Source organism: Roseivirga pacifica, from assembly GCF_900111145.1.
Lineage (GTDB): Bacteria > Bacteroidota > Bacteroidia > Cytophagales > Cyclobacteriaceae > Roseivirga > Roseivirga pacifica.
On the sequence record NZ_FOIR01000002.1, the window covers coordinates 115,344 to 230,686 of the forward strand.

Here is a 115,343-nt window from a genome sequence, read left to right on the forward strand (position 1 = left end):
TTAAGATTAGTAAGCAGATTACCAACAGGGAATCTCAGTCCTTAGATAAATACTTACAAGAAATTGGTAAAGTGGATCTTCTTACGCCAGACGAAGAAGTTGATTTGGCGAAAAGAATTAGAGAAGGAGATCAATTAGCTTTAGAAAAACTTACAAAAGCAAACTTGCGATTTGTAGTTTCTGTGGCTAAGCAATACCAAAACCAAGGCCTTTCACTTGGCGATTTGATCAATGAAGGTAACCTTGGCTTGATTAAAGCTGCGCAGCGTTTCGATGAAACCCGTGGTTTTAAATTTATCTCTTACGCTGTTTGGTGGATTCGTCAGTCTATTCTGCAAGCCTTGGCAGAGCAGTCTAGAATTGTAAGACTTCCATTGAACCGTGTGGGTTCTTTGAACAAAATCTCTAAAACATTCTCAGAGCTTGAACAGAAGTTTGAGCGTGAGCCTTCTCCAGACGAATTGGCTGAAGTATTGGAAGTAACGACCAACGAGGTGGTAGATACCATGAAAATTTCAGGTCGTCACGTTTCAATGGATGCCCCATTTGTACAAGGTGAAGAGAACAGCTTGTTGGATGTATTGGAGAACGATGCAGAAGAAAAGCCAGACGATGGTTTGATGAATGACTCTTTGAGAAGAGAAGTTCAGCGTGCACTTTCAACCCTTACGCAGCGCGAAGCTGATGTAATTACACTTTACTTTGGGTTGAACGGTGAGCACTCTATGACGCTTGAGGAAATTGGAGAGAAATTCAATTTAACAAGAGAGCGTGTAAGACAGATCAAGGAAAAGGCGATTAGAAGATTGAGACATACTTCTAGAAGTAAAGCTTTAAAACCTTATTTGGGTTAATTTATACAGTATTTATTTGAGAAAAGGTCTTCGTAAAGAAGGCCTTTTTTTATGCCTTTTTCAGGGAACAATCTCTTGGCATAAAACTGTTAAACACTTAGTTTTGAGATTTAAGGATTAGACAAGATGACAACAGAAAAGATAAAAGTATTAATCATTGGTTCAGGGCCTGCAGGTTATACTGCAGCGGTATATGCCTCTAGAGCGGGATTAAATCCGGTAATGATTACAGGTGGCCAGCCTGGAGGTCAGTTAACTACCACAAACGATGTGGAAAATTACCCAGGTTACCCTGAAGGAATCAATGGTCCTCAAATGATGATGGACTTTCAGAAGCAAGCAGAGCGTTTTGGTACAGATATTCGCTATGGCTTGGTTACAAAAGTTGACTTTTCTGGTTATCCGCACAAAGTAATTGTGGACGATAAGCATGAGATTGAGGCTGAGTCGGTAATTATTTCTACTGGAGCTAGCGCCAAATACTTGGGCTTACCGTCAGAAGAAACATATGCCAATAAAGGCGTTTCAGCTTGTGCAGTTTGCGATGGGTTCTTTTACAAAGGCCAAAATGTAGCCGTTGTTGGTGGCGGAGATACTGCTGCAGAAGAGGCAACCTACTTGGCTAACCTGTGCCCAAAAGTATACTTGTTGGTAAGAAGAGACGAGCTTCGTGCCTCTCAAATTATGCAAGAGCGCGTGTTGAACACTCCAAATATTGAAGTGCTTTGGAACACCGAGGCTGAAGAGGTTTTGGGTGACGATACTGGTGTAACTGGTGTGCGCGTGATTAACAATCAAACTAAAGAAACTCAAGACTTAGACGTAAAAGGATTCTTTGTGGCAATTGGTCACCAGCCTAATACCGAGATATTTAAAGACTATTTGGATATGGACGAAGCTGGTTATTTGGTAGTAAAACCAGGCTCTTCTAAAACGAATGTAGAAGGTGTTTTTGCTACTGGAGATGCCGCAGATAAGATCTACCGTCAGGCAGTTACCGCAGCCGGAACAGGTTGTATGGGCGCACTTGATGCGGAACGTTTCTTAGCTGAAAAAGAATTCGAAGCATCAAAGGCTTCTGAAGAAGTAGCCTAATCCTTAAAACAAAATCAGTCTCATGAAGCTTGATATTCTTGCAATGGCGGCACATCCTGACGATGTGGAGCTGGCCTGTGCGGCAACCCTTCATAAATATGTAATGGCTGGTAAAAAAGCCGGTATTGTCGATTTTACCAGAGGTGAATTGGGCACACGCGGAACGCCAGAAATTAGGGAGCAAGAAGCTCAAGCTTCAGCAGAGATACTTGGCCTTTCGGCCAGAGAGAACCTTGGTTTTAGAGATGGTTTCTTTAAAAATGATGAAGCACATCAGCTAAAGGTTATAAGGGCGATTAGAAAATACAGACCAGAAATTCTTTTGGCAAATGCCACTGCCGACCGCCACCCTGACCATGGTAGGGCTTCTGTTTTAACCAAAGAATCGGTGTTCTTGGCTGGTTTAAAGAATATCGAAACAGAAGAGCAGGGGGTAAAGCAAGCACCTTGGAGACCCAAGGCTGTCTACTATTACATTCAAAGTATACCGCAAACCCCAAACTTTATTGTAGCTGTACCAGAAGAAGCTTGGCAAGTTAAAATGAAGGCTGTGAGAGCTTTTAAAAGCCAGTTCTTCGATCCAAACAGTGATGAACCGGATACCTATATCTCGTCACCAAAGTTTATGGAAATGATTGAGTCGCGCGGTATTCATTATGGCCACGAAATCGGTGCGCAGTATGGAGAAGGCTTTACTGTAGAGCGTACCATAGGGGTGAAGGATTTGTTCGAGTTGAGCTAAAAAGGTAATTAGAAAACAACCTGAAGACAGGTTTAAGGTGCCATTCTGGAAATGTTCCAATTACCTGATTTGTCTTTTTCGTAGATTAGTCTATCGTGTAAGCGGCTTTGGCGGCCCTGCCAGAACTCAATACTTTCAGGGATTATGCGGTAGCCACCCCAAAAGTCGGGTAGGGGGACTTTACCTTCCTTGAACTTTCGTTTCATTTCGGCAAGCTTTACCTCAAGTACACTGCGCGAAGAAATCACCTTGCTTTGTTGCGAAACCCATGCCCCTAATTGGCTGCCATATGGTCTGCTAGAGAAGTATTGTAGGGATTCTTTCGTACTCACTTTTTCGGCAGTACCAACTACAGCGACTTGTCTTTCCAGTCCATACCAAGGAAAGAGCAACGATATTTTAGGGTTTTCTCCGAGCTGTTTTGCTTTTCTGCTGGCGTAGTTAGTGTAAAAAACGATGCCTTTCTCGTCCATGGCTTTCATTAAAACAGTACGCTGAAAGGGTTGCCCTTCTGCGTCTACAGTGCTCACTACCATGGCGTTTGGTTCGAGTAATTCACTTTTCTGCGCTTCTTCAAACCACTTTCTAAACTGTGCCATTGGATCCTTGTCCACCGAGTCAATATCGAGCGATGCCAATGAATATTCTCTTCTTAAATCAGCTAGGTTGTTCTCCATTTGAGTTGTTTTCTTTTCAAATATAACATTCAACTTGCCGAAAGTTTTCGATTTTCGTTAGGCATTATAAAGGAGGCTTTATAATTTCCTTTCAAAAGCCATTTATGTTCGAATACGATAAGAATATTCCCGACCCAGAAAGAGGAGATCTGTTGATTTCAGAGCCGTTTTTAAACGATCCTAATTTTGAGCGTACGGTAATATTGATCTGCGAACACAATGACCAAGGTACCTTTGGTTTGGTAATGAATAAACTAACCGATTTGCTGCTAAGCGATGTAATGAAGGAGGAGATTGATTTTACGGGTTTACTTAATTTAGGAGGTCCTGTAGAACAGAACACCCTTCATTTTATTCACAGAAAGGTGCAAGGAATTGAAGGATCTATAGCCTTGGGCGAAGACTTGTTTTGGAGTGGAGACTTTGAGCAAGTAAAGTTTATGCTGAACGAAGGCCTGTTGAAAGAAGAGAATATTCAGTTTTACCTGGGCTATTCTGGTTGGGGAGAAGGGCAGTTGCGCGATGAGCTAGACAGGCAGTCATGGTTTATAAAAAAACAGGCTACGGCACACGAGATTTTCGATATGGAGCCGGATGAGCTTTGGAAATCAGTTTTGAAAGGAATGGGAGGTAAATACAAGGTATTTTCAAATTACCCTGTAGACCCTCGCTTGAATTAATACTTTTGTTAAATTTGAGATGTAACGGTGCGGTGAGAACCGATTGATAATTACGCTATGAAGGAAGAGATGACTAACGACACAGGTGATCAGAAGGAAAAGGAAACCCTATCTGATAACGTTCAACAAGAAGAAACTCAGCAAGAGCAGCCAGAAGCTGTAGCTGAGGAAACAAAAGAAGCCGAAGTACCAACTGCTGAGGAAGAAGTTACAGCTGAAGAAGAGACTGTGAAAACAGAAACTGCTGAAGAAGCACCAGCAGCTGAGCAGGCAGAAGAAACCACCGAAGCTGAAGCAACTGCTGAAACCAATGAGGCAGCAGATGAGCACGAAGGTGATGACGATGAGGATGAAGAGGAAGAAGATGATGATGCTGAACTTCCGGATTACTCTGAGTACACACGAGAGCAACTTGTTGAAGTAATAGAGGAAATCTCTAAGCTAAATACTTTTAAGCGTACAGAGCTTATTCTGAACGAAATTGAGCCATTGTTCAAAGAGTTTGAGGATAATGCCCGCCAAGCGGCTTTAGATAAGTTTAAAGCAGATGGTGGCGAAGAAGATGATTTTGAGTTCAGACATGATGAACTGTATAATCGCTACGATGCCAGCTTAACCCTGATAAGAGACAGAAAGTCGGCTTTCTACAAAGAACGTGAGGCTAATAAGCAGCGCAACCTTGAAAAGAAGGAAGAGATTCTTGATAAACTTCGCGAATTGATCGATGATGAAGCGACAACTAGCATTAACCCGATCAAGAAGCTGCAAGAGGAGTGGAAAGCTGTTGGCCCAGTGCCAAATCAGCACAACCGCACATTGTGGGCTAACTATAATGCGCTACTCGACCGTTTTTATAACAACCGACACATTCTTTTTGAGCTAAAGGAGCTCGATAGAAAGAAAAACCATAAAGCGAAGCTCGAGCTATGTGAAAAGGCTGAAGCGCTGAATGCATTAGATAATATTAAGGATGCAGTAATTCAATTGAATGAACTGCACGAAGAATACAAGCACATTGGCCCTGTGCCAAGAGAGGTACAAGAAGAACTTTGGCAGCGATTTAAAGCAGCTTCTGACGAAATCTATAAAAAGCGTAAATCTTACCTAGAAGGCTTGAAGGGAGAGCTTCAAGAAAATGCGGTTAAGAAAAAGGCTTTGGCAGAGCAGTTGAGCACTTTTACCAACTTTGATTCGGACAGAATTAATGATTGGAACGCTAAGACCAAAGAGATTTTGGCTATTCAAAAGAAGTGGGATGCCATTGGCGGTGTACCACGCGATCAGGCCAAAGAAATTAACAAGGCTTTCTGGTCAACATTCAAGAAGTTCTTCTCTAACAAAAACGACTTCTTTAAAAAGCTAGAGTCTTTGCGGAAGGATAATTTGGCAAAGAAGGAAGAATTGGTGAAGCAAGCCATTGCCCTTAAGGATAGCGAAAATTGGGACACCACTGCCGAAAAACTGAAGCAATTGCAGCGCCAATGGAGAGAAATTGGACCAGTGCCAGAAAAGTACAGAAACTCTGTTTATGCCAAGTTTAAAGAGGCTTGCGATGCCTTCTTTGAGCATAAGCGCGCTGAGCAAAATCAGGCAGAGGCTAGCTACGAAGCCAACCTTTCTAAGAAGGAAGATATTATACACCAAATTTCTGATGCGGCAACAAAAGGAGAGGGCTCTGCGGACGAATTGCAAGGGCTTTTGGAACAGTACAATGAAATTGGATTTGTACCGCGCAATGCCATTAAACCAACTGAGGCAAAGCTTAAAGATGCCGTAGCGGCATATGTTAAGGCGCTGGGCTTAGATGAGTCGGAAGCCGAAGCATTAATGCTGAAAGCGGAGTTTGGTGGTGACAGAAGCCCAGGGGCTGATAAAAAGCTCTATAAGAAGGAATCTGCTATTAGACGCAAGATTGGCGAGTTAGAGGATAACATCTCATTGTGGAACAACAACCTGGCATTCTTTGTAAACTCTAAAACAGCCGATAAGCTTAAGGAAGAGTTTGATGTGAAGATTGAAAAGGCTAGGGAAGAGATATCTGACCTTAAGAAACAATTACGCGTTTTAAGAAATCTTTGATTCTCAACGGCTTCAGAATTAATTGGGAAATTTGTTCTGGAGTCGGTTTGAATATTAAAAATCGACTTCTATATTTGCACTCGCTTTAAGCAAAAGCCTCCTTACCTGCCTGCGGCAGGCAGGGCTCAGCAGTTTAGCTGTTGATACCCTGAGAGGTAATAAAGAAGCCTCCTTAGCTCAGCTGGTAGAGCAACTGACTTGTAATCAGTAGGTCATTGGTTCGATCCCGATAGGAGGCTCTTTGAGAGCCGAATTATTAAGGTTATCAATTTTTAAAGCGATGCCTCCTTAGCTCAGATGGTAGAGCAACTGACTTGTAATCAGTAGGTCATTGGTTCGATCCCGATAGGAGGCTCTGAAAAGAGAGTTACGAAAGTAGCTCTCTTTTTTTATGCCTTTCATCCTTCTTTCTTTTCAAGAATAAATCAGAGTGCGAAGTAATGCTATTAGATGTGTCAGGGATTTTTATTTTGTTTTACTTGATTCAATTAAATGAATGAGCCTTTTTTTATTGTTTCTTTTTATGACATTTAGTGCGTTCAAACCATAAGGTGTTTGAAATTTATGACTAGATAAGAACTCAAGGTTTAGTTCATACCACTCTTTGTCACCAAATGCTTTATCCATGGCAACCTCCCACTCTTTGCGCAGTAAAGTTTGCCAGTAAAAATAATCTGTACAACCAAGATGAAATAGGTCTGCATCACACAAAATACCTTGTTCTAGATTGTTGGGGCTTTGAGGAAGTCTCGTTGCCATTATACATGATATGACGATTGATAGTCTTTGGGTTTTATAGCCTTCTTTTTTTAGAAAGTTTCTAGCTATCTCACAACTTCTTGTTTCATGACCTTTATAAGAGTCTATAAAACCCGTGTCATGAAACCATGCAGCTAACAAAATAGGCTCCATTTCATCTTTGCTCATTGAAACTGACCTACAAATTGTAGCAACATTCGAAATCACCGACTCAGTATGCTGTATATTGTGAAAAGGCAGTTTACTAATGGAAATTCCTTTTAAAAGAGTTGAACAGTATTGTTCGACTTTTTCTAACATCTGCATTTCTTTGGAATTCAAAACTTATAGCTATAGCCAATTCTCAAAACCTGTGTTTCGTAATAATCGACACTGGTGTAGGTGAAGTTGTTTCCCGTAATTTCCTTCTTGATGACCATGGTGTTGAGCAGGTCAGTAGCATTGAAGAAAACTTCGCCTTTTCCGTTTTGAATGGCTCTTTTCACTCCAATATCTAGAGAGAACCTGCCTTCAATAGTTCCTTGCGGAATAATGTCTGGAGCAAGATATATGGCTGTGAACTGAGCATCGGTGTTTTTGGCAAAAGTTACATTTGTATTCAGTTTGATGTTGCCTGAAAATACTTCCTGCTTTTCTGCGGTGAAGGTATTTTCAGTTGGGTATTTGTTGGTAACCGTGAAGGCATCAATCTGATTTCTGTAGCCATTCATGTTCAAGTTGAATGAAACCCGATCTGAAAGCTCCTGACTAATGACAACTTCCAAACCTGTATTATAGCTTTTGCCTGCGTTTTGAGAAGTGTTGTAAATGAGCGTTGAATTGCCAACTGTAGTTCCAACTCTTGTAATTGTTCCGTCTGAGATCTTGTGGTAAGCAGCGCCATAGAAATAGCCAGCATCCCAATTGTTGCGATATCCAACTTCAAAAGTATTAGTGAACTGAGGCTGAATGGCCGGGTTACCGACTTTGATGATTTCCGCATCATCATATTTCGGGAAGATACGTATGTCTCCTTCATCAGGTCTGTCAACTCTTCTGTTGTAGAAAACGGACAGGTCATTCTTGTTGTCTAACTTGAAGGTCAATCGAGCGTTAGGGAAGGGCTGAAAGTAATCATAACCATCACTAGAATAAGTGTTGTGGTTGGGATCAACCACATATTGCACATCCACATATTCAAATCTTAAGCCTATTTCAACCTCCATTTTCTTCACCTCGTAAGTATAGTTTCCATAAATAGCAGGAATAGTTTCTCTGTATTCTGCCATGCCATCAGCCCCGGTATCCAATACAGAATTGGTGGCAGATGGATTGAATTGCATGTTCGTAGGAATGGTTCTTCTACGGAATTTTAGCCCCGTTTCCAGTAAACCGTGCTTTATAGGTTTTGTGTAGTCTAGATTAAAGTCTGCCACTTTTTGATCTGCTATCAGCGCGAAGTCTTCACTGGTCGTGTAGCTTGGCATGGTATTGTCAAAGAAGTACTTTTCATCTTCGCGGTCGAAAGTGTAGTTGAAGCCAATGTTCAGTTTATGGCCAGGCTGCGCAAATTTATGTTCGTAGCTGATGGTCGACATGGCCGCTGTAAGCACCTCATCTTCCAGAAACTGCCAAAGTCTCAGTCTGTCGCCACTCACTCCATCGTAGAATGGCTGATCGCCTCTATCCATAATTACTTCCTGAGAGAAGAATCCTGAAACCGTTAGTGTATTGTGGTCATTCATATACCAGTCGAAGCCCAATTTCGAAGTGAAGAAGTTGGTGTTTCTATTCCGCTTCATTTGCTGATTGATCACCGTCCCATTGTCATAGCTTCTGGTAATAAATTCATTTTTATTGAGTGTTTGGGTGTAAAGATTATCGGCTTGAAGGAATAGGTTGACCTTGTTCTTTCTGTGATTCAGTAGGATAGAGGGATTAATTTTTGGAGTTGCCGTGTATTGTGGGCGAATGTTGGGAAGGTTCTCCTTACGTACCCAAAGTGCGCCTAAGCCCGTAGAAAGCCCAACCTTTCCGTTGAAGCCTTGCTGGTCTTCTTTCTTGAGAATGATATTGATGATACCCGCATTGCCATTGGCATCGTACTTCGCTGATGGATTGTTGATGATCTCAATTCGGTCTACCGCAGAGGCCGGAATATTATCCAATCCGTTTTGATTGCCAAAGCCAGTAATGGCGGTTTGTTTGCCATCAATCAGAATCATCACCTGGCTATTGCCTCTTAGCTGCACTTGACCGTCTTGTGTGGTTACTCCAGGAAGGTTGTTCATAGACTGAAGCACACTTCCACCCGACTGACTCACATTCTGATCGACCGAGTAAGTCTTTTTGTCCATGGCTTCATTCACTGCCTCGCGTTGTCCGGTTACGGTTACTTCACCGAGAGATTCAGCACTTTCTTCCATAAAGATGGTTCCCAAATTCAGATACTGAGAGTTAGAACCAACAAAGAGTGTTGTAGTATGGTCTTTATAGCCAACAAAAGAGACCTGCAGTATATAATCTCCTGGTTCAATCTCTTTCAGACTAAAAAGGCCATTTTCAATGCTAACTGTTCCAGTAATAAAAACAGAGTCTTTGGGGCTTTTAAGTACTACATTCACAAAAGGCATGGCTTCTTGCGAAGCCTTGTCTTTTATGTTGCCCGAAACATTCACCGATGCATTTTGGGCAAAGGCAAAACCGGGAATTAAAATGAAAATCAGGTAGAAATAATTACTCAGTTTAGTTGTTGTCATCATCGTTTTCCTCGTCTCCTTCTTCATCGTCAGATTCTTTCTTCTTGGTTAGTTTTCCGTTAGCATCAATCACCACCTCAAACTCTTCCTCGCCTACTTCAATCTCAAATTCGTAAGATTTTCCGGAGGCGGTTTCTGCTATTTCAGCTCCTTCAATGTCGTAATCGGTAAAATTCTGATCGAGAATGGCCTTAATATTAGCAGGGATTTCTGATTTTTTGATTTCATACTCTGTTTCTTTCCATTCACCATTGACAGAGAAATTGGCAGAATATTCCTTGCCGTTCATTTTGAATTCGGCTTCCCATTCAGTTTCGTCTTCCATGTCCCACGAAACCTTTTTGGCGCTAGGAAACTTTTGAGCAAAGGCGCTTTTGACCTTCTCGGGCACATTCTTTTGCTGTGCACATGATACAGTTGAAATGGCCAGCATGAGGACCATTGTAAGGATTAAGTTTTTCATAATTATATGTTTTGAACTAATGTTGATTCAAGGTCTAAATGAATTTGGAAGACATTTAGAATTAGAAGATCAGCCAAGAGTTTTTTTGTTTTTTTCTTGTCTATGAGCTACCAAAACGAGAATAGTTAGAACAATCATAGCTACCAAAGAAGCTGGTACTGTTCCGAGATCAAGCCCTCCTTTTGCTGCAGGTTTGGTGAGGAAGTCTCCAAAGGTGGCACCGAATGGTCGGGTGAAGACAAAAGCGAGCCAGAACAGAAGTACCTCGTTCAGTTTGGTGTTATAATGAAGCAGTATAACTACTGCAATTACTCCGGCAGTAACCAATGCACCTTCGAGATATGACAATCCAGCCACATCGCTCAGATAGTCCCCAAATGCAGTGCCCAAACTGTTGGAGAAGAGAATGGCAATCCAATAGAACATCTCTCTCTTATTATTGACTATAGGATAGACCTCAAGGTTTTTGAATTTCCTGTGCCAAATGAATAGTGTGAGGATCAAACAGGAGAGGAGTAAGATGCTTCCTGCGGTATAACCTAAGTGTAAGCTTCTGTCTATGAAGTCTGAGATTTCAGTTCCAAGTGTGGTGGTGGCTATTATTACCAGCCAGAAAATTACAGGTATGTAGGTTTTGGATCTTAACTGAATTACCAATACCAATAGAAAAGCCAGCACAGTTATGCCTAAACTGACTGAATATCCAAGATTGACGGTCATGGAGAGAAAATCCCCGAAAGTTTCACCCAGAGTTGTAGCTATGATTTTCATAAGCCAGAATAGCAGGGTGATTTGCGCTACTTTATTCTTTTCATACATCTTTCAATTTTTCTTCCAACTAAGGAATCAATTTGGAAGAAAGTCTGAATTCCAGAAGTTGACGGAAAAAATATGATGACCTTTTTCGAAAGCATAGTAGACCTGCCAACCATACTGTTTAGCAACCTCGCTAACAATTGCCAAGCCTAAGCCACTGCTTACTTTGTTGGAGGTTGATGAGGAGAAACGCTTGAAGAGAGAATCTTCATTCAAGACGAATTCTCCACTATTGTAAACGTATAAGGTGCCATTTTCTAGTTTCAATATGATACTTCCGTTTTCTACATTGTGCCTGATAGCATTGGAAAATAGATTGTTGAGAAGGGTTTCTAATAAAAATGGATTGGCTTGGATAGTGTAGCTTTCCTGAATGTCGTTGTGAATGCTGATTTCCTCATTTTCTGCATAGTCCTCAAAAAGCGAAATGCAGAATTTCATGGCTGATTTAATATCTATATCTTCTTGCTGTTCGAATTGCTGGTTTTCCACTTTTGCAAGAAGGAGCAAGTTCTTATTTATGCGAGACAGACGGGAGAGTGGTGCTTCTATACCATTGATGATCTCAGAGATTTCCGAACTAATATCTTTTTCCTGAAGTAATAGGTCAAGCTTAGACTTGAGCAGTGCAATAGGAGTCTGCAGCTCATGGCTAGCGTTCTCGGTGAATGCCTTTTGCTGTTGATAGACAACAAGATTTCGTTCGACCAGTTTTTGTAACGATTCATTCAATTCCTGAAACTCAAGAATATTTGTGTCCTCCAATTCCAGACCCTTTGATCTGGATAAGTCGAAGGCTCTCAGATTAAGTAGGGTTTGGTAGAACGGCTGCCAACTGCTTTTGGATATTCTCCTGTTCAGCACCATGAAGCCCAAGACCAGAATTAGGAGAAATCCTGCGGTTACCAGCGTTATAGCCATAAATGTCTCATCCGATTCTTCTAGGTTGGTTTCTATGGTGATGAAGTAGGGCTTTCCGTTCAACTCAATATACGATTTGAGGCCTCTGAATCGGTCCTCTCCATCATCCAGATCATATTCATTCGGTCTGATTACCTCATAGATACTATCCTGAAATACTTGCTTTTGTGGTGCTGGAGAGATGGCAATGCCCGGCTGAACTTGTCCCCATAGTCGATTGACCAGTTTTAATTCCTCTGCTTCAAAGTGCTGCTTCACCAGTTTTTCTTTGGTATGCTCAAGGGTAAGCCAGTTGTTTTCGTCTAGCTCATTGACCCAAATGTAGTCTACTACCCAGGCATAAACTGGTATGCTCACTGCCAGAATGACTAGCGCGTAAATGGCAAATGCCTTTAAGGGTCTGTGGAGTAGTTTTGTCATTGTTCCCATTTATAACCTGTTCCGTAAATGGTTTTTATATAATCTCCGTAGCCAGCTTCCTTCAGTTTCCGCTTCAGGTTTTTTACATGTGCATAAACGAAGTCATGATTGTCGAACATATCGGCAAAATCGCCCGATAAATGCTCGGCCAATGCACTTTTGGAAAGTACCCTATTCTTATTCCCAACAAAGAACAGCAGTAATTGAAACTCTTTTTTTGTTATGTTGACGAACTGATTCTGCACCTTGACGGTTTTGGCCTGCAAGTCAATTTCTATTTCATTGTGATGTATAATATTGCTGCTATTGAAATGCTTTCTACGAATGAGGGATTCTATTCTGGCAGCTAGCTCAGCTTGATGGAAGGGTTTTGCTAAATAATCATCTGCACCCAGCTTAAGCCCTTTAACCTTGTCTTCAATAGAGTTTTTTGCGGATATAATGATGACACCATCTTGCTTGTTTAGCTCTTTCAGTTCATTCAAGATGGACAAACCATCACCTCCAGGCAACATCAGGTCCAGTAAAATGCAGTCATACTCGTAAGCCGATATTTTATCCATGGCCTCTTCAAAATCAAAAGCCCACTCACAGAGATATTGCTCGCTTGCCAAAAACTTCATCATGTCTTTGGCTAATTCTTGCTCGTCTTCTATAATCAGGATTTTCATTGCCGCTAATTACCCTGCAATTTGGAAGAAAATTGGAATTATAGTAAACAGGAGTAATCATGAAAAAGGTCTAGAGTGTATTTAAACTCCCCACTCTGTCTGATCCGATTTATAATTTTAGTTATTGTAACAATATTGAGATTCGAAATAAGCGCTATACTATTAAAACTTAATTATGAATTTTATTCCTTGGGTGAGCAATCACTAATAATGCGAATATGAAAGTAAAAAGATACAGGCACTCGTTAACAAGGAAAAAGGAATATGTTCAGGTTTTGCTGCTAAACATACTGTTTGATTTTCGTAAGTTTTGATTTGAAATAGGTAATAATTCTTGCCTTAAAGGCGCTTGTTTTGTTTTGATAGAATTATACCAAAAACCACTTTGTTCAAACCATCGAGTTACCAATTAGCCGGATTTATTGACTAAAGCAGAAAACACATGGCAAAGACTTGGTCTGATATGTTTGAATATTATAAATTTCTATTCATGAGAGGTGCAGAGTCATTAGAGGAGTTTTATAAAAGGAAGTTTCAATGGGTTCCTGAGGAGATCAGAAAAGACATCGGTCACTTTAACCTATTTAAGCTAAAACCAGACTTTTGCGGCCCTGATAGTATTCCATACCGTAGAAGAGACTTTTATAAAGTGATGCTAATGAAGGGCCACAGCCGCGTGCACTATGCCGATAAGGTAGTGGAAGTAAAAAGCTATGCGCTTTCTTTCTCTAACCCCAAAATCCCTTACAAATGGGAGCACATAGCACCTATGGAAGAATGCACTTACTGCATCTTTAGTGCCGATTTTTTCCATCAGTTTGGGCACTTTCACGATTACGAAGTTTATCAACCTAATGGTACGCACATATTTGAGTTAACAGAAGATCAGGCAGCAGAAGTGCGCGTGGTCTTCGATAAGATGGAGGCTGAATTTAAGTCGGAGTACAAATACAAATACGATGCGGTTAGAAATCAGATCTTTGAGTTGTTGCACTATGCACTCAAGCTGCAACCGTCAGAAGAGCTGAATGTGCAGCCTATGAATGCATCTAGGCGAATTGCGATGCTGTTTATGGAGCTGTTAGAACGGCAGTTTCCGATTGATGAACCAAATCAGTACGTAGCCATGCGATCGGCTTCAGAGTTTGCAGAGCATTTAAATGTGCACGTAAATCATTTGAACAGATCGGTAAAGGAAGCCACGGAAAAAACCACTACGCAGCTAATAGCCGAGCGAATTTTGCAAGAAGCCAAAGTGCTGCTGAAACAAACCGCTTGGTCTGTTTCCGAGATTGCTTACGCATTAGGTTTTAACGAGGTAACGCACTTTAATAACTTCTTTAAAAAGCATCAGGAACTGAGCCCTTTGAAGTTTAGAAATGCTTAGTGAAATTAAGTAGATGAGGCTCTAAACTCCAAAGGGGTAATGCCCACTTGCTGTTTGAACAATCGGCTAAAGTGTTGTGGGTACTTAAAGCCCAATTCAAAAGCTATTTCTTTTACCGATTTTTCGGAGTCAAATATTTTGTCTTTGGCTACTCGTATTAGAACATTTTGAATTTGTTCTTGAGCAGACTTGCCCGTTTCTTTCTTTACTAAATCACCAAAGTAGTTGGCAGAAAGGTTCAATTCATCAGCAAAATATGCTACCGAGGGTAGGCCTAAGGTATAGGGTTTCTCCGACTTGAAATAAGCGTTTAAAGAATTCTCGAAGCGTGAAAGAATGCCTGCATTAACATGTTCTCTGGTGATAAATTGCCTGTCGTAGAATCGTTCACAATACTCCAATATTAAAGCAATATTTGATGAAATCAGCTTTTTGCTGTGCTTGTCTACCGGCTGTTTTAGCTCGGCATCAATTTTGTAGAAAATGTCTTTTAGAGTTTGCTCTTCCAGTTTTGAAAGGTGCAGTGCTTCATCCAAGTTGTAAGAAAAGAATCCATAATCATCTATAAGTTGTGGTAACCTTGTCCCAACAATTAAGTCTGGGTGAAATGAAAGCGCCAGTCCATGTGGTTGATACACTTCTGTATTGAAAGAAGCATCAAGAACTTGTCCTGGGCCTACAAAAACAACGGTGCTTTCCTGGTAGTCATAAGTGTTTTTACCATACATCAAATTGCCACAATCAACTTGCTTAAGAATGATGGCATAAATTCCGAATTCCATCCTGTGCCCCGAACGAGGATTGGCTTTTGAAAAATCAGTGACACAAACCAATGGATGGAAAGTGGGGTGATTGTTGAATTCATTTGAGGCTTTAATAGAATCAATAATGACAGATTTGCTCATGGATTTTCGATTTACACCTAAACTAATTATAAAAGACTCAATTCTCTGCCCTAATCAGTAAAACTGGTTAGTCAAACCGTAATCTGTATAAGCATAGTCTTAAGGAATGAAGGCATCTTGCATAAAAGAAAAGATTAAAATTATGAGAAAAGTATCAATAGCTGCCTTTGTTTTCTTGATGGCTGCATCGTTCGCTTTTTCGCAATCTAATTCAAGCGTGCTTTCAAAAGAACAGAGCGAAATCATAGAGTTGTCCAAGAAGAAATGGCAATGGATGGCCGACAAAAATGTTGAGAAGTTGCGGGGGCTATTCCACGATGAGTCAAAATTCGTTCATATGAGTGGCGCTTGGAAAAAGGAAAGAGAGCTAGAAATTATTGAAACCGGAAGTATTTGGTACAAAGAAGCGATAATTCATGATGTGGATGCCGAAGTGGTTGGTAATACGGCCATTTTGTGGAGCAGAATTACATTAAATTCTAATGTAAGAGGGAATGACGTTTCAGTCGAGTTCACAGTAACCGAGGTTTTCGAAAAATCGGGCACTGATTGGAAGCTTTTAGCGCTAACCTTCAGCAGCGTTCGTGATACTCATGTGATTGAACATTAAGCAAAACTAAAATGATCAAAGAAAATCAATTGAATAAAGTACTGAGAATAGGGGTGCTGTTGCTTTTTGCAGCCATAGTAAGTGTTCAGGAATCATTTGCTCAAAACATTCCGGTTCAGAACGAAATTATTGAGCTCTCTAAAAATAAATGGCAATTAATGGCCGACAAAGATGTAGAGGCTTTGGATAAGCTGTTTGACGAGCAGTCAGTCTTTGTCCATATGGGCGGTTCATGGGGTAAGGAACAAGAGTTAGGTATAATTGAAAGTGGCGGAATTCACTATAAGAAGGCCGATGTTCATGAAGTGTCTGTGGAAGTAATAAATGATACTGCCATTCTGTTGAACAGAATTACGTTGTTGGCTGTGGTGGGCGGCAATGAGGTTACTAACCCATTTATGGTCACAGAAGTGTACATTAAAAAAGGCGGTGATTGGAAGCTTGGGTCTTTGAGTTTTACCAGATTAATGACCCCTTAAACTGAAAAAAACAAGGCATAAGTGAAGCCGAGGGAGGTATTGCCTTCGAGCGCTGTGCCTTTTATGTCGAATAAGCCTATTCATTCATCCGACTAATCCTGCACTTCATCGGGAGTGTTTGAATTTCGTAAGTCGATGTTTGAAATGCTTAATTATTCGTAAATTATAAGTGTTAAACTGCATGTCAAATCCATCATAATCAAATATTTATGGCAAGTTTTCAATTGAATATAAATGGTGAGCAACAAAGTGTTGATGTTGACCCTAGCACGCCCTTGCTATGGGTACTTCGCGATCACCTGAGTTTAAAAGGAACCAAATACGGTTGCGGAATTGCCCAGTGTGGCGCCTGTACAGTACATATGAACGGTACAGCCATTCGTTCATGTTCATTCCCTGTTTCGGCTGTAGGCAACCAGCCAATTACAACCATAGAGGGGCTTTCAGAAAATGGCGATCACCCAGTACAAAAGGCTTGGTTAGAATTGGATGTGGCGCAGTGCGGATATTGCCAGCCTGGGCAAATAATGAGTGCGGCCGCATTATTAAAGGCCAATCCAAACCCTTCCGATCAAGAAATTGAGTCTTCAATGAATGGCAACCTTTGTCGTTGCGGTACCTATGTGCGCATTAAAGCCGCAGTTAAAAAAGCAGCAACTTATTAATCTTTCGAGCCATGACAGTTATAAAATCTAAAGTAAATAGAAGATCATTCCTTAAGTCATCGGCATTGGCCGGTGGTGGGCTAATGATCAGTTTTAGTTGGTTGGCGGCTTGTGCTCCAAAAGAAGCAGCAGGTTTAGAAATGCCAGATGAATGGTTCGACCTGAATGGATTCTTAAAGGTTGGTAATAATGGTGTAGTAACCATTATGGCACCAAATCCAGAGTTTGGACAAAACGTAACCACTTCATTGCCAATGATTATTGCCGATGAGTTGGATGTGGATTGGAAGAACGTGTTGGTGGAGCAAGCTAAATTCAATACCGATATTTTTACCCGCCAATTTGCAGGTGGTAGCCAATCGGTAAGGCAAGGTTGGCAAAACGGATTGAGAGAGGCTGGTGCTGCGGCCAGATACATGTTGGTGGCAGCAGCTGCCAAAGAATGGGGCGTTTCGGCAGGAGAAATAAAGACCGAAAATGGTTTGCTTTCTCATTATAATGGCAAATCAGCAGGGTATGGCGAAATGGCTTCGCTGGCTGTGGGTATTGAAATACCAGAAGACTTGGCATTGAAAACGCCTGCCGATTACAAGATTATAGGCACCCCACGCAAAAATGTAAAGGGGAAAGATATTGTTACCGGTAAGCCAATGTTCGGTATAGATTATGAGGAAGAAGGCATGCTTACCGCCATGATCATTCATCCGCCAGCATTTGGCATGCGCCTAAAGTCATTCGATGGAACGGCTGCGAAGGGAATGAACGGAATTAAGGATGTATTCACCATTCAATCTTTTCCCAACGATCAGCCTAGAGGGTACTTCAGTACCGATGCATTTACCGATTTGGTAGTGGTTACTGGTAATTCTACCTGGGAAGTAATGCAGGCCAAAAAGGCTGTACAAGTGCAGTGGGAGAAAAGCCCGGCAACAAAAATTACAACTGGCGGATTTGGAAGAACACAAGAAGTAACAGTTCCTGCAGGCTTAGAGAGCAGTACCGATCATTACGAGCAAATGCAAAGTGTGGCTTCAAAACCTGGTCGAATCGAGCGAAGAGATGGAGACCCAGAGGCAGCCTTTAAGCGTGCGGCTAAAGTGATTGAGCGCAGTTATACGGCTCCATTCTTGGCGCACAATGCTATGGAGCCAATGAACTTCTTTGCTAGTGTAAACGGAAACGATTTTAAACTTGCAGGACCATTGCAAGCACCTGAAATGGCCGAGCAAGCTGTTGCTACGCGTTTTGGTGTGCCTTTGGAAAATATTGACATAAAAATGACCCGTATGGGCGGTGGCTTTGGTAGAAGAGCCTATGACCATTATGTGGTTGAGGCTGCACTGATTTCTCAAAAGGCCAAGGCGCCTATTAAGTTGGTGTATACCAGAGAAGACGATATGACCAATGGAATTTATCGCCCGTCTTACCATGCTACTTACAGAGCTGCTCTCGATGAAGACAATAACTTGATCGCGTTCCATGCCAAAGCAGGTGGTGTTCCGGAGAGTCCGCTACATGCTAACCGTTTCCCTGCTGGTGCAGTGGATAATTACTTGGCAGAGTCGTGGCAAATTGACTCGAACATTACAATTGGCGCCTTTAGAGCACCACGCTCTAACTTTATTGCCGGTGCCGAGCAGTCTTTCCTTGATGAGGTTGCAGAAGCAGCAGGAAAGGACCCAATCGAATTCCGTTTAGATCTACTAAAGCGTGCTAAAGAAAATCCTGTGGGCGAGAGAAACGACTACGAGGCGGATAGGTATGCTGGTATTTTGGAACTGGTAAGAGACAAATCGAACTGGGGGCAAGCAGAGGCGGGTATTTCTAGAGGTGTATCGGCTTACTTCTGTCACAATAGCTATGTAGCACATGTGTTAGATGTGGAAATGGTAAATGGAGAGCCTAAGGTTAAAAGAGTGACTTGTGCCGTAGATTGTGGTATTGTTATCAACCCATTGGCCGCTACTAATATGGTAGAAGGTGCTGTGGTTGACGGTATCGGTAACTCTATGTACAGCCACCTTACGTTTAGGCAAGGAGCCACCGAGCAAACCAATTTCGATAAGTACCGAATTATTAGGCATAGAGAAGCACCAGAATCGATTGACGTGCACTTTATACAGAACGAAATAGCTCCAACTGGCTTAGGAGAACCGCCATTCCCTCCAGTGTTTGCCGCTGTGGCCAATGCTTTATATAAGGCAACGGGCAAGCGCCAATACAACCAGCCATACATGGTGCAGCAACAGATTTCATTGGGTTAATTATTAATGTGTCAATAGGTTTTAGCTTTTAAAAATCTACGGTTTGCATTGACGCTTAGGAGCCACAATTGTGGCTCTTTTTAATTATACTTTAGGGTAAGATTAACAAACCCTATTTGGGTGAGTAGCCCATAACTAAATGAATGAATATGAGCGAGCGCGATATTTTTGATGATATGCTGAGTGGTGGAATTATGAGAAAAGATGATCCACGAATGGCAGAGGCTTGGGAAGTAGTGTCTAAGGCTCAAAGGCTTTCTCCTGCACTCAATAGTGCGACTACTATTGATGAAATGCGTCAACGTTTGAGTGAAATAATCGGTAGTCAGATTGATGAGAGCTCAACAGTATTTGTGCCGTTTTTTACCAACTTCGGTAAGCATATAACCATCGGTAAAAACGTGTTTATTAATCATGCATGTACTTTTCTAGACATGGGAGGAATTACCATTGAAGACAATGTTCAAATAGGGCCAAAGGTTAATTTAATTACCGAAAACCACCCGGTAAACCCCGCAGAACGCAAGCATTTAGACTTAGGCGCGGTCGTTATAGCGCAGAATGCTTGGATAGGTGCCGGTGCCACTATTCTACCAGGAGTAACTGTTGGCAAAAACTCAATAGTTGCCGCTGGGGCTGTTGTAAATAGAAATGTGCCTGCCAATACCATTGTTGGTGGTGTACCAGCTAAACTCATTAAGAAAATAGAAGAAGGGTAGTGGCCTGATTATACATGTTTGATTTTCGTAGTTTTTCGTTTGTTGGCCATTATTTCTAGCGTTGTCAGTGTCGCAACTTTGTTCAAGCATTTTAAGCTTGATAAAAGTATTGAAACGATTTAGATACATCTTATTCATCATTTTGCTGGCCAGTAACCTGAGTACTTCTGGTCAAAGCCAAAGCACCAATTCTGAAAAAGTGCTGATTGTTTACCTAAGCCGAACGAATAATACAAAGGCTGTGGCGAGTATGATTCAAGAGGCCGTTGGAGGTCGGTTGGTTGAGCTTGAGTTAGAAAAACCTTATCCAACAGATTATCAGGACATAGTTAAGCAGGTTCAAAGGGAGAATGAGGAGGGTTTCCTTCCACTATTGAAAACGAATATTTCTGCCTTAGAAGGTTATGATTATGTGTTTTTAGGTTTCCCCACTTGGGGAATGCGTATGCCTCCGCCAATGAAGTCCTTTTTAACAAGATATAACCTTTCCGGTAAAACAGTGATTCCTTTCAATACTAATGCGGGGTATGGCGTAGGCAGTGGCTTCGATACGGTAAGTGAGTTATGCCCGGACTCTGAGATTTTGTCGGGATTTTCTGTGAAAGGTGGAGTTGAGAGAGATGGGGTTCTATTCGTAATGGAAGGTCAAAAAGCTAAAAATGTGCAAGCTCAGTTGGTCGATTGGCTCAAAGAAATGAATCTATTGAAAGAGAAATAACGGACATATGAAAAAGAGAATACTAGGTAATCAACTAGAAGTTTCAGCCCTTGGCCTAGGTTGTATGGGTATGAGCTTTGGCTATGGTCCTGCAAAGGATAAAGCAGAAATGATTCAGCTTATTCGTGCTGCGGTGGAACAAGGCGTGACTTTCTTCGATACGGCAGAGGTTTATGGTCCCTTTACCAATGAGGAGTTAGTGGGAGAGGCCCTTGAGCCCTTTAAAGGTGAGGTTGTGATTGCTACCAAATTCGGCTTTAATATCGATAGAAAAGAAATGAAGATGGCCGGAGTTGATAGCAGGCCGGAGAATATCAGAAGGGTGGCCGAAGAATCCCTGAAAAGATTGAGGGTAGATGTGCTCGATCTTTTCTACCAGCACAGAGTTGATCCCAATGTGGCTATTGAAGATGTGGCAGGTACTGTCCAGGACTTGATCAATGAGGGGAAGGTGAAACACTTTGGGATGTCTGAAGCTGGGGCCGATACTATTAGAAGGGCACACGCAGTTCAACCTGTAACAGCACTTCAAAGCGAATATTCCATGTGGACACGCCAACATGAGCGAGAAATCATTCCTACCATAGAAGAACTCGGAATAGGCTTGGTGGCTTACAGTCCGCTTGGCAAAGGGTTCTTGGCAGGAAAAATAGACTCCTCAACAAAGTTCGCAGATGGAGACATCAGGAATGTACTTCCGAGATACACTGAAGAGGCAAGGCAGGCCAATCAGGCTTTATTGGATTTGATTGAGCAGTTTGCAGCTGAAAAAGAAGTGACCAATGCACAAATTGCTTTGGCTTGGGTATTGGCTCAAAAGCCATGGATCGTACCAATCCCTGGGACAACCAAACAGCATAGATTAGCGGAAAACCTTGATGCTGTAAATGTGGAATTAACAGGCGATGAGTTAATGCAAATAGAAGCAGCTACTGCTAAAATAGAAGTAATTGGTAACCGCTACACAGAACAAATGGAAAAAGCCACTGGGCTTTGATCTACAAGTTTTATTAGTTGCCTGATGATAACAAATGATCAGACAATATTTTGAACTTACTCTAAGTTCCTATTTCTAATGTGGCTCTGTGCAAGTAACCCATTCAATTTCGAAAATAGAGTTTAGTTACAGTTGTCTACTAATAGTTTTGCGAGTTATTAGCTCAATAGCTTCTTCCGAATAAGATTGTCATTAACAGCCAAAAAATCCTCACCCATTCGGGTGAGGATCTAATGCTCAAAACACTAATAACCTTCGTTTTGTGGGTATCCTGGCCCTAAAAGGTTTAGTTCTGTTTCAGGTATTGGTAAATTCTTCATATAGTCCATTATACGTTCTCGGGCTTGCTTATGCCAGTTGTCGTTTCCAGCATATTGCGCAATTTGTGGAACCAAACGATTTGTTCTTTTAAGTGTGAAGAATCTTTGACCTTCAAAAAACAACTCGCGGGCTCTTTCATCAAGCACAGTCTGGAGGTCTATGTTTAATTTAGGAGCGGCTTTGGCTCTTGCTCTAACCGTATTTAGTTGGTCCAATGCCATTGCCGTATTGCCTAGGTACATGTTGGCTTCAGCGGCTATTAGATATGTCTCTGCTAATCGATAAACCATTATGTTGGTTATTGAAGATACTTCGGATGCAATGCCATCTTCTTGAAAGTACTTGAGCACTCCTGGGTTTTGTCTTTGGTACCAAAGGCGATGATTGTCTGCATTTGGGCTGTCTTGTTGGTACACAGCAATAGTATCACCGATTTGACGGCCCTCTGGTAAGTTCTCTGCATCGTTGTAGAGGTAATAACTGATCATGTAGGTGTTATCATCTCTATCGTCATTTGGATCTTCCCTTAGCAGGTCAACTAAGTACATGTTTGGCAGCAGTAGGGCTCCGCCTCTTCCACCATTTTCATTAGAGTATTTAGCCCCGTCAATTAGGTTGTAATTAGCCATTAAATTGAAGTGAATTTGATTACGATTCGACCCGCCAATTACACCATCTTCATATTGAACAACAAAGAGCGATTCGCTGTGATTCATGTCGCCTTCAAATACAGCTTTTGTAGAAGGCACTAAGCTATAGTGCCCGCTGTTAATAACAGCTTCGGCTTGTAGCTTTGCTTCTTGATAGTCTTGCTGCCACATAGCTGCTTTAGCTTTTATATGCCTTGCGGTGGCTTGAGTAAACCTTCCGAACTCTTCAGTTGTCCATGCTAAGTTTTCAATGGCATAGTCCAAGTCGCTATTTATCAAGCCAAATATTTCTGCTTCTGTTGAAGGGCTTGAGGGTACGTCAAAGGCATTGTCTGGCGTAGTTGGTGCTGTTGTTACAAATATGTTGTTGAATAGCCTATAGAGCGTAAAATAGGTGTGTGCTCTATGTACTTTGGCTTCTGCAATTATTTGTATGCGCCTCGACTCTTCAATGTTATTTAACGCTTCAGCACCTTCAATAATAGCATTGGATCTATCGGCTAGCCTATAATAGTGTCTCCACAAGTCGGAGTAGAGTAGGCGAGTACCAGTATCGTTAATGGAGGCGCCCCAGCCTAATCGAGCAAAAAATGCTGCTTCACCAGCTCTGCCAAAGGATAAATCCGATTTGGCCGGAAGCAGCAATGCCATGGCGTTATTCCACTGTCCATTATCGTAATAGTTTCTGTTTAAATTGTAAAGGGCGTTTACTCCACCTTCAAGTCCTTCGGCTGTGTTGAATACATAGTCGGCCGAAATATCTGATAGAAGTTCGTCTTTCAAGTAATCTTCACATGAAAACGCGAACAAGAATATATATATGATTAGAATGATCTTTTTCATCTTAATAGTATTTATAGGCCTAGTTTAATTCCAATTGTATAAGAGCGAGCATCTGGGAAGTCTCCAGGGTTAATCTCAGGACTCCAGGAGAGATAATCTGTCCATGTAACTAGGTTAGTACCACTAAAGTAGATTTGTGCATTGTTAAAGCCGATATTATTCAATACTTGTGGAGGTAAGTCGTAGCTCAAGACCACAGAACGTAGCCTTACGTATGATGCATCTTGAACGGCTAAAGCAAATAGATTTGATGGCGTACCGGGCCTTGGTCTTGGGTAGTTATTTGATGGTGACTCTGGCAGGTAATAGTCAACAGCAATTCCATTTTTATTCCCTTGTAAACCTCCAGCGGTATTTCCATTTAAGAAGTTGTTAGATCTTGTAGCCCCTTCAACAATGTAGATGTCCGCAAATAGGGTGAAACCCTTCCAGCTTACGGTAGTATTTAGTGAACCAGTCCATTTGGGCTCAATAGCAACGGGTAGATTGTCATCTCCGTCAATGTCTCCGTCACCGTCAATATCTACAACTCTAATATCACCTGGCATTGCATCGGGTTGAGCCGACTCTGCTATATTATCGCCCTCTTGCCAAATGCCATCGAATATTTTTTGGTTGATTACATCAATTGGCTGGCCTACAAACAATCCCTCGGATCTAAAGTCAATGGGTTCTCCGTTTTCATCCTTACCAATTAAGTCAACAATTTTGTTTTTGTTTCGCGAGAAAACAGCTCCCACAGACCAGTTAAAGTCTGGAGTAGTTAGCACATTGGCATTTAACTGCCCTTCAAAGCCTTGGTTGTTTACTTCACCGATATTGTATCGAGTGAATTCAAACCCAGTAGTTCCGGGTACTGTTCTATTTAAAAGAAGGTCTTTAGTAGTTGAGTTATAGTACTCAATGCTACCTGAAACTTTGCCATTCCATAGTTCCCAATCTAGACCATAATTTTGCGTGTAAGTAGTTTCCCATTTTAGGTCGGGGTTTGGTAACTGCCCGTTTGTTAATGACCCTGAGCTGGTAGTTCCTCCAAAAGTATATGGATAGTAGGTGGTAGTTCCGAGCGTTCCGCCAGGAGCTATACCTTCGTTACCTGTAGCACCATAACTTACCCTTAGCTTGGCTTGGGAGATTAAATCGCTTTGTGCCAAAAATGGTTCTTCGTGCATTTTCCATGCTACGGCAACGGCAGGGAAGAAGGCCCACTTGTTGTTTTCCGCAAACACACTTGAACCATCTCTACGGGCAGTAACTGTAAGTAAGTACTTATCCATTAGGTTGTAGCGTACGCGGCCCATGAAGGATACAAGCTTTCTAGACCAAACATCTCGTTGCTCGTTCAGCAGAGTAGCTGCGCTGCCGTTGTATTTAAGTTCATCGTTTTGAAAGTCACGTTTTTCAAAACTGCTCATAGCATAGTCTCTCTCATTTATAGATTGTAAAAGTGTTACATCCAAGGTCTGATTATGGCTGAGCGTTGTTTTATAATCTATAATGTTTTCTACTAAAAAGTCTGTGAATTGACTGTTTCGTAAAAATCCACGTCCATTGTCAGCATCGGCATTTGGGTGCTCGCTAGTTTGATAAATACCTGTAAACGAATTTCTGTTTCGTCTGTAAGTATTTAGAGTATAGCTAAGCTTATCGTTGATTTGCCAATTGCCCACTAAGTTAATGTCGATAACATCGGTGTTAACATCGTGCGTAGATTCTTGAATCATCCATAATGGACTTACAAGAATAGAGGATGGACCCAGTGGGTTTTTAACAACGTTGCCGTTTTCATCATAGGGTTTGGCAAGTGGAGAAAGTGTAATAAAATTGAGCCCCTGTGATTCTACATCCTGACGACCACTTTGGTAGTTTACGTTGGCCGAAAGTGAAACCCTTTCACTAATCTTTTGGTCAACGTTTAGCCTTAAAGAGGCTCTTTCAAATCCTGATGTAGGAATTACCCCATCTTGAGAGAAGTAGTTAAAACCAGTATACACTTTAGTGTTTTCTCCACCTCCGGAAAGACTAAGTGTGTGGCTTGTCATAAATGGCTCTTCCATTACCAAGTCTTCCCAGTCTACAAAGTTTCGGTTTTGAATAGCCTCAAGTTCGAACTCTTCAAAAATAGTTTCGTCTGCTAAGTATTCATCGTTATTGCCTGTGCGCTGTGCTTCTCTTCTAAGTTGAATAAACTCATCTGCAGTAAAAAGGTCGAAATTATGAGCGAACTTTTGCTTACTAATGTAGCCGTGGTAGTTAACTTTTAGTGCGCCTTCATCGCCACGTTTAGTGGTAATGAGTATTACTCCATTAGCCGCTCTTGCTCCGTAAATTGCCTGTGAAGAGGCGTCTTTTAGGACTTCAATTGACTTAATGTCGTCAGGAGATACATTGTTAATATTATCATATGGTACGCCATCTACAATTATTAGTGGGTCGTTACCTACCAGCGATACTTTACCTCTTATAAGAATGTTAGACGTACCGCCTGGGCGAGCATCGTTAAGGCTAACGCGAACCCCTGGAGCACGACCGCGAATCATTTCTGATACATTGGTAGTTGGAGTTGCTGTAGCTTTGTTAATGTCTACACTTGCTACTGAGCCGACAATGTCACTTTTTTCTATAGAACCATAACCAACCACAATGGCATCTTCTAGCTGTTGTGCATCTAGCTCTAGTACTATTTCAAGGTTTTCAGGGGCCTCTACTATCACTTCTTTGGTTTTATAACCTATGTAGGATACAACCAGCGTAACAGGGAAGTCGCTACTTGGAGTTTTAATGTTAAAAGCACCATCATTGTCGACTATTAGTCCTTTTGTACTTCCTTTAATTCTAATTGTTGCACCAATTAGTGGAAAGCCATCCTCACCATGTACAGTACCCGAAATAGGGTCGTTGCCAAATAGGCTTTCTAGTTTTATTTGTACAGGGTAATTTGTATGCTTAAGGTAGCTGCCTATTTGTTCGGGTTCAGGTATTGCTACTTCAAAGAGTTCTTTGTCTCTTACACCTTTAAATATCAGTATATTATTTCCTCTTACTTTAAACTCAAGTCCTGTTTCACCTGAAACCACCTTTAGTAGGTCTAGTAATTTTATGTTAGCATAATTGCCAGTAATGGTTATTCCCTCAACTGTTTTGTTAGTATAGCTTGTGTAAAATGTCGTTTGCTCTTCTACCGTGTTCAATAGCTCTACAATAGGCTTATTAATCATTTTTATTGATATAGTTGCCTCTTGAATGTTGGCTTGAGGGCGATTAGCCCTGAGTGATAAAGAGCTTACTAGCAGTAGTGCAAATACCCACCACCTTAAGTGTTGTTTTCGTAATAAATTTGCTTTAGGTCTCATGAATTGTAATTGATTAGGCTTTGTAATTGATTGGTTACAGAACCACATATTGTCGGTTCTCTTTTGCTACTATTTTATAAGGTGTTATGATGTTAATCCCTTCTATTGCTTCCTCAATTGTCATGGAATTGGTTTGGATGCTATAGTTGAGTTTAATGTCTTTTTCGGTGTATTGAGATAAGTCAATTTTAATGTTGTACCATTTCTCTAAAGATTTAAAAACCTCTTGCATGGGTGTATTTCGGAATTGCAGTAGGCCTTGCGAAATTCTATTTTTCGACTCTTGCTTTTTCTGAGTTTCGGTTTGCGCACTAAATCGTTTTGTTGAAATGCCACCTTTTATTCTTTCGCCTGGCTTTAATACCACTCTCTGGCTTTGTCCAATAGGAGTATCAGGCATAGTAACCTCTATCTTTCCTTCATATAGCGATATTTCGAAACTGTCTTTCTCTGCTAACTCTTCAATGAAAAATTCGGTACCAGTAACCTTTGTGTTTCCGTAGGAGGTGTTGATAACAAAGGGGTTGGAAGGGTCTGAGTCAATTTTAAAGTGCGCGGAACCATTGAGGCTAATTTGCCTAGATGTTCCACTAAAGTTTTTTGGAATAGTAATTTCTGCGTCAGGGGTAAGCCAAACGGTACTACCATCTGCTAGGTTAACTAGCATCGGTTTTCCTGACTGGTTGTAAATGGTGGATGGTTGAGAATTGAGTAATGAATATATAATACTAGAACAGAGTATTAAGGCAATAGCTGCTGCTATGGCTTTATAGGGAAGTATGCTTCGCTGCTTGCTAAGTGGAGGGGTTTTCTCCGAATGCTGCAAGTGACTCAGCTTTGACCAAATTTCATCTTTTGCATTGAGTTCTGCAGTACTAAGATCGTTTTCTTCTGTTGCTTCCCAGTCTTGCCTTAGCGATTCTTCAATGTCCTTTTTACCATTTGATTGGATGTGTAAAAGAAGTTTTATTCTATCCCAAGGAGATGGGTTAGGCCCAATTGCTTTCTTTAATTCGTCTTTTGACAGTTTCATGCTGTTCTTCATGTGTTTCTGCCTTTAAGACTGAAAAGCATGAAGAACTACTCATCTCAAAACGTTATATTTTTAAGTTATGCACTACTTTTTTCACGAAGTAGATTTATGGTTCTGTAGAGCTGATTTTCTACAGTACGAGCTGATATGCCAAGCTCCTCTGAAACTTCTTTTGTTGTAAGATTCTGAAGTTTTCTCAGCCTAAATATGGTTTGCCTTTTTTCTGGTAATGCATTAAAAATTGCTTCTACTTTTTCAATGAGTTTTTGGTCAACTTCTTCAGGCTTCTGTAGTGTGTTGGCTTCGGCTCTTATTACTTCTGAAATTTCATCGTAAAGTCTGGCTTCTTTAGCGCTCTTTTGTAGATGATCTATCAGAAGGTTGGACGATACTTTGAACAAATAGGCAGAAGTGTTTTTGGCATTTGATACTTTCTCCCAGTTGTTATAAACCTTAATGAATACTTCTTGAGATAGATCTTTTGAAGCCTGATCATCACCAGTTTTCTTCATGAAAAACCTATAAACCTTGGCAAAATACTGGTTGTAGAGTTCTTCAAACGAAACGGATGCCCTCATTATCTTCACGTTGCAATCTTATCTAAATTAAAAATGATTTGAGCGGGATATGAATTAAGCTTTTATTAATAGATAGGCTATATTTCGGCCCGCTGAAACTGTTATTTCACTTAACCTTAACATTGATTATCACTTATATAGAGATCCATTTCAAGTATTTCCTCAGATACGGGTTTATTAGTCCTTTAGGTTTTTAGGTTGAACAGAAAAGCTATGGGTTTGAACGGACGTTTTACCAAAATCATCAATGGTCTTTATGGTGATGGTGTGTTCACCAATGGATAAATTCTCAGGAAGGCGAGCAGCCCAGATATGGTCAGTTACCTCTGGGTTAGAAGGTCGCTTACCAAACGGGTGAATTGTGGCTTCATCCCAACTATAAACGTCTAAGTAGTAGTTTATATCTGTTTCTTCTACTTGGTTCATTTTATGCCAGTTTTTATCATCAATCTTATAGGTTACTTGGCTATGTTTGCCACCCATAAATAGGTTTACCACGCAGCGTGCTTTAGAGTGAAACTTTGAGATTACTTTAGGCATAAATACTGAGAATTGATACTCGGGTGTTTTGTTATAAACTTGGTAATCAGCACTGTATTGATTGCCATCAATTTCCATGAATACATAACCTCTTGGGGTTCCATCCCTCATGGTTGCATATGGCCACCCATTTTCATCATATGTGCCTGAAAACCAATCGCCACAAGTAGTACCTACATTAAATTCATGTAATTCTTTAGTGCCGTTCCAGTTATCAGCTTTTCCATAGTAAAACTGCTGTTGTTTATGCGTATGTGCAGATAGTATAAGTCGGTTGTCAAACGGTTTTAATAGCTTGAAAAGCTCATCCTTTCGTTTTTGATCAAACTTTGGAGAGTTCTTATGGAAAAGCGGAATATGGAAAGCGATAATAACCAAATGGTCTTTAGGAACTCTTTCAAGGTCATTTTTCAGGAATTCCATTTGTTCATTTCTAAAACCACCCCAGTAACCTTTTCCATCTCGTGGATCCGGGTAAAGTATGTCGTCAAGAATAATTATATGTGCTTTACCATAGTTGAATGAGTAGTTGGTTGGTCCAAAAATAGCTTCGAAAGTCTCATCAGAGTGTTCGTCCTCCTTGGCATCTAAGTTCATGTCGTGGTTACCCATAACGTTGTACCAAGGCAAACCAACCTTGCTGGTAATGTCAGCATATGGTCTAAGCATTTCAAGTTTGTCACCAACCAAATCGCCAAGGCTCAAACCAAAAAGTACGCTATCGCGCATTTGTAAATTTTCCACAATGCTCTCTTTGTACCAGTTTAGCTGCTTGTCGTTGTATGGTTGCGGGTCTCCAAATACTAGGAATTTAAAGCGCCCATTGCTAGGTGAAAAGTACAATGGGAAATTCACTTTTGCGGGTTTTGCCGGAGTGGGGGGAGTGGTTTCGTACTTTAAGCTTGGTACACTTCCGGCTGGTTTATGTGCATAGTAAAAAAGAGGCGTGTTGTTTGTCCTTTGAGCAAAGGTGTAGTCACTAGGCTTTATTACAAATACTATGTCACCATCATTAACCTTTATGCTATAGGTACCATCTTTATCTGTAGCAACAATGTCTTTCCCATTTGATACCAATATGTTGGATAATCCAATATCTTCATTTTCATCAAACCTCTGATTATGGTTTTTGTCTTCGTAAACAGTTCCACTGATTACTTGGGAGTATGCCAAATTGCTAGTAAGCAGGTTTAGATTGAAGAATATTGCGATAATAGCAAGTTGCAGTGATCTTGTATTTAAGTTGAGCTTGAGTCTAGTCATAACAACAGTGGTAGCTTTCTTTGCGCCATTAGTGGTTTGATTATTATGACTGTAATCAATCACGAATTACTCACCGTAAATTTATTTTTATTTCACTCGGGTGATTGAGGCATTTTTGAATACCCCTGAGATACCAAATAAGGGAAACAATCTTGCGTATTGTTCTTTAAACATAGAAGGTATTAGCGTAAAAATTACGTTTCTAAATATTTTTAATATCTTCATGGTCACACATTCACTGGTTAATGTCGGTTGCACGAAAAACATCTCCAATTTTTCTATTCCTATTATGGGCTGTATCGGCTATTTCCCAAACTAAGCAAACCTATAAATTCGAACTTATTGACGTTAATCAAGGCCTTTCTCATGGTCAGGTAAATAGCATTATTAAGGATAGCGAGGGCTATATGTGGTTTGCAACATCTGCAGGGCTCAACCTTTACAATGGTTATGGCATTAAAACCTTTACCTACGATCCGCGCGATAGTAGCTCCATAAATGCCACCGAGGTGCTGAATATTTTTGAGGGACCTGATAAAAAACTTTGGGTTACTACTGTGGCTGGGCTCAATATTTATGACCACGCTACGCAATCGTTTACACAAAACCTAAAACAGTATTATAGGCGCTATCATTTACCTGATACTACTGTAGAAAAAATCTTATACACCGATGGAGAGGTGCACTGGTTTGTAATTGCAGGAGCGGGGCTAACCCGTTACAATGCGGCCAATGGCATGTCAGAACACTTTGGCACCGAAGGACAGCATAAGTTAAGCTCTGATGATATTGCGGATATAGATGCCGATAGACTCGGAAACCTCTGGGTGATTCATAAAAATGGTCTGATTGAGCGAATCGATGCCGATTTGAACGTAACCACGCGTTTTGATCAATTAACTGAGAAATTCAGTGGACTTAGCCAAAACTATGATATAACGGCAGATGGCGATGGCGACCTTTGGGTGTATTTGCCTCATGCTTCCGATGGTGTCTATTACTTTGATACCTCTAGTGGACTTTTTGAAAATTATACTACGCAAGGGGGCAGATATCAATTGAATAATAACTTGGTACGAGGTGTGGTAGAAGCTGCCGAAGGCCAAATTTGGATTGGCACCGACCATGGTGGAATTAACCTAATAAACAAACGCCAGCAATCGGTTGAGTACATTGTTAATGAGCTAGAGGTTGAAAACAGTCTGGTGCATAACAGTGTGTACCACCTCTATAAGGATGATGAAGACATTATTTGGATCGGAACCTACAAGAATGGCATCAACTATTACCATGAAAGTCTAAAGCGGTTTGAGCATTACCGACAGGTTTCTGCCGACAATCGCAGTCTACCGTTTGACGATGTAAACCGATTTGTGGAAGATAAAAAAGGCAACCTCTGGATTGGTACCAATGGTGGTGGCCTGCTTTATTTTGACCGAACAAAGAACAGTTACAAACAGTATTTGGCCGACCCCAACAATCCAAGAAGCTTAAGCAGCAATGTAATCGTTAGCCTTTTTCTTACGGAAGATGAGGAACTTTGGGTTGGTACATATTTAGGCGGACTCGACCGGTTTAATGGTCGGGATTTTGAGCATTATCGCAACGATCCTTCAAACGAAAACACTGTTTCCGGAGATAATATCTGGGAGTTTTTTAGTGACAGCCAAGACAATTTATGGATCAGTACACTCAATGGTGGTTTAGATGTTTGGAAGCCTGAAAGCCAAACTTTTGAGCATTTTAGATTGAACAATGAACCAAGCGATAGTACACTCACCATTAACTATATATATGAGATTGAAGAGGATGCTGCAGGTAATATTTGGGTAGCTGGAGGTGGTGGTATCGATATTGTGAATTTGAATTCCGGCAAAGTGTTGGCAAACAAGCCGGAAGCCCTCGATGTACTGATAGAAAATACAATCACCAGCCTATATAATGACTGCAAAAACCGGATGTGGATTGGCACACAAGAAGGGCTCTATGTTTATGAGGAGGGTGTAGGAATTCAACTGTTCACAACCAATGATGGTCTTCCGCACAATGCCATTCTCACTTTGGTGGAGGATAATAACCATGGGGTATGGCTTGGTACGGCCAATGGGTTGAGCAATATGGTGCTTGGTGATAGTACCGATGTTGGCTCGGCTAGCTTTATAAATTACGATGAAACGGACGGTTTGCAAGGCAAAGTGTTTAATGAAAATGCGGCATTAAAGCTTAAAAGTGGAGAGTTGGTTTTCGGTGGTGCCAATGGCTTCAATATTTTTAGGCCAGAAAACCTAGAGCCAAATCTTACTGTTCCAAAAATTGTTTTTACTGATTTTCAGCTGTTCAATAATAGCCTAAAAGTAGGCGAGAAGCGCAATGGTAGAGTCATTCTGCCGAGTAACGTAAATGGTATTGAAGAAGTGAGCCTAAAGCACAATGAGAATGTCTTCTCAATTGAATTTGCTGCCTTAAACTTTATTCATCCGCTTAAGAACGAATACCAGTACATGCTGGAAGGTTTCGATCCTGACTGGATTTTGGCTGACCAAACACGCAGGGTTACTTACACCAACCTTGATGCGGGTGATTACACTTTCAAAGTGCGCGCCTCTAATAATGATGGTGTTTGGAACGAGCAAGGTGCCGCACTGAATATTGCCGTAAAACCGCCATTCTATGCCACCAAATGGGCTTATGCAGCCTACACTTTACTTGTTGTTTTGGCACTTTATATTACGCGCAGCATAATGCTAGCCCGTGAAAGAATGAAGTACCAGATTGAGCAGGAGCGGAGAGAGGCCAGACAAATGCATGAGCTTGATATGCTCAAAATCAGATTTTTGACCAATATAAGCCACGAGTTTAGAACTCCACTTTCTCTCATTTTGGCTCCGCTTGATAAACTGATAAAACACACCGAGAGCAACGATCAGCACAAGCAGTTTGTAATGATTAAGCGAAATGCGCGCAGGCTCCTCAACCTAGTAAATCAGTTGCTCGACTTCCGTAAGCTTGAGGTAGACTCGCTAGAGTTGAATAAGTCTGAAGGCAACATCATTAAGTTTATTGATGAGTCGGTGCATTCCTTTGCCGACTTATCGGAAAATAAAAAGGTAGCCCTAACTTTTAGTGCCGATAGACAGGAGCTTTATACCAGCTTCGATATGGATAAGCTCGAGAAGGTACTTTTCAATCTGCTGTCCAATGCTTTCAAATTTACTCCAGAGGGTGGGAAGGTAGCCGTTTATGTGAATTGTATCGAGTTGGAGGAAACCACGGAACATGAGAAGATTGTAGAGATTAAGGTTCAAGACACAGGTATCGGGATTCCAAAGGACAAGCAGGTACGTATTTTTGAGCGTTTTTTCCGAAACGAGGTTCCAGGTAATGTGGTTAATCAAGGCAGTGGAATCGGCCTTTCCATCACCAGAGAGTTTGTAAACATCCATGGCGGGAGCATAGAGGTAGTCAGTGAAATTAATGAAGGAAGCTGCTTTACAGTAAAAATTCCTGTGAAAGAAGTAGTGCTAAGCGAGGCTACGGAACTCGACAAGCAGGTACAGTACGAACGAGAGTTTGAATTACAGTCAGTAACGCCAGACGATGTGGTTTACGGAAACGACCTTCCTGTAATATTGCTGGTTGAGGACAATGAAGATTTCCGCTATTATTTAATGGATAACCTAAAAGCCTATTTTAAGGTGGTAGGAGCAAGTAATGGACTTGAAGGCTGGCAAAAGTGTCTTTCTGTTTTGCCCGATTTGGTAGTGAGCGACCTAATGATGCCAGAGTTAAACGGAATGGAATTCTGCAAAAAAGTGAAGGAAGACCAACGGACATCGCATATTCCGTTCATTTTACTAACTGCCGATACCACCGATGATAGCAAACTTACGGGAATTAAAACGGGGGCCGATGATTACGTAACCAAGCCTTTCAACTTTGAAATTCTGCATACGCGCATTACCAATATCATCAATCAGCACAAGTCCCTTCAGGAAGCCTATTCCAGAAAAATAAGTGTAGAAACCAGTGAAGTAGAGATTACTTCATTGAATGACAAACTTATTCAAGACGCCATAAAAGTAGTGGAAGAGCACATGGCCAATACAGAGCTTTCCGTAGAAATGCTCAGCAAAGAGCTTGGCCTTAGTAGAGCACACCTCTACAAAAAACTAGTCGCACTTACCGGAATGACACCCGTTGAGTTCATCAGAAAGATCAGAATTCAGCGTGCCGCACAACTTTTAAAGAAGAGCCAACTCACCGTTTCGGAGGTTGCCTACAAGGTTGGTTTTAACAACAGAAAGTACTTTACCAAATATTTCAAACAAGAGTACAATATGTTGCCCTCTGTTTTTGCCAATATTGAGAATAACTAGCGAAAACACCCCTAAAATCCGCGATTAAACGGAATACACCCACATCGGAAACATTCGATACCCCTCGGAAACATATGTTTCTTCTACCTTTCTCATGCAAACGTTTGAAAGTTTTGCCATTTGAACATCGAATGGTTCGTGGTCATCTCTTAAAACCAGGTGGTCGCTAATCAACCTTTTAGAATTTAATTAAAAACATATGAAGAAAGTCTTACTGTTATTAGTGATGTCATTCGGCTTTTGCGGAATGGCATATGCACAATTCACGGTCAAGGGTAATGTTACCAGCAGTACCGATGGCATTGGATTGTTTGGAGTGACTGTTTTTCTCAAAGGGACCACCAATGGGGTAACAACAGATGTGGACGGAAACTACACACTGAATATTCCGAGTGGAAACGAGACGCTTGTTTTTTCTTACGTAGGATTCACCTCTCAAGAAATTGAAGTTCAAGGCCGATCTACAATTGACATCATTTTGCAAGAAGAGCTTACCTCTTTAGGCGAAGTGGTTGTGATTGGTTATGGAACTCAGAAGAAAAAATTAGTTACAGGCGCCACCGTTAATGTTGACGGAGAAAAACTCGAAGCACTTAGCAACACCAACGCGCTACAGTCTTTACAAGGACAAACCGCAGGTGTTAACATTACATCAACCTCTGGCCAGCCAGGCGCAGGTTTCGATGTGGTAATTCGTGGGGTAGGTACCAACGGAAATTCAAGTCCACTGTATGTGGTTGATGGTTTGCCAGTTGGCGATATCACTTACCTCAACAATGCAGATATCGAGTCGATAGATGTATTGAAGGATGCTGCATCTGCTGCCATTTATGGTTCTCGTGCAGCCAATGGTATTGTGCTTATTACCACCAAAAAAGGCTCTGCTGGTAAGCCTCAGCTTAGTTTCGATAGCTATTATGGTGTACAGCAAATTGCCAATCAGGTAGATATGCTGAATGCCAGAGAATACGCCACCATTATGAATGAGCAGGCGATTAACTCGGGTAAACTACCTTATTACTCTAATGCAGAAATAGCTGCTTTGGGCGAAGGAACCGATTGGTTCGGTAATATCTTGGTAGATGATGCCGTAACTCAGAACTATTCGGTTGGTTTACAAGGCGGAAACAACGGCTCTATCTATTCAACCTCATTCTCTTATACCGGTCAAGAAGGTATTGTTGGGGGAAGAGATTATTCTAACTATGAAAGATATGTGGCCAGGGTAAACTCTGAGCACAAGCTATTAGACGATATCATCACAATTGGCGAAAACCTTACTTATAGCTATGTAAAGCAAGTGGGTATTGCCGATGGTGGCCAGTATTCAAACCAACTAAGAGGGGCTTTCAATACGCACCCACTTATGCCTGTTTACGATGATCAAGGTGATTTTTATAACAATGCCCAAGGCGAGTTTATCGACCAAGGCACGCAATCGAATCCATTTGGTAATCTTGCCTACAACAACAATAGCGAAGGCGGAAACCAGCGCTTAGTGGGTAATGTGTATTTAGCTGTTGAGCCTATTGAAGGGCTAAAATTCAGAACAAGTTTTGGGGTAGAAAGCTCAACAGGCCAAGGCCGTAGCTATCGCCCAGTTTATGAACTGTCTATTTACGATTTCAACGATACCTCTAGCGTAAGCCAAAACGCCAATGAAAACTTAAACTGGAACTGGGAAAACACAGTGAGCTACCAAAAAGACTTTGCAGGTGGACACCATGCTGAGGTTTTAGTAGGTAGTTCTGCACAAAAGTGGAGAGGCTCATGGCTTTCAGCATCGAATGCCAACCTAGCTTTTGACGATCTTAAATACGCCTATTTAGGCAATACCACTTACGCTAATGGCCCAAGAATGGGCGTAGATGGCGAAGGCTACGAAAGCAGCTTGGCTTCTTACTTTGCGCGTTTACTCTACGATTTTGACGAAAAGTACATGTTCACGGCTACCATGCGTGCAGACGGAACTTCCAACTTTGCCGAGGGAAATCGCTGGGGTTACTTCCCGTCAGTTTCTGCCGGTTGGGTAATGTCTAGCGAAGAATTCTTCCAAAGTCGCGTAGTGAGCTTTATGAAACTGCGCGCCAGCTGGGGACAAAACGGTAACAACTTTGTGCCAGCATTCCGATTCTTGGCGCCTATAGCTGTTACCAATGCCAATTATAGCTTTGGTCAGGGCGAAGGGCAACTTGTACCGGGTGCTGTGCCAAACAGAATTTCTAACCCAGACCTTCAGTGGGAAACTTCAGAACAGCTTGATATTGGATTAGATATTGAACTATTGGAAGGTAAGATCTTTGCCAATATCGATTGGTATAAAAAGACCACTAAAGATTGGCTGATTCAAGCGCCAATTTTGGCAACAGCCGGTGCCGAAGCGCCATACATTAACGGAGGTAACGTTACCAACACAGGTATTGAGCTTGTTTTGGGCTGGAAAGAGAGCATTGGCGACCTAGATTACTCTTTGAGTTTCAACGGTGCTTATAATAAAAACGAAGTGAATGATATTCCTGCCGAAGGCGGAATTATCCACGGTTCGAGCAACGAACTTTGGAACAACGCTCCGGAGTTTTATCGTGCACAAGAGGGCTTCCCAGTAGGTTACTTCTGGGGTTACGAAACCTTAGGCATATTCCAAAACGAGGATGAAGTTTCTGCATACAGAATGGGTTCAGAGCCAATTCAGCCAAATGCTTTGCCGGGCGATTTGATCATTAAAGATGTAAATGGCGATGGGCGAATTACTGATGATGATAAAACCATGATTGGCGACCCGAACCCAGATTTCGTATTCGGTTTCAACATCACTGCTAACTATAAAGGCTTCGACCTTTTGGTAAATGCCAACGGTGTAATTGGTAACCAATTGGTACAGTCGTACCGCAGTGTTACCGATCAGTATTCAAACTACACCAGAGAGATACTGAATAGATGGCATGGTGAGGGCACTTCTAACGAAATGCCAAGAGTTTACGAAAACGGTAGAAACTACGCCAACTTCTCAGACATCTACGTGAAAGATGGCGATTTCCTTAGAATCAACAACATCACAGTTGGTTACGATCTGTCTAATGTAATTAAGAAAGATGCCTTCAAAAAGGTAAGAGTATTCCTTACAGGGCAGAACCTGTTCACATTCACCAAGTACTCAGGTATGGATCCTGAAATTGGCTACGGACAAACTTTTGCACGCGGTGTAGATGTGGGTTACTACCCAAGACCACGCGTATTCATGGCAGGTGTTAACCTTAAATTTTGATTGAAATGAAAAGAGTGAATAACATAAAAGTTCTATTGCTTTCTGGAGCGCTTATGCTGTCAACCGTGGGTTGTAGCGATAGCTTTCTTGATCAGGAACCATTGAACGAAAAAACTGAGTCTAACTTCTATAAAACGAAGGAAGACGCTGCACTTGCCATCAATGGGGTTTACGATGGTTTGCAAAGAATATGGGAAGACTATCCAGCTTTTCCATTTATTTCATCAGTACTATCCGACAATGCTTTTGGCGGTACTGGTGCATCTGATGGTTTTGCAGCCCAAATGATGGACGAGTTTGATAAAAACCGTTCTACAGCAGATTTAAATCTATACGAAAACCTTTGGGCAGATTACTACGCGGCTATTTACAGGGCGAATAAGTATTTGCAAGAAGAAGGTAACATTGATTGGGAAGGTGATGATGCTCTAAGAGCACAGTATCAGTCTGAAGCGCGTTTTGTACGTGCGTTCTGCTACTTCGATTTGGCTAGAATGTTCGGCAATATTCCTTTGCTAGAAGAGCCAACAACGGACAATGTGCCGCAGGCCGACCCTGCTGAAGTTTATAGCTTAATTGGCTCTGACTTACAGTTTGCTGCAGAAAACCTTTCAGCTACGGCTTATTCTGCGGGGTGGGCAGCACAAAACGATGGTCGTGTAACTAAGTGGGCTGCCGAATCTTTGCTGGGCAGAGTTTTCCTTTACTATACGGGCTACTACAACCAAGCTAGCTTACCAACCAAAGATGGTAGCATTTCCGATGCACAAGCTTTACAGTATTTGGAAGATGTAATTACCAATAGCGGTCACGATTTGGTGGCAGATTACACCACCCTTTGGCCTGCTGCCAACCCTGATAACTATGCAGGAGAAGGTAATATCGAAACTGTTTTTGCCTTGAAATACACTTACACCAGTGATTACAATGGCAACATGGACGGTAACCATTGGATGGTAATGAATGGCATGCGTAATACCAATTCTTATCCTTACGGTCAAGGTTGGGGTGGTGCCACGGTAACGGAAGACTTCTACAATACCTTTAGCGCTGACGATGCTAGAAAGTTTGCTTCCATTATAGCAATTGAAGATGAAGCGATTGATATCGACATCTCCACGCAACGCGAATACACAGGCTTCTACATTAAAAAGTACACGCCAATGGTCGATGAAGACGGTAACAGTACTGCTGTAAATCAGGGCGGTGTAAACTTCCAGATTGGTCAGTACCAAGACTTCGTTTCTATTCGATTTGCGGATGTGCTGCTTATGGCTGCCGAGCTGGGTAGCGCTAATGCGCAAACCTATTTCAACAGAGTAAGAGAAAGAGCACTTGGAGCAGCTTATACGGAACTCCCTTTAACCGAAGAAAGGCTTCGCGAAGAGAGAAGACTAGAGTTGGCCTTTGAGGGAATCAGGTATTGGGACCTTTTGCGCTACGGACTAGATGTTGCGGCCAATGCCATTAACGTAACCGATGTTGAGGTTTTCAATGCGGGTCAGGTCGTAAGCAAATCCATCACTTTCGATGCGTCAATGGAAGGGCTACAGCAAATTCCTTATAACCAAATCAACCTGTCGAATGGTACACTTCAACAAAACACAGGATGGTAATGAAAAAGACGAATGCAATGAAAAAGACACTAAATAGTTTCCTAATCATCCTTGCCATAGTGTTTGGAATTATCGGCTGTAAGGATGAAGTGCCAGAACTACCGGATCTGATTCCGGTAGCCGACCTGCAATTTGAAATTACGCAGAACCCGAATGATCCTAACATGGTGATTTTGGAGAGTATGACACCAAACGTAATTCCGCTTTGGACAACCCCAATGGGAAGGTCCACACGCGTGAAGGACACCGTGAAGCTAGCCTTTGAAGGTAGCTACAAGTTTGTGTACAGTGTAGCCGGTGGTGGCGGAATTGTAAACTCTGACACCGTTACATTAGATATCTCAACCACCAACCTAAGTTATGTTGATGACCCACTTTGGAACAACCTGACCGGTGGTGTTGGGGAGTCCAAAGATTGGGTACTCGATATTGATGCAGAGGGTAACTCCAAATACTGGGGTGGACCTATGTACTTCTCTGGTGATGTTTGGAGATGGGGCGGAAGCTGCTCTGAAGAAGGCGATAAATGCTGGATTTGGGAAGCAGGTTGGGTTGGCAACGAATGGATTGCTGCCGCTAACGACTATGGTGTAATGAACTTCAGTTTAGAAGGCAACGCTGTAGTTACGGTAAACCACATGAACTCTCCTGGAAGAGGTGATGAAGTAGGTACTTATTTTCTAGATGTTGATAATAAAACATTGAGCATGAGTGATGCGGCCCCGTTAATGAACGACTGGGTTGATGGTGCTAATATTGATGATTGGAGACTTGGGTATGTAATTTCGCTTACTGAAGATGCCATGCAGTTGGCTTATAAAGACAAAGGCAAGGAGGAGTTTATCATCTTCAATTACATTACAAAAGAGTACAGCGACAATTGGGTGCCAGAAGATCAACCTGACCCGAACCCACCAATTGATTTGGGTGGCGGAACAGCACAAGGTCTAATTTCAGTGACCACTTCAAAAACTTGGACTTTAAGCCCAGAAACACCATTTAACTGGACGGATCTTGAAGGTAACTTCTTAAACGATTGGCAGTCTATTGGCGATTATCCTGATTGGGCTGGCTACCGTGCCGAGCACCAAGCAGATGTGGCAGCCAGCGAAATAGTGTTCCATGCTGATGGTAAAGTAGAAACCAAGTCTGGTGGAGTAGAAGCGGAGGGAACATACGCTGTGGAAGAAGGTACCAACCTTATCTCATTCACCGATGTAATGCCGAGCTTCCAAATGGGGGATTGGGCAGTGGCAAACACTACCGATGCCAACCAGTGGAAGATTGTTAAAACCGCGACAACGGGTTCTACAGTAACCGATATTTGGTTTGGTAAGCGCGATCCGGATAAACCAGAATATATGGTGTTCCACTTTGTGTTAGGTTCATCAGGGTTTGATCCGATTGAGGCGAACAAGCAATTGATTATTAATTCTTTAACGGGTGGTAGCTCAAGAACTTTCAAGGTTTCAGATTCTTGGCATGTGGACTGGCTGGCAGCTGACCTTACCGGTGGCTGGACAGGCCCAACAACCTTTGCTGATGACTTTACTTCAAACTCTTGGGTTTGGACACAAGCGGTGAAAGACGGCCTGCAAGATCCAACGCTAACATTCACATTGAATGCCGGTGTGGTAACGGTAACTAAGGTGCAAGATGGCGTTACCACAAATGGTACGGTAACCATTGATGCCGAAAATAATACACTTTCCATCGATATAGATTTGATAGCATTTAAAGATGCCGCGGCTTGGTTACCTGTTTCGGGCGACCCTTGGTACATCTGTAAAGTGCCTTTGGCCAATATTGAAACAGACGGTATGTGGCTAGGCGATATGAATGACGATGGTACCGAAGTAACAGCAATTCATTACGTAATCTCAAACTAGATATATAGGTAGTTTAGTTTATCCGATTCATACAATCTGCAGGTGAGGCAGCCTTTTTAGGCTGCTGCCTGTAGCTTGTCTTTAATTATCCAAAATGATCAAGAGCCTCTATTATTTATTCATACTCAGTTTCTCCTTTAGCATGTTAAGCTGTAAGGAAGATGAGCCAACTCCTCCGGAGCAACCCGAAGATGATGTGGTTTTGCAGGTAGATAATACCAGTTACAGCTTTACTGCCGAAGGTGGTAGCGAAGCCCTGCAAATTACCAGTAACGCACTGTGGCGTTTTGAATTTGCCAGCGATTCGTGGGGAAAACCATCCATTCAAACATCTCGAGGTGACGCTACCATTCAAATTTTGGCCGGTGAAAATGAAAGCACTGAAGCCAGAACTGCTACTATTACGCTAACCAGCGAGGGTGCCGATGATATTACCATATCGTTGAGCCAAACAGGAAGGGAACCAGACCCGACCGAGCCCGAAAAACCGGACTACATAGATCCGGATCAAACAGATATGAGAAATCTAACCTCCGTTCAACTTACCGAACTAATGGGCTTGGGTTGGAACTTAGGAAATTCAATGGAAGCCATTACCGTAAATGGTGATGTACTTTCTGGGAATGAAAACTCATGGGGTAACCCAACAGTTACAAAAACATTGATTGATGCGGTTAAAGCTGCGGGCTTTAATACTATCAGAATACCGGTTTCTTGGTCGCATATGATCGAAGACGAAGAAACTTTCTACATAAAATACGAATGGAAACAGCGTGTAGAAGAGGTGGTGAATTATGCCTTGGAAAACGACATGTATGCCATTATTAACGTGCACTGGGATGGCGGATGGATGGATCATCCGGACTACGAAAACCAAGAAGCGATTAATACCAAACTGGCTGCTTTTTGGAAACAAATAGCCAAGTACTTTAGGGATTATGATGATAAGTTACTCTTTGCCGGAACCAACGAGGTACATGTAGATGGCAATTACAACCCGCCAACTGCAGAAAATGCTGAGGTGCAGAACTCATTCAATCAAACCTTTATCAATACAGTTAGGGCCACTGGTGGCCGAAATACCTACCGCCACTTGGTGGTGCAAACCTTCAATACAAACATTGAACACGGAGTAAATCACCTGATTATTCCTGAAGATGAAACGGACGACCGCATGTTGGTTGAAGTACATTTTTACGATCCATATCAATTTGCGCTGCAAGAAGATGGTGGTAAGTCGCTTTGGGGCCAAGCACATGCTGGCGATGCACAGCACTCAGGTTGGGGCGATGAAGATTGGATCGACCAAACCTTTGCTTCTGTAAAAACCAACTTTGTAGATGCTGGCTATGGGGTAATTCTAGGAGAATATGGTGCGATTTTACGTACCGAATTGGCAAGTGCAGGCTACGATGTACATGTAGCAGCACGCAATAATTACTTAAACTATGTAACCAGTAAAGCGCTGGAAAACGGCATGGTGCCTGTTTATTGGGACAATGGCCATACAGGAAATAATGGTTTTGGTTTGTTCGATAGGGCAACCGGAGAGCAGGCATTTGCAGATGCGATTGAGGCCATTACATCAGCGTCAAACTAGTATGATACAACCGAATATGTTGAAGAAACTTCCTCAGTTGCTGGTATTGCTAATGGCCATTTTAAGCTATTCGTGCAGTTCCAAAAAAACTGAATCAAGAATAACATCCGACTTTAATAAAGACTGGTACTTCACTTTGGCCGATAGTACGTTGGATGCTAGCAATCCTACTTTTGATGATAGCCACTGGAGGCAATTGCGTCTACCGCACGATTGGAGCATAGAAGGAGAATTTAGCCAAGATAACCCTGCGGGAGTAGGCGGTGGTGCTTTGCCAGGTGGTATAGGCTGGTACCGCAAGTCCTTCGTAGTGCCAAAAGCCGACTCAGCCAAAAACATCTTTATCGATTTTGATGGAGTTTATATGAACTCAGAGGTTTGGATAAATGGTGAATTATTGGGCAAAAGACCGAATGGGTACATCTCATTCCGATACGAGCTTACACCACACCTGAAATTTGGTGAGGAGAACGTAGTTGCTGTAAAGGTGAATAATAGTGCTCAGCCAAATTCACGATGGTATTCTGGCTCAGGTATTTACCGAAATGTACGTTTGGTTAAAACCAGTGACGTTTTTGTAGACCATTGGGGAGCCAAGGTAACTACTCCCGAGGTGAGTAAATCTCAAGCCAAAGTGCGTATTGCATTACAAATCAATAACAGGGGCGATGCTGGTGAAGTAAACGTAATCAACACTGTTGTTGATCAAAATGGCAAAACCATAGCCGAGCTTTCCGAGGTGCAAAACCTTCAGACCGGAACAAACCAATTGACATACGATATGGCTGTTCAGGCACCACACTTGTGGTCGGTTGCCGATCCTTTTATGCATAAAGTGATCACCAAAATTGAGAATGAAAGCGGTGAATTGGATACATATGAAACACCGTTGGGTTTTCGGTTTTATGAATTCGACAGCGAAAAAGGCTTTGTACTGAATGGCGAGCAGCTAAAGATTTTGGGCGTTTGCAATCACCACGACTTGGGTGCCTTAGGTGCCGCTGTAAACACCCGTGCTTTGCAGCGTCAATTGGAGATAATGAAGGAGATGGGCGTAAACGGCATTCGCACAGCGCATAATCCTCCCGCGCCAGAGTTGCTTGCACTTTGCGATAGCATGGGCTTTATCGTAATGGATGAGGTATTCGATATGTGGGCGAAGAAAAAGAGCGAATACGATTATAGCCTCTATTGGGACGAATGGCACGAAAAGGACTTGGTAGATTTCATTAAAAGAGACCAAAACCATCCGAGCATTTTTGTGTGGAGTATTGGCAATGAAATTCTCGAACAGTGGGATTCTACCGGAATCACCATAGCCAAAGAACTGGCCGATAGAGTGCGTGAATTAGATGATAGACCGATTACTTCGGCACTTAACGATCCACAGCCGCATAACAACATTTACAAGTCTGGAGCATTGGACATTGTGGGTTTCAACTATAGCCACAAGCTCTACGAAGATTTTCAGAAGAACTTTCCAGGTGAAGTGTTTATCGCTACAGAAACTACCTCTGCTTTGGCTACCCGTGGCCATTACGATATGCCTTCAGATACCATAAAGAGATGGCCTATTCGCTGGGATTTGGAGTTTACTGAAGGAAATGCAGACAATACCGTTTCTGCCTATGACCATGTCAGCACGCCATGGGGTTCTACCCATGAAGAGACATGGAAGATCATGAAAGAGCATGATTTCCTAACGGGAATGTACATCTGGACCGGCTTCGATTATCTGGGCGAGCCAACGCCATACGGTTGGCCTTCGCGCAGCTCTTACTTCGGTATAGTCGACTTGGCCGGTTTCCCTAAAGATGCCTATTACATGTATCAGAGCGAATGGACAGATAAGGATGTGCTTCATGTATTTCCGCATTGGAATTGGGCCGAAGGCGAAGCAGTGGACATTTGGGCATACTACAATAATGCCGATGAAGTGGAGCTTTTCCTCAATGGAGAAAGCCAAGGCATTCGCAAAAAGGAGAGGGACGATTTACACGTGGTGTGGCGAATTCCATTTGAAGCGGGTACGCTCAAGGCCATTTCTAGAAAAGATGGAAAGGAAGTGCTTACCAAGGAGATTAAGACGGCCGGTGCCGCAGCGCAAATCGAATTGCTTGCCGATAGAAACAGTATTCAGGCAGATGGTAAGGACTTGTCTTTTGTTACTGTGAAAGTTTTGGATAAGGACGGCAATCTGGTTCCCAATGCTGCTAACCTGATTGAGTTTGAGCTGAAAGGCAATGGGAAGATCATAGCTGTAGACAATGGCGATCCTACTAGCATGGAGGCTTTTCAAGCGAAACAACGAAAGGCATTTAAAGGCTTAGCGCTGGTAGTTATTCAGTCGGACGAGGTGAAAGGTGAGATTAAATTAATAGCCAAATCAGAAGGATTAACACAGAAATCACTCACAATCGGCACACACTGATTTTGTAGAACTAAATGATTTAAAGAAAGATAGACAGGGTTTTAATAGCATATTGAAATGAAGAAGTTGACATTATTGATATTATCCATATTCCTAAGTGCTCCGCTTTTTGCGCAGCTGCAAAACTCGGGTGTGCTCAATGAGCCGTTGGATATAAGCAAGGATTTTACCGACATGAGAAATACCTTTTTTGTGGCGGAAGATTTAGCCTCGTTCGACCCAGTTACGGGCAAAGGAACCGTGCGATTTGAACGTAACAATTTAACCACACAGCAGGCTTTCAACAACATGTTGATGCGCCTAATGCCAGCTCCGGCCAATGAATTTCCGGGTACCGAATATGCGGTTTCTCCAGAACATCCTTTCTCTTTAGAATTTGTATCGGGCCGAACTGTACGTATCAGAATGACTTCCGGTCCACAATTGGCAGCTCAGGAAGAGTCGCTAATGTTGGTAAATGGAAAGGCTCCGGTAAACAAAAGCGCTTGGCAGCATTCAAAAACAGCCGAAGGACACGAGTATAAAAGTGAGTTTGGCCGAATTGTGATCTCAGAAAGCCCTTGGCACATTCGTATTTTCGATGCGGAAGGGAAGCTGCTCACGCAAACCATTCATACCTCCGATGTGAGCAACTCTTACACTCCAGTGGTGCCATTCTCTTATATCCGTAGAGCTTCTGATTATTCGCGTAGTATGAATGCTGTATTGGAGCTTGCACCAGGTGAAAAGATCTATGGCTTGGGTGAATCTTGGCAATCGTTCAACAAAAGAGGAGAGAAGGTGGTGCTTTGGACTGACGATGCTAATGGTGTGCAAAATGAAACCATGTACAAGCCTATTCCTTTCTACATGAGTAGTAGAGGTTACGGTGTTTTTATGCATCATTCAAGCCCAATATCAATCGACTTTGGCAAGTACTATAGCGGTGCGAATAGCATGATGATCGGTGATGATGAACTAGATTTGTTCGTCTTTTTAGGTGAACCGAAAGACATATTGGACGAGTACACTGACCTTACAGGAAAAGCACCAATGCCACCACTTTGGTCATTCGGTTTCTGGATGAGCCGTATCACCTATTTTTCCGAAAAAGACGGAATGGAGGTCGCAGCGAAGCTTCGTGAACATCAAATTCCATCTGATGTGATTCATTTTGACACAGGTTGGTTCGGGGTAGATTGGAGAAATGACTACACTTTTCCAAGCGATCGTTTCCCAGACCCTAAGAAAATGCTCTCAGAATTTAAAGACCAAGGTTTCGAAATTAGCTTATGGCAGTTGCCATACTTTACACCAGAAAACATCCTCTTTGATGAGCTAGTTGAGAAGGACTTGGTAGTGCGAGATCGCAAAGGAAATATTCCTTACGAAGATGCAGTTTTAGACTTTACTAACCCTGCTACTATCGAGTGGTATCAAGATAAGATCAAAGGCTTGCTAGACCTTGGTGTAGCCGTAATCAAAGTGGATTTTGGTGAGGCTGCGCCTGAACAGGGCATTTACCACAATGGTAAAACAGGCTTCTACGAACACAACATTTATCCGCTAAGGTATAACAAGGCCGTGGCCGAAATAACCAAAGAAGTGAATGGAGATGCCTTTATATGGGCAAGAAGCGCTTGGGCGGGTAGCCAGCGTTACCCTGTACACTGGGGTGGCGATGCTGAAACAAGTAATTCCGCAATGGCTGCTACACTAAGAGGCGGTCTGTCTTTCGGCCTGTCTGGATTCTCTTTCTGGTCGCATGATATTGGTGGTTTTACCACCGCAGCACCAGAGGATCTATATGCCCGTTGGACACCGTTTGGCATGTTGTCTTCGCATGTGCGTAGCCATGGTAACCCACCAACAGAGCCTTGGGAATACGGCACCGATTTTATGGCTGGCTTTAGAGAAGCCGATAACCTGCGTTACGAATTAATGCCTTACATCTATGCGCAGGCCAAGCATTCTAGCGAAACAGGTTTGCCAATGGTACGTGCGCTATTCGTAGAGTTCCCAGAAGATCCGGGATCTTGGTTGATAGATGACGAATACCTTTTTGGCGAAGATATTTTGGTGGCTCCAATGTTTGAAAACGGTGAATCAAGAGATGTTTACTTGCCTCCTGGTCAGTGGGTTGACTATCAAACAGGTCAATCGTACAGCGGTGGATGGCATAACATTACCACAGGCGATATTCCAGTAGTAATGATGGTTAGGGATGGGGCGGCTATTCCGCACATTGCTTTGGCGCAAACTACCAAAGAAATGGATTGGAAGAACATAGAGTTGAAGGTTTACAGCAGCTCTAATGGCCCGGTAGATGCAAAAGTTTTCCTTCCTGCTAAGGAACAGCTAGAGACGGTTGAACTCGCATTTAAAAATGGCGCATATGGTGTGGCTAAAGACCCATACAAGCGCGATGTGAAATGGAAAATCAACGCTTCAAAACTTCAGTTGACTGCCGTAGGGTCAAAAGAGTAATTCCATATTAAATGAAAGCAGTTTATTCTCGCTTAAGAAAGTGCTTTTGGTTGGGATTAATCCTCACCAAAAGCACTTTGCTTTTTGCACAAACCGACCTTTTTCAGGCACCCGAAAGAGGATTTACGAGTTGGTTACCAGCGCCAAATTGGGACCATGGCTTGTTATCGGGCAATGGTACAATGGGAGCACTGGTCTTCGGCCACCCACATGACGAAACCATTATAATGAGCCAGAGCCAGCTCTACTTACCTCAGGATAAATCTGATGAGTTAATAGATCAGGCTTCGCGCTTAGAAGAAATCAGGAGTCTGATTCGTGCTGGAAAGTATGTAGAAGCGACCAAAATTCCTGTGGAGTTGAGAGAGGCCGCAGGATACAGCGATCAGCGCGATCCGTTTATTCCTGCCTTTGATATTCGCGTAAAACAGGAATATGGTAACATTTCCAAATATGTTCGCGCAACGGACTTTGAGACTGGTGAAGCCAAAACCACTTGGACGGACGATAATGGCACTTTTCAGCGCACCATTTTCGTGTCGCGTGCAGATAGTATTGCTGTGCTCCGCATTACAGGAAATGCCCCAATAAATGCAAGCATCCGTTTTGAAAGAAGGCCTGTCAACTGGGATCAATGGGCCTTTGTTGGTGAACATGTAGACGAAATGAAGGCCACGGTTGAAGATGGTTGGTTGACCTACAAAACCAGCTTTAAAAAGCATTATGAGGGTAGTTTGGAAGGTTATGAAGGAGCTGGAAGACTGGTGCTTAATGGTGGTCGCTCTAAGGTTGTTGGAAATCATATTGAAATTCAGAACGCCAAAGAGGTTCTGCTACTCATTGATATTCAACCAAATTACAACTACAGTAAGTCGCTTATTCCCGAGGTAAAAGAGAAATTATCTGCCATTCAGCCAGTATATGAAGCCTTGCTTAAAAGGCATAAGGCGGTGCATGGTGAAATCTTTAACCGTGTTAAACTCGATTTGGGAGGAGAAGCCGGGGATAAACGCCTTCATTCGGAAGAGATTTTGCTGAAAGCCCAAGAGGGTGATGTGCCCTTGGCGTTAATAGAAAAAACCTTTGATGCTGGCAGGTACAATATCTTGAGTAGTACGGGTACGAACCCTCCAAACTTGCAGGGTATTTGGTCTGGCACATGGACAGCGGCATGGGCTAGCGGCTTTACCCACGATGGCAATTTGCCTTCAGCAATGTCGGTGGTCATGTCGGGAAATATGCCTGAATTAATGAGTGCCTACGTTGGGCATTTGGAACGCTACCGCAGTGACTTTGAAGACAACGCAAAGCGGCTCTTTGGAGCAAGAGGAGTGAACCTACCAGGGCATACTACTACCTCCGGTCGCCCGACCGATTTCAATGAGACCTGGTGTCTTACGTTCTGGACGGGCGGAGCAGGCTGGGCTGCGGATATCGTGTATGACTATTATCGCTACACCGAAGATTTTGATTACCTGAAAACGCATGCCTATCCTTGGATGAAATCCTCGGCCTTGTTCTACGAAGACTTCCTTCAGGAAGCAGATGGGAAGATCATTTTTAATCCTTCTTATTCGCCTGAAAACAACCCGGCTAACAGCAACTCGCAAGCGGTATTAAATGCCACAATGGATGTGATGATTGCCCGCCAATTATTGACTAATACCATCGCTGCCGGTAAGCTTCTTGGCGAGCCCAAAGCACAGTTAAAAGTTTGGCAGAGAATTCATGATAAATTACCTGAATATCAGGTAAATGAAGAGGGTGTGTTAAAGGAATGGATAGGTGGTAAATATGAAGATAATTATCGCCATCGCCATGTGTCCCAACTTTATACGCTTTACAATGACAAAGATGCGGATATCCTCGATCATCCAGAGTTGAAAATGGGCGCAATCAACCTGTTGGAGAAGAAGCTGGAATTCCGAAGAGAAGAAGGTGGTGGAGAAATGGCTTTCGGGCATGTGCAGCTCGGTTTAACGGCCGCACATTTAGGAGAGGCCAGCAAGGCTTTAGAAGCAGTGAACTGGCTTTCGAGTCGCTATTGGTCAACCGGCTTTGGCTCTTTTCACAACGTGGGTAATTTGCTCAACACCGACATTAGCGGTGGCTTGCCTGCGGTGATGATCCAAATGCTGGCGTATTCCGAAAAAGGCGAAATTCATTTGCTTCCGGCCTTACCCAAAGAATGGAGTAAAGGGAGTTTGGATGGAACGTTGTTGAGAGGTCAAATTGAGTTGTCATCATTAAGCTGGAATGGCAATCAGGTTGAAGCTCAGTTAGTTTCGCAGGTATCTCAAAAAGTAACTATTGAATTACCCAGCCAAATTGAAGTAGCTACAGTAGATGGCGTGAATGTGGAGCAGTCAGAAAATTGGTTAACGGTTGACCTACCTGCCAAAAAAGCCATTAACTTAAGCTTCATTCTGAACAATGAATAAGCTACTCCAAATTCATCCTAATGATAATTGCTTGGTTGCATTAACCGATTTGCAACCGGGAAAATATGCCTATGGCGAAGGCCTAGATTTAGAGGTTAAAGAGACTATTCCAGCCAAACATCGCATTGCTTTAACAGACTTACCCAAGGGAACTATCCTTACCCATTATGGTGTGAGTGTGGGCAGAACAATGAGCGATGTACCTTCTGGTACTCGGTTAACCACGGAAAACCTGAAGCATGTAGCCGATCCTTCTGAGATTAGACAGATTGATTACCAATGGCAACAGCCCAAAGTGACGCCCTTCAGGGACCGTACATTTATGGGCTATCACCGAGCCGATGGCAAGGTGGGTACTGCTAATTATTGGCTTTTTGTGCCATTGGTTTTCTGCGAGAATAGAAACCTAAGGGTGATTGAAGAAACGCTTAATACTACCCTTGGCTATAAAAAGGAAAACGATTATATCCGTTTTGCCAAAGAGCTGCTGGGAGAGGCGCAAGAGGAAAATCGGACAACATCGAGCCGAGTTTTTGAAAATATCGATGGCATCCGGTTTCTCTATCATGATGGTGGTTGTGGTGGAACCCGCCAAGATTCGGAGACTTTATTGAGGTTGCTAGCGGGCTATGTGCATCACCCAAATGTGGCGGGTGCTACTGTGCTTAGCCTTGGTTGCCAACATGCCCAAATCGACTGGTTCAAGCAGGTTCAAAAGGAGCTTTATCCAAACTCGGAAAAACCGGTGATCTATTTGGAACAACAACAGGTTAAGTCCGAGGAACAGTTGATTAAAAAGGCGATTTCCAGTACGCTTGAGCAATTGAAAGAAGCCAATAAGGTCTCTCGCAAGCCTGCACCATTGAGTAAATTGGTAGTGGGTTTAGAGTGCGGTGGCTCCGATGGATTCTCTGGAATTTCGGCTAATCCGGCCGTTGGTCATGCTTCGGATATGATTACTACTTTGGGCGGAAGCACTATTCTTTCGGAGTTTCCTGAGTTGAATGGGGTAGAGCAGAACTTGATTGATAGATGCGTGGATTTGAAGGTGGCGGAAAAGTTTGTGGCATTGCAAAATGCATATGCCAATAGGGCTGTGGCAGCAGGTTCTGGCTTTGACATGAACCCTTCACCAGGCAACATAAAGGACGGGTTGATTACTGATGCCATCAAATCTGCCGGAGCAGCAAAAAAAGGAGGTTATGCCCCTGTGGCCGATGTGTTGGACTACACAGAACCAGTTACTAGGGCTGGACTCAATTTACTTTGCACACCTGGAAATGATGTAGAGTCGACCACCGGAATGGCCGGCAGTGGCGCGAATATTATGCTCTTTACAACGGGTTTAGGTACGCCAACGGGCAATCCTGTTACACCGGTAATTAAGATTGCTACGAATACCAAGTTGGCCGAATCAATGCCTGATATTATTGATGTAAATGCAGGCGGGGTTATTTCTGGCGAAAAGACCATTGAGCAGCTAGGAGAGGAGATATTGGAAGAGGTAATTCAAGTAGCATGTGGCAAACAAACCAAGGCCATGCAACTTGATCAGAACGATTTTATACTTTGGAAGAGAGGGGTTTCGCTTTAAGCGGAGTTTAGATTTTTTACGTCATCCCTTAGTAGGTGAGAATCCTAATGATAAAAGACTAAATAGATTCCCATTTTCATGGAAATGACGCTTAGAAGTATTGAAATAGAAAGATTGAAAACTTTAAAACGAAGTGCGATCAATACTGTCAGAAGTACCCCGACCCTAAAGGGGGGACGAGATACTGAAACTTCTCCCTTTAGGGAATAAAAGGGGAGTGACTGACTAATTTTTAAAGTTTTATAAATGAATTAGTAAATGAAACAACCATTTGATTTAACAGCTAAAACTGCGGTGGTGACTGGTGGCGGTAGTGGTATCGGCAAAGCCATATCTAAGCGACTGGCAGCGCATGGTGCCACTGTTTATATCATAGAATTTAATGAGGCCACGGGACTTGAAACGGTAGATGAAATTTCGGAAGAGGGCGGAAAGGCCGAGTACATTCCATGCAATGTAGCCAAGATCGACTCAGTAAAAGAGGCCTTTAGTCAGGTAGGCGATAAGCTCGATATTTTGATCAATAATGCTGGAATTGCCCATGTAGGGAATTTGGAGAACACCTCAGAGGAAGACCTTGACCGGGTTTATGATGTGAATGTAAAAGGTGTCTACAATTGCCTCAAAGCCGGAATTCCATTAATGAAAGAGAAGGGAGGAGCCATTATCAATGTGGCCTCAATTGCATCGGTGGTGGGGATAGCGGATCGTTTTGCCTACTCTATGAGCAAAGGTGCTGTGTACACCATGACGCTCTCGATAGCCAAGGATTACTTGCCTTTCAATATCCGTTGTAACTGCATAGCTCCTGCTAGGGTGCACACGCCTTTTGTGGATGGGTTTATTGCGAAGAATTATCCAGGTCAGGAGGAAGAGATGTTCGAAAAACTTTCAAAAACACAGCCAATTGGTCGCATGGGGAAACCCGAAGAAGTAGCCAATTTGGTGCTTTACTTGGCTTCGGACGAAGCCTCATTTATCACAGGCTCCTGCTATCCAATAGATGGCGGGTACATTACATTAAATAGCTAAAAACTAACAATGAAACTTTTTAGATATAAAACAGAAGAAGGAAATAAAACTGGCGTAAGCATTAACGATGCACATTACGATGTGAGCAGTCACATTTCAGAATACGACCGAGATTTTTTTGATGCAGATGGTATTGCAAAGCTAAAGGAAATAGTAGCCAATGGCGGACTTAGCAAGCTAGATGAACCGTTGGATTTTGATGCACCATTGTATCGCCCGGAAAAGATTATTTGCATTGGCTTGAACTATAGCAAGCACGCGGCAGAAAGTGGTATGGAGCCACCAAAGGAACCAGTGGTTTTCTTCAAGTCGCCCTCTAGCTTAACAGGCCCGTTCGACAACATCATTATTCCAAAAAACAGCACTAAAACTGACTGGGAGGTAGAATTGGCGGTAATTATTGGGAAAAAAGCCAATTACGTTTCTGAAGAAGAAGCCATGGATTATGTGGCAGGGTATGCAGTACATAACGATGTGAGCGAGCGCGAATTCCAGTTGGAAAGAGGAGGTCAATGGGTAAAGGGAAAGAGCTGCGATTCATTCGCTCCGCTCGGGCCTTATTTGGTTACCAAAGATGAGGTTGCAGACCCACATAACTTAAACCTTTGGCTAAAGCTCAATGGTAAAAAAGTACAGGATGGCAATACATCCGATTTCATTTTTAACATTCCGCAAGTAATCAGTCACTTGTCGCAGTTTATGAGCCTGATGCCGGGTGATGTTATCTCAACCGGAACACCAGAGGGTGTTGGCCTTGGCTTTAAACCACCGGTTTATTTAAAGCCAGGCGATGAAGTGGAGTTGGGAATTGAAGGGCTTGGTACGGCAAAACAAAAAGTAGTAGCCCATTCATGAAAATAGACGCGCATCAACATTTTTGGCATTACAGTCCGACCACACATGGCTGGATTACGGAGGACATGAAGGCGATAAGAAAGAGCTTTTTGCCCGATGACCTCGTCCCAGTGCTAAATGCCAATGGTGTTGATGGCTGCGTAGCAGTTCAGGCCGATCAAACAGAAGCTGAGTCTCAGTTCTTACTGGATTTGGCGGCAAAAAACCCTTTTATAAAAGCTGTAGTAGGCTGGACGGACCTAAAGTCCGATTCGCTTGAGGCGCGTTTGGAAGCCTATCAATCGCATGAATTGCTGAAAGGTTTTCGGCATATTGCCCAAGGCCAGCCCGCAGGTTTTTTGATCGATCCGGCATTTTCAAATGGCATTGCCGAGCTGAATAACTTCGGCTTTAGCTATGATATGCTGGTTTTCAATAACCAATTGCCAGAGGTGGTTGAGCTAGTAAAAAAGCTGCCAAGAATGCGTTTGGTATTAGACCATATTGGCAAGCCGAATATTCAAGCTGGGGAATTTGCAGAATGGAAGCGGGAGATCGAAAGGCTTTCTGCATTCGAGCATTTGTATGTTAAGCTTTCGGGCTTAGTAACTGAGGCCAATTGGCAGCAATGGCAGCTTTCGGATTTTGAACCGTATATAGAGTCGATTCTGGATGCTTTTGGTCCTGATCGAATTATGTTCGGTTCCGATTGGCCAGTATGTTTGGTAGCTGCAGATTATGGGCAGGTTTTGACCATCGTAAATCAATATATTGAGAAGCTGAGCACCGCAGAACAAGCCGCAATAATGGGAGAGAATGCAAAACGGTTTTATAGGATTAGACTGTGAATAAAGGAATGTTGAGCTCAAGTAGAAGTGTGTTAGTTTAAGAGATGGATTTAGGAATAAAAGATAAGGTATTCATTGTATCGGGAGGTGGAAAGGGCATTGGCGCTGCTATTTGTAGGTCTTTGGCTGCTGAGGGTGCCGTTCCGGTAATTGTTGGCCGTTCGGAGCAGGCGGGTTTAAACCTGTCAAAGGAATTGGCTGAGAAAGGGCAAAAGTCGCATGTAATAAGTTGCGAACTTTCTGAGGCTGCTAACTGCCAAATGGTGGTGGAAGAAACGATTAAGACTTTGGGCAGAATTGATGGCGTGGTGAACAATGCAGGAGTGAACGATGGTGCCGGATTGGAGTCGGGTGTAGAAGCTTTTGCGGCTTCCATCAAACTCAACCTTTTTCACTATTTCAATTTGGTACACTACGCTTTGCCAGAATTGAAGAAAAGTAAAGGCGCAATCCTAAATATCAGCTCAAAAACTGCGCTAACGGGGCAGGGAGGTACTTCTGGTTATGCTGCCAGCAAAGGCGCACAACTGGCATTAACCCGTGAATGGGCTGTAGAATTGTTGCCTTTTGGCATTCGTGTAAATGCCATAATTCCTTCCGAAGTAGATACACCACAGTATGCCAACTGGCTACAGACTTTTGACGATCCGGTAGCCCGCTTAAAGAAGATTACCGATAAAATACCTTTTGAAAAGCGGATGACCTCGGCCGAGGAAATTGCTGACTTATCAGTCTTTCTGCTTTCCGCAAAAAGCAGTCATACCACTGGGCAGTGGATGGTAGCTGATGGCGGTTATCTGCACCTGGACAGGGCATTGACCTAAAGGCTCCGCAGAAATTAACCTATGGAAATTTTTTAAGATGAAACGAAATCCTGTTGTACCGAAAAACCTGATTCTCCCTTTTATTCTCATAACCTCACTTTTTATGCTTTGGGGTTTTGCCAATGCTGTTACCGACCCAATGGTGCAGGCCTTTAAAAAGGTGCTGGAGTTGACTAACTCGCAAGCAGCATGGGTGCAAATGGCTTTTTACGGGGGCTATTTTTGCATGGCGTTGCCAGCTGCCTTGTTTGTTCGCAAGTACTCTTACAAAGTAGGCGTGCTTATCGGATTGGCACTTTACGCCTTTGGTGCTCTACTTTTTTATCCGGCTGCTATTACCGAGCAGTTTTGGTTTTTCTGCCTTGGCTTGTATATCCTTACTTTCGGTTTGGCTTTTTTGGAAACCACCGCCAATCCATACATTCTTGCAATGGGGTCCAGAGAGACAGCCACGCAGCGCCTTAATCTGGCACAGGCTTTCAACCCAGTAGGCTTGTTATTGGGGCTTTTGGTCGCCCAACAGTTTGTGTTAAAGCGTTTGCAGTCTGATGATATTGCAGATTTCTCTACGCTAGATCTTGCCAAGAAAACGCTGATTCGGACTTCCGACCTAATGGTTATCCGAAATCCGTATGTCATTTTAGGGCTGGTATTGATTGGTATTTTCATTCTTATTCTAGTAAGCAAAATGCCACAAGCCAAAGGCGATGGCAACATTCCAAACCTTAAAGAGACGTTCAATTCCCTTTTTAAAAACAAGAAATATGTGCTTGGCGTAATTGCGCAGGTGTTTTATGTAGGAGCGCAAATTATGTGCTGGACCTATATTTATCAGTATGCTGAAGCCATAGGTATTGCGAGCGAGACAGCGGCCAACTACCAGTTCGCAGCATTTGTATGCTTTTTAGTGGGTAGAAGTATTGGAACCTACATGCTAAGGTTTATTAACTCCGCTAAATTACTGACCATTTTTGCCCTTTTGGCCGGTATTTGCACGGTCTTAACGATTGTACTTCAGGGTATTCCGGGCTTGTACGCGCTGGTGGCTATTACATTATTTATGTCCATTATGTTTCCGACAATCTACGGCATATCACTCGATGGTTTGGACGAAGAAGTATCAAAAATCGGGGCTGCTGGACTTGTAATGGCTATTGTTGGCGGTGCCTTAATGCCCAAATGGCAAGGTATGATTATAGACATGGGCGGAAGTGGAGTAGCTGACACCAGCATTGCCGGAGTCTCAGAAGTAAACTTCTCCTTTGTGCTACCACTCATTTGCTTTGTGTACATTGGTTGGTACGGAAGGAAGGTTAGGCGATTGGCCAGTTGACATTAGTGAAGTAGGAGTATGGTCGTTTGGCATCGCTTCAGGGACCGAGGGGTAATTAGGGAACTAGGTGATTGGTAAATATTCAGCTCGTTTTACCCGTCATTGCGAGGCGTAAACTTCGCGAAAGCAGAAGGTTGCAACGTGGCAATCTGCCTGTTTTTTTAGCACTTAGCATCGTTGTCGCCTTCAAGAGGGGGCTTCGGGCGGGTGAGGAAAAGGTATCCTGAAAAGTAACAGAAAATGAGATTCCGGATATTTTTCTTCCCTTTTGAAATTTAGGAAGAAAAATTCTGGAATGACGATTAACGAAAATGAAACGATTCGCCCTAACCCTAGACCTCAAAAACGATCCTCAACTGATTGAACAGTACAAGGAGCATCACCGTGAGGTGTGGCCGGAGATCATAGAGAGTATCAAGGCATCTGGTATTATAAATATGGAGATATACCATATTGATACGCGACTCTTTATGATCATAGAAGCCTCAGATTGTTTTAGTTTTGAAAAGAAAGCTAAAATGGATGCGGATAACCCCAAAGTGCAGGAGTGGGAAGAACTAATGGATACCTATCAGCAGCGTTTGTCCTTTGCTAAAGCCGATGAAAAGTGGGTGTTGATGGAGAAGATATTTGGGTTGTAAAACCATTGCTTTGCCCTAGCAAGTTTACAAAAAGCAAGGTGTAACTTTGCTTAGAATTAGCAGGTCACACCTTTAAGTATTCAACCACGAAATGAAAGCCTATAACGGCTTTTAAAACATTAATCAATCACTGTAAATAGCTCTTCTTTTGGTTTTCTAACCTTTTTCATGCCTTCTAACCAATCATTCTCGGCATCTCTGTAGCCTACGCTAAGAATAAGTGTGCTTTTCAGCCCCTTTTCTTTCAAGCCTAAAATCTCATCCACTTTTGCGGGGTCAAAACCTTCCATAGGAGTAGTGTCAACTTCTTCCAATGCAGCGGCTACTAGGCCAAAGCCGAGTGCTATTCCTGCTTGTTTAGCTGCATGGTGGAAATTTTCCTCATTGGTTTTTGAAGTGAAAGTTTTTATCAGGCTTTTTCTGTAATCGTCTGTTTGAGAAGCAGGAATATCCCTTACCTCATTATTAAATTCAAAGAATGCGTTGATGCGTTCCTCAGTGTAGGTATCCCAAGCGGCAAACACCAGCACATGGCTCGATTCAACAATTTGAGGCTGTTTGGCGGCTTCATCCTTCAACTGTGCTTTAAGCGCTGGATTTGATATTACGATAACCTCGAAAGGTTGTAGACCGGATGAGGTTGGCGCCATTTGAATGGCTTCTAAAATTTTATCGATTTTTTCCTGTGGTACTGTCTGGCCATTCATTCTTTTGGTTGCATAGCGCCACTGTAAAGCTTCAGAAAATGTCATTTTATATGTTTTTATACACTCGAAGTGCGGTGATACAAATATTCAATGTACCAACATTTAATTAGGGTAAATAGTTGCAAGAAATTTGAGAAAAGGGATAGATAGACCGCTAGGCTATTCCATGCGGTCGAGTCGAAAAGCCACTGGCTAGTGTAGTGTTGGCCGTTACTGTGAACCGTGAACTAAAAAGCTGCTAACTAATTTCCAATGCCTTTTGGCTCATTGAGCAATCACCTATTCAGGCAATGCAAACGCCAAGAATGTATCGCCTGATTTGGTGCCTAGCTTACCTCCTCCAGCGGCTATAACCACATATTGTTTACCATTTATGGCATAAGTAGCTGGGGTCGCATAGCCAGCTGCTGGTAGCTTATATTCCCATAGCAATTCGCCATTCGTTTTATCGAAAACTCTAAACTTCTCATCGGGTGTGGCGGCAATAAAGATGAGGTTGCCAGCCGTTACCACTGGGCCACCATAACTTTCTGTTCCTGTGGTTGGTATTCCTTGCGCTTTTAGCGCTTCAACCTCGCCAAATGGAACGCGCCATTTTATCTCACCACTATTCAAATCAATGGCGTTTAGTGTTCCCCAAGGAGGCTGCATTGCCGGGTAGCCGTTGGCATCGTAAAGCTTTCTATAGCCCGTAAAGTTGTACGGAATAGCAAGGTCTTCCGCTTCCTCATGTGATTTGCCTGTCCATGACATAACACTTACTTCTTCTGTTTCGAACAGAAAATCCATTAATACTTTAAGGTCGTCTTCCTTTATATGACTGAACCCTGGCATTCTGCCTTTGCCTTTCTGTGTCAATTCGAGTACTTCAGCTCTTCCTAATCTCGATTTGAGATCGACAAGCGATGGAAATACGTGTTGTTGGCCGCTTCTATCGGCACCATGACAAGTAGAACAGTTGGCCATATACACTTTTCTGCCTGGCGTTATTACTTCGCCTGTAGGGTTAACAGGCACCATTTGGTGCAGCCAAGCCATTTCCGAGGCATTAATGTAGAGCATGCCGCTATCTGGCTCTACAGCCGCTCCGCCCCAGTCCGCCCCTCCATCAAAACCGGGGTAAATTACGGTGCCTTCAATAGAAGGTGGTGCGAACTTGTGCCCATAGTTAGCACCTTTAATTGCTTCTAAAACACTTGATTTAGAGTTAGGAAGAACTTGGCTGATGATGGACTCCGTAAACACCTGACCTGAAAATGGTGGTGGTTTAACAGGGTACGGTTGGGTAGGGGAAGCCTGCTCGTTTTTTAGGTTTGAAGCAGGTACAGGGCGCTCTTCAATCTCAAACAAGGGTTCCCCGGTAGTTCTATCAAAAAGAAAGGTCATGCCGTGCTTAGTGATTTGCGCCACTGCGTCAATCTTTTTGCCATTATGGGTAACCGTAAGTAAGTTAGGTTGTGCCGGAAGGTCACGGTCCCACATGTCGTGGTGAATAGTTTGAAAGTGCCATAGACGTTCGCCTGTTTTGGCATTTAATGCCAATAACGTGTTTCCGAAAAGATTATCGCCATGTCGGTTGCCACCATGAAAATCGAAGGCAGGCGATCCCGTAGGAATGTACACAATGCCTCTCTCTTGGTCTAAACTTAAACCTGCCCAAGCATTAGCACCACCTACTTCTTTGTATGCTTCAGGTGGCCAAGTTTCATAACCGAATTCACCAGGGTGTGGAATGGTGTGAAAGATCCATTCGATGTTGCCAGATGTTATATTGAAGGCACGAACATGGCCTGGAGCCGCAACTTGACCTTCGTTTACACGAGAACCCAGAATAAGTAAATCGTCATAAACAATTCCGGGGGATGTGGCTACTACTTCCAGGCTGGTTTCTTCACGCTCTAAACCTAGCCGCATGTCAACCTTACCCTTGTTGCCGAAGCGCTCTATTACCTTTCCCGTTTCGGCATTTAAAGCGATTAGGTAGTTGCCTGCGGTGAAAAGAATACGCTTGTCTTTGCCTTTATTCCAATAGACAACACCTCGGTTTACACCAGAAGCTAATCCACCATCAAACGGGTCGAATGTCCAAATTTCATCGCCTGTGGCTGCATTGAGTGCGATTACTTTGGTTTGCGGAGAGGTAACATACATTACACCATCTACTATAATTGGATTACACTGAATTTGCGAGCGTTCATCGGCATCACCAGTATTAAAAGTCCAAGCAAGTTCGAGTTGACGTACATTCGATTTATTAATCTGGTCTAACTGGGAATAGTGACTGGCTGTAGCGTCACCATGGTAAATACTCCAGTTTACAAAGTCATTATAGTCGGTAGATGTGTTGTTACAGCCAAGGCAAATAAGGGCCGTGGCCGCTAGGGCTAGTTTAAGGTTTTTCATGCAATCGTAGTGTTAGTGTCAATATAACACAATGATTGATTAGGAGATGTCTGAGTTCCCTAATGTTTAATCAATTATTATACTCGGAATACACTATAATACATGATGTGATTTACAGATGTTCCTAATGACTTATCTATACTCATGATATCGGGAGAGGTTTATCTCATTATCTTTAGACATTATTCTTAGTAAATTGATTTTGGACTTATGCTTAAAAGTGTTCGGCAACTATTTCTCATCATCCTAATTACAATATTGACCTTGGAATTAGTCATAAGGGGAATGATTTTATTGAAAACACCAGATAGTATACTTTTTGACGATGAAATTATTTTCAAGATTAAACCTTATGGAGAATACCTCGGGGTTGTTATGAATGATATCGGGTGTATCGGACCAGATTGGAAGGGCGAGAAACGCGATAATGAGAAGAGAGTATTGATACTAGGTGGATCTACTTCCTATTCGGTTGATTTGCCAAGAATTACGGCCGAAAATGTGAACAATAAAGGAAGTTACTCAATTGTGTCTTGTGGTAAGCCTAGATATACATCTTACATAAATCGAGTTAATCTCGAGCACAATCTTATGGCCTATAAGCCTGATATAGTTGTTCTATACATGGGCATTAATGATGCTATTTACAACAACTTTACTTGGGTAGATGATAAACCAGAAGTGGGATTTTTTAATTGGAAAAGCTATACCTCTTGGCTAAGCTACGATGTTCTTAAGTATTATTTGATAGATAAAGGGATTAGAGGCAATCCTGAATTTGCCACTGGAGCGTTAAGAAGTGAGGAGATTTTCGATCAAAATGTCAGGGCTATTATTAAAACGGCCGATCAGTTTGGGGTTGAAGTGATACTCTCAGACTTTGCGATTGCCTACCCAACTACTGATAAGAGGCTAGAGAATAAAATGTTGAGAATGGAGCCTCAAATGAAGCATTTTTGGGGTAATATTTCTTCTACGCGATACGCAGTAGAACGACATAATGCCATAATAAAAAAGTTAGCTGAAGAGTATGGTTTGTCGTTGGTTAGTGTCTTTGACAAAGTACCCAAAAACAGCGAGTATTTCGTAGATATCTGTCATATGACTACTAAAGGGAAGTATGTTTTGGCTAATGAAATAGCCAAGGCTATAATAATAGGTGCACCAGTTTCCAAACCACTAAACCCTCCTCTTACGAAGTACCCTTAGCTATTTCTTAGGTTTAGGCAAGGATATGAATAAATTTACTATGGCTATAAAATTCACTCTATGTTTATATTCATTGTCCAGTTCAACAACCAATTTCCCTTTGCTGATCCTTTACTGCATTTAGGGCGACAGAGACTAAGTATCTATTAGACTATTAATCTATACACCAACTTCTCAATTACCCGGTATCCTAGTTACCCAAACAACCCTCATTCCCTAAAGGGAGGCCAAGGGATACAGTTCTTGTTCGAAAATTATATCCACTCATCCTTTAGGGCTGGGGTACAAACCAAGTCCTGTTTTCCAACTTCCTAATCAACTAATTCACTTGGCCGGCTTCTCCGCTACGGTCGAGGTGAAAAGAGTGGAGAAATGATGACAGACCAATTCACAAATTCCCCTAACGACCATTGTCCAATTATCAATTAACTAGTCACTTTACGTCAATTGCCGTATTGAGTAGCATCTCTGTCATAGATAGGTTTGTAAAGGATAAACCAAACCGCTATGCGTATCGAAAATCGAACTCTCTTACTGCTATTCGCCCTATTGTTGGCTTTTGCCTGCGACCCCAAGGAAGACACTGACCCTGCCGTTGAGGCTGCAGAGAACATGAAATTCACGCAGTTGATGCCCACAACAGCCTATGCTACTGCATCGTCAATTATGGTCAGCCCGAATGAGCGATATATGATCTTTTTTGGTGCACATAAGCCGTTCTACTCGAAAGATGGCGGCCAAACAGTTGAAGAGCTTTTCGTTTACGGTAATGCAACTGGACACCCAATCAACATCAGCAATGATGGCCTTTTTGTTTATGGCGGTGGCGTTTACGATCTCGATAATATCCGTTCGGGTTCAGCAGCTATTCATCATGCCACTGGGGTAACTGATTCAGGCAAACTGGTCTACATTCAGAACGATGGAGCAAACGGCAAAACTTTCTTTATCGATGATAATGGAACTTACGTAAGCACTGGGGTTCGTTTAGAGATGGGTGAAGAATTCTACCTAGGTACTTTTGGGGAGAAAATGGGCTTCTTCGATTGGCGAAATAAGATCATTGCTGAGTTCGATGTAAGCACACAAACCTATACACAAACCACCTTGACTAATATGGATTACAAGAGGCTGTATGGTCTCGGTAACGACCGAAACAAGGTGAAAACAGCTTACAGCTATGGCTATTTCGCTTATGCTAAAGAAGGTGGTGTAATCATAATCACTCCTGAAGGGGAAATTCGCTATTACGAATACCCGGAAGACTATCGTATTTACCGAAATACTGAGGGGGGAATGAAGCTTTATAAAGATAAGGCCTATGTAAATATCTACGATCGCTGGGGAGTGAATCAGATGCATTTGGTTTCGGGCAATTCAATTGAACCCGTAGATAATGTTTCAGCCATTGCATTCGGAGAAGAGAGTGTTTTTACCCAAGGCTTTTTAGAAGGCGGAGACCGTTTTAGAGGGGGTATTATTAAAACCGTCAATGGTCAGCAGGAATACTTGCCATTAGATATGGGTTACCAATATCCTGGGGGGTACATGTTTGGGAAAACTTATGTGATTGGTGATTATGCTTATGCTGAAGACAAGGTGTTCAGTAGAAATAGTGAGACATATGCAACTTCGTCTATGGGCAATATCACAAGCATATTGCATGATGATGGCCGAACCATAGCTTACGCGGAAAAAGGAACTTTCACGACTTCCAATGGTAAGGACTGGAACTTAGAGTCTACCGATCCGCTAACACCTGAGCTAGTAGCAAAAGGTGCTGATGGAATTTACCATGCACTAACAGTTGAAATTAAAGTTTACGTATCTCCAAGCACCCAAGCCAGAAGCTATTCAGCAGATTTAAAAGCATATACCTCCAACAACGGTATCGATTGGACGGAAGTATCTGGTTCGGCTACCAGTCACCCAGGCTACGGACCTCGGCTGATTAGTTCGGATGGCACCGTGTATACGCAAGATACGAATGCAGGAAGTATTGGCTCAGCTAAACTGAGTGACGACTTTGGGGTGACTTGGCAAGGCTTGCTAAATGGCATGAACTTGACTAAGAACGAACCATTACCTGAAGGTTTCAAGACCAGTCATTTTGAATTGGGTACCGGAAAGTTTGTGTCCATTGTGTTTGAATTTGGTGGAGAAATGGGGGTTTCCGTTTGCGACAGCTCAACTGGCGGATGCACAGAACAAGTACTCGAAGTAAGCTTTGATGCTGCCGATATGTACACTCATGATGAGGAAATTACCCACACGGCTAACGATGAATTCGTGTTCAATACCCTAGAAGGAATCTACATTTCTAACCCCCTAAAATAAAACCATGCAACAATTACCATTAGAAGCGGCCGACATTAAAAAACTAAGGCTTAGGCTACTACCATTTTTTGCCTTTGCGGGCTTCTCAGGATTGATTTTTGCCTTTATTGGCTTCGCAGTTTTAGGTAAATCCAAGGACCCAATGGCCTTTGATGATATTGCTGTTTATGTCTTTATTGGCTTTGGCGTATTTTTCTTCAGCGTGATCGGTTATATGATTTGGGCCGTTTTTGCAGACCTGAAAAGAGGGGTGAAAAACCGCATCAGTGGCATGGTAACTAACAAAAGACTGAATGTACATCACAGCCAGACGCATCATCATAATACAAGCAGAAACCATAGCAGTAAAACTACCAGACACTACTATTTATATATAGATGATGAAGAGCATTCGGTAGATTTTAAGCACTATAATAAGGCTAAAGTGGGCATGCATATAGTGCTGGACAAGGCTCCAAAATCTAAGATGACTTTAGCTATGGAGCTTACCGGTCAGGAGGTGGTAGACCAAAAGGCGCACAAGCTTGAAGGCGAAACCAATGACAAGTTTCTCCAAACTATTTTTCCTGATGTAAAACTGACGCCTAAAGATGAAGAGGTGCTCAAGAACATTTTCAAAAGTCAGCAGAAGGCGCGCTATGTATGGTTGGTACCTACTTTGATCATGTTAGTAACCTTCTTAGCCAATGGCTTGGAAGGCCTTTTGATTCTCTTTTTTCCGGTGGTGATTATTCCGGCTTATCAGTTGTTCAAGATCATTCGGTCGTACAGAACCTACAAAATGAGTAAGCGCTATGGCTTTAAGCGTGGCATACCTGCGATTATTGAAGACAAGACAACTTTCACCTCTAATCGATCTAAAAGTGCTCAAAGACTGAAAACAACCATTGGCGTTATCACGGTGGAGTCCGTTACTTTCGATCAGTTACAAGTAGGAGACAGGCTAGTGGTTTTTAAACCGCAATACGGCAAACAACCACTCAGTATTATGACCATGGATCAGCAGGAGTATTATTTGTACTAGTGTGGTTGGTGAATTGGGTAACTAAGGAATTAGGAAACTGGTGAATTAGAGTATTAGTCATTTGTCAATGGTCATTAGTTAGCGGTATGTAGAGTTATGAGCTGTTGGAGTGGACTGAAAGCGTCATTTCAGACCGTCATTGCGAGGCGCTAAATGAACGAAGTGGAATTTTGCAACGTGGCGTTCTTTGCACCTACGTTTAAACGGATAGATTGCCGTGTCACAAGTTTGACTTAGGTCAAACTTCTTCCTCGCAATGACGGCAAGAACAGATTTCACCTGTTTCCTGATCAATAACTTTCCAAATTCCCTAATGACTCTTGACTAATGACCAATTCATCAGTTCCCCAATCCACTAATTCCCTGCTTCTCCGAAGCAATTACGTCAATTGCCTTATTGAGCTGCACTATATCAGAAGCTAGGTTTGTAATAACAACTAGAGAAAATTCAAATTATGAGAAAGCTTCAATTATTACTCGTTTTAATAAGTTTCTTTGGCTTTTCGGCCTTTGGCCAAAGCATCAAATGCGTAAAAGGTAACTGTGAGAACGGTTACGGCTTCGCTACCATGCACGATGCCAGCGGACAGGAATATGGCTACCAAGTGGGCTTCTATAAAGAAGGAAAACTAAACGGTGTGGCCAACCAAACCGGAACTTTCGGTAAGTTCTGGGGAACATTTAAAGACGGAAAAAGACACGGATTCTTCAGTTATGAAAGCGATGGCATCCTCTATGCCTTCGGTCAGTTTGTTGATGGAAAGAAAGAAGGACTGCATGTTATCCGTACACAGCAAGGCTACGATTACAAAGACTATAAAAACGATGCTCACGTGAGTAACAGTCCACTGGCAAGCACAGCAACAGCACCATGTGTATTGGGTAACTGTAATGACGGAAGAGGAGTAAAAATCAACGGTAACGATGCGGTTTACAGCTCTTGGAAGGGCGGTATGATGAACGGCATGACCATGCAGTTTCTACCTTCTCAGAGTAAGATCATCTTTTCAGAATACAAAGAAGGCATGCTCAACGGGCTACATATGATCTGGCATTTCGACAAGTCAGCTGAGATTATGCAGATGAAGGATGGTCAAAAAGATGGCAAGTATTTGAAGAGGAAAACCGACAGCACACACGAAGCAGCGATCTATAAAGCGGGTGTTCTAACCACTTCATTTTAAAACATGAATATGATGCGTCTATCCCTAATTATCGCCTTGACTTTCGTTTGTTTTCTGAGTGAGGCTCAGCTAAATATTCCACCTGCCAAAATGGAAGCTCACCCTGATTATGCAGCTTATCAGCGAGCAAAACAGGGTAAAGATCATAATGCCGCATTGCGTGCCGCAGCCAACTTGATTGAAACCTATCCGGGTAATTCGGTCGCTTTACAATTGGCGGCTGCATCGTTTTATGACATCAATAAACCGCAAGATGCCGCAGATTTTGTGCAATGGTCGGTAGCATACAATAGCTACGATAACGTTTCGAGCTTCTATGGTTTCATCTTCTCAGTGTTCGCAAATAGTCCTCAGGAGGTTCAGCAATATGTGCGCACCATGCAGAATGTGGGCAAATCAGCAGCAGATATGCAACGCGATTACCAGAGCATGAGTGGATACCTTAACTCATTAGCCAACTATCCCGATTTATCTGCCACGGTTCAAAAGGCGAAAGAGTATTTAGCGAATTACAATGAAGAAGGAGTGAAGCGAGCGAAAGCAGCTTATGAGAACTTGGCTTCTACGCTTGGCGCTTCTTATGATGGGATTGCCAATAACGAAACGGCTGCTCAAACCTTAGCCGATTGGGTCAAGGCCGAAGAGGCGGTGAAACAAGGCCTCATTTCTCGAATGATGTATGTTGAGGCGCTGGTAAACATTGCCAAGATATCTGAGACGGTCAATTTTGAGTTCGGTCAGAAGTTGGAGCCGCATTTGGAGAAAATCGTTTTCGATCAAACCAATTACAATCTAGCTTCCAGATACAGGGCTTATGAGCGATTGGCTAGAGTGCAATCGGCTATGAAAAGATGGGATAAAGTTGAAGCTTCTTCGAACCTTATTCTTTCGGATTTGAGTGGAAAGTTACCATCGACTGCCACGTTGGCTAAGGCTTACTTCTATCTGGTAATGGCTAAAACTGAAAGCAGAAACTACAAAGATGCTGCTGCTTTAGCCGATTCATATGCGGCTCAATTACCTAAGTTGAAATCGCCTGAATATTTGGCTGAGGCCTATTATGTAATTCTTCGTGCTTATGCCTTCAATAAGGAAATAGACAAGGCTCAGGCCATTGCTCATCAGGCTGAAAACTTCCTTAAGACTCCGGGAATCGATCAGATGAACTATGTCTCTTATGTGAAGAATGGACTTTCCAGTGTAGCCAATTTACTGGATAATGAAACGGTAGCTTCAACTGGAAATTCCTACAACGATGGTGTCCGATTAATGGAGCAAAAGAAGTATGCTGAATCGGCTGTTCAGTTTGAAAAGGCTAGGGCAGAAGAGGTTGCGATATTAGATAAAATGGATCCGTTAGAGCAGCGTGGTTACTTGGATAAATTCCAACGCATCAACGGATTTCTGGCGGGAGCTTACTACGAAACCAAGCAGTTCGACAAGATCTATGATGTTATCGAATCGAACCGAGCCTACGCTTTACTGAATGATAAAAGAAGCGATAAGAAACAGCTATCGCTGAAAGAATTACAGGCTGTTTTAGGCGAAGGTGAAGCTTATTTGTCGTTTATCGATGTTTCTAAGGGCACCACTTATGAAGGAACTTACCTCATGTGCCTGGTCACCAAAAATAATGTGGTGGTGAAGTATAATCGTTCGGCAGGAGCCTTCACTGATTTGCTCACCAGTCAAAAAGCTCAGTTGATCGAACTCGAAAAAGAACAGGCCAAAATGGAGTTCAGGAAGGAGAACCTCGACTACCTCAATGGAGCCAAAACACGAGTCGACAATACCTTCGCCAAGGGAGAATTCAAACTGATAACTCAGTATTTACGCAAGCACATGGAAGCCAAAGTGGTTGAAGGTAAGTATGTTTTCTACCAGAAAGAGAACTTGCCCGACTTGCTTAACCGATTCTATCACACCTTTATCAGTGGCTTGGATGTAGAGCTATTCACGGTAGAAAAGCTGACAATAAGTCCGGAGGGGTTGATTGGCACCATTCCATTCGATGCCCTGACAGATGACAATGGCCAATATTTGGCTGAACGTTTCGAGATTGGCTACATTCCGAATGCGGCCATGTTGCACATGCTACGTACCCAACCGAAAAGGACTTATGCCATGAATGTGTTGGGCTTTGGTGGTGCTACTTATGATTTACATTCGGCACAAAAAGCGCCTTTGGCTTCCCTGGGTGATCTTGAAAAACTCCGATACAGAGTACGTGAAGACTTAAAGAACAACAAGCCGCTCGACTATGCCTTTGCTACTTTTCAAAGCGATGAGCCGATGTCTTACCTAGAAGGTGGACGCGAAGAGGTTGCTAGGATTCAGAAAATTGTTCCGAAAACCGATACACGTATGGATGCTATGATGACCGAAAATGAGCTGAAGCGAATGAGTGCTGCAGGCGAGTTGGCGAAGTACCGTGCGGTGCATCTTTCAAGCCATGCCAGTGTGCATCCTTATGTCTTCGACCTCAGTAGCATTGCCATGACAGTGAAGTCAAGTCCGGTGAATGGTGAAGATGGGATGCTGGTAGTAGGAGAGTTAGAGAAACTGAATCTGCCAGTCGACTTTGTAATGCTCAGTGCCTGTCAAACTGCTTTGGGTGTAGAGTCCCCTGGCGATGGCATCAAAGGCTTGAATCAGGCACTATTGAATGCCGGAGCTAACAGTACCCTCACTTCCTTATGGAGTGTGAGTGACAGCGGAACCATGTTATTGACTATTCACCTTTATAACCGTGTTTTCAATGGAAATATGAGCACTTCTGCCGCTATTACAGATGTAAAAAGAAGCTTTATCAAAGGTGAGTTTGAAGGTCATACACATCCGTATTTCTGGGCACCATTTATTTATACGGGGTATTAGAAAAGAATTAAAAAGTCCACCTCCGGTCTTCGACCACCTCCGCCAGCGGAGGACATTAGACGATGCATCTCATCATAAAAAACGTTAAGCAGTAAGAGCGCTGAATCACAAGGCTTTAAAGCAAAATTTCCGGCCTTATATCCCCCGCTGGCGGGGGGTAGGGGGTGGATATATGAGTATTATTAACCAATGCGATCAACGGATAATTATTTCCCCAATCACCCAATTCCCTGCTTCCCTGAAGCATTTACGTCAATTGCCCTATGGAACGGCACTGAATGTCGAGGGATATTTGAACATGCAAATTCACAGAAACATGAAAACTCTTTTGTTCAGTTCGCTATTGCTTTTCAGCCTGAGTATTAAGGCGCAAAACATAGATAGTTTAACCACTTTGGCTAGCAATGGAAATGTAGAGGCTCAGTTAAGTCTTTTGGACTATTACATGGGGCAAAACAATCGCGCTAAAGCATTTGAATATTTACAGGCAGCTGCAGCCAGTAATCATGCGCCATCACAACATACCATGGGAGTGGTGAGTCAGCAGCAGGGTGATAGCGCTGCCGCACTCAAGTTTTTGCGTGCCTCTGCAGGGCAGGATTATTTACCGGCTATGCATGATTTGGCGGTGTTCTACATGAATGGCTGGGGCGTTGAGCCTTCTATGGATGAGGCTTTCAAACTATTTAAGGAAGCTGCTGATAAAGGTTATGCTGACTCTCAGAATAACATGGGGAATATCTACACGAATGGAGCGGGAGTAGAGCAAGATTATGTGGAAGCAAAGAGATACTATGAGCTTGCCTCAGATCAAGGTTTACCTTTGGCTCAGTTCAATTTGGGCGCTCTGTATATGGAAGGAAAAGGTGTAGAAAAGGACATGCCTAAGGCCGTTGAATTATTTACACTGGCAGGAGGCCAAGGACACTTGGAGTCTCAGAAAAATCTTGGTGTGATCTATAAACTCGGAATGGGAGTAGAGGTAGATCTCGCTAAAGCACAATACTGGTTTGGTTTGGCAGGTAAGCAAGGCGATCAGGACGCCATGAAAGCATTTCTCGAACTGAATAAAGGCGGTGGCCAATAAAGCACAGCAAGCATAGCATGTCAGGTTTATTCTCTAGGTTGATTGTAATTGCAGGGTTCTTCGCTCTGCTTTTACTTTTTCTATATGTACAGTTTTCCGAAAACAGGAGAATGAAAATGCTGAAAGCAATTCCGGCCTTCACTACCGTACTAGCCATTTGGGGCCTCTGCACCAGTTGGTTTTGGTTTTACCTTTTCAATCTGTATCTAAGTTTGCCGGCACTGGTATTAGCTATTGTATTGAATGCCTATTCAACCTATAAAGTGCTTAATCCTAAGCTGGTCCGTATCAACTCGATTCTTATTCTATCTGCTTTCGTCCTTGGTGCCTTAAGCTTTGTGTATTTTGATGTTTAGGATAATCCACCTCCGTCCTTCGGACACCTCCGCCAGCGGAGGACATTAGACGTTGCATCTCATTACAAAGAACATTAAGCAGTAAGGATACTGAATCACAAGGTTTTAAAGCAAAATTCCAGGCCTTATATCCCCCGCTGGCGGGGGTTAGGGGGTGGACATTTGGATGATAATCAGAAATGTACGACTGAAGAATCTCCAAGTGTAGATGTTTCCTTAGGGGATTCTTCGCTTCATTACATTTCGCTCTGAATGACGGTTCGGACGAGCTTCTCCTGTTTTCTGATCAACTAATCACCCAACTACCCTCAATCCCTAAAGCGATGCCAAAGAATCCAATTTCAGGAATCAAGATTTATTCCTTCACCCTTTAGGGTTGGGGTTAAATCTAACTTCCATTAACTGAGCACCAATTTCCCATTCCCAAAATGCCTAATGACCACTTCACCAGTTTCCCTGGCAGGCCTCTCCACTATGGTCGAGGTGAAAAGGTTAGTGGCCAAGGGCAACACACTGTTTTCTGTCTTTCCGATTAACTGATATACAGATAACCAATTCCAGAACTACCCTCAATCCCTAAAGGGATGCCACAAGAATCAATTTTAGATACGAAACGTTATCCATCACCCTTTAGGGTGGGGGTAAAAACCGAATCTGAGTCTTAATTTACTAATTCCCCAATCCACTAATTCCCCAATCCACTAATTCCCCAACATTACGTCATTTGCCCTATTTACTCCCGCCTGTAGTCTGAGCAACTTTGAAGTGACTAAAGACCCTTTTTCATGAAGAACAGGAAACAACTAAAGCAATCGACTAAAACAGTTTTTGGTGTGGCCATACTCATGCTGATGAGTTTCAACCTTTCGGCACAGGGAATTGTAGAGGGAGGACTTTTTCAGCATTACTACCGCATGAATCAGAAAAAGTTAGAGGAGATGAAAGAACTCAAAAGACTGGCCTGGTCAGAATACAGTAAGTTGGTAGATGTCTCCCTAGTAAAAGCAGAAGGCGAATATCTGGCAGCACAGAGGAGTAAAAAGAAGTACGATGAACTCACCTTCACTTTAGGTGGCCGAAAACTGGTTACATCGGGTAAGGTATACTTTAGCAAAAGCACGGTTGAGCGCAATGGCTATTATGTGCCTAAAATAGGTGGTGTATCTATAGTGCCGAATGCAGATATACGCTATCAGGGCAGTGGTAAATTGTTCGCCAGCATAGACGATATTGAAGGCAGTATCATCAAACCTTCAGGTAATCTTTACAACGAGGATGGTAGCGTTTTTTATAGCGAAGAGTTAGACGAAACCGGCCAATACATTTACCGAACGGCTACAAAACCAAATGGCGACTACGACTTTATGTTGTATTCACCCAATGGTTCGCAAAGAAACAAAGCCGATAAATTCGGGACCTATAGCCCTAATATGGTTTATCCGTTTGGTGCCGGTGGTACCCAGTATATTTCGCCAGAGGCCAAAGAAATTTCACTGATCAATTTTGAGAATGGAGATAAGTACATCGGCTTCTCTACTGCCGGAACTTATGACACGCGAGGCTCGGGTACTTTTACTGGCTATATGCCAACACTTTTTATGGAATATGGCAACGGAGGCGTGTTCTTTCTAGAGCGACCATGGGCAGAGCAACCTTATGCATGGGCTTTGGTGGTAGATGGCGAAGTGGAAATGACTATTCCTGCCGATATATCTGAAAAGCCGCAAGTCGATAGTCTGCTGAATAACCTGGAGGTGAACATGTCCTACTATCCGTACCCCACTTATATGTTGGATGAGAAGGAGAAAAAGGATGCCATTTGGTGGCCGACCATGTCGGGGCAAATGCTCAGTAAAGACACCGCCAATCTAAATGGTTATGGTATCAAGTTTCATACGGCTGATTCTGCTTTTAGGGGCGACCATTCCTATCTGGAAGTCGGCACATTCCAAAACGGAAAACTGCATGGAATGGGGTATAGGGTGAACATTACCAGACTTTATAACAACCAATTTTCAAGCAGACCGAAAAACGAAACCGAAGACTATGATGCTTTTGCTGCTCGAGTAAAAGGAGCTGCTGGGGTTTTTAATAATGGTGAATTGTTAGATGGTCGCGTGTTAGATATTGATAATGCCCGCAAAACCTATAAAAACGGTAATCGCTGGAAGCACATTCCAGTTGAAGGCTTTGCCTTTATTGGCAATGTGCCACTTAGCTTTAAAGGAAGCCTTTATTATGGCGATATGCCTTACACCGATTTACCGAATGACAAGGCGAATGTTTATGTATCCGAAATTCAGCGCATTATAAAGGTGCTTGAAATTGACACCACCAGAAAGGCCCTTAAAGTAATGGGCGACTATGACGAACCCGTTTGGCTCGATGAAAACTCTGGGCCGATCTATTGGCTCTACTCTGTAAATAGTGCTTCAACAAGCTTGTGCCCAAGAACCATTACCCGAAAGAAGTTTAAAGAGATTAATGTGAAGAAATCTATACCGCGCAATACCACCACTGTGCGAAAGGTAAACGGAGCCATAGTAGATTATTACTACACCACCCGGAAGAGCGACCCGATAGAATATACTGTAAAAGAAACCGTGTCAGACGGCTATGAAACCGTAACCTGTCCGGTTTGCCATGGCGAAGGAGTTGTAAGCGTAAAAGCCCTTGCAAGCCAGTATAAACAGCTAGTGTTTCATTGATAAGATTAAATAGTAGTCTTTAGTTGAGTCTCAGGTTAGTCACCTGTTTAGTTGAGAAAGCAGCACATACGGTGCTGCTTTTTTTGATAACGGTTTGGTTAAGCGAAGTACGTGATTTAAAAGCGGTAGCCCCGAAGGGTCGGGGTGAGTCGTGCACGGGCGGTAGCCAAAGCTACAATTTGATTTTAAGTTATACATTTTCAAAAGCAAAGTGCAGCTTTGGCTGGTAAGGAGAGATGATCTCTCGGTACCACCATAGCGGCATTGCGTATAGGTTTTGTTATGCACTGGCCTTAACTCCACTCGTATATTCCACCTCTGTCAATAAATTTTTTGTAATCATGATCTACTTGTGAAAGAGCCGTATGAATACCTACCTTCAAAATTGGGTCGCTATAAGTATATCTTTCCCGCGTATTATCGAAAAACCGTCCTGCTGGGTCAACCATCATATAAGAGCCTGTCATTAAATCGTTAGTTTCCCCCACAATTGCGATACCAAATTCTTCAATTTTCTTATGTCGCATTACAAAATTATTAAAGAGGTGACCTGAAACCTTAAAGTCCTCAAAATGCTTATCGTTCTGTCCTTTGATTGGAAGGACTTGTAGTACTTTCCATCTTTCTGGAAGAGCTATTTTTAAGAAATGCGTTAAATCTTCATGATGATTCTTTGAGGTGACAACCGTGTTTATCTTAAATCTAATTCCACCTTGTTTGATGTCATGAATTATTTTCAGGTATGAATCCTCAGAGAATGGTTTACTTTTGAATGTTCGCCCGGTAGTAATATTTGTTTGCTCGTTTAAACTGTCAATACTTAAAACCAACCAATCCAATTTGTTATTTATTTTTCTTAAATAGGCCTCTGTCAATAAAGAGCCATTGGTAACTAACATCGTTGTTAAGCCTCTATCTTTTGCTCTTTCTATTAATTCAGGTAGCCATTTACAAAGTGTGGGCTCACCACCTGCAAATGTTACTTTTTCAAAGCCTGCTTCAACAAATTTGTCTATTAATTGAATTGTACTGTTCTTGTCAAGATGTCCCTTCGGTAGAATAGTGGACTTAACATCCTGAAATGTTGCAAAACAAAACTTGCATCGCATATTGCAAGGCTCCCACAAATGAAAATTTATTGACTTTATTGTAGGTACTAGTTTGTTCACTTTTGTTTATGTAGTTGTGTTTAACGTTAGCTGTCGTGCACTTTTATGCTCGGTATATTTCCGGTAGTTTATTAAAAGTGCGCATTAGCAACCAACGGGTGCTGTATAACGCGCACTATTTGAGTTTCCAGAAAAGCACAGGGGTTTAAAAAGTACGTGTGTGTTTTTCTTGTTGGAAGAAAAGAATTTAAAAGAATAATTACAAGTGTAGGTTGGTTTTGTAGCTAGCATTAGTCGTCCGACCAATTGTCCCCAACACAGCCACGAGTTTCAGCCTCAGCTCCGTTACCAGTCATTGGTCTGACGACTTGGTTGTTCCGTTACTTTTGCGGAAACCGTCATTGCGAGAAATAAAACCTGTACTAACAAGGTTTTATGACGAAGCAGTCTGTCTGTTTGGAGGTCTACTGCTCAGAACTGACAGATTGCCGCGTTACAAAATTCCACTGCGTTCATTTTGCACCTCGCAATGACGCCTAGAGTTGGTTTTGCTGCTATTGACAGTCAATACCCTAAATGCCGTGAATCAATTCACTTGGCCGACCCTTTGGCAAGCTCAGGGTGGAAAGGGGAGCAGCTAGGTCTGGCACAGGCCTTATTAAGCCTTCCCACTTGCGGGAAGTCCCGAGAAATCGGGAGGATGGGGGCTTTTTAACCGATATATTGATAACTAATTACCCAATTTCCTCAATCACCGAGACAGCTTCATTGACTCTGGTCTTTGTCGTGTGTCCCAAACCCTCAAAATTTGAATCTCAATAGAAGATACACGGTAGAATATTTTGTAGTCTTTGACCACTTTTGAAAACACATTTCTGTAGTTGGTTTGCAAGCCGATGTGTGGATAATTGGAAATCAGCTCAGCAGATTTTTCGAACAGTTCTTCTAATTTTTCGGAGTAAGCGTTCGACCTGTTTCGATTTAACCAATACTTATAAATATCGGTTCGGTCTAAAATGGAGCGGGTAGTCCACCTTATTGTTTTAGCCATTGCTTAACCAGTTGGCTCGCTTTAGCGTTCGAATGTAAATTCCCTGCATCAGCGTCTGTAATACCTTCATCAATAGCTTTTTTCTCAATATCGGAAAGCTCAGGAGTATGCTCAATGTCATGTTCCAGTTCTACAACTTTCAAAAGTTCATTCAGAAGTCGCGGATCATTAATGTCATTAACACGTTCCTTAATTCTTTCCTTGGTATTCATATTATACAATTTAGTCAGGTATGCCTGAACATACCAAAGTGTAAACGAAAAAGATGAAGTTTTCTTTTTCACCTAGTCAAGTGCAAGGCTGTGGGAGATGCTGAAACAAGTTCAGCATGACGTGGTATGGTGTGAGCTTGCGGTATCCGAGACTATGAACTAGTAACCTGTTTTTCCGATTAACCGATTAACCGATATACTGATAACTGATCAACTATTTCACCAATTCCCGAATCAACTAGTTCCCCAATCACCCATTTCCCCTAATGACCATTGTCCAATGACAAATCAACCAAGCATTTACGTCAATTGCCGTATTGAATGCCGTAGGGCAGTAGTCTAGTTTTGGTTTATCAACCTGAAGTGGTTGTGTAAACTGAAATGACTATGAAAAAGAAATTGTGTTTGGCATTGCTAGTTTCTGTTTTTACTAGCCTGAGCCTATTCTCTCAAACAGTAGAGGATGTTAAAGTCAAGAAACTCGGTCCTGCTAATTTGAATTATCGCAAAGAAGCTAAGCGCATTGCTATTGCCGATTTTCAGGTAAACTATCAAACGGCACTCACCCTAGAAGACAAAAAGAAGGGTGGTAAAATGTGGCGCGGTGGTATTAAGGGCGATGCAAAGGCATCTCTTACAGTAGTGTTAGACGGCTTGAACCCAGATGATCTGCAAAAGCTAACGGACCAGCTTTATGCGCAATATGTAGCCGACCTAGAAGCTCAGGGATTTGAAATAGCACCTGTTGAGGAACTTTGGAGCAACAGCGCCTACGACAAAAAGAGAGATGAGCGATGGGAGCTTAAATCCGGAAATGGCCCAGAGCAGGGAAAAGAATTTGGTGTGATTTTAACGCGCCCTTCAACTCGTAAGTTTGTGGTTGCTCAAAGGACAGTTGATAAGGAAAACGGTACCCCATTTTCTGCGCTAGCCGATTATGAGCAAGGCACAGAAAATAAGGTGATTAATCAGAAGACCGACTATATTTTCAACAAGGTGGTACTGGAAGTACTGGTATTTGAAAATAGCCAGAGCGAGCTATCTAGAACACTTAACCGTCATGCAGGTTCGGCACAAGTAAATGCTGCTACTACTTTTAAGATCAGTGAGGCTAGTACCAATCGTTTTGGAGTAGGAATATTTATAGCTAAAGGTGGCGTAGAGGTTTCGGATGTTATGGAGAAACAAAAGTTTGAAGCAGGCCAAAATGCAGATACTGATAAGCTCGGTACAGATATGGGCGTGCTACGCGTGTGGAGCGTGGAAGATAGGGAGAAGACCAACTTTTCTACTGTAAAGTGCGACCCAGCCAAGTATCTAAAAGGTGCTGAAATGGGAGTGGAAGCCTTCTTGAAAGGTACTGTTCAAGCAATGGCTGATAAGGCGAAATAGAAATTAAATGAATCTTCAATCCAAATACGTAGTGGTTTCTTTAGCGCTGTTGTTCTTTGCTTGCGAAAGCAAGGGGCAGCAGGCTTTAGAAGCTTGTGGCGAAATAAAAACACTTACCATAGACGCTGAATATGCGCAGATGGCAGGGCTACCAGAGATTAATTTCGAATTGGAATATCCTGCTGAAATGGAGTTTACTCCAGCTGTAGAAGGTCAAAAGAATTACAACTATGCCACTTTTGTTTCACATGATGAAGCTGGCAACCGAAAGGAAATGATCTCCATCGGTTACTACACCATGGAAGGTACTGATGAAGCAACTATGGATGCCTTGAATGAAGATCTACTCAGTCAATTTCGTCAAATGTATGTCGCTAATTTTGAGCTGAGTAATGAGTTTCTTGGCAAAAAGGAGTTCGATGGCAAGGAGTATCCTATGTTCCAAACTATCGGAAAAATTGATCGCCCCGAAGCGGAATTTGTTGGTTCCTATCATGTTCAGGCTATGCTTATTCGCCCCAACCCAGAATCGAAAGTTGGAGTGGTGTTCATCTTCCAATCGAACGAAACTTCAGCAATAACCTCATTCGAAGACATTGGTAATAAGGGTTGTTCTTCAATTATTTGGAATAGTTTGAAATTCAATGACTAGTCAAATTCAATTTGTTGCCTATTTTTAGTGATGCCTTTAGCTAAACACATTCGTTTTTTAATAGCCGCTACATTTCTGCTGTTCTCTGGTTTCCATTCACTGGCTCAGAATATTACCCAGGCCGATATTGATGCGCTCAAAGATTCTCTCGCTTTAAAAAGTGGTAAAGAGCGGATCGAGTTTTTGGGTGATTTGGGCTTTAAGTACCGAACGATAAACACAGACAGTGCTTGGCATTATGCTAGGCAAGCTTATGCTGAAGCTGAGGAATTTGGAGATGATGATCTTCAAGGCAGAATCTCTATGAATTTGGCGATTCTGAAAACCGAAGCTGGCGACTACGTAGATGCCATCAAATCTTATAAGCTCGCCATGAATTTGGTAGACTCTACTAATGGTTCACAAACACTGAGCTTCGTGTATCACAACATGGCTAATGCCTATGAGCGAACTGGAGAGATTGATTCGGCTATTTATTATTCATTAAGGGCACTCAGGAGATACGAAATTGCTAATGACTCGCAGAGAATTGCTAATGTAAAGCTGAATATTGCCAGCCAATACCGAACGATTAAGGAGTATGAGCTATCGGAAAAAGTCAATATGGAGTCGTTGGAAATGTACCGTGCTTTGAACAACGTGTTTTTCCAGGCAGCCATTGAAAACAATTTAGCCCTTTTGAATAATGATCAGGAGCGTTATGAAAAGGCGCTATCACATGCACAAGAATCGCTCAAACTTTGGCAGTCTATTGGTCAAAGGTTAGTGGTAGCTTATAGCTATACGAATTTAGGAATTGCTCAAAAAGGACTTGGGAATTTAAATGAAGCTGAAGAATCTTTGAAAAATGCACTGGCACTTCAGCAAGAAAGAGGTGATAAGTACGAGGTCATCTTCCTCAAAATGCACCTAGCCGATGTATTGAACCGAAGAGGAAATTATGCTGAAGCGGCTAGCTTGGGAGTTGAAGCATATCAAGGCGCGGTGAATGACGATATTCTTACTTTTCAACAAAAAACAGCACTCACACTTTCCAAGATTTATGAAAATCAGCGCAACTATAAGGATGCGCTAACTTATATGCAGAAGAGTACTGCGGCTCAGGATAGCCTCTTTTTAACTGAAAAGGCCAAGGAGGTTCTGAAACTGAAAGAGCAATACGAAACTGAGCAAAAGGAGAATGAAATTCTGCGTCAACGAAATGAGCTCATCGAAAGTGAGCTGACTCTAAAAAGACGAAATAACCTGCTAATTGCTGGTGGAGGTTTGGTGCTAGTTTTGTTGGTGGTTGGGATCTCCCTGATTAGAGTTCAGCGATTAAAAGCGGAAAGAATCAAGAATGAGGCTGCTTTAGAACGTGCTCTGGCGGAAGCCAAAGCGCAAGAAAACCTAAAGGAGCAACGTATTAGAATCGCTAGAGATCTACACGATAATATCGGTTCGCAGCTGACCTACATTACTTCAATTACTGATACCACTAGAAAGGGGATTGACAGAGGAGAGGTATTCTTGGCTGAAAAGCTGATGCAGATGAAGCAGTTCACTTTAGTCACTATCTCAGAACTCCGCGATACCATCTGGGCGATGAATAAGGATGAGATCAGTTTAGAGGATATTCAGGAGAGAACGCAGCAGCTCGCAGCCACCATTCACGATGCGACAGATGATAACATCAGGGTTCGTACTGAAAGTGAGCCAAGCGATAAAGTATTGAATGCTTTTGTGGGAATGAATCTTTTCAGAATTATTCAGGAGTGTATCAACAATGCAGTGAAACACTCCGAAACGAAAGAAGTGCTGGTGTCATTTAAGGACATTGATAATAAGATAGAAATTGTGGTACAAGACTTCGGTAAAGGCTTCGATACTGAAGTTCAAGGTTCCGGGAACGGACTTTATATTATGAAGAATCGTGCTGAAAAGGCCGGAATAGACTTTAGCTTAACAAGCGCGGTGGGTGAAGGCACCAAGGTTGAGTTGAGGGTTTAAACGTTGAGAGGTGTTGAGATTTGGAAGTGTTGGAGTTACCCCTAACCCCGATGTTTCGGGGCCCTTAAGGGAACTTGGCTTGATAGGTTTGCGAATCTTTATTGCTCACCCTTTAGGGTTGGGGTAGAATAGAGAGAGATTAAGAGAGCATTAAATGTGTGTATCAGTACCGTCATCCTGAACTTGTTTCAGGATCAATTATATCAAGAATTTAAAGACCCTGAAATAAATTCAGGGTGACAAAAGACATAAGAGCGAGAAATGAAAACAAGGTTGGCGATAGTGGATGACAATACATTTTTAGCGAGGGCTATCAATGAAAAATTGTCTGGTTATGAAGATTTGGACATTAAATACACTGTCCATAATGGAAGTGAGTTTTTGGCCAAATTGGAGAAAAACCATAACCTCGATATCGTCCTGATGGACATTGAAATGCCAGTGCTCGATGGTATCGAAACCGTCAATATCGTCAAGCAAAAATATCCGCACATTAAGGTGTTGATGCTCACCGTTTTCGATAATGACGAAAACATCTTCAATGCTATTCGTGCCGGAGCCGATGGTTATTTGTTGAAGGAAATAGAAGGAGAGAAGCTACACAAAGCCATTCAGGAAACCGTAGAAGGTGGAGCAGCCATGAGTCCTTCGATAGCTGTAAAAACCCTGAAGCTGCTTCGTTTCCCGGAGAAACAAGAGTCATTCAAAATCGAAGAAGATATTACCGAGCTGAGTACTCGTGAGCAGGAAGTTTTGGAACAACTGGCAGAAGGGTTGAGTTACACTGTTATTGCCAATAACCTGTTTCTATCGCCAAGCACAGTGCGCAAGCACATCGAGAACATCTACAAGAAACTGCAAGTACATAACAAGTTAGAGGCGGTTCAAAAAGCCAGAAGGCAGAGTTTGATATGAGGGTGATCTATTAAAATGTCAAAACCTGTTTATCCCAACAACTTAACCACCCTTACCGCACTTAAACTCTGCGAAATAGCCTGCCAATTCTCGCCCAAATCACTTGAGGTGTAGAGGTTGCCATTATTAGTGCCGAAGACCATGACCTGTCCACGCTTGTCAAAACCATCGCGTAGTACAAGGTCGAAGGAGCCTTTCGGGGGAAGCCCCTTGGTGAGTGGCTGCCAGCTTTGCCCAGCGTTGACTGTTTTGTAAACAGCAAGTTCGGTATTGTGCGGAATTCGAAGGTCGTCCGACTGTGCCGGAATGACCCATGCCGTATCAATATCTGTTTCGTCAATCACCAAATCGAAGCCATAAACGGCCTTTTGGTTCGGATCAGAGACGTCTGCCCATGTGTGGCCATCGTCTAGTGAGCGGTAGATGCCACAATGATTTTGCTGCCAGATAACCTCAGGATGCTTAGGGTGGCGGATTATAGAATGCGGGTCGTGACCGACATCTATGGTACTGTCGGGCAGAAAGAAAGACTTGAGTCCGCTGTTGGTAGCTTGCCAAGTATTGCCGAAGTCGTCACTCTGAAAAACTCCAGCACAGCTAATGCCAACCATTAATTGGTTGGGCTTCTCGGGATGAAAAAGTATAGAATGCAAAAAGGGGCTTTTACTTCCTTTTCCACCGCCTTGCCAAGTTTCTCGGCTCGGATGTTCGCTTAAACCCGATAATTCAGAAAAACTATCTCCGTTGTCTTTAGAAACGAAAATTGCGGCAGGCTCCACACCGATGAAGAGCTCAAGCTTACCTTCGGTCAATCGACTTTCAATCGTCCAGACGGATTTTAAGCTGTGTGTGCCTTTGGAGAATTTGGGTGCAGTAATTTCCTTGAAAGACTCACCTTGATCCGCTGAGCGATACAGTTTGGTGCCCCAGTGTTTGTGGTTAATGGCTACCCACCATTGGCCTTTTACATCTTGGTGAAATGCCCCGATAGGTAGGCCGATAAAGTGGATGTCTGTTAGCTTCCAGCCGTTGCTTTCTTGGCTGTAAATGAGCAAGCCTTTGTCTGTTCCTGCAATTAATTTCATTGGCCGATATCTGATTTACCCCCTGTTTTCTTCAACAGTTTGGTTTCTTTGATCACAATGTTGTGAGAGAAGGCCTTGCACATGTCGTATACGGTTAGGGCTGCAACAGAAGCGCCAGTCAATGCTTCCATTTCAACGCCCGTTTTACCAGAACAACGTGCTTCGCAAATAATCTCAACTAGAAGGTTATCCTTTAGCTGAATGTCTACTGAAACCTTGTTCAGGTTGAGTTGGTGGCAAAGCGGAATCAATTCAAAGGTTCGTTTGGCACCCTGAATACCAGCTATAATGGCTGTGTGAAAAACAGGGCCTTTCAGCGTTTTTATCTCACCATCTTGAATATGTTCAGCCATTTCATCTGGCAATTGCACGAATGATTGTGCAATGGCTGTACGCTTTGTGATTTCCTTTTCGCCAACATCTACCATCGATGGGCTATCGTCTGCTATATGGGTGAATTTCTTAGTCATTATCTAAACGGAATATACGGATAAACCTCACCAGCTTTAAACGCTGATTGATTATCTGGTAGAGTAATAAAGCCATCGGCTTGGGTTAGGTTGGCAAAGTCGCCAGAGCCATTGCCTTTGAAGGTTTCTGCCACTAGTTCTCCTTGCTTTGTTGAAGTAAGTTTGCACTCCAAAAAGTAGGTGAGGGGTGGCGGAAAATCAAGGTCTTGCTGCAACTTAACGTAGGTCGTGTTCGGCTTTTGATTTAGCGAAGTATTCAACCAATACCTGATGTAAATACTGGCACAGACAAAGCTTGAAACCGGATTGCCTGGCAGCGCGAATACTTGTTTTCCAGCATCACTTGTACCAAACCAGAACGGCTTGCCTGGTCGCTGCTTTACTTTGTGAAAATGCTTGGTTACGCCCAGCTCTTCCAAAACCTCTGGTAAGTAGTCGAATTTGCCGCGTGAAACTCCACCCGTCATTACCAGTACATCAAAGTCTTTCAGTATTTGCTCAATTTCCTTTAGCATTAGCGCTTTGTCATCGGCTAAATGAAATTGCTCGGTCTCTATTCCCCATTGATTCAAAAGGCTCTCAACCCCATAGTTACTCGAACGCCTCACTTGGTGTTCCAGTGGTGTTTCATTTATGGCCACCAGCTCGTCACCAGTGGTAATGATGGCCGCTTTTGGGAGTTTGTAAACGGGCAATTTGGCACAACCTACCGCTGCAGCCACTATCAGCTCAGCCGCACTCAGTTTAGTGCCTTTGGTAAGCACTACATCGCCTGCGGCTTTATCGCTGGCTTTAAAGTGAATGTTCTGCTTTTCTTTTACCGTTTCAACATTGATGGTCGCCACCTCATCGGTAATGGTAAGATCCTCATAACGAATTATCGTATCGAGTCCATTAGGCATTATCGCACCAGTCATTATCTGTACGCACTGTTTTGGAGTGTTAAATGACTTTTGAGGCATACCTGCTCCAATGATTTCAGCAATTGGGAATTGGCGCTGGCCGTCAGCATAGACACTATAACTAATAGCAATGCCGTCCATGGTTACACGGTCGTAAGGGGGAAGTGCTCTGTCGGCTTTAATATCTTCAGCAAGTACACGGTTCGTAGCTTCCGATAGGCTTACCTTTTCTACGGTTTGCTTAAAAGTGTTTTGTGAGATTATTTCTAATGCTTCCTGATAGCTAATCATTTGTAATGTTGAGTGTTAAAATTTAATGTTGAATGGCTGTTGTGAAATTAAGCATTTACAATTCACAATTGATAATTGAAGTTATCCTCCAATAGTAGCCATGGACTGAAATGAGCCGGTTTCTTCCTTTCGTTTTTCTGACTCAAACCCATCTTTAGCACGTTGGCCAAATAGCTTTAAGAACTTTTCTTTAATGTCTATATCGGTAGCGCCATCCCGCATGAAATCCCTAAAACTAAAGCCTTTATTCTGATACAAGCAGGTCATTAATTCACCCTTGGGTGTAAGCCTTATTCTATCGCAGGTACCGCAAATGGTGCGCGAATAAGCCGGAATAACGCCTATGCTGCCTTTAGCTCCCGGAATTTGATAGTTATAGGAGGTAGAGCTTTTGGCATCATCAAGCTTATTCAGATTAGGATATTGCGTTTTAATATGATTTATGATTCGCCTAAAATTCCATTCAATGGGCGTATAGCCTTTGCTACCTCCATTAAAGGGCATTTCTTCAATAAAGCGAATGCTCACATCATCATTCACAGTAAGCGCACTCATAGGTAGAATGTCGCCCAAATTGTGGTTTTCCATCACCACCGCATTGATTTTGGTATTAAGGGTAGACTGTTCCAAAAGCTTGTAATAGTTCCAAACCTTTTCGAACTCATCCCTTCGGGTGACTTTTGCGAAGCGCTCGGCATCGATTGAATCCAAGCTTAGGTTTACGCTGTTCACGCCAATTTGCTCCATTGTTTCAATTGAAGACAGTGGAGCCGTTCCGTTGGTAGTAATGTTAAGCTTATCAATGCCTTTTATTTGCTTCAATTCGCTCATAAAAGGGAGCAGGTCTTTGCGCACAAATGGTTCGCCACCTGTTATGCGCACCTTACTAATGCCAAGGTTGGCCAAAATCTCAACCAAGCGCAGCATTTCTTCATAGGTGAGAATCTGGTCCTTTTTGCTCCACGGTAGTCCTTCCTCAGGCATACAATAATGACAGCGCAAATTGCAACGCTCTGTTACAGCGAGTCTTAAGTATCGAAGTGGCCGGTTATGGTTATCGTAAAGCAAAATGCTTGTATATTAGTTAAGATTTGGGCTCAGCAAACTAACGTAATTCATGCTAGACATTGTTTCAAGAATACAGCAATTAGTTGATAAAGAAAAACCATTTGCCCTTGCACGGGTAATCAAAACTTGGCGCAGTTCGCCTCGACCGGTTGGTTCGGCCATGGCTGTAACCGCTAAAGGAGAGATGATAGGGTCGGTAAGCGGTGGCTGCGTAGAAAATGCTGTGGTGAAAAAGGCCATAGAAGTATTGAACTCAGGTGTGCCAGAGGTAGTGGAGTTTGGTATAGCCGATGACGATGCCTGGGAAGTTGGTTTGAGCTGTGGTGGGGCGCTTACTGTCCTCATTACTCCATTTATGGAAGATGATGGTTGGTCCAAATTCAACGAGTTTCTAACGGAACAACTCGATTTCTTTTTGCTTACGCCACTTTCGGGTGGAAGAAATTCCAATCCGATTTTAATGGAGCATTTGGATGATGAGCTACCGGATAATCCAGTACTCAAACAAAACATTACCGATGCTTACAAAGATGGTTTACCGGGCGCTATTGTGGAGTCCAGGGTAGGCGATGAATATTTTGTGCACTTTTTTAGGAAGAAGCCCTTGCTGCTGTTAATTGGTTCGGCACATATTACGGCAGAGCTTTTGGTGCTGGCCAAAATGTTTGGTTTTGAATCCGTAGTAATTGACCCCAGAGACACTTTTGCTAAGAAAACGGATATGCCGCAGCAGCCAGACCAGCTTTTGGTTAAATGGCCGCAGCAGGTATTGAAAGGCTTTCCTTTAACCAAAAACACCTACGTGGTTATACTTTCGCACGACCCTAAAATTGATGATGAAGCTTTGAAAATCGTTTTGCCTTCCCAAGTAAAATATGTTGGAGCCTTAGGGAGTAAGAAAACGCATCAAAGGCGCGTGATCAGGCTGGAGGATTATGGGTTTACAGCGCCACAGATTGAAAGAATTGATGCGCCAATTGGTATTCCCATTGGTTCGCAAACACCAAAAGAAATTGCCTTGAGCGTAATGGCGGGCATCATCAAAGCGAAAAACCTTTAAACACCTAATCAATGTTTGTAAAGCGGAAATTAAGTCCAAAAGTAGTTTTCAAATTTGGATGGAAGAACATTATCTGGGCCACACTTTGGTCCGCTTTGGTAGTGTTTGTTTATCAAGAATTGCTCGATAAAAAATACCACATTGGCATACCGTATATGCCTTTGAGTACCATTGGTATTGCGGTCGCATTTTATGTCGGCTTTAAGAATAATCAGGCATACGATAGGTTTTGGGAAGGAAGGAAGATATGGGGTGGCATAGTCAACTATAGCCGCACTTGGGCCAATCAGGTGTTGTCTTATTTAGATTGCTCTCAAAGTCTTTCTAAGGAAGAAATTGATAGGATTGAGCGCAGGCTGGTGCATCGTCATTTGGCATGGATAAACACGCTGAGGATTCAGTTGCGCTACACCACGATCTTCGATCGATCCAATCTTTCATATGTGCCCAGTTTTAGGCTAGAAAATGACCGAGATAACCTCACAGATATTTCGAAGCATATTTCGGATGAAGAATATGAAAAGGTGATGAGTAAGGTTAACCCTGCCACACATATTAACAGGCTGCAAGGCGCAGACCTTTCAATGTTGAAAAAGAATGGTTCGATTACCGATTTTCAATACGTAAACATGATGACCACGCTGGAGGAATTTTACAACCTTCAAGGGATGTGTGAGAGGATTAAGAGTACTCCATTTCCGCGTCAGTTTGCCTATTTCGGCTCATTGTTCGTATGGATATTTATTGGCTTGCTTCCGTTTGGTATGGTAGAGGAGTTCTACCACATTGAGGATGGTAACATAGTTTGGCTAACGGTGCCTTTTAGTGCGCTGGTATCATGGATTTTTTACACCATGGAAATAGTGGGTGATGTAAGCGAAGACCCGTTCGAAAACTATATTAACGATGTGCCAATGACAGCGATTTGCCGCACAATTGAGCGCGACTTATTGCAGCTTATTGATGAGGAGCCAATTCCGGAGAAAGCTCAGCCAGTAGATGATATTCTGCTTTAATCGAATGAATCGTAACCGCCATTTAGCCACTTCCAGAATCTGGCAATAGGGTTAGATGATCTCTGTGGTTTGCTTTGACCGTTTTGTTGACGCTGTTCTTCTTGCTGGTGCTGAAGTACTAATTTCTTCTTTTTCTTGCGCTTTGGCTTAGTAACTTTGGCAGCTACATTTTCTTCGTAGTGCTTTCGCTTTAGCTCTTTTTGGCGCTTTTCTTCTTCTACCTTTTTTCGAAGAGCAATTCGCTCGGCACGTTCACGCTCTTCGGCAGGCGTAAGGTTTCTTTTTCTGCGGTCGTTTCTTTTGCCTCCGCGCTGATTGCGTCTTTGGCCATTGCGCTTAGGTCTTTCCTCTTTTTGCTCCTTTTCAGGCTTGGGCTCTTTTTTTACCGGCTCAGGAATGTCTATTTTTCCCAAAACCTTTAAACCTTCCAGTTGAGGCTTTTCAGCTTTAAAAGAGTCGAGGTTTTCCTTTCGCTCGTCAAATTCCTTTTCTAGTGTAATTACTTTTGGCCTAAGCGATTCTACGAATTTTGGTGTGGTTTCCGCTTCGGTGGCAATTGGCTTGGGTGCAGCCTCCTCAACCTCAGTTTCAACTGGTGCTTCTGCCACAGGTTCTTCAATAGCTTGTTCAGGCACTTCGGCTGAAGCTTCTGGTTCTTCCAAGAATTCGAACTTTGACTTTAGGAAAGTCAATTCTTCATCGGTGATCTTAACGTTCGGATGGTTGTTTACTTCTCTAAACTCTGCTTTAAGTGCCTCAACAATTTCAGCAGAGTTAACCTTCAATAGGCGAGCGGTTTGGCCAAGTCGCATACTTACTAGAATTTGGCGCGAATATAGCTAAGGAACACCTATCGTGTCAACCAAAATACGGAGGATCAGCAGTCTTTCTTCTTTAAAAAGGCCAATTATTTCTTGTAATCTGAAACGTGCCTGTCAATTACCTCTTGGTGAATGTCGGAAATGGTAACCAATAAACCGGTTTCTTCTACCTCTCCAAAGTCTGGGTTAAAGGCTGTTCCAAAGGTCATCATTGTAGAGGACAGGTTCATGTAGATATTGATTAAAGGAGGGATCCATTCCCCTCTGTCTTTCAGTAACTTATGTAGAAGTTTAAAGCCTTCGTTAAAAGGAACGTCCTTCTCAAAATACTCGTAGAAAAGCTGATCGTTATAGCCAGTAAACAGCTCTGGTTTTGGTGTACAAAGCTTCGATTTGTCTGGGAAGTAATGCGCCATAAAGCCAAGCAAAATATCGCGCGCTTCTTTGTGATAAGAAGTGTACATGGTAACCTTTCCAAAGAAGTATTTAATCTCTGGGTAGTTTACAATTAGGGCGCCAAGGCCATCCCAAATATTTGCTAGGGCAAAAACACCTTTGCGCGGATTTACGGAAGGTTGATATTCTGGCTGCACCCAAGAACGACCAAGTTCAATGGAATAGGGTAGGTAATCGCGCTTCATTTCTTCTGAAAAGTTGAAGTAATGTGCGGTAGAAAGTTCGTATTCGTGTGTTTTTTCGTTGTAGGATCTTTCCCCAGTAATAAAACGATAGCCGCCTACAATTTCTCTGTCTTCCGGACTATAAACAATCAACTGCTCGTAACAACGGTCTGTTGTATCGTGCTCATCCATGTCTATTTCGTGGCCTGTGCCACCGCCCGCACGTCTAAAGGAAATTTCTCTGAGCCTACCAATTTCGCGCATGGTATGAGGCGAATTGTGGTGGTTTAGAATGTAAATTTCGTTGCCACCTTTATTTGTGTTCCGAACAAAACGTTCACTTGTCAATTCATCTTCGATGAGTTCACGTTCTACCGGGGGAATAATATCTCTAAGCTCCTTGCTTTCCTTCATGCTATCTAATTATTGGTTAAGCCATTTCGTAAACCTTGGCTTTTACCCACTGAGCCCACTCGTTCTCCTTTTTGGACCTATCGAAAGTAGTATAATCAATCGGTTGTCCAATGCGTATTTTCATTTCTGTGCCCCTTTGCCTGAATAGTTCATCAACCAAAAAGAGCATTTCGATGTTGAGCTTTATTCTAAAAAATTTTCTCCACTTGGCCAACCTATAAAATCGATTAGTCAACCTGCCTTCAATATACACTGGAATTACAGGTTTTTTATACTTTTTAGACTTAGAAACAAAGGTCTTCTTCCATTCTAAATCGCGTACTTCTCCATCGATTTTGCGACTTACCAAGCCTGCAGGGAATATAAAAGTTGCAGCGTCCGAAGCAAAAAGTTCGTCTACCTTTTGCAGCGATTCTTTTGCACTTCTGCCCACCTTATTCACCCCCACAAAGTGCCCTCTTAGGTTTTCAATGGTCATTAAGAAGTCGTTCACTATAAACTTAATGTCAGGTCTTATCTCGCTTAGTTCACTAACTACGGCTACCGCATCGAAGCCGCCCAGCGGGTGGTTAGAAACAAAAATACAGCTTTCAGGTGGGGTGATTACGTTTTCGTGCCCTTCCATGCGCAGCGTTATACCAAACTCTTTCATGCAGGCATCGCAAAACTCATAAGCGCTTCTTCCTTTTTGTTTTCTAAAAAACTCATTCACTTCTTCCTGATGAATGATTCTTTCTAAATAGCGAATAACAAAACCGGGAATCCACTTTAAGGCATTAGCGTTTTTATCGGCAATAAGGCTCCTAACATCAACAAATTTCTCCATGGGCAAACTTATGCGTTCGGCAATAATAAGCTCATTTTGCTGACATTACAATAGCTATAGAGAAAGGTTAATGCGCATAGAATTCGATAGAGGAAGAAACTAGGCTTGATTACAAGTGAAACCTTGATTAATTCTATTTAGAGTTTGTTATTTGAAGCGATGCTTTAAAACCTGCAATGCAATGGACTTATCTAAAAAGAATATTCTGGCCAAATTTGAGTGCTTTAACGACCATTGGAAACCACATATTATTGGTGAATTGAATGGGCAACTTGTTAAGCTGGCTAAGCTAAAAGATGACTTTGTTTGGCATAGCCATGCGCATGAAGATGAGTACTTTCAGGTTTTTAAAGGGACGCTTTATATGGAGTTTAGGGATAGAACAGAAGTGTTATCTGCCGGAGACATGATTATTGTTCCGAAAGGAGTAGAGCATAATCCATATACCAAAGATGGTGAAGAAGTTTGGGTGCTATTGTTCGAACCCGCTTCCACAAAACATACCGGTGAAGTGGCTCACGAACGCACCCATAATGATCAGGAGTGGATTTAGTCTTTATTGATTAGTTCCACGAGGATTTCGTCTAATCTCTGGCCGGGTTTGGGCCGTTCTATAAAGCGGCCAAGTTCTCTACCCGCTCGGTAAACAATAATGGTAGGTACGCGGTAGATCTTGTATTGCTGTTCTTCTTGATTTGGCCCTTTCTTTCTTAAATCGAGCGCCCATGCTTCTACTTTTGAGTCGGGTATAGCCAGTTGGTCTAATGTTTTATAAAAGGCTGGGACATTGCGCTTGCTGTCGCCACACCAAGTGCCTAGAAATACCTTAAAGTGAATGTCTTTGAGTTTCGCTTTATCGACCTTTGAGCTAATGTCAGCACTTGGCTGGTAACTGTTGTAAATGGTGTTGAACCATTTGCCATATGAGTTGCTTTGAAGTCCCGCTCGATTAATTTTTCCGTACAAAAATGTTCTTCCATTAACTGTAACCTCTTTGTTTAAATCTTCATTGGGCAGTCCATTTAATAATAGGGAGATGAGCAGGAGTAAGGCTGGTGTTTTCATTTTTTAATGCCATACTGCCACTTGGTTTATTGTCGTCAAAAAAAAATCAGCTAATGGTATTTATCATTAGAGCAAAGGCCAAAACCTTCGGAAAAGCGGCATTGCTGATGATTTACTGTCGTTAATAGCATGTAACGCGTTGTTAATAGAAGGAAGCTTGTCTCTTGTCCTTTTGAACTTATTTTAGTCCCCAATATGAGGTTGGAATATAGTCTGTTCACCCGGTTGGTGCTAAACCTGTTGTTTTGGGTTTTCTATTTTGTGTATCCTTTTTTAAGGTTTCGGTATACTGGTGAGCACAGCATTACTGTAGAAGAAATAGTGTTTTACTTGCTGCTATATGGCTCTGTTCTGTACCTGAACAATTTGGTGTTGCTACCACGCTACCTCCAGAACCATCACATTAAAAAGTACCTGTTTACGCTGCTGCCAATACTTGTTGCGGTGGCATTTTTTGAGGCTTATGTGAATAAAACCCTTCTTAAAACTTGTTCGTGCGAAGGGCCTAACTCTACATATGCTTTATTCAATTTTATTCACCTGGGCGTGTTGCTTATAATGTTTAGTGCAGTGCCTTTAATAAGACATTATTCAACAAAGCTAAAGGCGCTTGAAAAGGCAGAGACTGAAAGACTGGAAGCTGAGCTTAAGTTTTTAAAGGCCCAAGTAAACCCTCATATGCTATTTAATAGCCTAAATAGTATTTACGCTCAGGCATTGAAGAATGCCAAAGAAACGCCCGAAATGGTGTTGAAGCTTTCAGATCTTTTGAGGTATATGCTTTATGAGGCTGATAAGCCACGGGTAGAACTAGAAAAGGAGGTTGACTATTTGAATGATTACATTAGTCTGCAGCAGTTGAGGAAATCGGGTATTAAAGTTGATTTTTTGGTAGAAGGAAAGCTTGAGGACTATTCAATTGCTCCTATGATTTTGATCAATTTTTTGGAGAATGCTTTTAAGTACATTGATCCATTCAATCTTAAAATAGATTTGGAGTTGAAAGCTGCCGATAACAGTATATATTTTCGCTGTAAAAATCACTTTACCCATAAGCCAGTATCGCTAGGGCAAGCGGATGAGCAAGAGGGGCTAGGGATAAAGAATGCCAAAAAGCTGCTCAATGCCCTTTATCCAAATAAGCATGAACTTAACATTGAAAAAGGCGAGGGTATTTTTACAGTAGCGTTGAAATTAGCAGTATGAGGTGCATTGTAATTGAAGATGAAAACCCCGCGCAAGAAGTGCTCAAAGAGTATCTGGCTCAATGCCCATCACTTAGTCTACATGCGGTTTATAATAATGCCCTTGATGCGCAGGCCGCATTAAACTCCGGACAAGTAGACTTACTTTTTCTAGATATCAATTTGCCATTGATTAGCGGAATTGACCTGCTCAAGTCTTTAAAAAACTCACCGCAAGTAATTATCACCACGGCATATCCTGAGTATGCGCTTGAGGGGTTCGACTTGGATGTAACAGACTACCTTCTTAAACCCTTTTCATTCGCCCGATTTTTGAAAGCTACAAATAAGGCGCTTAAGCAATTTAATGGTGGGGAGGAACGTAACAGGCAAATTCAGCAACCGGAACAGAAGTTTGAGCCACTGATTTTTAATATCGACAAGGTACTTTATAAGGTAGATCCTGATACCGTTTTATACGTTGCTTCGGACCGTGATTACATTACGTTTTACACCGAAGCAAGAAAGTACGTAATGGTTGGAGCCCTTAGCAGGTGGGAGAAGTTGTTACCTCAAAGTAAGTTTTTGAGAATTCACAGGAGCTACATTGTTAACCTGAATGCCGTGAAACAGGTTAATGGTAACCAAGTAACCATAGGCAAGCAGGTATTACCGCTGGGGAGAAAATATAAGCCATTTTTTATCGAAAAATTTGGAAGGCCAACCTGATTTTCTCCACTCAATTCATTCGGGCTTAACCTTGAATTAACCAGAATAATTTCAATTAAAAATTTATTCTGTATACTTTTAAAGACAAACACACACAATTATGGCACATTTAACTATCGCTGACCTCCAGCACGAGAGGTCTATTCCTAAGCATGTAGACGTATTAGTAATTGGGGCAGGCATGTCGGGCTTGTATGCCACTTGGCGCTTACTCGACAACGACCCAAAAACTGATGTTCTGATTTTTGAACGCTCCAATAGAACTGGCGGCAGGCTAGATTCAGACTTGATTCACTTTAAAGGTGGAGCAACGGTAAAAGAAGAAGAGGGCGGCATGCGCTTTACCTTCGACACGATGGACGACCTGATGAGTTTGTTCCTTATTTTGGGTATTGATGATCAGATTGTTCCTTTCCCAATGAATTCTGGAGGGAATAACCGCTTGTACTTCCGAGGGCACAGCTTTACCAATGAAGAGGCTGCCGATGGCGACTTTGCTATTTGGGACGCCCTCTACAATCTCGATCAGGCCGAGCAGGGCATTAATCCTAAAACCATTATCGATACGGTTTTCAATCGTATTTTGGATGTTAACCCACAGTTTACCGAGAGACCAGACAACCGGACACCAGAGTTTTGGCAAAAATTTAGGTTGGAATGTCATTGGAAAGGCACCATTATGAAAGACTGGACCCTTTGGGACTTGTTTACAGATATGGGCTATTCCAATGAATGCGTAACGCTCCTCTATAGGTTATTGGGCTTCAATGGTACCTTCCTTTCAAAAATGAATGCTGGTGTAGCTTATCAGTTGTTAGAAGATTTTCCTTCAGAACCTGACTTTAAAACACTTGAAAATGGTTTTAGCACCTTGCCAAATGCGCTGGTAGAAAAGGTTGGCAAAGAAAGAATCTTCCTGAAAACTCAGCTCGAAAGTATTGACAAGCAGAACGATGATGGCAGCTATGCACTTACTTACACAAGTATTGACAAGCAGGGCAATACTTATCGCAGTACAATTACTGCCGGAAAACTAATTCTTGGCTTGCCAAGGTTGGCCTTGGAGAAGCTGTATGTGCGCTCTAATGCTTTTAATGTATTGGAACCAAGTCAGTCGGAAAAGCTTTGGAATACACTGCATAGCACCACAGATCAAGCGCTGCTTAAAATCAACTTGTATTACGATAAGGCCTGGTGGGGCAATAATATTAGTGGAAGGCCACCGGTAAAATTTGGTCCAAACTTCTCTGATTTACCAACGGGTTCGGTTTATCCATTTTACGCAATAGACCAGGAAACCTTTGCCGCTTTAGAGTACGAAAAATGGGCACAAACGACAGGTGCTCAGGTACCGGCTGATATTCAGGCTAAGCTCGATGTAGTAGACCAAAGAAAGTATGCTTTACCAGCAGCACTTACTATTTACTGCGATTATCTAAACATAAACTTCTGGAAAGGAATGCAAGAGTGCGGTGAGCTATTTTCTTCGCCAATGCAAGAGGAGTACAGCGGCAGAACACCACAAACCATTTATCCGGCTTCAGAGCGTGTAGTAGAAGTAGCTACCGAGTTCTTTAAAAAGATCTTTAACACCCATTATGTGCCGCGTCCTACAATGACCAGCGCCAGAATTTGGGAAGGCTCCACGCTATTTAATGTAATGCCTAGCGAACAGTTCGGCTATGGTGTACACCAGTGGGCGCTCCATGCAGATGATGCCGAGGTGATGTCTTTCTTAACCGAGCCAATGAAGAACATGTACACCTGCGGTGAGGCATTTTCTGACTATCAAGGTTGGGTTGAAGGGGCTTTGAGGTCTACCGATTTGGTGCTGGCCAAAGGCTTTGGCCTAAAACCAATTAGTGAGGTATTCGAGGCGGAAAATGGTAAAACTTCGTCAGAAGCAATAAAAGAAAGCTATGCCAAGCAATCAGCTAAGCTTATTAGAAAGTATATCGACCCTAAGTTTAAAGGAGCAGAAGTGCATGAATTGGCCGATGTTCAAGGGGCGCATATAGACGAGCTAGGCGATAACTACGGGCTGAAGCTTACTTATTTCGATCAATAAACAACAAACAAATTTATGGCAACTTTTAAAGTGCAGGACTTCTCTCGTTTAGGGGGAAGTTCTATTAAAGAGCTGGCTAATGACTTTACGGAGAAGTTAGCCAAACAAGAGGGTGCAAAGCAGTTAACTACTGCAGAACTGACCACCGAAGTATGGGACAAACTGCAAGGAACTTGGGTAGGAAATAAAGGATGGAACCTGATTTCTGTACCAGCAATGGGCTCAAAACCTGATGGCGCTGGAGATTTTAAGCTCCTGATTCAACCGTACATTGAAACCATGACTTTTACTGATGCTGGGGCGCATGCTAGAAACCGTGGCGGAATTGCAGACCAATTTGTAGCTGCTTTGGAATACCATCAGCGAGTTACCGATCAGAAAACGGGTGAATTACTGCATGTAGAGAATGGCATGTTCATGAACCTATCGGAGATAGTGGATAATGACGGTAAGGAGCTTCCGCTTCCTCAATTCAATATTGCCAGAAGCGGTACTATTCCTCATGGCGATTCAATTATGCTATTAGGTAGGCCACCTGTGGTTACTGAAGGCAGAATTGACTTTCCAGAAGCTTCAACAATTCCTACTGATTTCGGTCCTGGATTCGGTTACACTGATGTTTTTACTCATCCTTCAATGGAGGGTAATCTTTTCAAATCAGACCCAAACAAGACATTGAGTGCGGATTTGGACGAGATGGAAAAGAATGGATTTAAGGTAAAGAAAACCACTACGTTTATTTTCGATTCTGACAATTCCGGTGGTATTCACAATATTCCATTTATTGTAAAACATGCCAATGCCGTAAGAATGCAAGCTTTCTTTTGGCTAGAAGAGGTTGAAAACACCAACACAGGACAGGTCTTCGATCAGTTGCAGTACACGCAAATCATCGATTTAGACTTTCAACATCCATTGGGTAAAGATGGAAAGCCAGATCAGAGCAAACTGATCAAGTGGCCACATGTTACCATCAATACTATGGTGAAGCAATAAGCTATTGAGCAGGTTTATCCTGCTCTTTTTTTCATTAAACACACACAAATATGAAAGAAGAATGGACTGTTGCCGAGTACTTAAAAGTAAGGCTCGAGCAGTTAGGCTTAGATAGAATGTTTGGCGTGGCCGGTAATTATACGGCTGCTTTTTTAGACACTATTCTGGCCGATAAAAAATCACCAATTACCATATCTGGTAACTCCAACGAGCTTTGTGCCGGCTATGCGGCCGATGCCTACGCAAGGCTCAATGGCATTAGCGCATTGTATGTAACCTATAGTGTTGGAGCTTTTAGTTTGCTCAATACTATTGCTGGCTCTTTTACGGAGCAAGTGCCATTGATTCTGATCAATGGGGCACCTACCAATAAGGAGGATAGTATTGAGAAAAATGCAGGCTTGCTTTATTCGCATACCACTGGTTATCAGTTTGTAGACATCCATATGTTCAGGCCTATCACGGTAGCTGCCGAGCGTATAACCGATGCAAAACAAGCCCCGTTTCAGATTGACTCAGCACTAACGGCCATGCTTACAAACAAAAAGCCAGTTTATTTAGAGGTAACCGAAGATGTTTGGCGTGCCGCATGTATGGAACCTACCGGAACGCTTTCGTCAGGCAGAGAAGCAATCATTACGGTTTCAGAAACGGAACAGGCTGTAAAAGCTGCGATGGAAATCATTAAGTCAAAGTCGAAATCGATCTTTTGGGCTGGCATAGAGCTGCAGCGTTTTGGCCTGCAACAGGAGTTTTTGGACTTGCTTAAAAGTGTAAATGAAGAACATGTTATTCCTGGCGAAGAAATTCATTTTGTTACCTCAGCGCTTTCAAAATCGGTGATTTCAGAAGACAATGAGTATTTCGAAGGTTGTGTAACCCTCAACAAGGAGAAAATAAAAGACTTGGTAGGAGATGACGGTTGTCTTATAGGCATTGGCGCCTGGACAATCGGCAAAGATACTGGCAACCAAAACATCAGGAGTGCCAGTACTATTTTGGCCTCTCACGATAGCGTATTGGTAGGTGCCGAATATTTTCCAAGAGTTACATTAGCCAGTTTTATTGAGCAGTTGAAACAGGCCTTGGCGCAATTGGCTGCCGAACGTAGCCTTCAATTAAAAGGCCTGCGCATGGGCAGTAAGTTACCGCTACTTCAGGGCTATGCTTATAAAGAAGAAAAGCTTACGTACGACCTGTTCTTCAAATCATTGGAAGATTGGATTACTAAAGATGATGTATTAATTGTTGATGCAGGCTTTCCATTAATAGGTGCGCAGAGTGTGAAAATTCCGGCAAGGAATGGTTTTGTGGCACAAGCTGCTTGGTTGGCTATAGGCTATTCTGTGGCGGCAGCAACGGGGGTTAAATGCGCTCAGCCCGATAAACGTGCCATAGTAGCTGTGGGCGATGGTGCTTTTCACGAAACCTGCCAAGCTGTGGCCGATCACCATGCCTATGGACAGAACACTGTAGTGTTCGTTTTGGCGAATGGAATTTATGGTATTGAGCAAGAAATTGTTAACCCAAATCCGTTTAGAGAGCCTCCAATTGAGTACAAAGATGAGTTGTTGGATTCTGTTTATCCCTACAATGACTTGCCTGCTTGGAAGTACGATAAACTTACCGATGCATTTGGTGGTAAGGGGCGCAAAGCGAATACAGTAGAAGATCTACTGAAAATATTCGATGAGATAAGAAAGAGCCCTGATGACAATTTTGTAGTGGAAATCACCATTCCAAAAACGAATGTTCCATCTTCCATTTTGTCAAAACTGAATTCGGAAGTAGGGGAAGATGAAATTGAAAATCCACATTGGCCTCCGGCTGGTAAATTCTAACCAAGGCATAAAGTTAATTAGGAATGGAAGCGAGGGCCTTTTGCAGAAATGCGATAGAGCTAAGTGCTTAACCAGACCTGATGTTTAAATAGTGGTATAGCTGCTAGATTACTTAGTTGTAAATCCGATGGCCTTTGGTTATCGGATTTTTGTTTGTATCCTAAAGCGTAGATAATTCGTTTAGAATCTATATTTTTAATTTATGGCGACCGTAAAATTCACTTCAAATCTTAAGCGTTTTTACCCAGACTTAAAGCCAATTGTGGTTAATGGTAAAACTGTTGCAGAGGCTTTGGAGGAAATTGAATCAAACTTCTCAGGACTTAAAGACTACATAGTAGATGAAAATGGCAGCCTGAGAAAGCACGTTAATATTTTTATTGGAAACAACTTAGTTAAAGACCGAGAACGCCTTAAAGATAGTTTGAGCGAGGGGGATGAAATGTATGTGATGCAGGCGCTTTCTGGTGGATAACCGCAAGTATCATCATTCAACAAACTCATCATGGCTCAAGAATTATTATTGCTCGGTACCCGCAAAGGGCTGGTAGTATTCAAAAAAAACGCACAAGGCGAATTCACTTATCACAAAACCGATTTTTTAGGAGTACCCGTAACTATTGCTACCATAGACCATAACACGGGCTATTGGTGGGCATTGCTTGACCATGGGCACTGGGGTACCAAAATTCATCGATCTAAAGACGGTGTGAAATGGGAGGAACTCGAAGCTCCAAAATACCCCGAAGACGAAGAGGTTAAGGATGGTGTACCTGCTGCTACAAAACTGCTATGGGCATTTTCTTCTGGAGGACAGGATCAGCCAGGAACAATCTATATTGGTACTGAACCAGGTGGTTTGTTTAAGAGCACCGATAATGGCGATACTTTTGAATTGAATCGAGGTTTATGGGATCATCCTTCCAGAAAAGAGCAGTGGTTTGGTGGCGGCAGAGACCAACCGGGTATTCATAGTATTTTGGTAGACCCTGCAAATTCTGACCATATATATGTAGCGATTAGCTGTGCAGGCACTTTCGAGACCAAAGATGGTGGTGCAACATGGCATCCTCAAAACAAAGGGCTGCAAGCTGAGTTTTTACCCGATCCGAATTCGGAAATTGGTCAAGATCCACATCTTGTAGATTGGTGTGCAGCCGACCCGTCAGTAATGTGGCAGCAGAATCATTGCGGTATTTATCGTTCGGCCGATGCCGGGAAAAGCTGGATAGACATTTCTGAGAAGGAAGGTGTGGCCAACTTTGGCTTTGCCATAGCTGCTCACGCCACTAATCCTGAGGTGGCTTGGGTGGTACCCGGTATAAGCGATATGGTGCGCGTGGCGGTTGATCAATCACTATGCGTTTGCCGTACCGATGATGGAGGCAAAACTTGGAAAACCTTCTCAGAAGGGCTTCCGCAGGCATCTGCTTTCGATATTACCTACCGCCATGCCTTAGATGTTAATGGAGATTCCGTGGCCTTTGGAACTACAACCGGTAACCTTTACCTGTCTAATGATGCAGGAGAGAGTTGGAAGGCACTCAGTAACAATCTTCCGATGATACACAGTGTGGAGTTTCATACAATTGACTAATTGGTAGTTGGTTGATTTTAAGCTGATTAAATGCTATCTTTTCTTCTCATCAACAAATAAATATTATGGGAAGAGGTGATAAGAAAACCCGCAAAGGAAAAATATCAAAAGGTACATTTGGAGTGCTAAGACCGCACAAGAAGAAAAAATCTGTGGTAGACAGTGCTCCGAAAAAGAAAAAGAAGAAAGCCTAGTACCAATAACCGATATTGATCCCTGTGGTCCATTGTCCCGTTCTTTCCGTTTTACCAAGGTTTAGGAAAACGGGACCCAAAATGGACTTAAACCCAATTCCTATTCCACCACCAATTAAGTTTGTAGCCCCGTAGAAGATGTTTGAATCTTCATGGTTAGGATCAATTAGAGATGATGGGGCGCTACTATCCACATAGTTTAGCATAAACATTAACACGAGTTTATCAATTGGTTCGGTTTGGAAGCCAAACTGGCCTAGCGCATAATTGCTTACCTGGAATTGGTAGAAGTTGGCGCCCCAAAATGCGGTGGTAAATGGATAGTTGTTATAGAAACCACCAATTCCAATTTCCCTATTTAAGCCCGAATCTTCTGTGTCTGCATAGCTGAGTTCTCCCTTTAGAATGAAATTCGATCTGTGGCTAATGGGTAAATACCAATCTGCCTTTAGCCTGAAATGCCAATATGATTCTGTTGCGAGTGTATTGCGTATAGATTCTTCAATTTCTGGAGTAGTGTCAACAGTCAGTTCAAAATCCGTTATGTTTTCGAAAGCGTAACCAGCTTCGAAGGATAGGTTGAAGCCAGCAGTTGGTAAAACAGCTTTGTTCAATGTGTTTCTTTTGGCAAAAACTGATAGCATGGCTGTTTCATTGGTAATCTTTTTAATTACGTTCAAAGACTCCGAAACTTTTGGTTTTGCACGGTTGATGAAATAGTCCAACCTGGTTCCAATCGTAGCTTTGGAGTTGTGCGTAGTTTGAAAGCTGATATACGGATCATTTCTTACACTGCTCAAAGTGGCAATTTCGTTACCTTCATCATAAAGTGGGATTTCGCTTTTCAGAGCATTGTAGCCTGCATTAATGGCCGTTCGTTGTCGCTTACCTAAGTACTTCAGCAAGTTGATATCTGCCCTAAAGTTTTCTGCCAAATCGAACTCAAAGATCAATCGAGAGTTTTTCATAAAGGTATTTCGTGCAGTTACATTCAGATTGATTCCTGCTTTTACTTCATTGTTATAATGGAGTGCACCTTTTAGAAAAACAGCAGGCTTTTCTTCCACTTTTATCCTTAAATCGTAGGTGTTGTTGGCCAAAGGCAGTATTTCAAAATCAACTTTAGCAAAGTATTGCGTACCGTAAACCTGATTAATGGCCTCGTCTATTTGGGCTAGTGAAACAGGCTCGCTATCATCAAAACCGAGTCGACCTAGAATAAATTGCTTCGAAATATCCTGATTACCCACTACTTCAATCTCACTAAAGTCATATTGCTGTTGGGCAATCAACTTTTGAGGCGTTTTGAACTGCTTACCAAGATTGGTTAAGGAATCGTAGAGCCTATCAAGCTGTGGTTTCATCTGTTCGCCAATCAATTCTCCTCGGTGAATGATTGAGTCTGATGAGGTGAAATCCGATGCGCTGTAGCCATCTAGGTCTGGCTCTAAATAAAGGTCAACCAGTTCTGTTTGCGCACGGGAGTCATAGGCACTTAGCACCCAGCTCGACTGAAAGAGAATGTCTACCATTGTGGAGAGGTCTTCTTTTTTGTCGAGATCAGTACTTACAAAAACGCCAATCACAATGTCTGCGCCCATATCTATTACCTCCTGAACCGGGAAATTTCTCACAAGACCACCGTCAACCAATAGCTTCCCGTCAATTTCAACAGGCGTAAACACTGAAGGAATGGCCATACTAGCACGCATGGCCTCGGTAAGCGAACCATCGGAAAGTGTCACGCTTTTGCCTGTTTCAATATCGGTGGCCACGGCACGGTAAGGTATAGGCAACGCATCAAAACTGGTTAAACCGTGCGAGCCTCTGGTTAAAGTTGAAAAGAGCTTGTATAGATTTTGCCCACCAATTATGCCCTTTGGCAGCTGTGGGGAAGTGCCTTTCATGGGCAGCTCTAGAATATACCTTCCAAAATAGTCTTTCTCTTCAATGGCCACATCTTGAAAGGATATGTCGTTTGAAAGCAGCATTGACCAATCAGCTGTTTTTGCAATTGAATCAATTTCGTGTGCAGAATAACCGAGCGAATAAAGTGCGCCAACTACGGCTCCCATGCTGGTACCAGTTACATAGTCGGGGTATATTCCGGCTTCTTCCATTTTTTTGAGCACCCCAATATGCGCCATGCCACGAGCACCGCCACCGCTAAGAACTAAACCAACCTTTGGTGCTGAATTTTGGGCGAAAACGTTTAATGAAAGGAGCAACAGTATACCGGATAGGAGGAGGTTCGTAGCTTTCATTGTATACTTAGGGCTTCAATCTAAGGTAGGAATTACAAATCATATTTGGTTTCAATTTTGGGTCGCGGGTTCTAGTTACTTTAAGTGGTGTTCACTCATGCTTATAGGCATGCTCCGCGCTTTTATGAAAAATAGTTTTGAACGAAATTTTGTGACTAATGATAATTATGAATTGAGAAATGTTTTGCGTTGTTGGGGATTACAAGGGTAGTTGATTTGTGAAAACTCTAAGACTAAGTTAAAAAACATAGGGCTGTTTGTCAACAGCCCTATGTTTTGTTCTTATAACGTCTGAAGTGTAAATACTAAATTAAAGCCTAGTCCTTTTTCCTGTTTTTCAGGGTTTTTACATATGGAAATAGAAAGTAGAAACTCAACCCCCAAAATACCAGAGAGATTCTTAGTTCTCGAAAAGCATCACTTGTACTTTTATGATACTGCTCCCAATCAATTAACTTGAATGATATTGTTCCAAGTATTGATAAGCTTATAATAAGAGAAAGTAGTATCAGTGCTTTAGGTTTCCACATATTTAAGCAGTTTTGGACTCGTCTTTTCCACACTGTTCGGCAACTCCTAATGTTGCATTATGAAATAATGCTATTGCAAAAATACAGGCAGCCACTGTAGCACAACTGACCATACTTGCTGTGGCTGCTGTTAAGGCTGTTACGGCTAATGCGCATCTCCACCAACTGTTCGTAGAAGATATGTCACTTGTTATATCCTGAGTTGTTGAACTCGGATATAAATCGGGGTTGGCAAAATGAAGGCTTCTCATGATGTTGGAAAATGCATTACGTTTATTAAACTCAGATAGGGGCAGGTTTTGTGAAAGGGCTCTTTGTTCAAAGGAATTAATAGCCTCTTCAAAACCAAAGCTCTCTGCTTCTAAAATAAATAATTGAGTTTCCTCTATATCTGATTGTGACATCCATTTGTTGTTAAGTGCAACTTCAAATATTTTATCAGGGTTTGAACCTGCAAGTTCAAAAACTCGGTCGTCAAAGGTTAAATCTGTTCCAAATTGATTATTTATTTGAAACAAGAGTTGTTTTTGCTTGTCCAATGGCGAGGTGTCTTCGTTAAACTGTATGGCCTGAATCTGGTCCAACTTCTGTTTAAAGAGATTAAACGCTTCATGATCAAAAGTATTAACATTTGTTGTCTCTATTGTTTCCTTACATGAAGCTATTGCAATTAGAAGAATTAGGACATAAGCTACATAAGGGGGACGGATGTGTGTTGTAATTTTCATAGTTTTTTTTGTTATAATATACTTTAAATGGATGTGATTTCCAAGTATATGTATGTGTAAATTAAGTATTCTACTATGGGTGTTCAGCGTGGGAACTTTAGGACTGAATACATATATGTGTTTCTACTTGACTATTTATTCATGTCCCTAAACTCTGGTTTAGAGTTCGGTTTTAGGTTAATAATGGTAGGTTGCTTTACATTATTAGTGGTTTACCAAAATAAAGTGAGTTTTAGCATGTCATAATATTTCGAATCATTTTTGGATACATTTTACCCTTTACGATATTTTGTTTTGAATAAAATGATAGAATCAACTCAAAATAAAATATTACAATTCGTGAGTAAGGCCATATATTCTCTCTACCTTTGTAATTCATTATTAATTCCTGTTTTTTGACAACATTTAAGCAATTAGGGTTATCGGAAGATATTTGTAACACCCTTGATTCATTAGGTTTTAAAGAACCAACGCCTATTCAGGCAAAAGCTATTCCTCAGCTCTTGGAGCATAATCCAACCGATTTTATTGGTTTGGCGCAAACGGGTACAGGTAAAACTGCAGCATTTGGTTTGCCATTGGTCGATTTAGTTGATGGAGAGCAAAGATTTACCCAGGCGGTAATTATGTCGCCAACCAGAGAGTTGGGGCAGCAAACGGCCAACCAGCTACAACAGTTTGTTGCACAAAGCAACGTAAATGTTGAGGTAGTTTACGGTGGCGTAGATATAAACAAGCAATTAAAGCAACTTAAAAAGCCTACTCAAATTATTGTAGCTACCCCAGGTAGATTGCTCGATTTGATTAGAAGAAGAGCCGTTAACCTTGAAACGGTACAATACATTGTACTAGATGAGGCTGACGAAATGCTCAATATGGGCTTTAAAGAAGATATTGACGAAATCATTAGCCAAAGTGCTGAGGAGCGCGTGATTTGGTTGTTTTCTGCAACCATGCCGGCCGAAATTAGAAGGATTGTAAATCGCTATATGCGCAATCCGCTTGAGGTAGCTGTAAACACTGTACAGAAGAGTAATGCAGATATTTCTCATCAATTTGTAATTACCAAAGGCACGAACAAAATACCTGCATTAAGAAGGTTTTTGGACATTCAGCCAGAAATGCGCGCGATTATGTTCTGCCGTACCAAGCGCGAAACACAACAGTTTGCTGATGAACTTTCGCAGCAGGGTTATGGGGTAGAAGCATTGCATGGTGACTTAACCCAGCGCCAGCGCGATGCTGTAATGAAGCGTTTCAAAAGCCGTTCTATGCAATTGCTTATTGCTACTGATGTGGCCGCAAGAGGTATTGACGTGAACGACCTTACTCACGTTTTTCACCATACTTTGCCAGACCAATTGGAGAGCTACACGCACCGAAGTGGTAGAACCGGTAGAGCAGGTAACAAAGGTATTTCAATGGCATTTATCAACTCTCGTGAGGGTAGAAAGATCAATGCAATTGAGAAGCAAATTGGAATGACCTTCGAGAAGGTGGAGATTCCGGGTAAAGCTGAACTTAAATTTAGCCGTATTAACCACTGGGCCAATATTATTCTGAACACTAAGGTGAATGAGGATATTGACGAGGTGTTAGCCAATTTGGACGGAGAGCTATTGAGTCTTTCTAAAGAAGAGTTGCTAAAAAGATTATTGACTTTACAGCTTGATCACTTGTCGGACAGCGGATCGATTGATAGTGAGCCAGAAGACTTGAATGAAAGAGGTGGCAAGAAGAAAACCCGTGAGGATGTTCCGCCTTCAACCAATGCTGACGGTCAACAACGTTACTTCATCAACCTTGGTGAAATTGACGGGGTTACTAGAGCTGATTTGATCCACTTTGTGGCTGATATCGCCAATGTAGATAGAAAGAGCTTTGGTATGGTAGATGTGAAGAAGAACTGTAGTTTCTTCTACCTTGATGCAGCTGCCGGACGTGGTATCTCTAAAAAATTTGAAGGTGTAACCATTGATAGCCACGAGATTCGTGTGAATTTGGACACCGATGCACCCCCGAAAAGAAACAAGCCAAAAGGTGGAAAGTCTTTCGAACCTAAGCGTAATAGAAGAAAAGAGCGCGACAATAGGTCTGGAGGTAGAAAAAAGGGGAGAAGAAGATAGTTTAGAGCACCTATTTAGGTGCTCCTGAAACTGTTAAAAACTTAAGTTCTACTCTTCTGTTGAGCATTCTTCCCTTTTCGGTATTGTTATTCGAAACAGGGAAGAGTTCTCCATATCCTACCGGAAATAGTCTTTCCTTATCTACTCCTTTGGCTAGTAAATATTCAGTTACATTCATGGCCCGTTTTATAGACAGTTGCTCATTGAATGGTTCTGTATCAATATAGTCTGCATGGCCGCCAATTTCCAGCATTAATTCGGTGTTGCTTAAAAGTGTGTCGGCTACAGCATCAAGTGTATTTTTGTAGCCAGCACTCAGTGCAGTTTGGTTGAAGCCAAAGAACACATAACCTGATGTTTCTGTCTCAAAATTAATGGGTTGTGGTTCCGGTTCAGGAACAGGAGCCAGCTCCTCTACTTCAATCATAACTGGTTCTGGCAATACAGGTTCGGTTTGTATAAGCTCCTTGGTTAACGTTGAAAAGTAGATGTCGCTTGAGCCGCTTCTGTTGCTAGAAAATACTACCGTGCTGTCAGGCATCATTGAGAAATAAGCATCGAAGGAAGCAGAGTTGATAGGGGCTGGTAGCCTTTCTGGTTCTGTCCACTTGGTCCAAGAGTTGTCTAGCCTGCTGGCATAGAATATATCTGTACCTGTTTTGTCATTTCCTCTACTGAAGAACAGGTGTTTCTTATCGAGTGTTAGAAAGGGCGAAATCTCAAAATCCTCAGTGTTGATTGTTTCCCCCAGGTTCTGTGGGGCGCTCCAGTTACCACGAGCATCCTTTACCGAAACGAAGAGATCTTCGCTGCCAATCGTCTTTTTAGATATTACCAACACATCTTCATCTGGGTGCATGTATAATCCATAGAAACCACCTGAGATCTCTAGGTCTTCAACCTTGATTCTAGCAGGCTTGGTCCATTCATCACCTTGCAATAGACTATAGGAAACGCCTTTTTGGTCTTCGAATAGTTTGTTGTATGTGCCAAAAAGAAACAGTTTTGTGCCGTCCATATTCAGCCCAATAACGGCAGAATTTAGTCCTACGTTTAATGGTTTTGGTGCTTTTACCACCTCCAGATTTCCATTTTCATCAAAGTCGGCATACCATATTTCGTGCAATAGCTTGTTGCTTCTTTGTCCCAACTTGTGGTTGGTTCGGGTAAAGTACATGCGCTTTTGATTAGGCGACATTAATGGCACCGCTTCTTCATAATCAGCAGAACTAATCTCCTTAAAGTTTATAGGTTCAGAGTAGTTGTAATTGAATTCTTGCGCCAAGGCAGAAATACTGAATGTAATTAGAATGATGAGTTGTATGGTGAAACGTTTCATGGCAATTTACTTATGAAGGTTCTGGAATACGTTTACTTGGAGTGTCAATTCGTGCGCGTTTATTTGGTTTAACTGAGTAATATTTGTGCTGTGGTCGAAAGAGTAGCCAAAGCTGAATCTTTCGGAAACTTTGGCACCTACCATAACCACAAAAGCATTGCCTTTGCGATAGGAGAGTGCCCCCCAAAGCCTGCTACCATATTCGGCTTTTACAGACATATCGATACTGGCTGGGGTGCCATTAACTAATCGAATTAGGGTATTGGGTACCAAATTCCATCGTGGTGCTATTTTGTATTTAAAGCCCAGCATAAAAAAGTGATGAGGGAGAAATTCGTATTCATCTCCAGCCTCTATGTTGCTGGTTTTGTTTTTTAGCAATTGCTCCATTGAGTAGCCGGCAAAAAAGTCATCGCTATATAGCCATAAGCCAAAACCCAAATCGGCCATTCCGATCTGATCGTATTCATTCACAAATGATTCAAAAGGCTGATCGTTATCCTCTAACACTCTCAAGTCATCGGCTAGATTTAAGTTTACAAAGCCAACTTTTGGAGAAGCCGCTAACCTCAGCTTTCTGGTTAGAGTCAGGTGGTAAGTATAGGCTACATGAAATGTGGTTTTGTTAAAAAGCCCTAGGTTATCGGAGGTAATGGTAGTGCCAATAAGGTGATTGCCTACCGTTTGAAACTTATTGGTTAAAGCTGTGGAGTCGACCCTATCGCTAAGGCGCATAGCCGATTGCATGTATTGCGAATCGTTCGGCTTGTTTAGTGGGGCATATGCCGATAGGTAAATGGTTTGAGGACTATTTTGGAAACCCGACCATTGTCCACGATAGCCCAAATGCATTTTTACATTATTCTGAATATCAGTGGCTGCCGAATTAATGAGGTAATAATTGTTTAAATACTGACTGTACTGTGCAAGTTGTTGTGCTTGCAAACGTGGCATGGTCAGGATTAAAACAAACAATAGGGGCCATATGGATTTTAGGCGCCTCATTTTACAATTGAGATATTCCCTTTAAGTGAGCCTTTGTTTTTGTCGGGGAAAGAAACGGTATAGTAAAAGGAGTTAGGTGTTAATACCTTGCCCTTGAATGTGCCATCCCAAGCGTTGTTAGCATAATCGTTTGTGGTGTAAATTTTATCTCCCCAACGGTTAAAGATCATGACAATGGCTGTTGGGTATTTATAAATCCATGGGATTACGAACGTATCGTTTTTGCCATCGCCATTAGGGGTAAATGCGGTAGGGACTTCATCAAGCGTTTCTTCAAATGGTTCTTCGGCACCAACAGTTACCCAAATAAACTGATTGTTCGCAGTACTGCTTAGGGAATAATGGCTACCTGGATTGTATTTCTCATTCTGAATATTTAATGCTTCCCAAAAATTGGTGTCTTTGGTCCAAATCTGAAATTGTTGGTCTGCAGGGCCGTACCATTCGCGCAGCAAGAAATCTACACCTACTGTAACCTCCGTATCTGGAAAAGACTCTGGAACCATGTAGTAATACCGGCCGATGCTTTCGCTTGCAGGTAGTTGTTGTCTGTCATGGCCTCTTCTAATTTCGGTATAACCAAAGTTGTGATTGGCAGTGAGAGTCAACCCGAGGTTTCCGGCATCCAGCTCATTCGGGTTTGTTAGCATTACGGGTTTCACAATCTCACCCTGTCCGGTTGCTGTTATGTAGGCCATTTCTGTTTCACCAGTTATTCTTCCTTCGGCTTCTCCCAAATACAGGTTGAAATTGTCTAGGTCGAAGGCTCCGTTTCGCATTTCTAGTATGCTTTCAACCTTAAGGTCATTCTCCAAATAGTAGCTCTTTTTAGTGTTGGAGAGGCTAAGATTGAAAAATTGCGTACTGCCTACACCGCCAATCATTAATTCCTTGTCGCCAGATAAATGAACAGCGCCAGCGCTCATTTTTACTTGCCCCTGGTTAAGCAAATGCGTGTTAACGGAAGTAATATGTACATCGCCAGTACTGCCAAAGTAAGTGTTGCCCGCAACAATAAAGTTGGTTTGGGCAATTAACTGTGCCTTACAGATTAAAAGCAATATGGCAATGCTAAAGCCCTTCATTTACTTGTCCTTAGTTGCGTTTGCTTCTTTTAGTTTGGAAACTTCCTCGCTTAGTTTTTCAGTCTCTTTTTTGAGCTCCAAGAGCATGGTTTTAAGCTCGTCAATAATTTGTGCCTGACTTTCAATAGTTTCTTGCTGATCCTTTACAGCTTCAACTAAAATAGGGGTCAATCCAGAGTAAGAAACAGATAAATAGCCGTCAGAACTTTCGGATACTAGTTCGGGGAATACTGCTCGAACCTCTTGTGCGATAAAACCGATGTTCTTTCCCGTTTTGAATCTTCTATTAGGAAATTCATCAATTCGCCAATCGTATCTAACACCATTAATCAACTTGATGGCATCAATTGGGTTTGTAATTACCTCAATATTCTGTTTAAAGCGTTTGTCTGAAGTTTCTGTAAGGCTTATTACTGTCGCATGGCCGTTCACTTCTAGCTCATTAGTGATTCCGCCAGGGTTAAGCAGGCCAATTCCCAGTTTGCCGTTTACATTGACAACATCTGTGGAGAAATCGCCCCAAATCAAAGGATTTGGATTGTTTGAGTTCTCTATATAGAGTTTGTTGTTACCTGTTTCATTGTAACCTGCATAGTAACCAATGGCAACATTTCCATTGCCCGTACTATTTTGCCTTAACGCTCTATAGCCAATGGCTATGTTGTTATTCCCTGAGGTATTGGCATATGCGGCTTCGTCTCCCAATAGAATGTTTCCTGCACCCGTTCCATTAATTCCTGCATCTTTGCCAATATTAATTGAGCTACTGTTGTTAAGTACTTCGAGGGTTCTTCCTGTGAGCCTCATTTTCTCGGCTCCGCCAACGGTAAATCGAATAATATCATCATTAAATCCACCTTCATCTACATCTATGGTCGTGTTCAAGTCGGTGTCTACAAGCTTAGAAGTGGTAGATACAGGACTTAGGTCTACTGTTTTGGTAATACCAGCTTCCCTGATTTGCAGCGTTTTATTGACCAAGGCTATGCCTGTAATTAGCTCATTAGTTGTACTAAAGTCACCGTCAGGCTGTGTGGTAAAACTGGTTCCGTCTGTATAGGTAAAGGTGATGGAACCATCGGGATTATCCATTGTAGACTGTATACCATTACCCTGAAGTGGGGTAGCAGTGCCCCAAGCTCCGCCCGTTTTTGGACCAAATATTTGTAATGAACTGGTGTTGATGTAGAAATCGCCATCAGTACCGTTTGCGGCAATAGGATTACTTGTTCCACTGAGAATGCTTGATCCATCAATTCCATCAATTCCATCAATTCCGTCTGTTCCATTTGCACCGTCAGCGCCTGCTGGCCCTACTAACGAAGTAGCTGCTCCCCAAGCACCCGCTGTTTTTGGGCCATAAATTGCATTTGCATCAGTATCGAAATAAATATCGCCATCAATGCCTAGTGTGGCGGCAGGCGCACCAGTTCCATTTAGCATCGACTTACCGTCTATACCATCGGTGCCGTTTGTTCCATCTATTCCGTCAACGCCATCAGTGCCGTCAGCACCTGCCGGACCTATTAATGAAGTCGCAGCTCCCCAGGTTCCTGCGGTTTTAGGGCCGTAAATGTTATTGGTATTTGTGTCGATGTAGAAATCGCCATTGTTGCCTAATGTATTGGCAGGCGCACCAGTACCATTTAGCATTGACTTACCGTCAACGCCATCAGTTCCGTTTATTCCATCTACCCCGTCAGTTCCGCTTGTTCCGTCAATGCCATCTGCTCCATCTGCACCAGCAGGTCCAACAAGTGAAGTAGGGGCTCCCCAAGCGCCAGCACTTTTAGGGCCGTAGTAGGTATTTGCATTTGTATCTACATAAAAGTCACCGTCTTGACCGAGTGTAGCTGCAGGGGCACCGGTTCCATTAAGGAAGGAGTTGCCGTCTTTTCCATCTACACCATCAGTCCCGTTTGTTCCGTCAATGCCATCTGCTCCATCTGCACCCGCAGGCCCAACTAGTGAAGTAGGGGCTCCCCAAGCGCCAGCACTTTTAGGGCCGTAGTAGGTATTTGCATTTGTATCTACATAAAAGTCACCGTCTTGACCGAGTGTAGCTGCAGGGGCACCGGTTCCATTAAGGAAGGAGTTGCCGTCTTTTCCATCTACACCATCAGTCCCGTTTGTTCCGTCAATGCCATCTGCTCCATCTGCACCCGCAGGCCCAACTAGTGAAGTAGCTGTTCCCCAAGCGCCAGCAGTTTTAGGGCCGTAGTAGGTGTTTGCGTTTGTGTCTACATAAAAATCACCATCTTGGCCGAGTGTAGCTGCAGGGGCACCGGTTCCATTAAGGAAGGAGTTGCCGTCTTTTCCATCAACTCCGTTTGTTCCGTCAATGCCATCTGCTCCATCGGCACCAGCAGGCCCAACAAGTGAAGTAGCTGTTCCCCAAGCACCAGCGGTTTTTGGGCCATAGTAAGTATTAGCGTTTGTATCTACATAGAAATCACCGTCTTGACCGAGTGTAGCCGCAGGGGCACCAGCTCCGTTTAGGAAAGAGTTACCATCTTTTCCATCTACACCGTCAGTTCCGTTTGTGCCGTCAACGCCATCTGCTCCGGCAGGCCCAACAAGTGATGTAGGAGCTCCCCAGGCACCAGCGGTTTTTGGGCCGTAGTAGGTGTTTGCATTTGTATCTACATAAAAGTCACCGTCTTGGCCGAGTGTAGCTGCAGGGGCACCGGTTCCATTAAGGAAGGAGTTGCCGTCTTTACCATCAACACCATCAGTTCCGTTTATTCCGTCAATACCATCAGCACCGGCAGGCCCAACAAGTGATGTAGCAGCTCCCCAGGCACCAGCAGTTTTAGGGCCGTAGTAGGTATTTGCATTTGTGTCTACATAGAAGTCACCATCTTGGCCGAGTGTAGCGGCAGGGGCACCGGTTCCATTGAGGAAGGAGTTGCCGTCTTTACCATCAACACCATCAGTTCCGTTTATTCCGTCAATACCATCAGCACCGGCAGGCCCAACAAGTGATGTAGCAGCTCCCCAGGCACCAGCAGTTTTAGGGCCGTAGTAGGTATTTGCATTTGTGTCTACATAGAAGTCACCATCTTGGCCGAGTGTAGCGGCAGGGGCACCGGTTCCATTGAGGAAGGAGTTGCCGTCTTTACCATCAACACCATCAGTTCCGTTTATTCCGTCAATACCATCAGCACCGGCAGGCCCAACAAGTGATGTAGCAGCTCCCCAGGTACCAGCAGTTTTTGGGCCGTAATAGGTATTTGCATTTGTGTCTACATAGAAATCACCGTCTTGACCGAGTGTAGCAGCAGGAACACCAGTTCCATTAAGGAAGGAGTTGCCGTCTTTTCCGTCTAAACCATCAGTTCCGTTTGTTCCGTCAACACCATCTGCTCCATCGGCACCAGAAGGCCCAACAAGTGAAGTAGGGGTTCCCCAAGCGCCAGCAGTTTTAGGGCCGTAATAGGTATTTGCATTTGTATCTATATAAAAGTCCCCGTCTTGACCAAGTGTGGCTGCAGGAGCACCAGTTCCATTAAGGAAGGAGTTGCCGTCTTTTCCGTCTGCACCATCAGTTCCGTTTGTTCCGTCAGCGCCATCTGCACCATTAACACCTGCAGGGCCTTGATCCCCTTTAAGGGAGGTTCCTGTGCCCCAACCGGTATTGGTTTTAGGGCCAAAGAAGGTGCTGCTTGCTGTATTGATGTAAAAATCACCCTCTGAGCCCTCGCTTGAATTTGGATCAGTATTGCCGCTAAGAATAGTTCTTCCGTCCAGTCCATCGTCCCCTTTATCCCCTTTGCTGCCGCGAAGGTCTATTGTTGTAAAGGAGGTGCCATCATTGTAATTGAAGGTTATGGTGCCATCACCATTGTCTACGGTTTGCTCCAGACTTCTTCCGAACCGGAGTACGGAGAGATCAACTTGACCACCGTTTTCTAGTGTTAGCATATAGGTTACCGGGTCGAAAGCAATCGACTGGTAATCTTGTACAATAGTTCCGTCAGAGGCCAAGATAGAAACCCACTTTTCACCATTATAGAAGTAGAAACCTGATTCTAAGTCGGTTTGATAGATTAGCAAACCAGTAGAAGGGTTGTCCATTCTGTCACGCTGGTCACGCGTAAGCCTTGGAATGAGTAGTCCTTTCGAGTCAGACCGAAGCTCTAGAATTGAGCTTTCATCAGGTACAAACTCTTCACTACCTATTCCTACTTGGGCGCGAATAGCATGGCACGATAAGATGAAAAAGAGGACGGCAAATGCAGCAAACCTTTTCATATGAGCCTATTTAGGTGATTGAATTAGGCCTGTTTTGCCTTTAGCGCAATAGTAGGTGTGCTCTGTGTCATTTCGCAAGCACCGTTGAACATGCCGCCAGCTTCAATAACGATTTCTTTTGCTTTGATGTCACCATCAACAAAACCAGTTGACTGAAGAATAACCTTGGTAGCATTAACCATTCCTTTGATTTTGCCACCAATTAAAATCTCCTCAGATTTAACTGTCCCTGTAATCAAAGAATCAACGCCTGTAACAAGCTTATTGGTGGAATTAATGTCACCATCAAGCTCTCCGTCAATTCTCAATGCAGCATTAGCGTCTAGGTTTCCAGTAAACTTTGTGCCAGCCGAAATAGTACTCATAACATGTGTCTCTGCAGGTTTTGATTTTGTAATTTTCATAGTTACTCGTGTTAGGTGAAGTTTTGATGTTTTTTAATTGAATCTCTTTCCTGTAAGTTGAAACAAAAAAGGATATAATACAATTTATGTCAGATGCTGTCGTTAGGGGTGCTTTGGGTGATTGATAATTTATGGACGTCAATTACAGAATGGTAGTGGCAGGTTGCTTAAAAGTGAATGCAAATATTTTTCTAAAAATTCTTAAATAATCATATGAATTGGCTCTATACAGGCCGATTTAGTCAATTCTGAGCTAGCGTAGTTAGATTTATAAGTGTGCTTCACTTTACAATTGCCAGTGTTTCGTAGTTAAAAATGCCTCGGTTAGACGCAGGAATATGTAAATGCTGCCTGATTAGAATAGTGCAATTTTATGAAATTATTGATTTTAGAATATATAGTGGTATCGGTTCTATATATGGGATGATTTCCATACCTTTGTAGTGCAAGGCCAGACGACATCTCTAACTTCTAAATGGGAGTTTCTCCCGAAATGAGTCCGATCTTTAAGACTAATTCGTTCGCGCACTGAACGACCTCTTCTTTTAAGGCTTTGCCATTACATTATTAACCCTTAAAGCTTTTGCATGGCGAAATCGCAACAGACATTCAGTAAAAAAGAAAAAGAGAAGAAGAAATTACAGAAACGTAAAGAGAAGCAACTCAAAAAGGAGGAAAGAAAAGCCAATGCCACGGATGGTACTTTGGAGAACATGATGGCCTATGTTGATGAGTTTGGAAACATTACTGACACTCCTCCGGATCCAACTCAGAAGAAAAAAGAGGTAAAAGCCTCTAGCATAGAAATAGGTGTTCCGAAACAAGAAGAGGAAGATCTATCAACCGAAAGAAGAGGCCGTGTGGCGTTCTTCAATGATTCTAAAGGCTATGGTTTCATCAATCAGGACGGTTCACAAGATCGTTTCTTTGTTCACGTAAATGGTTTGAAAGAGCCAATTCAAGAAGGTGACAGAGTTAGGTTCTCACTCGAGAAAGGACCAAAAGGCATGAATGCTATTGAAGTTACTAAGGTTTAAAATTGAGCCCGCTTGTTTTATGATTGGCTGACCTCGGATGTATGTTCTGAGCCTATGTTTTCCAAAAACTGATTTAGGTTCAGATCATGTTCCATGTTCAGCTTTTTTCTAATACGATAGCGGGCAGTTTCAACTCCTCGCACAGAGATATTCAAAAGCGGGGAGATTTCTTTATTACTCAGGTTCATTTTAATAAACGCACATAACCTGAGCTCTCGCTGCGACAATTCCGGGAATCTTTTCTTAAGCACATCGAAGAATTGATGGTGTACCTTTTCAAAGTTGGTTTCAAAAACCTGCAGGTACTCTTCATCAATAGCGTGTTGATTTAGCTTAGTAAACATCTTTTGCAGCTTTCTGCGAGACATTTCATTGCGGACCATTCGTCTTACGTCTTTAATGTCTTCTTGAATTTCGCTGAAGATTTCTTTCTTTTTAACCAATAACATGGTGTAATTGGCTAGTTCTTTACTCTTGTAAAGAACGTCTTCTTCAAGCAGCTGTTTGTCTTGACTTATTTTTTCTTTTTCCGCTTTTAACTTAAACTGCTCTAGCTCTAATTCTAGCAGTTTTTTGGCCTTTTGTTCTGTTTCTAGGGCTTTTATGTTTTCTAGGGCAATACGTTTTTTTACCATTCTTATGAGAAAAACGATTACCAAAATGGCGGCCAGTATGTAGCCAATCACAGCCCATATAGTCTGGTACCAAAGTGGAAGAATTTGGAATACAATGCTGGCGGTTTGTCCTTCGGTACCTAATAAACTACGGCTTTTTACTTCAAACTCGTAGCGACCAGGTCTTAGGTGAGAGTACTCTTTAAAAGGCGTGAGTTGCCAGTCAGACCATTCTTTATCTGCATTTACAAGTTTATAGGCATACTGTATGTCCGTTTCTCCTTCAATTCCGGGAGAGGCAAAATTGAACCTCAAGGAACTGGTTCCATTGGGTAATGTTAGGCTTGTTGAATTGCTAATGGGCAGCCATCCTTGATCTTCCTTACTAGTGTAATTAATCCCAGTGATGATTGTGGAAGCAGCCTTTCGGTTATTGGAATAGGTAAGGTCAACAAGGTAAAGCCCAGTTTTGGAGCCAATCAGCACTTGGTTGTTGTTGAGTGGAATTATGCATTCCATGCCCTTGTTTAGTGTGCCTTTGAATTGAAGAAAGATACCTTTTTCCAATTTCGGGTTTTTAGCATTCGTTTCGAAATAGCCAATTTCATCGTCTTGCACGAACCAAGTTTTACCTTCATACTCTAACAATGTTCTTGTGTTTACAGTAGAATCGAGTAGGGCATTGAGTGGTTTAAAAGGCTCAAAAAGATTGTTCTTTGCATTGTAAGAAAACACACCATCGTTTGAGGTGAATACTTCTTCTCCCTGCCATTCGAACACATTAATGTTATATGGGCTTTTGAAGCCATTCTGTGTGGTGAAATGCTCCAAAGAAGTTACTCGTGTAAACTCTTTGTCGATCATGAGCCTAAAAACACCTCTGTAGCCATGGCATACCCAGAAAGTACCAGGGGTGTCTGTTTCTAGAATGTCACGGGTAGATTCGTCAAAACCTTGTATGTGCCTTAGAATTTTCCACTCACCGTTCTCCTTTGCCAATAGTTGCATACCGCTGTAATAGGAGACAATGAATAAGTCTGGGTTCGACTTAATCGGTATTACTTTCCA

The 115,343-nt window shown here is 42.5% G+C and carries 87 protein-coding genes and 2 tRNA genes (2 of these 89 cut by a window edge); 55 read left to right on the forward strand and 34 right to left on the reverse strand.

Annotation, left to right across the window (positions count from 1 at the left end; all coding sequences use genetic code 11):
• From BMW98_RS09470 to bshB1, 3 genes are all read left to right on the forward strand, one after another.
• Positions 1–854, forward strand: the 3' portion of a protein-coding gene (locus BMW98_RS09470) for a sigma-70 family RNA polymerase sigma factor (RefSeq protein ID WP_090258349.1). Its footprint begins 10 nt before the window's first position; only the last 854 of its 864 coding nucleotides appear in the window; its start codon lies beyond the left edge, outside the window; it ends in the stop codon at positions 852–854.
• A 126-nt stretch (positions 855–980) separates the two neighbouring features.
• Positions 981–1,949 carry a thioredoxin-disulfide reductase gene (gene trxB, locus BMW98_RS09475; RefSeq protein WP_090258350.1) on the forward strand — a complete coding sequence of 323 codons (969 nt, stop codon included), beginning with the start codon at positions 981–983 and terminating at the stop codon, positions 1,947–1,949.
• A 22-nt stretch (positions 1,950–1,971) separates the two neighbouring features.
• Positions 1,972–2,691: a bacillithiol biosynthesis deacetylase BshB1 gene (gene bshB1 / locus BMW98_RS09480; RefSeq protein ID WP_090258351.1), complete on the forward strand. Its 720-nt coding sequence runs from the start codon at positions 1,972–1,974 to the stop codon at positions 2,689–2,691.
• A gap of 32 nt (positions 2,692–2,723) precedes the next feature.
• On the opposite strand, the gene pdxH is transcribed toward bshB1, so the two are convergent.
• On the reverse strand, positions 2,724–3,368 hold the full coding sequence (gene pdxH / locus BMW98_RS09485; RefSeq protein WP_090258352.1) for a pyridoxamine 5'-phosphate oxidase: 645 nt from the start codon (positions 3,366–3,368) through the stop codon (positions 2,724–2,726).
• A gap of 104 nt (positions 3,369–3,472) precedes the next feature.
• Here pdxH and BMW98_RS09490 point away from each other — a divergent pair, with 104 nt between their 5' ends.
• The 4 genes from BMW98_RS09490 to BMW98_RS09505 all read left to right on the forward strand — a co-directional run bounded on the left by BMW98_RS09490 (position 3,473) and on the right by BMW98_RS09505 (position 6,482).
• Complete coding sequence (locus BMW98_RS09490) at positions 3,473–4,048, forward strand: YqgE/AlgH family protein (protein WP_090258353.1); 576 nt, start codon at positions 3,473–3,475, stop codon at positions 4,046–4,048.
• Positions 4,049–4,105: 57 nt separating this feature from the next.
• A complete protein-coding gene (locus BMW98_RS09495; protein ID WP_245733554.1) occupies positions 4,106–6,127 on the forward strand; it encodes a DUF349 domain-containing protein in 2,022 nt (673 codons plus the stop codon).
• Positions 6,128–6,293: 166 nt separating this feature from the next.
• Positions 6,294–6,366: transfer RNA gene (locus tag BMW98_RS09500), tRNA-Thr, on the forward strand.
• Positions 6,367–6,409: 43 nt separating this feature from the next.
• A tRNA-Thr gene (locus tag BMW98_RS09505) sits at positions 6,410–6,482 on the forward strand.
• A 110-nt stretch (positions 6,483–6,592) separates the two neighbouring features.
• Here the strand turns inward: BMW98_RS09505 and BMW98_RS09510 are convergent.
• The 6 genes from BMW98_RS09510 to BMW98_RS09535 all read right to left on the reverse strand — a co-directional run bounded on the left by BMW98_RS09510 (position 6,593) and on the right by BMW98_RS09535 (position 12,915).
• On the reverse strand, positions 6,593–7,192 hold the full coding sequence (locus BMW98_RS09510; protein ID WP_147407720.1) for an HD domain-containing protein: 600 nt from the start codon (positions 7,190–7,192) through the stop codon (positions 6,593–6,595).
• Between the two features lie 11 nt (positions 7,193–7,203).
• Positions 7,204–9,651, reverse strand: coding sequence for a TonB-dependent receptor (locus BMW98_RS09515; RefSeq protein WP_245733555.1), 2,448 nt, complete (start codon positions 9,649–9,651; stop codon positions 7,204–7,206).
• Positions 9,611–10,087, reverse strand: a complete 477-nt coding sequence (locus tag BMW98_RS09520) for a PepSY-like domain-containing protein (RefSeq protein WP_090258356.1) — start codon at positions 10,085–10,087, stop codon at positions 9,611–9,613. Before BMW98_RS09520 ends, BMW98_RS09515 begins: the two co-directional genes overlap by 41 nt.
• Positions 10,088–10,156: 69 nt before the next feature.
• A complete protein-coding gene (locus BMW98_RS09525; RefSeq protein ID WP_090258357.1) occupies positions 10,157–10,906 on the reverse strand; it encodes a COG4705 family protein in 750 nt (249 codons plus the stop codon).
• Positions 10,907–10,933: 27 nt separating this feature from the next.
• Positions 10,934–12,244, reverse strand: coding sequence for a sensor histidine kinase (locus tag BMW98_RS09530; RefSeq protein ID WP_090258358.1), 1,311 nt, complete (start codon positions 12,242–12,244; stop codon positions 10,934–10,936).
• A complete protein-coding gene (locus BMW98_RS09535; protein ID WP_090258359.1) occupies positions 12,241–12,915 on the reverse strand; it encodes a response regulator transcription factor in 675 nt (224 codons plus the stop codon). The genes BMW98_RS09530 and BMW98_RS09535 overlap by 4 nt, the downstream gene beginning before the upstream one ends.
• A gap of 442 nt (positions 12,916–13,357) precedes the next feature.
• On the opposite strand from BMW98_RS09535, the gene BMW98_RS09540 reads away from it, so the two are divergent.
• The gene (locus BMW98_RS09540) at positions 13,358–14,302 is read left to right on the forward strand and encodes a helix-turn-helix domain-containing protein (protein WP_338060836.1); all 945 of its coding nucleotides are present in this window, start codon (positions 13,358–13,360) and stop codon (positions 14,300–14,302) included.
• Between the two features lie 5 nt (positions 14,303–14,307).
• Here BMW98_RS09540 and BMW98_RS09545 read toward each other — a convergent pair whose 3' ends face one another.
• Positions 14,308–15,207 carry a helix-turn-helix domain-containing protein gene (locus tag BMW98_RS09545; protein ID WP_090258361.1) on the reverse strand — a complete coding sequence of 300 codons (900 nt, stop codon included), beginning with the start codon at positions 15,205–15,207 and terminating at the stop codon, positions 14,308–14,310.
• A 142-nt stretch (positions 15,208–15,349) separates the two neighbouring features.
• Between BMW98_RS09545 and BMW98_RS09550 the strand changes: the two genes are divergently transcribed.
• The 7 genes from BMW98_RS09550 to BMW98_RS09580 all read left to right on the forward strand — a co-directional run bounded on the left by BMW98_RS09550 (position 15,350) and on the right by BMW98_RS09580 (position 21,659).
• Positions 15,350–15,817 carry a nuclear transport factor 2 family protein gene (locus BMW98_RS09550; protein WP_090259428.1) on the forward strand — a complete coding sequence of 156 codons (468 nt, stop codon included), beginning with the start codon at positions 15,350–15,352 and terminating at the stop codon, positions 15,815–15,817.
• Positions 15,818–15,828: 11 nt separating this feature from the next.
• Positions 15,829–16,296: a nuclear transport factor 2 family protein gene (locus tag BMW98_RS09555; protein ID WP_090258362.1), complete on the forward strand. Its 468-nt coding sequence runs from the start codon at positions 15,829–15,831 to the stop codon at positions 16,294–16,296.
• A 209-nt stretch (positions 16,297–16,505) separates the two neighbouring features.
• Positions 16,506–16,961, forward strand: a complete 456-nt coding sequence (locus tag BMW98_RS09560; protein WP_090258363.1) for a (2Fe-2S)-binding protein — start codon at positions 16,506–16,508, stop codon at positions 16,959–16,961.
• 11 nt (positions 16,962–16,972) lie between these two features.
• Positions 16,973–19,225, forward strand: a complete 2,253-nt coding sequence (locus tag BMW98_RS09565) for a xanthine dehydrogenase family protein molybdopterin-binding subunit (protein ID WP_090258364.1) — start codon at positions 16,973–16,975, stop codon at positions 19,223–19,225.
• A gap of 149 nt (positions 19,226–19,374) precedes the next feature.
• On the forward strand, positions 19,375–19,944 hold the full coding sequence (locus tag BMW98_RS09570; protein ID WP_162844759.1) for a sugar O-acetyltransferase: 570 nt from the start codon (positions 19,375–19,377) through the stop codon (positions 19,942–19,944).
• A gap of 109 nt (positions 19,945–20,053) precedes the next feature.
• Positions 20,054–20,662, forward strand: a complete 609-nt coding sequence (locus tag BMW98_RS09575; RefSeq protein WP_245733556.1) for a flavodoxin — start codon at positions 20,054–20,056, stop codon at positions 20,660–20,662.
• Positions 20,663–20,669: 7 nt separating this feature from the next.
• Positions 20,670–21,659 (forward strand): aldo/keto reductase, encoded by a 990-nt coding sequence (locus tag BMW98_RS09580; protein ID WP_090258366.1) that lies wholly within the window; start codon positions 20,670–20,672, stop codon positions 21,657–21,659.
• A 245-nt stretch (positions 21,660–21,904) separates the two neighbouring features.
• On the opposite strand, the gene BMW98_RS09585 is transcribed toward BMW98_RS09580, so the two are convergent.
• The 5 genes from BMW98_RS09585 to BMW98_RS09605 form a co-directional block, all read right to left on the reverse strand.
• Entirely contained in the window at positions 21,905–23,473 is a 1,569-nt protein-coding gene (locus tag BMW98_RS09585) for a RagB/SusD family nutrient uptake outer membrane protein (RefSeq protein WP_162844758.1), read from the reverse strand.
• 11 nt (positions 23,474–23,484) lie between these two features.
• Positions 23,485–26,691: a SusC/RagA family TonB-linked outer membrane protein gene (locus tag BMW98_RS09590; protein WP_162844757.1), complete on the reverse strand. Its 3,207-nt coding sequence runs from the start codon at positions 26,689–26,691 to the stop codon at positions 23,485–23,487.
• 169 nt (positions 26,692–26,860) lie between these two features.
• Positions 26,861–27,871 (reverse strand): FecR family protein, encoded by a 1,011-nt coding sequence (locus BMW98_RS09595; protein WP_090258369.1) that lies wholly within the window; start codon positions 27,869–27,871, stop codon positions 26,861–26,863.
• A 65-nt stretch (positions 27,872–27,936) separates the two neighbouring features.
• Positions 27,937–28,437, reverse strand: a complete 501-nt coding sequence (locus BMW98_RS09600; protein WP_090258370.1) for an RNA polymerase sigma factor — start codon at positions 28,435–28,437, stop codon at positions 27,937–27,939.
• A gap of 177 nt (positions 28,438–28,614) precedes the next feature.
• Positions 28,615–30,240 (reverse strand): calcineurin-like phosphoesterase C-terminal domain-containing protein, encoded by a 1,626-nt coding sequence (locus BMW98_RS09605; protein WP_090259430.1) that lies wholly within the window; start codon positions 30,238–30,240, stop codon positions 28,615–28,617.
• 245 nt (positions 30,241–30,485) lie between these two features.
• Between BMW98_RS09605 and BMW98_RS09610 the strand changes: the two genes are divergently transcribed.
• The 15 genes from BMW98_RS09610 to BMW98_RS09680 all read left to right on the forward strand — a co-directional run bounded on the left by BMW98_RS09610 (position 30,486) and on the right by BMW98_RS09680 (position 57,430).
• Complete coding sequence (locus BMW98_RS09610) at positions 30,486–34,616, forward strand: hybrid sensor histidine kinase/response regulator transcription factor (protein ID WP_090258371.1); 4,131 nt, start codon at positions 30,486–30,488, stop codon at positions 34,614–34,616.
• 199 nt (positions 34,617–34,815) lie between these two features.
• A complete protein-coding gene (locus tag BMW98_RS09615) occupies positions 34,816–37,881 on the forward strand; it encodes a SusC/RagA family TonB-linked outer membrane protein (protein WP_090258372.1) in 3,066 nt (1,021 codons plus the stop codon).
• Between the two features lie 5 nt (positions 37,882–37,886).
• Positions 37,887–39,497 carry a RagB/SusD family nutrient uptake outer membrane protein gene (locus BMW98_RS09620; protein ID WP_090258373.1) on the forward strand — a complete coding sequence of 537 codons (1,611 nt, stop codon included), beginning with the start codon at positions 37,887–37,889 and terminating at the stop codon, positions 39,495–39,497.
• A 17-nt stretch (positions 39,498–39,514) separates the two neighbouring features.
• Positions 39,515–41,386, forward strand: a complete 1,872-nt coding sequence (locus BMW98_RS09625; protein ID WP_170836513.1) for a hypothetical protein — start codon at positions 39,515–39,517, stop codon at positions 41,384–41,386.
• A gap of 94 nt (positions 41,387–41,480) precedes the next feature.
• Positions 41,481–42,986 carry a cellulase family glycosylhydrolase gene (locus BMW98_RS09630; protein WP_090258375.1) on the forward strand — a complete coding sequence of 502 codons (1,506 nt, stop codon included), beginning with the start codon at positions 41,481–41,483 and terminating at the stop codon, positions 42,984–42,986.
• A gap of 16 nt (positions 42,987–43,002) precedes the next feature.
• Complete coding sequence (gene galB / locus BMW98_RS09635; RefSeq protein WP_090259431.1) at positions 43,003–45,417, forward strand: beta-galactosidase GalB; 2,415 nt, start codon at positions 43,003–43,005, stop codon at positions 45,415–45,417.
• Positions 45,418–45,474: 57 nt separating this feature from the next.
• Positions 45,475–47,883: a glycoside hydrolase family 31 protein gene (locus tag BMW98_RS09640; RefSeq protein WP_090258376.1), complete on the forward strand. Its 2,409-nt coding sequence runs from the start codon at positions 45,475–45,477 to the stop codon at positions 47,881–47,883.
• Between the two features lie 11 nt (positions 47,884–47,894).
• Complete coding sequence (locus BMW98_RS09645; protein ID WP_090258377.1) at positions 47,895–50,324, forward strand: glycosyl hydrolase family 95 catalytic domain-containing protein; 2,430 nt, start codon at positions 47,895–47,897, stop codon at positions 50,322–50,324.
• On the forward strand, positions 50,317–51,918 hold the full coding sequence (locus BMW98_RS09650) for a UxaA family hydrolase (protein ID WP_090258378.1): 1,602 nt from the start codon (positions 50,317–50,319) through the stop codon (positions 51,916–51,918). Before BMW98_RS09645 ends, BMW98_RS09650 begins: the two co-directional genes overlap by 8 nt.
• Before the next feature lie 258 nt (positions 51,919–52,176).
• Complete coding sequence (locus BMW98_RS09655; RefSeq protein ID WP_090258379.1) at positions 52,177–52,950, forward strand: SDR family NAD(P)-dependent oxidoreductase; 774 nt, start codon at positions 52,177–52,179, stop codon at positions 52,948–52,950.
• A 9-nt stretch (positions 52,951–52,959) separates the two neighbouring features.
• Positions 52,960–53,805, forward strand: coding sequence for a fumarylacetoacetate hydrolase family protein (locus BMW98_RS09660; protein ID WP_090258380.1), 846 nt, complete (start codon positions 52,960–52,962; stop codon positions 53,803–53,805).
• Positions 53,802–54,632 (forward strand): amidohydrolase family protein, encoded by an 831-nt coding sequence (locus tag BMW98_RS09665; protein WP_090258381.1) that lies wholly within the window; start codon positions 53,802–53,804, stop codon positions 54,630–54,632. Before BMW98_RS09660 ends, BMW98_RS09665 begins: the two co-directional genes overlap by 4 nt.
• Positions 54,633–54,676: 44 nt before the next feature.
• Positions 54,677–55,456, forward strand: a complete 780-nt coding sequence (locus tag BMW98_RS09670) for an L-fucose dehydrogenase (protein WP_090258382.1) — start codon at positions 54,677–54,679, stop codon at positions 55,454–55,456.
• A 37-nt stretch (positions 55,457–55,493) separates the two neighbouring features.
• Positions 55,494–56,789, forward strand: coding sequence for an L-fucose:H+ symporter permease (gene fucP, locus BMW98_RS09675; RefSeq protein WP_090258383.1), 1,296 nt, complete (start codon positions 55,494–55,496; stop codon positions 56,787–56,789).
• Positions 56,790–57,100: 311 nt separating this feature from the next.
• A complete protein-coding gene (locus BMW98_RS09680; RefSeq protein WP_090258384.1) occupies positions 57,101–57,430 on the forward strand; it encodes an L-rhamnose mutarotase in 330 nt (109 codons plus the stop codon).
• Between the two features lie 119 nt (positions 57,431–57,549).
• Here the strand turns inward: BMW98_RS09680 and BMW98_RS09685 are convergent, their stop codons facing one another.
• Positions 57,550–58,182, reverse strand: coding sequence for an NAD(P)H-dependent oxidoreductase (locus tag BMW98_RS09685; protein WP_090258385.1), 633 nt, complete (start codon positions 58,180–58,182; stop codon positions 57,550–57,552).
• A gap of 234 nt (positions 58,183–58,416) precedes the next feature.
• Complete coding sequence (locus BMW98_RS09690; protein WP_090258386.1) at positions 58,417–60,540, reverse strand: outer membrane protein assembly factor BamB family protein; 2,124 nt, start codon at positions 60,538–60,540, stop codon at positions 58,417–58,419.
• A gap of 285 nt (positions 60,541–60,825) precedes the next feature.
• On the opposite strand from BMW98_RS09690, the gene BMW98_RS09695 reads away from it, so the two are divergent.
• The 8 genes from BMW98_RS09695 (at position 60,826) to BMW98_RS09730 (ending at position 73,322) form a co-directional block, all read left to right on the forward strand.
• The gene (locus tag BMW98_RS09695; protein WP_162844756.1) at positions 60,826–61,749 is read left to right on the forward strand and encodes an SGNH/GDSL hydrolase family protein; all 924 of its coding nucleotides are present in this window, start codon (positions 60,826–60,828) and stop codon (positions 61,747–61,749) included.
• A gap of 507 nt (positions 61,750–62,256) precedes the next feature.
• Positions 62,257–64,086 (forward strand): hypothetical protein, encoded by a 1,830-nt coding sequence (locus BMW98_RS09700; protein ID WP_090258388.1) that lies wholly within the window; start codon positions 62,257–62,259, stop codon positions 64,084–64,086.
• 4 nt (positions 64,087–64,090) lie between these two features.
• A complete protein-coding gene (locus BMW98_RS09705; RefSeq protein ID WP_090258389.1) occupies positions 64,091–65,110 on the forward strand; it encodes a hypothetical protein in 1,020 nt (339 codons plus the stop codon).
• Between the two features lie 455 nt (positions 65,111–65,565).
• Positions 65,566–66,294 (forward strand): toxin-antitoxin system YwqK family antitoxin, encoded by a 729-nt coding sequence (locus BMW98_RS09710; RefSeq protein ID WP_090258390.1) that lies wholly within the window; start codon positions 65,566–65,568, stop codon positions 66,292–66,294.
• 9 nt (positions 66,295–66,303) lie between these two features.
• A complete protein-coding gene (locus tag BMW98_RS09715; protein WP_162844755.1) occupies positions 66,304–69,171 on the forward strand; it encodes a CHAT domain-containing protein in 2,868 nt (955 codons plus the stop codon).
• 316 nt (positions 69,172–69,487) lie between these two features.
• Positions 69,488–70,258, forward strand: coding sequence for a tetratricopeptide repeat protein (locus BMW98_RS09720; protein WP_162844754.1), 771 nt, complete (start codon positions 69,488–69,490; stop codon positions 70,256–70,258).
• Between the two features lie 17 nt (positions 70,259–70,275).
• The gene (locus BMW98_RS20440) at positions 70,276–70,614 is read left to right on the forward strand and encodes a hypothetical protein (protein WP_147407719.1); all 339 of its coding nucleotides are present in this window, start codon (positions 70,276–70,278) and stop codon (positions 70,612–70,614) included.
• A 785-nt stretch (positions 70,615–71,399) separates the two neighbouring features.
• Positions 71,400–73,322 (forward strand): hypothetical protein, encoded by a 1,923-nt coding sequence (locus tag BMW98_RS09730; RefSeq protein ID WP_090258394.1) that lies wholly within the window; start codon positions 71,400–71,402, stop codon positions 73,320–73,322.
• 293 nt (positions 73,323–73,615) lie between these two features.
• Here the strand turns inward: BMW98_RS09730 and BMW98_RS09735 are convergent, their stop codons facing one another.
• From BMW98_RS09735 to BMW98_RS09745, 3 genes are all read right to left on the reverse strand, one after another.
• On the reverse strand, positions 73,616–74,491 hold the full coding sequence (locus BMW98_RS09735; protein WP_222843624.1) for a viperin family antiviral radical SAM protein: 876 nt from the start codon (positions 74,489–74,491) through the stop codon (positions 73,616–73,618).
• Between the two features lie 691 nt (positions 74,492–75,182).
• Positions 75,183–75,482, reverse strand: coding sequence for a type II toxin-antitoxin system RelE/ParE family toxin (locus BMW98_RS09740; protein ID WP_090258396.1), 300 nt, complete (start codon positions 75,480–75,482; stop codon positions 75,183–75,185).
• On the reverse strand, positions 75,467–75,694 hold the full coding sequence (locus BMW98_RS09745) for a hypothetical protein (protein WP_090258397.1): 228 nt from the start codon (positions 75,692–75,694) through the stop codon (positions 75,467–75,469). Before BMW98_RS09745 ends, BMW98_RS09740 begins: the two co-directional genes overlap by 16 nt.
• A gap of 387 nt (positions 75,695–76,081) precedes the next feature.
• Here BMW98_RS09745 and BMW98_RS09750 point away from each other — a divergent pair, with 387 nt between their 5' ends.
• From BMW98_RS09750 to BMW98_RS09765, 4 genes are all read left to right on the forward strand, one after another.
• Entirely contained in the window at positions 76,082–77,086 is a 1,005-nt protein-coding gene (locus BMW98_RS09750) for a hypothetical protein (RefSeq protein WP_090259432.1), read from the forward strand.
• 7 nt (positions 77,087–77,093) lie between these two features.
• The gene (locus BMW98_RS09755; protein ID WP_090258398.1) at positions 77,094–77,738 is read left to right on the forward strand and encodes a hypothetical protein; all 645 of its coding nucleotides are present in this window, start codon (positions 77,094–77,096) and stop codon (positions 77,736–77,738) included.
• A gap of 30 nt (positions 77,739–77,768) precedes the next feature.
• Positions 77,769–79,727 (forward strand): tetratricopeptide repeat-containing sensor histidine kinase, encoded by a 1,959-nt coding sequence (locus tag BMW98_RS09760; protein WP_090258399.1) that lies wholly within the window; start codon positions 77,769–77,771, stop codon positions 79,725–79,727.
• Between the two features lie 261 nt (positions 79,728–79,988).
• Positions 79,989–80,642 carry a response regulator gene (locus BMW98_RS09765; RefSeq protein WP_090258400.1) on the forward strand — a complete coding sequence of 218 codons (654 nt, stop codon included), beginning with the start codon at positions 79,989–79,991 and terminating at the stop codon, positions 80,640–80,642.
• 29 nt (positions 80,643–80,671) lie between these two features.
• Here BMW98_RS09765 and BMW98_RS09770 read toward each other — a convergent pair whose 3' ends face one another.
• The 4 genes from BMW98_RS09770 to moaA all read right to left on the reverse strand — a co-directional run bounded on the left by BMW98_RS09770 (position 80,672) and on the right by moaA (position 84,458).
• A complete protein-coding gene (locus BMW98_RS09770) occupies positions 80,672–81,727 on the reverse strand; it encodes a hypothetical protein (protein WP_090258401.1) in 1,056 nt (351 codons plus the stop codon).
• Positions 81,724–82,197, reverse strand: coding sequence for a cyclic pyranopterin monophosphate synthase MoaC (gene moaC / locus BMW98_RS09775; RefSeq protein WP_090258402.1), 474 nt, complete (start codon positions 82,195–82,197; stop codon positions 81,724–81,726). Before moaC ends, BMW98_RS09770 begins: the two co-directional genes overlap by 4 nt.
• Positions 82,197–83,390 (reverse strand): molybdopterin molybdotransferase MoeA, encoded by a 1,194-nt coding sequence (locus BMW98_RS09780; RefSeq protein ID WP_090258403.1) that lies wholly within the window; start codon positions 83,388–83,390, stop codon positions 82,197–82,199. Before BMW98_RS09780 ends, moaC begins: the two co-directional genes overlap by 1 nt.
• Positions 83,391–83,471: 81 nt before the next feature.
• The gene (moaA, locus tag BMW98_RS09785; protein ID WP_090258404.1) at positions 83,472–84,458 is read right to left on the reverse strand and encodes a GTP 3',8-cyclase MoaA; all 987 of its coding nucleotides are present in this window, start codon (positions 84,456–84,458) and stop codon (positions 83,472–83,474) included.
• A 49-nt stretch (positions 84,459–84,507) separates the two neighbouring features.
• Here moaA and BMW98_RS09790 point away from each other — a divergent pair, with 49 nt between their 5' ends.
• Positions 84,508–85,518 carry an XdhC family protein gene (locus tag BMW98_RS09790; protein ID WP_090258405.1) on the forward strand — a complete coding sequence of 337 codons (1,011 nt, stop codon included), beginning with the start codon at positions 84,508–84,510 and terminating at the stop codon, positions 85,516–85,518.
• An 11-nt stretch (positions 85,519–85,529) separates the two neighbouring features.
• Positions 85,530–86,534, forward strand: a complete 1,005-nt coding sequence (locus BMW98_RS09795; RefSeq protein WP_090258406.1) for a bestrophin family protein — start codon at positions 85,530–85,532, stop codon at positions 86,532–86,534.
• Here the strand turns inward: BMW98_RS09795 and BMW98_RS09800 are convergent.
• The 3 genes from BMW98_RS09800 to glsA all read right to left on the reverse strand — a co-directional run bounded on the left by BMW98_RS09800 (position 86,531) and on the right by glsA (position 89,215).
• On the reverse strand, positions 86,531–87,346 hold the full coding sequence (locus BMW98_RS09800; RefSeq protein ID WP_090258407.1) for a hypothetical protein: 816 nt from the start codon (positions 87,344–87,346) through the stop codon (positions 86,531–86,533). The genes BMW98_RS09795 and BMW98_RS09800 overlap by 4 nt on opposite strands.
• Before the next feature lie 95 nt (positions 87,347–87,441).
• Positions 87,442–88,389, reverse strand: coding sequence for a glycine N(alpha)-acyltransferase GlsB (glsB, locus tag BMW98_RS09805; RefSeq protein ID WP_090258408.1), 948 nt, complete (start codon positions 88,387–88,389; stop codon positions 87,442–87,444).
• Between the two features lie 16 nt (positions 88,390–88,405).
• On the reverse strand, positions 88,406–89,215 hold the full coding sequence (gene glsA, locus BMW98_RS09810; RefSeq protein ID WP_090258409.1) for a lyso-glycine lipid O-acyltransferase GlsA: 810 nt from the start codon (positions 89,213–89,215) through the stop codon (positions 88,406–88,408).
• A 181-nt stretch (positions 89,216–89,396) separates the two neighbouring features.
• Here glsA and BMW98_RS09815 point away from each other — a divergent pair, with 181 nt between their 5' ends.
• Positions 89,397–89,768, forward strand: a complete 372-nt coding sequence (locus tag BMW98_RS09815) for a cupin domain-containing protein (RefSeq protein ID WP_090258410.1) — start codon at positions 89,397–89,399, stop codon at positions 89,766–89,768.
• On the opposite strand, the gene BMW98_RS09820 is transcribed toward BMW98_RS09815, so the two are convergent.
• Positions 89,765–90,280 (reverse strand): thioredoxin family protein, encoded by a 516-nt coding sequence (locus tag BMW98_RS09820; RefSeq protein ID WP_090258411.1) that lies wholly within the window; start codon positions 90,278–90,280, stop codon positions 89,765–89,767. The genes BMW98_RS09815 and BMW98_RS09820 overlap by 4 nt on opposite strands.
• 195 nt (positions 90,281–90,475) lie before the next feature.
• On the opposite strand from BMW98_RS09820, the gene BMW98_RS09825 reads away from it, so the two are divergent.
• The 8 genes from BMW98_RS09825 (at position 90,476) to BMW98_RS09860 (ending at position 98,889) form a co-directional block, all read left to right on the forward strand.
• Positions 90,476–91,486, forward strand: coding sequence for a sensor histidine kinase (locus tag BMW98_RS09825; RefSeq protein WP_090258412.1), 1,011 nt, complete (start codon positions 90,476–90,478; stop codon positions 91,484–91,486).
• Positions 91,483–92,193 carry a LytR/AlgR family response regulator transcription factor gene (locus BMW98_RS09830; RefSeq protein ID WP_090258413.1) on the forward strand — a complete coding sequence of 237 codons (711 nt, stop codon included), beginning with the start codon at positions 91,483–91,485 and terminating at the stop codon, positions 92,191–92,193. Before BMW98_RS09825 ends, BMW98_RS09830 begins: the two co-directional genes overlap by 4 nt.
• Positions 92,194–92,293: 100 nt before the next feature.
• The gene (locus BMW98_RS09835) at positions 92,294–94,261 is read left to right on the forward strand and encodes a flavin monoamine oxidase family protein (protein ID WP_090258414.1); all 1,968 of its coding nucleotides are present in this window, start codon (positions 92,294–92,296) and stop codon (positions 94,259–94,261) included.
• Between the two features lie 15 nt (positions 94,262–94,276).
• Entirely contained in the window at positions 94,277–95,257 is a 981-nt protein-coding gene (locus tag BMW98_RS09840; RefSeq protein ID WP_090258415.1) for a heme-binding protein, read from the forward strand.
• 50 nt (positions 95,258–95,307) lie between these two features.
• Positions 95,308–97,098, forward strand: a complete 1,791-nt coding sequence (locus BMW98_RS09845) for an alpha-keto acid decarboxylase family protein (protein ID WP_090258416.1) — start codon at positions 95,308–95,310, stop codon at positions 97,096–97,098.
• Between the two features lie 202 nt (positions 97,099–97,300).
• The gene (locus BMW98_RS09850; protein ID WP_090258417.1) at positions 97,301–97,573 is read left to right on the forward strand and encodes a MoaD/ThiS family protein; all 273 of its coding nucleotides are present in this window, start codon (positions 97,301–97,303) and stop codon (positions 97,571–97,573) included.
• A gap of 30 nt (positions 97,574–97,603) precedes the next feature.
• Positions 97,604–98,695, forward strand: coding sequence for a WD40/YVTN/BNR-like repeat-containing protein (locus BMW98_RS09855; protein WP_090258418.1), 1,092 nt, complete (start codon positions 97,604–97,606; stop codon positions 98,693–98,695).
• A gap of 65 nt (positions 98,696–98,760) precedes the next feature.
• Positions 98,761–98,889 (forward strand): 30S ribosomal protein THX, encoded by a 129-nt coding sequence (locus BMW98_RS09860; protein ID WP_090258419.1) that lies wholly within the window; start codon positions 98,761–98,763, stop codon positions 98,887–98,889.
• Here the strand turns inward: BMW98_RS09860 and BMW98_RS09865 are convergent.
• Both BMW98_RS09865 and BMW98_RS09875 read right to left on the reverse strand, forming a co-directional pair.
• Positions 98,886–101,153 carry a patatin-like phospholipase family protein gene (locus BMW98_RS09865; RefSeq protein ID WP_090258420.1) on the reverse strand — a complete coding sequence of 756 codons (2,268 nt, stop codon included), beginning with the start codon at positions 101,151–101,153 and terminating at the stop codon, positions 98,886–98,888. The genes BMW98_RS09860 and BMW98_RS09865 overlap by 4 nt on opposite strands.
• A gap of 532 nt (positions 101,154–101,685) precedes the next feature.
• Positions 101,686–102,411 (reverse strand): hypothetical protein, encoded by a 726-nt coding sequence (locus BMW98_RS09875; protein ID WP_090258422.1) that lies wholly within the window; start codon positions 102,409–102,411, stop codon positions 101,686–101,688.
• Positions 102,412–102,806: 395 nt separating this feature from the next.
• On the opposite strand from BMW98_RS09875, the gene BMW98_RS09880 reads away from it, so the two are divergent.
• Positions 102,807–104,537, forward strand: a complete 1,731-nt coding sequence (locus tag BMW98_RS09880) for a DEAD/DEAH box helicase (RefSeq protein ID WP_090258423.1) — start codon at positions 102,807–102,809, stop codon at positions 104,535–104,537.
• Positions 104,538–104,547: 10 nt separating this feature from the next.
• Here the strand turns inward: BMW98_RS09880 and BMW98_RS09885 are convergent, their stop codons facing one another.
• From BMW98_RS09885 to BMW98_RS09905, 5 genes are read right to left on the reverse strand one after another with little or no spacing between them, the layout of a single operon-like run.
• On the reverse strand, positions 104,548–105,876 hold the full coding sequence (locus BMW98_RS09885; protein ID WP_090258424.1) for an OmpA family protein: 1,329 nt from the start codon (positions 105,874–105,876) through the stop codon (positions 104,548–104,550).
• Between the two features lie 6 nt (positions 105,877–105,882).
• A complete protein-coding gene (locus BMW98_RS09890) occupies positions 105,883–106,881 on the reverse strand; it encodes a PorP/SprF family type IX secretion system membrane protein (protein ID WP_090258425.1) in 999 nt (332 codons plus the stop codon).
• A complete protein-coding gene (locus BMW98_RS09895) occupies positions 106,878–107,966 on the reverse strand; it encodes a T9SS type B sorting domain-containing protein (RefSeq protein WP_090258426.1) in 1,089 nt (362 codons plus the stop codon). The genes BMW98_RS09890 and BMW98_RS09895 overlap by 4 nt, the downstream gene beginning before the upstream one ends.
• Complete coding sequence (locus tag BMW98_RS09900) at positions 107,967–112,220, reverse strand: tail fiber domain-containing protein (RefSeq protein ID WP_090258427.1); 4,254 nt, start codon at positions 112,218–112,220, stop codon at positions 107,967–107,969.
• Between the two features lie 23 nt (positions 112,221–112,243).
• Complete coding sequence (locus tag BMW98_RS09905; protein WP_090258428.1) at positions 112,244–112,624, reverse strand: bactofilin family protein; 381 nt, start codon at positions 112,622–112,624, stop codon at positions 112,244–112,246.
• A gap of 587 nt (positions 112,625–113,211) precedes the next feature.
• On the opposite strand from BMW98_RS09905, the gene BMW98_RS09910 reads away from it, so the two are divergent.
• The gene (locus tag BMW98_RS09910) at positions 113,212–113,661 is read left to right on the forward strand and encodes a cold-shock protein (protein ID WP_090258429.1); all 450 of its coding nucleotides are present in this window, start codon (positions 113,212–113,214) and stop codon (positions 113,659–113,661) included.
• A 17-nt stretch (positions 113,662–113,678) separates the two neighbouring features.
• Here BMW98_RS09910 and BMW98_RS09915 read toward each other — a convergent pair whose 3' ends face one another.
• A protein-coding gene (locus tag BMW98_RS09915; RefSeq protein WP_170836514.1) for a triple tyrosine motif-containing protein crosses the window boundary here: on the reverse strand, positions 113,679–115,343 show its 3' portion. It continues 1,272 nt past the right edge of the window; only the last 1,665 of its 2,937 coding nucleotides appear in the window; its start codon lies off the right edge, out of view — the gene reads right to left on this strand; the stop codon is at positions 113,679–113,681.

What these genes read in the sequence shown, in the direction of transcription:
- trxB (WP_090258350.1), top strand. Translation starts at nt 981, where the DNA reads ATGACAACAGAAAAGATAAAAGTATTAATCATTGGTTCAGGGCCTGCA.
- bshB1 (WP_090258351.1), top strand. Translation starts at nt 1,972, where the DNA reads ATGAAGCTTGATATTCTTGCAATGGCGGCACATCCTGACGATGTGGAG.
- pdxH (WP_090258352.1), bottom strand. Translation starts at nt 3,368, where the DNA reads ATGGAGAACAACCTAGCTGATTTAAGAAGAGAATATTCATTGGCATCG.
- BMW98_RS09490 (WP_090258353.1), top strand. Translation starts at nt 3,473, where the DNA reads ATGTTCGAATACGATAAGAATATTCCCGACCCAGAAAGAGGAGATCTG.
- BMW98_RS09495 (WP_245733554.1), top strand. Translation starts at nt 4,106, where the DNA reads ATGAAGGAAGAGATGACTAACGACACAGGTGATCAGAAGGAAAAGGAA.
- BMW98_RS09510 (WP_147407720.1), bottom strand. Translation starts at nt 7,192, where the DNA reads ATGCAGATGTTAGAAAAAGTCGAACAATACTGTTCAACTCTTTTAAAA.
- BMW98_RS09515 (WP_245733555.1), bottom strand. Translation starts at nt 9,651, where the DNA reads ATGAAGAAGGAGACGAGGAAAACGATGATGACAACAACTAAACTGAGT.
- BMW98_RS09520 (WP_090258356.1), bottom strand. Translation starts at nt 10,087, where the DNA reads ATGAAAAACTTAATCCTTACAATGGTCCTCATGCTGGCCATTTCAACT.
- BMW98_RS09525 (WP_090258357.1), bottom strand. Translation starts at nt 10,906, where the DNA reads ATGTATGAAAAGAATAAAGTAGCGCAAATCACCCTGCTATTCTGGCTT.
- BMW98_RS09530 (WP_090258358.1), bottom strand. Translation starts at nt 12,244, where the DNA reads ATGACAAAACTACTCCACAGACCCTTAAAGGCATTTGCCATTTACGCG.
- BMW98_RS09535 (WP_090258359.1), bottom strand. Translation starts at nt 12,915, where the DNA reads ATGAAAATCCTGATTATAGAAGACGAGCAAGAATTAGCCAAAGACATG.
- BMW98_RS09540 (WP_338060836.1), top strand. Translation starts at nt 13,358, where the DNA reads ATGGCAAAGACTTGGTCTGATATGTTTGAATATTATAAATTTCTATTC.
- BMW98_RS09545 (WP_090258361.1), bottom strand. Translation starts at nt 15,207, where the DNA reads ATGAGCAAATCTGTCATTATTGATTCTATTAAAGCCTCAAATGAATTC.
- BMW98_RS09550 (WP_090259428.1), top strand. Translation starts at nt 15,350, where the DNA reads ATGAGAAAAGTATCAATAGCTGCCTTTGTTTTCTTGATGGCTGCATCG.
- BMW98_RS09555 (WP_090258362.1), top strand. Translation starts at nt 15,829, where the DNA reads ATGATCAAAGAAAATCAATTGAATAAAGTACTGAGAATAGGGGTGCTG.
- BMW98_RS09560 (WP_090258363.1), top strand. Translation starts at nt 16,506, where the DNA reads ATGGCAAGTTTTCAATTGAATATAAATGGTGAGCAACAAAGTGTTGAT.
- BMW98_RS09565 (WP_090258364.1), top strand. Translation starts at nt 16,973, where the DNA reads ATGACAGTTATAAAATCTAAAGTAAATAGAAGATCATTCCTTAAGTCA.
- BMW98_RS09570 (WP_162844759.1), top strand. Translation starts at nt 19,375, where the DNA reads ATGAGCGAGCGCGATATTTTTGATGATATGCTGAGTGGTGGAATTATG.
- BMW98_RS09580 (WP_090258366.1), top strand. Translation starts at nt 20,670, where the DNA reads ATGAAAAAGAGAATACTAGGTAATCAACTAGAAGTTTCAGCCCTTGGC.
- BMW98_RS09585 (WP_162844758.1), bottom strand. Translation starts at nt 23,473, where the DNA reads ATGAAAAAGATCATTCTAATCATATATATATTCTTGTTCGCGTTTTCA.
- BMW98_RS09590 (WP_162844757.1), bottom strand. Translation starts at nt 26,691, where the DNA reads ATGATTAATAAGCCTATTGTAGAGCTATTGAACACGGTAGAAGAGCAA.
- BMW98_RS09595 (WP_090258369.1), bottom strand. Translation starts at nt 27,871, where the DNA reads ATGAAGAACAGCATGAAACTGTCAAAAGACGAATTAAAGAAAGCAATT.
- BMW98_RS09600 (WP_090258370.1), bottom strand. Translation starts at nt 28,437, where the DNA reads ATGAGGGCATCCGTTTCGTTTGAAGAACTCTACAACCAGTATTTTGCC.
- BMW98_RS09605 (WP_090259430.1), bottom strand. Translation starts at nt 30,240, where the DNA reads ATGACTAGACTCAAGCTCAACTTAAATACAAGATCACTGCAACTTGCT.
- BMW98_RS09610 (WP_090258371.1), top strand. Translation starts at nt 30,486, where the DNA reads ATGTCGGTTGCACGAAAAACATCTCCAATTTTTCTATTCCTATTATGG.
- BMW98_RS09615 (WP_090258372.1), top strand. Translation starts at nt 34,816, where the DNA reads ATGAAGAAAGTCTTACTGTTATTAGTGATGTCATTCGGCTTTTGCGGA.
- BMW98_RS09620 (WP_090258373.1), top strand. Translation starts at nt 37,887, where the DNA reads ATGAAAAGAGTGAATAACATAAAAGTTCTATTGCTTTCTGGAGCGCTT.
- BMW98_RS09625 (WP_170836513.1), top strand. Translation starts at nt 39,515, where the DNA reads ATGAAAAAGACACTAAATAGTTTCCTAATCATCCTTGCCATAGTGTTT.
- BMW98_RS09630 (WP_090258375.1), top strand. Translation starts at nt 41,481, where the DNA reads ATGATCAAGAGCCTCTATTATTTATTCATACTCAGTTTCTCCTTTAGC.
- galB (WP_090259431.1), top strand. Translation starts at nt 43,003, where the DNA reads ATGTTGAAGAAACTTCCTCAGTTGCTGGTATTGCTAATGGCCATTTTA.
- BMW98_RS09640 (WP_090258376.1), top strand. Translation starts at nt 45,475, where the DNA reads ATGAAGAAGTTGACATTATTGATATTATCCATATTCCTAAGTGCTCCG.
- BMW98_RS09645 (WP_090258377.1), top strand. Translation starts at nt 47,895, where the DNA reads ATGAAAGCAGTTTATTCTCGCTTAAGAAAGTGCTTTTGGTTGGGATTA.
- BMW98_RS09650 (WP_090258378.1), top strand. Translation starts at nt 50,317, where the DNA reads ATGAATAAGCTACTCCAAATTCATCCTAATGATAATTGCTTGGTTGCA.
- BMW98_RS09655 (WP_090258379.1), top strand. Translation starts at nt 52,177, where the DNA reads ATGAAACAACCATTTGATTTAACAGCTAAAACTGCGGTGGTGACTGGT.
- BMW98_RS09660 (WP_090258380.1), top strand. Translation starts at nt 52,960, where the DNA reads ATGAAACTTTTTAGATATAAAACAGAAGAAGGAAATAAAACTGGCGTA.
- BMW98_RS09665 (WP_090258381.1), top strand. Translation starts at nt 53,802, where the DNA reads ATGAAAATAGACGCGCATCAACATTTTTGGCATTACAGTCCGACCACA.
- BMW98_RS09670 (WP_090258382.1), top strand. Translation starts at nt 54,677, where the DNA reads ATGGATTTAGGAATAAAAGATAAGGTATTCATTGTATCGGGAGGTGGA.
- fucP (WP_090258383.1), top strand. Translation starts at nt 55,494, where the DNA reads ATGAAACGAAATCCTGTTGTACCGAAAAACCTGATTCTCCCTTTTATT.
- BMW98_RS09680 (WP_090258384.1), top strand. Translation starts at nt 57,101, where the DNA reads ATGAAACGATTCGCCCTAACCCTAGACCTCAAAAACGATCCTCAACTG.
- BMW98_RS09685 (WP_090258385.1), bottom strand. Translation starts at nt 58,182, where the DNA reads ATGACATTTTCTGAAGCTTTACAGTGGCGCTATGCAACCAAAAGAATG.
- BMW98_RS09690 (WP_090258386.1), bottom strand. Translation starts at nt 60,540, where the DNA reads ATGAAAAACCTTAAACTAGCCCTAGCGGCCACGGCCCTTATTTGCCTT.
- BMW98_RS09695 (WP_162844756.1), top strand. Translation starts at nt 60,826, where the DNA reads ATGATTTTATTGAAAACACCAGATAGTATACTTTTTGACGATGAAATT.
- BMW98_RS09700 (WP_090258388.1), top strand. Translation starts at nt 62,257, where the DNA reads ATGCGTATCGAAAATCGAACTCTCTTACTGCTATTCGCCCTATTGTTG.
- BMW98_RS09705 (WP_090258389.1), top strand. Translation starts at nt 64,091, where the DNA reads ATGCAACAATTACCATTAGAAGCGGCCGACATTAAAAAACTAAGGCTT.
- BMW98_RS09710 (WP_090258390.1), top strand. Translation starts at nt 65,566, where the DNA reads ATGAGAAAGCTTCAATTATTACTCGTTTTAATAAGTTTCTTTGGCTTT.
- BMW98_RS09715 (WP_162844755.1), top strand. Translation starts at nt 66,304, where the DNA reads ATGATGCGTCTATCCCTAATTATCGCCTTGACTTTCGTTTGTTTTCTG.
- BMW98_RS09720 (WP_162844754.1), top strand. Translation starts at nt 69,488, where the DNA reads ATGAAAACTCTTTTGTTCAGTTCGCTATTGCTTTTCAGCCTGAGTATT.
- BMW98_RS20440 (WP_147407719.1), top strand. Translation starts at nt 70,276, where the DNA reads ATGTCAGGTTTATTCTCTAGGTTGATTGTAATTGCAGGGTTCTTCGCT.
- BMW98_RS09730 (WP_090258394.1), top strand. Translation starts at nt 71,400, where the DNA reads ATGAAGAACAGGAAACAACTAAAGCAATCGACTAAAACAGTTTTTGGT.
- BMW98_RS09740 (WP_090258396.1), bottom strand. Translation starts at nt 75,482, where the DNA reads ATGGCTAAAACAATAAGGTGGACTACCCGCTCCATTTTAGACCGAACC.
- BMW98_RS09745 (WP_090258397.1), bottom strand. Translation starts at nt 75,694, where the DNA reads ATGAATACCAAGGAAAGAATTAAGGAACGTGTTAATGACATTAATGAT.
- BMW98_RS09750 (WP_090259432.1), top strand. Translation starts at nt 76,082, where the DNA reads ATGAAAAAGAAATTGTGTTTGGCATTGCTAGTTTCTGTTTTTACTAGC.
- BMW98_RS09755 (WP_090258398.1), top strand. Translation starts at nt 77,094, where the DNA reads ATGAATCTTCAATCCAAATACGTAGTGGTTTCTTTAGCGCTGTTGTTC.
- BMW98_RS09760 (WP_090258399.1), top strand. Translation starts at nt 77,769, where the DNA reads ATGCCTTTAGCTAAACACATTCGTTTTTTAATAGCCGCTACATTTCTG.
- BMW98_RS09765 (WP_090258400.1), top strand. Translation starts at nt 79,989, where the DNA reads ATGAAAACAAGGTTGGCGATAGTGGATGACAATACATTTTTAGCGAGG.
- BMW98_RS09770 (WP_090258401.1), bottom strand. Translation starts at nt 81,727, where the DNA reads ATGAAATTAATTGCAGGAACAGACAAAGGCTTGCTCATTTACAGCCAA.
- moaC (WP_090258402.1), bottom strand. Translation starts at nt 82,197, where the DNA reads ATGACTAAGAAATTCACCCATATAGCAGACGATAGCCCATCGATGGTA.
- BMW98_RS09780 (WP_090258403.1), bottom strand. Translation starts at nt 83,390, where the DNA reads ATGATTAGCTATCAGGAAGCATTAGAAATAATCTCACAAAACACTTTT.
- BMW98_RS09790 (WP_090258405.1), top strand. Translation starts at nt 84,508, where the DNA reads ATGCTAGACATTGTTTCAAGAATACAGCAATTAGTTGATAAAGAAAAA.
- BMW98_RS09795 (WP_090258406.1), top strand. Translation starts at nt 85,530, where the DNA reads ATGTTTGTAAAGCGGAAATTAAGTCCAAAAGTAGTTTTCAAATTTGGA.
- BMW98_RS09800 (WP_090258407.1), bottom strand. Translation starts at nt 87,346, where the DNA reads ATGCGACTTGGCCAAACCGCTCGCCTATTGAAGGTTAACTCTGCTGAA.
- glsB (WP_090258408.1), bottom strand. Translation starts at nt 88,389, where the DNA reads ATGAAGGAAAGCAAGGAGCTTAGAGATATTATTCCCCCGGTAGAACGT.
- glsA (WP_090258409.1), bottom strand. Translation starts at nt 89,215, where the DNA reads ATGGAGAAATTTGTTGATGTTAGGAGCCTTATTGCCGATAAAAACGCT.
- BMW98_RS09815 (WP_090258410.1), top strand. Translation starts at nt 89,397, where the DNA reads ATGGACTTATCTAAAAAGAATATTCTGGCCAAATTTGAGTGCTTTAAC.
- BMW98_RS09820 (WP_090258411.1), bottom strand. Translation starts at nt 90,280, where the DNA reads ATGAAAACACCAGCCTTACTCCTGCTCATCTCCCTATTATTAAATGGA.
- BMW98_RS09825 (WP_090258412.1), top strand. Translation starts at nt 90,476, where the DNA reads ATGAGGTTGGAATATAGTCTGTTCACCCGGTTGGTGCTAAACCTGTTG.
- BMW98_RS09830 (WP_090258413.1), top strand. Translation starts at nt 91,483, where the DNA reads ATGAGGTGCATTGTAATTGAAGATGAAAACCCCGCGCAAGAAGTGCTC.
- BMW98_RS09835 (WP_090258414.1), top strand. Translation starts at nt 92,294, where the DNA reads ATGGCACATTTAACTATCGCTGACCTCCAGCACGAGAGGTCTATTCCT.
- BMW98_RS09840 (WP_090258415.1), top strand. Translation starts at nt 94,277, where the DNA reads ATGGCAACTTTTAAAGTGCAGGACTTCTCTCGTTTAGGGGGAAGTTCT.
- BMW98_RS09845 (WP_090258416.1), top strand. Translation starts at nt 95,308, where the DNA reads ATGAAAGAAGAATGGACTGTTGCCGAGTACTTAAAAGTAAGGCTCGAG.
- BMW98_RS09850 (WP_090258417.1), top strand. Translation starts at nt 97,301, where the DNA reads ATGGCGACCGTAAAATTCACTTCAAATCTTAAGCGTTTTTACCCAGAC.
- BMW98_RS09855 (WP_090258418.1), top strand. Translation starts at nt 97,604, where the DNA reads ATGGCTCAAGAATTATTATTGCTCGGTACCCGCAAAGGGCTGGTAGTA.
- BMW98_RS09860 (WP_090258419.1), top strand. Translation starts at nt 98,761, where the DNA reads ATGGGAAGAGGTGATAAGAAAACCCGCAAAGGAAAAATATCAAAAGGT.
- BMW98_RS09865 (WP_090258420.1), bottom strand. Translation starts at nt 101,153, where the DNA reads ATGAAAGCTACGAACCTCCTCCTATCCGGTATACTGTTGCTCCTTTCA.
- BMW98_RS09875 (WP_090258422.1), bottom strand. Translation starts at nt 102,411, where the DNA reads ATGAAAATTACAACACACATCCGTCCCCCTTATGTAGCTTATGTCCTA.
- BMW98_RS09885 (WP_090258424.1), bottom strand. Translation starts at nt 105,876, where the DNA reads ATGAAACGTTTCACCATACAACTCATCATTCTAATTACATTCAGTATT.
- BMW98_RS09890 (WP_090258425.1), bottom strand. Translation starts at nt 106,881, where the DNA reads ATGAGGCGCCTAAAATCCATATGGCCCCTATTGTTTGTTTTAATCCTG.
- BMW98_RS09895 (WP_090258426.1), bottom strand. Translation starts at nt 107,966, where the DNA reads ATGAAGGGCTTTAGCATTGCCATATTGCTTTTAATCTGTAAGGCACAG.
- BMW98_RS09900 (WP_090258427.1), bottom strand. Translation starts at nt 112,220, where the DNA reads ATGAAAAGGTTTGCTGCATTTGCCGTCCTCTTTTTCATCTTATCGTGC.
- BMW98_RS09905 (WP_090258428.1), bottom strand. Translation starts at nt 112,624, where the DNA reads ATGAAAATTACAAAATCAAAACCTGCAGAGACACATGTTATGAGTACT.
- BMW98_RS09910 (WP_090258429.1), top strand. Translation starts at nt 113,212, where the DNA reads ATGGCGAAATCGCAACAGACATTCAGTAAAAAAGAAAAAGAGAAGAAG.